We start from the raw sequence: 111,536 nt of genomic DNA on the forward strand, positions 1-111,536 counted from the left end.
GCTCAACACCATGTACGCGGCAGTGGCCACGCGGGCGCGCGAAATCGCCACGATGCGCGCGATCGGTTTCCGCGGGCTGCCGGTGGTCACCGCGATCATGCTGGAGACCATGCTGCTGGCCCTGATCGGCGGCGCGCTGGGCTGCCTGGTGGCGTGGGCGATCTTCAACGGCTACAGCGTGTCCACCATCGGCAGCAACTTCAGCCAGGTGGTGTTCCAGTTCAAGGTCTCCCCGGCGCTGCTGTGGAGCGGGTTGAAGTGGGCGCTGGGGATCGGCCTGGTCGGCGGCTTGTTCCCGGCACTGCGCGCGGCGCGGCTGCCGATCACCAGCGCGCTGCGCGAGACATAACCGGGCGCCGGCCGGCTGCGGTGAACCACGGCGTTGCTGGTGCAGCCGGGCAGAGCCCGGCTCTACGGGGTGCGGCGCCACAGGCTGTCGCCGACAAACAGCAGCAAGCCGGCCCAGATCGCCGCAAAGCCCACCGCCCTGGCGGTATCGAACGCTTCATGGAAGAAGAACACGCCCAGCAGCAGTACCAGGCTGGGCGCGATGTACTGCAGGATGCCCACCAGCGACAACGGGATCCGCTTGACCCCGTAGGCGAAGCCGATCAACGGCAGCGCGGTCACCGCCCCGCCCAGGATCAGCAGTGCGTCGTTGCGCCAGCCCCAGCCCCCGAAGAAGCCGCCGCCGTGGCCGTTCTCGCTCCACAGCGCGAAGCCCAGCGCCGGCAGGAACAGGCACAGGCTTTCCACGCCCAGCCCGGCCACCGGGTCCACCGCGATCATCTTGCGCAGCAGCCCATACAGACCGAACGAACAGGCCAGCCCCAGCGCGATCCACGGCGGCGTGCCGGCGTCCACGGTCAGCCATGCCACGCCCGCGGCCGCACACGCCACCGCCAGCCACTGCAGGCCGCGCAGACGCTCCTTGAGCACCGCCACGCCCAGCACCACGCTGACCAATGGGTTGATGAAGTAGCCCAGGCTGGTTTCGATCACGTGCCCGGCGTTGATCGCCCAGATGTACAGGCCCCAGTTGAAGCCGATCGCCAGGCTGCTGACGGCCAGGGTCGGCAGCGCGCGCGGCTGGGCCAGGATGGTCTTCCACCAGCGCGTGCCGCTGCTCAGCAGCAGCCAGCCCACCACCAGCAGGGTGCTCCAGATAATGCGGTGGGCGATGATCTGCAACGACGGCACCGCATGCAGCAGGTGCCAGTACATCGGCACCAGCCCCCACAGGGTGAAGGTGAAGGCAGTGACCGCAAACCCGCGGCGTTGTTCCTGCAGGCTGGGTTGCACGGGCAGGTTCACTTCGCGCGCGTCCTGGCCAGGGTGAGCACCACCACGCCGGCCAGGATCACCCCCATCGCCAGCAGGTCATGCGCGCCAAACCGCTCGTGGCCGATGATCGCGCCCAGCACCACCGCGATCACCGGGTTGACGTAGGCGTAGCTGCCGGCCAGCGCCGGGCGCACGTTGTGCAGCAGCCACACGTAGGCGGTGAAGGCCACGATCGAACCGAACACGCACAGGTAGGCCACCGCCAGCAGGCCATCCAGGCTCGGCCACTGGGTGGGGCGCTCGCCGCTGGCCAGCCCCAGCGCCACCAGCATCACCCCGCCGCACAGCATCTGCCCGGCGGCGGTCATGAACGGCGCCGGCAGGTCCAGGCCGCGCGCCCAGACCGAGCCGAACGCCCAGCCGATCGGCGCCACCAGCAGCAGGACCAGGCCCTGCGGCGAGGCGGTCAGGCTGCTGCCGGCATTGAGCCAGACCACCCCGACGAAACCGATCGCGATGCCCAGCCATTCGCCACGGCTGGCGTGCTGCCCGCGCAGCGCCCCGAACAGCGCCATCCACAGCGGCACCGACGCCACCGCCGTGGCGGCCAGGCCCGAGGACACCGTGCGTTCGGCCAGCACCACCATGCCGTTGCCCAGCACCAGCATGGTCAGGCCCATGATCGCCAGATTGCGCCACTGGCGCCGGGTCGGCGCCGGCATCCCGCGCCAGCGCAGCACCGCATACATCAGCGAGCCGGCGATGATGAAACGCGCACCGGACACCGTGGTCAACGGCAGCGCGCCGCCCTCCAGCGCCAGCCGGATCCCCAGATAGGTGGACCCCCAGACCACGTACACCAGCAGCAAGGCCAATGCGACCAGGCCGCTACGGGGAGCGGCCGCGGTGGGTTCAGCTGAGGACATGGGGGCAGCGCCATCCGGGAGAACATGGATTTTAGGCCACGGGCTGTCGGTTATCACCCCGGAAAACGGCATGCTGTATCCGCTCACACATCCTGTAAGCCGAAGTGGTTACCCTCAGGGCCAGGCTGCCCGCCTCCGGCAGCTTTCCGACCGTACCGATTCCGTAGAGGACCGTTTCCTGCATGAGCATCTCCCCTGCTTCCGCCACCGCGCCACCGGAGCGTGCCGCGCTGCGGCGTTCGATCTCCAACACGCTCAAGGGTTCGGCCGGCAACCTGGTCGAGTGGTATGACGTCTACGTCTACTCGGTGTTCGCGGTCTATTTCGAGTCGCAGTTCTTCTCGGCCGCCGACAAGAATTCCACCATGTACGTGTGGGCGATCTTCGCGGCCACCTTCCTGATGCGCCCGATCGGGGCGTGGTACTTCGGCCGCTTCGCCGACCGCTACGGGCGCCGGTTGGCGCTGACGGTGTCGGTATCGGTGATGGCCGGCTGCTCGTTCCTGATCGCCATCACCCCCAATGCCGGGCAGATCGGCATCTGGGCGGCGGTGATCCTGTTGTTCGCGCGGCTGCTGCAGGGCTTTGCCACCGGCGGCGAGTACGGCACCAGCGCCACCTACATGTCCGAGGCGGCCATCCCCGGCCGCCGCGGTTTCCTGTCCTCGTTCCACTACGTCACCCTGGTCGGCGGCCATGTGCTGGCGCAGCTGACCCTGCTGGGCATGCTGACCTTCTGGGACAAGCCGCAGATTTCCGAGTGGGGCTGGCGCATCGCCTTCGGCATCGGCGGCATCGCCGCGATCGTGGTGTTCTGGCTGCGCCGCAGCATGGACGAATCGCTGGGCGAGGCCTCGATCGAGGCGGCCAAGGAAGGGCGCGCCAAGGCCTCGGGCTCGATGTACGAATTGTTCGTGCACCAGTGGCGCCCGCTGCTGCTGTGCTTCCTGATCACCGCCGGCGGCACCGTGGCGTTCTACACCTACTCGGTGAACGGGCCGAAGATGATCCAGAGCGCCTTCGCCGGCGACGATGTGATGACCGGGACGCTGATCAACCTGGGCGTGCTGACCTTCCTGATGCTGCTGCAGCCGATCGGCGGCTGGCTGTCGGACATGGTCGGGCGCAAGAGCCTGCTGGTGTTCTTCGGCGTAGGCGGCGTGCTGTACAGCTGGTACCTGGTCACCGAGCTGCCCAACCAGCACGACCCGCTGATGGCCTTCGTGGTGCTGGCGATCGGCTTTGTCATCCTCACCGGCTATACCTCGATCAACGCGGTGGTGAAGGCCGAACTGTTCCCCACCCACGTGCGTGCGCTGGGCGTGGGCTTCGGCTATGCGGTGGCCAACTCGCTGTTCGGCGGCACCGCGCCGTTGCTGTACCAGGCCGCGTTGAAGACCGGCCATGTCGCCCAGTTCGCCATCTATGTCACCGCGGTGATCGCCGTGTCGCTGGTGGTGTACGTGTTCTTCCTGAAGAACAAGGGGCCGAACTGGCTGGACGGCACCCGCAAATAGCCTGCTATCTCAGGGGTTGTCGGGAGCCGGCCAGCGGCCGGCACTACCCGTAGCGACCAACGGACACCTGCCGCGGTCCATCTGGAGAGCGGAGCCCCCTGAGTCAGGGGGCGGCCGCGAAGCGGCAGGGGTCTGGGTGCTGGCAAGAGGGGCCCACGGTTTGCGCAGCAAGGCGTGGGGCGGCAGCGCGCATGCGATGACGCGTCCCCCTCAGCGGCGTGCGGACTCGGTCTTGTCACGCGCTGCGCGGAACTCCGAGCCTTCTTCCCAGTGCGGCCAGCGGCGGCTGTTGGCCAGTTCGGCGCCCAGGTCGTAGACCAGCAGGGTATCGGCGGCATGGCCGCTGGCATCCCAGCCGGGCGTCCAGGCGTCGCAGGCCTGGTGGTAGCAGGCGGCGAAATAGGCGTCGCGCAGCTTGCGGCCTTTTTCCACGCCGCCCTCGCGCATGTCCAGCCCCGGCCCGATGGTGATCGCCGGCACGCCCAGGCGGGCGAAGGCGAAGTGGTCGGCGCGGTAGAAGAAGCCGGCTTCCAGGTTCGGGTCCGGCGAGTAGCGGCGGCCGCGGGCCTTGGCCACGCGTTCAAGATCGCCTTCCAGCGACACCCGGCCCTTGCCCCACGAGGCGATGTCGCGGGTTGGGCCATCGGGGCTGAACATCTCGATATTGATCACCGCCGCGGTCTTGTCCAGCGGCGCCAGCGGGTGCGCGGCGTAGTAGCTGGCACCGAGCAGGCCCTTTTCCTCGGCGGTGAGCGCGACGAAATACAGGCTGCGCTGCGGCTGCGGGCCGGCGGCGAATACCCGGCCCAGTTCCAGCACGGTGGCCACGCCGGTGGCGTTGTCGATCGCGCCACGGCGGATGCGGTCGCCCTTGGCATCGGGCTGGCCGATGCCGAAGGCATCCCAGTGCGCCGAGAAGATCACCGCTTCATCGGCATGCGCACCGCCGGGCAGCTTGGCCACCACGTTGCGGGTGACCACCTGCTCGCGCTTGAGCTTGAACGCCACCGACAAGGTGGCATCGCCCAGCGCGACCGGCTTGAACGCGGCGGTCATCGCGCGGCGCTTTTCGGCGTCGAAATCCAGCCCGGCAGCGGCGAACAACTGCTCGGCCAGGCTGCGCTGCATCCAGCCGCGCACCGGCACGTGCTGGGCCAGCGCCTGTTCGGGGCTGCGCTCGATGTCGAACAGCGGCGAGGTGCCCGAACTCTTCACCGTGGCCCAGCCATAGGCGGCCGGGGCGGTCTCATGCACGATCAGCACGCCCTGCGCGCCGCGCCGTGCGGCTTCCTCGAACTTGTAGGTCCAGCGGCCGTAATAGGTCACCGCCTTGCCGTCGAAGGCGCCGGAGCGGTCGGCTTCGAAATCGGCATCGTTGATCAGTACCACGGCGATCTTGCCGTGCAGGTCGACGTCCTTGTAGTCGTCCCACTGCCGCTCGGGCGCATCGATGCCGTAGCCGATGAACACCAGCGGTGCGTCCTGGATGTCCACCGCCTGCTGCGGGCGCAGGCTCTGCAGGGTGACATCCTCGCCATTGACCAGCGCGCGCGACTTGCCCTTCTGGCGCAGCTGCGCACGCACCGGGCCATCGACCTGGGCGCGCACCATCGGCACCGGCTGCACCCAGCTGCCATCCACGCCACCGGGCTGCAGGCCGTACTTGCTGAATTCTTCGATCAGGTACTGGACGGTGCGCTCTTCGCCGGGGCTGGCCGGCGCGCGGCCTTCGAATTCATCGGAGGCCAGGATGCGTACGTGCCGCGACAGCGCCTGCGGGTCGATGCCGCCGCCGGGCAGGTCATTGGCCGCGTGGGCCAGGCCGCCCACGAACAGGCAGGACGACAGCAGCAGCATGCGCATCGGATTCACGGCAGACACCAGGCGGAAAACGGAATGCCAAAGTGTAACGTGACACTTGCATGACCGGATGCTGCGTTCAGCGCCGGTCACGATCCAGCCAGCAAGCCAGGCCCTGCGCGTTGAGTTCGATGTCCATGGCCAGCACCGCGGCCACCTGTGCATCGTCCAGCCTGCAGCCATGCACCTGCGCGCGCTCCAGGTACAGCGCGGTCAACGCCGCGACCAGGCAGCGGTGACGGTCCGGGCGGCCATCGCATTGCCGGGCGATCCCGACCATCGCATCGATCTGCTCGACCAGCTGCGCGGCCAGCGCCGGCACCTGTTCCACCCGCCCGTAGTGGGTCAGGTACATCGCCTGCGGCTGGTAGGCCAGCATCCGCGCGATCGACTGTTTCAGCGGTTCGGGCTCGAACTGCACCGGCGAGGAGGTCGGCACGATGAAGGCGCCGCGGTCGCTATCCAGCTCGCGGTAGGACAGCCCGAAGGTGTCGCCGGTGAACCAGCTGCGGCTGCGCGCATCCCACACGCACAGGTGGTGCCTGGCATGCCCGGGCGTATCCAGGCACAGCAGCGGGCGCCCGGCCAGGTCGAGCCGGTGGCCGTCGTCGGCGACCACCACGCGCGCGGCGGCCACCGGCAGGATCGGCCCATAGCTGCGCGCGATTTCCTCCTCGCCGTAGACCTCGGTGGCGCCGGCGATCAACCGCGCCGGGTCGATCATGTGCGGCGCGCCACGCCGGTGCACCAGCAGGCGGGCATTGGGCAGCTGCTGCATCAGCAGGCCGGCGCCGCCGGCATGGTCCAGGTGCACATGGGTGAGGATCAGCCAGTCCACCGCCTCGGGCGTGCAGCCGGCGCGCGCCAGCGCAGCCAGCATCGCCGGCACCGACAACCCGGTGCCGCAGTCGATGAACGCCGCACGGCCGTGCTCGACGATCAGGTAGGCGGCATCGAAATCATCGCGCTGGAACGCCGTGTCGATGGTGTGGATGCTGGGGTCGACGGACATCGGTGCTTCCCTGGCGAAGTTCGCCCCATCTTAGGGCGATCCGTGCACCGGCTTCGATGCGGCTTTGGTCGCACGCCGCGCCAGCCACGAGGCGCGCAGCACGATCGCGGCCGTCATCGCTGCCAGGAAGGCGCCGTAGGCGTACAGCACGGCCAGCACCTGGCGCCAGATCGGCCCGGCGTCATCCTGCACCACGCCGATGTGGTGGCCCCACAGCATCGCGGCGATGCTCAGCACCAGGGCCACCAGCAGCGTGACAGCATCGAACAGGCGCCGCGCCGCGTGCCGCGGTTGCCGCGGGAACAGCCAGAACAGGGTGCCCAGCAACGCGAACCAGGGCAGGAACAACAACAACGACAACCAGGCCATCGCAGTCTCCCCTTCAGGATGCCCGCATCATGCCATGGAGCTTGAGTGGCCGCGCCCGGGTGGTGCCGGCCGCCGGCCGGCTCCTCGCGATGCCGCGTTCCGTGGGAAGCCGGCCAGCGGCCGGCACTACTCGCGCAGCGCCTGCAACGCGGCCAGCACCACGTCCACTTCGGCTTCCAGCTTGAACAGCTCGCTCTGCAGGCCGTCACCGTGTTCGGTCTGCTTGAGCACCCCGATCAGCTGGCCGGCATCGCGCGGCGAATCGAAGCCGCCGCTCTGGATCAGCAGGCTGCCATCGCCGTCCAGCAGCTTGAAATAGAAGCGCCCATCCTTCTCGCGATACTGCTTGAACAACGGCGGTGCCGCGCGCGCCACGCTGTCATCGTCGCCGGCCAGGCCGCCGGCGCTGGACAGGTCGCGCAGGCCCACCGCGTGGCGCAGTTCGGCCAGCAACGGCACCGCGTACTGCTCGCGCAGCTGCTGGCCACGCCGGCGCAGCAGCGCCTCGATCTTGTGCGGCTCGGCCATCAGCGCGTCGTAACGTTCGCGCAGCGGGGTCAGTTCGGCATCGATGCGCTCGAACAGCTGCTGCTTGGCATCGCCCCAGCTGATGCCGTCGGCAAATGCCTGCGCAAATGCAGCCGTCTGCTCGGCGCTGGCGAAGGCCTGGTACATCTGGAACAGCGCCGAGCCCTCGGTGCTCTTGGGCTCGCCCGGTGCACGCGAATCGGTGAGGATGGAGAACACCAGCTTCTTCAGCTCCGCACGCGGGGCGAACAGCGGAATGGTGTTGTGGTAGCTCTTGCTCATCTTGCGCCCGTCCAGGCCGGCCAGGGTGGCCACCTGCTCGTCGATCACCACCTCCGGCAACGGGAAGTACTCCCTGCCGTAGACGTGGTTGAAGCGCTGGGCGAAATCGCGCGCCATCTCGATGTGCTGGATCTGGTCGCGGCCGACCGGCACACGGTTGGCCTTGAAGATCAGGATGTCGGCGGCCATCAGCACCGGATACATGAACAGGCCCGCGCTGACCCCGGCATCGTCGTCGAGCTGCTCTTCGCGGTTCTTGTCCACCGCCGCCTTGTAGGCGTGGGCGCGGTTGAGGATGCCCTTGCCGGCGATGACGGTCAGGAACCACATCAGCTCGGTGGTTTCGGGGATGTCGCTCTGCCGGTAGAACCACACCTTGTCCGGGTCCAGGCCACAGGCCAGCCAGCTGGCGGCGATCTCCAGGGTCGAACGCTGGGTCCGCTCCGGCTGCTGCGCCTTGATCAGGCTGTGCAGGTCGGCCAGGAAGAAGAAGCTCTCGATGCCCGACGCCTGGCTGGCCGCGATGGCCGGACGGATGGCGCCCACGTAGTTGCCCAGGTGGGGGGTGCCGGAGGGGGTGATGCCGGTAAGAACGCGGGTGGTCATAGGGAAATCATTACGGACAGTTGAACGCCCCCAGTTTACCTGCCCGCGTGCAACCCCGTTGGCCGGGCTGGCGCGTTCAATCCCCTACCTGACCCCGGATGCCTGCCATGAAACGCCTGACCCTGCCCCTGCTGGCCGTGCTGATGCTGTGCGGCTTCACCCGTGTGGCGCCCCCGCGCAACGATGCCGGCCCGGTGTCGCTGCAGATCCTGGACCGCGATGCCGGACAGTTGCTGGACCAGTACCGCCAGGGCCCGCAACGCTGGGTGGCCGGCCGCCAGGGCCATCGCTACAGCGTGCGGCTGCACAACGACAGCGGCCAGCGGGTGCTGGTGGTGCTGTCGGTGGATGGCCTGAACGCGATCACCGGCGAGGTCGCCGGCCCCGCCCAGACCGGCTATGTGCTCGACCCGTGGCAGACCGCCGACATCAGCGGCTGGCGCAAATCGTCCCGGGAAGTGGCCCAGTTCGTGTTCACCGACCCCGGCCGCAGCTACGCCGCACGCACCGGCCGCGCCGACAACATCGGGGTGATCGGCATCGCGGTGTTCAACGAGGCCAGCCGTTACCTGCCGGAGCCGGCAGCGCCGCCGATCGCGCGGCCCGGGCGCCCGGCCCTGCGCCGCCAGATCCAGGGCGAAGCAGCCGCGGACATGGCGTCCAGCGCTGAACGCGCCGCACCGGCCCCGCAGCTGGGCACCGGCCATGGCCAGCGCGAGACCTCGCTGGTGGACAACACCAGCTTCGAACGCGCCAGCAGCATGCCCGCCCAGCGCGTGGACGTGCGCTACGACAGCGCGCGCAACCTGATCGCGCGCGGCATCATGCCGGCCCGGCTGCCGCGTGGCGAAGAGGCACCGCAGGCGTTCCCGAACAGCTACGTGCCCGATCCGCCGGCGCGCGGCTGGCGCTGAATCCTGGCCGGGCCGCAAAACAACAGGCGGGCCGCATGAGCGGCCCGCCTGTTGTCATACCCCCGGCGGCCAACGCCGCCTCACTGCACCGTTACAACGGCATCAGTGGTAATCCGGATATTCCTTGCGCATGGCTTGTTCGAAGTCACGCACCTCGGTTTCGGCGCGGTCGCGCGCCCAGCCGTAGCGTTCCTGCAGGCGGCCGGCCAGGTACTCGGCGTTGCCTTCGGCCACCTTGAAATCGTCGTCGGTCAGGTCGCCCCACTTGGCCTGCGCCTTGCCCTTGAGCTGGGTCCACTTGCCGGAAATGATGTCTTTGTTCATGGGTTCGCTTCCTTGGGTTGCAACGGCATCATCGCCGTGCAGACAGCTTGCGGCCGACGACGTTTGGCGACGGTCAAGCGCGGATGAAACGCGCGCTCACCTGCTTGAACGGGCGCTGGCCCGGCACCCCACGACAGGCAAGAAAAAAGGCCGGGGAAATCCCCGGCCTTTTTCATTGCGGCACTGATCGGTGGATCAGTTGCCCTTGGCAGCGTCTTCAACCTTCTCGCCAGCCTTCTGCACATCCTTGCCGGCACCGGCAACGGTGTTGCAGCCCGACAGCACGGCCACCGAGAACATCGACAACAGCATCAGTGCGATAACACGCTTCATGGGGTTCTCCTGTTTATTCAATTCGACACCGAAATCCGGTCCCACCTGTCAGATGAGCTGCCAGTGCGGTCAGCACTTGCCGTCGCTGCAGTCGCCTGCCTTGTCCTCGACCTTCTCACCGGCTTTCTGCATGTCCTTGCCAGCACCGGCCATGGTGTTGCAGCCACTGAGCATGGCCGTGGAAAACAGACCCAACAGCAACAGGGAAATGACGCGCTTCATGATTGCTCCTCTTCCTGATCGCGGTGGCGTCGATGCCGTCGCCGACACTGCCGCCGCGTGAGATGCAATCTGGCGGCAGCGGCGTGCAGTTCATGTGAACGCACGCCGCCGCTGTTCAGCCAGCCGCCGGAAAGACCCGCCGGCGGGCCTCAGTCGCGCATCAGGGTGGATTTGCCAAACAGGCTTTCCACCAGGTCCACCGCCAGCACGGCGGTGCTGTTGCGGTTGTCCAGCAGCGGATTCAACTCGACGATATCCAGCGAGCCCATGCGCCCGGTGTCGGCGATCATCTCCATCACCAGCTGCGCCTCGCGGTAGTTGACCCCGCCGGGCACGGTGGTGCCCACGCCCGGGGCGATGCTCGGGTCGAGGAAGTCCACATCGAAACTCACGTGCAGGTGGGTGTTGGCATCGATGCCCTGCAGCGCCGCTTCCATGGTGCGCTTCATGCCCGCCTCATCGATGTAGCGCATGTCGTACACGTCCACCTGGTGCTGCTTGATCAGGCGTTTTTCCTCCTGGTCCACCGAACGGATGCCGATCTGGTGCACCTGCTGCGGGCGGATCGCCGGCGCATCGCCACCCAGCCGGGTCAACGCATCCGGGCCGAGGCCGCACAGGCAGGCCACCGGCATGCCATGCACATTGCCCGACGGCGTCACCTCGCTGGTGTTGAAATCCGAATGCGCGTCCAGCCACAGCACGCGCAGGGTCTTGCCCTGCTCGCGGCACCAGCGCGCCACCGCGGTGATCGAGCCGATGCCCAGGCAATGGTCGCCGCCGAGCATGATCGGCATGCGCCCGGCCTGTAGTTCGGCATAGGTGGCGTCCATCAGCGCGCGGTTCCAGGCCACTACTTCGTCCAGGTGGCGGTAACCCTGCACCGGCGCGGTCCAGGGGTTGCGCGGCCCGTCCAGGTTGCCCAGGTCGCGCACGTCCACGCCGCGGGCGGTCAGCGCTTCGGCCAGGCCGGCAATGCGCAGCGCATCGGGGCCCAACCCCGCACCACGGTGGCCGGCCCCGATGTCGGTGGGAACGCCGATCAGGGAAACCGGGGAATACATCGCCATCGCTGCTGCTCCATTGCAAAGGAGCACAGTCTAGCCAGCGCAGCCCCCCGCTACCTGCGGCGGTGCAGCAGGTAGCTACCGACCGTTGGTCGGTAGACGACACGCAGGTCGGTAGACATCACGCAGGTCGGTAAACGTCACCTTGGCCGGTAGACGTCACGTGGGGTCGATGGTGGTGCCGGCACCCGGATTCGAACTGGGGACCTACCGCTTACAAGGCGGTTGCTCTACCAACTGAGCTATGCCGGCATCGGCACGGCGAGCGGCACGGGGCCGTCGCGGACCACGGATTCTAGCGCAAGCGCGCGCAATCCAGCGAACGCTGTTGTGCCGCACCGCTGCGCTGGCGGGCACCGGCCGGGTCGGCCTGGCCGGCCAGGGTCGCATCCAGCCACCACTGCGCGCTGCCATCGCCGCCGCTGGCCACCAGCCGGGCGTTGAAGCCGGCGGCGCTGAGCGCGGCCATGCGCCGGTCGGCGCCTTCGCGGTTGCGGTACTGGCCCAGCGCGATGGCATTGGTTTCTTCGCCCTGGGCAATGATGTAGTAGTCGCTCAGGCCGGCCGCCACGATGCGCTTGACCGTGGCCTGGGCTTCTTCGCGGCTGGCCGCGGCCGGCAATACCACCCGGTAGCGGGTGGCACCGGCGTCGGCGACCTCACGCAGGCGGGCGCCGCGCAGCAGCGAACCCGCCTTGGCCTGCGCGGCCTGGGCGGCGGCACGGTCGGCGAACGGCCCCAGGCTCAGGCATTGCGCGGGCACCGGTGCGGCAGTGGGCGGCGGGGGTGCCACGGCCGGCGCAATGACTGCGGTGGCCGTGGCAGGCGCCGCGGCGGGCGCCACGGGCGTCGGGCTGGGCGCTGGAGTTGCGGGGGCGGCGGCTGGCGCAGGCGTGGCGGCGGGGGTCACATCATCCAGCGCTGCGGTGGGTGCGGCGGCAACGGCCGGTGCCGGCGTGGACACCGCCGGCAGCAGCTGCAGTTGCGCGACGCCACGCGCCGGTTCGGGCGCCGGCGGCACCGGTTCGCCACGCAGCATCCACCACAGCGCCACCCCCAGGTTGAGGATGACCAGCACGACGATCAGGGCACGGGTAAGCATGCGGGCGATCCTACCGTGCCGCCGGTGGCTGGTGCACCGCCCAGCGCGCCAGGCCGTCCAGCACCAGCGACGGCTGGAACTGCGCATCGGCCAGCAGCGGCAGCAGCGCCGGCGCGCCGCCACCGTGCACCAGCAGGGTCGGCAGGCTGCCGAGCACGCCGGCGGCCTGCACGCGGCTGCGTTCGATCAGCGCCACCGCCGCACCATCGCAGCCGGAGGCCAGCGCATCGGCGGTGTCATCGGCGAATTCGCGGTAATCGCCGCCGCTGGCCGGCAGCTGCACGGCGCGCGCATGCAGCGCCTCGCGCATGGTGGTGGGCGAGGCGGCGATGCGGCCGCCGTGGTGGCGGCCATCGGCGTCGAGCAGGTCGATGGTCAGCGCGGTGCCCACCCCGGCCACGATCACCGGCTGCTGGCGCTGCGCCGCCGCCAGCAGGGCCAGGAACCGGTCCACCCCGAACCTGGCCGGGTCGGCATAGGCGATGCGCACGCCGGCATGCTCGGCGGTGGTACGCACCACCTGCACCCGGCCGAACCGCGCCTGCAGCACGGCCAGCATCGCCGCGGTCAGCGTCGGTGCGGCCACGCTGGCCACATAGGCGGTGTCGCCCTGCGGCAGGGCGGCCAGGGCCGGCGCCGGCATCGCCTCGACACCGTGCGGCCAGGCCTGCACCGCACCGGCCCGCGCGTCCAGCAACGGGGCGAACTTGAACCGCGAATTGCCCAGGTCGAACAACCAGTCGCTCATTGCGCCCTCACGCTGACTTCGCCGGCATGGAACAGCCGCTCGCTGCCGCCGATGCGCACGCGCAGCGCGCCGTCGTCGGCCAGGCCCAGTGCCTGCCCCTCGTACCAGTCATCGCCCTCCTGCACCCGCACCGCGCGGCCGGCCAGGCAGTCCAGCGCGGCATAGCGCGGCAGGAACGGGGCCAGGCCATCGGCCTCGAAGGCCTCCAGCGCCGGCAGCAGGCGGGCCAGGATGCCGGCCACCACCGCGTTGCGGTCGACCGCGCGGGCGCCGGCCAGGGTGGCCAGGTCGGTCCAGGGCTGGGTGATCTGCGCGGCGAACAGGGCCGGCATGCGTACGTTGACGCCCAGCCCGATCACCGCGCGGGCCGGGCCGGCGAACTCGCCGCCGCCCTCGACCAGCAGGCCGCCCAGCTTGTGGCCATCGACCACCAGATCGTTGGGCCATTTCAGCGCCATCCCGGCAAAGCCCTGCGCGCGCAGCGCCTCGGCCACCGCCACGCCGGCCACCAGGCTCAGCCCGCCCAGCCGCGACAGCCCGCCGGCGAAGCCGCGCAGCACCGACAGGTAGACATGGGCGGCCAGCGGCGAGGACCAGGCCCGGCCGCGACGGCCACGGCCGCCGGTCTGGCGCTCGGCCAGCAGCACCGCCGAGCCGCGCTCAGGCGCGCTGCAGCGCAGCAATTCGCTGTTGGTCGAACCCACGCTCCAGGCGATCTCCAGCGAGGCCAACAGCGGTACCAGCGTCGCCGGCAGCGCAGCATGCAAGGTGTCGGCATCGAGCAGGTCCAGGGTCTGCTGCAACTGGTAGCCGTCCCCGGCGCGCCCGTCGATGGCAATGCCGGAAGCCCTAAGCCCTTGAATTCGCTTCCAAATTGCAGCGCGGGTGTGGCCCAGCTCGCGGGCCAGTGCATCGCCGGACAGGCGCCCGGCGCCCAGTTTGGCCAGCAGTTGGCGGTCGTCCACGGCAGCTTCCATCAGGTAATCGGCAAAATTATGCGGGAAAGCCGCGCCCGGTGCCCGCCGGGCGGTCTTCCAACGCGGCCGCTGAATCGGGCTAGAATCGAAGACTGTCCCGTTCCTACGGATGTCGACGATGCGCCCGTTCGCCCCCTGCCTGATCCTGCTGATGGCTCCCATGGCCGCGCATGCTTCCGATGCGCTGACCAGTTCGGGGCGGGGTGGCTGTGTGTATTCGCCGACCGACAACGAACGTACTCCCCCCGCATCGGCGGCCCCGGCGGCGCGCGCGCCGGCCACGGCCAAGCCGGCAGCCAGCGGCGGTACCAGCAGCGGCGGCGGCGGCGATGACGATGTGCTGCCGCGCCTGCGCGCCCCGAAATGGCACAGTTTCCTGCCCGGCATGTTCCGCTGATCGAACGCATGTGGGGTTGGTTGCGGCGCACGCCGCGCACGATTGATCCGGCGTTGTGGCAGCAGGCCTGCCAGCGCGGCCCGTGGTTGCAGGCGCTGGATGCGCCGCGGCGCGAGCGCCTGGCCGCGCTGAGCGCGCGCTTCCTGCACGAAAAGACCATCAGCCCGGTCGGCGGCCTGCAGCTGGACCAGGCCGATGGCGTGCTGCTGGCGGCGTTGTGCTGCCTGCCGCTGCTGGAACTGGGCGAGATCGGCCTGCGCGGCTGGTCGCAGCTGATCGTCTACCCCGATGCGTTCCGGGTGCAGCGCAGCCATGTCGATGCCGCCGGCGTGCTGCATGAGTGGGACGACGAGCTGATCGGCGAATCCTGGGACAGTGGTCCGTTGATCCTGTCCTGGGCCGACATCCAGGCCGACATCGCCGACCCGCATGCCGGCTATTGCGTGGCGGTGCATGAGATGGCGCACAAGATCGACGCGCTGGACGGGGCGATCGACGGCACCCCGCCGCTGCCGCGAACCTGGCAGAAGCAATGGGCCGCCGATTTCCAGGCGGCCTACGATGGCTTCTGCGCACGGGTGGATGCCGGCCGGCCGACGCGTATCGACCCATATGCGGCCGAGGCGCCGGAAGAATTCTTCGCGGTGGCCACCGAATACCATTTTTCCGCGCCGGACCTGCTTGAGCAGGAACTGCCGACGGTGGCCGCGCATCTGCGCCGGTTCTATGGGGCTCCGCCGGGGTTTGCCGGTACCGACCAACGGTCGGTACCTACCGGGTAGATGGGGTCGATGACCGGCGGTTGGATGGCGGCGACATCCGGCGGGTCGATGACGTCGGCGCCTGGCGGGTAGGCATCGACCGTTGGTCGATGCGCGCGGTGGTCACGGCCCCGGCGGCAGCTGCACTTCAAAGCGCGCCCCGCCCAGCTCGGGCGAACGCTTGACCTGCAGTTCGCCGCGGTAGTCCTTGATCAGGTCCTGCACGATCGACAGGCCGATGCCGTGGCCCTGTACGCGCTCATCGCCGCGCACACCGCGCTGCAGCACCTTGGCGATGTCCTCCGGGGCGATGCCCGGGCCATCGTCGTCCACCGACAGCACCAGCCCGGGGCGGCGCGCGCCCGGCGCCGGCAGCGGCCTGGCGGTGAGCAGCACGCGCCGGTTGGCCCACTTGAAGGCGTTCTCCAGCAGGTTGCCGAGCAGTTCCTGCAGGTCGCCGGGCTCGCCATGGAAGCGCGCGGCGGCATCGATGTCGAACTCGCACAGCACGCCCTTGCCGGCGTAGACCTTTTCCAGCCCCCGCACGATTTCTTCGGCATTGGACTCGATCGGCAACGGCGCCGAGAACAGCTTGTGGCCCGACGAGGCCGCGCGCGCCAGCTGGTAGGACACCAGGTTGTTCATGCGCCGCAGCTGCACGTCAAATTCCTCGCGCAGGTCCTGGTCGTGCGCGCCGCTGTCGAGCTGGGTACGCAGCACCGCCAGCGGGGTCTTCAGGCTGTGCGCCAGGTCGGCCAGGGTGTTGCGCTGGCGCTCCAGGTTCTCGCGCTCGCTCTCGATGAAGGCATTGATGCTGTCGGTCAGCGGTTCCAGCTCGCGCGGATGACGCTCGCTCATGCGCTCGGTTTCACCGCGCTGGACCTTGGTCAACTCGGTGATCACCCGCCGCATCGGGCGCAGGCTCCATTGCAGGATCACGGTCTGCAGCATCAGCAGGATCAGGCCGGCGCCGCCCATCCAGAACCAGACCCGGCCGCGGAACACGCGCAGCTGCGCGCCCAGCGCGCGCGAGTCTTCCATCACGTAGATGGTGTACGGGAATTCGGTGGCCGGGTCGGCGTCGGCGTCCCACACCAGGCCCCAACCGTAGCGGTAGACCGCGCCGGGGCTGCCATCGATCTGGATCATCGGCAAAGGACCTTCGAACACTTCCTGGCGTGGGGCCAGCAGCCCGGCGGTAGGCAGCATCGGGCCTTCGGCCGACAACGAATTGCCCTTGCCTTCGGGCATCACCACCTGCAGGTACAGGCCGCTGCCTGGCGTGTCGAAACGCGGATCCGGCGGCTGCTCGCGGATGTACAGCGAGCGGTCGCGGGTGAAGTCGATCCCGGCCGCATAGGCGCGGGCGTAGTTCTTCAGGCGTTCCTGCAGGTTGGCGCGCGCGGTATCGGCAAAGGCCGCATCCAGCGCGTAGCCGGCGATCGCCAGGAACGCCACCAGGCCCACCGAGGCGGCCAGCAACTGGCGCGCCTGCAGCGAGCGCGGCCGCCAGCGTTTAAAGAACCACAGACGGCCTGACATCATTCAATCGCCGGTTTAGCGGCTCAGCCCTCGTTGCGCGGAATCGCGAACCGATAGCCGCGGCCACGCACGGTTTCGATCGGCTTGAGTTCGCCGTCGGCATCGAGCTTCTTGCGCAGGCGGCCGATGAACACTTCCAGCACGTTGGAGTCGCGGTCGAAATCCTGCTGGTAGATGTGCTCGGTGAGATCGGCCTTGGAGACCAGTTCACCGGCATGCATCATCAGGTATTCGAGCACCTTGTACTCGTAGCTGGTGAGGTCCACGTTGCTGCCGGCGACGCTGACCGTCTGCGCGGCCAGATCCAGCGCGACCGGGCCGCATTCCAGGGTCGGCTTGCTCCAGCCGGCGGCACGGCGCAGCAGCGCATTGACGCGGGCCAGCAGTTCTTCGACATGGAACGGCTTGACCAGGTAGTCGTCGGCGCCCTGCTTGAGGCCCTCGACCTTGTCCTGCCAGCTTGAGCGGGCAGTGAGGATCAGCACCGGGAATTTCTTGCCCTCGTCGCGCAGCGCCTTGATCAGTTCCATGCCCGACATCTTGGGCAGGCCCAGATCGATGATGCCGACGTCGAACGGCACTTCGCGGCCCATGTACAGACCTTCCTCACCGTCCTGCGCGGCATCGACGGCAAAGCCTTCGCGCTTGAGCCGGGCTGCCAGTGTTTCCCGCAGCGGGGCTTCGTCTTCGACCAGAAGGATACGCATGAACTCTCCCTAGTTTCCTGGGTATGGCCGGGGCCAGTGGGTGACAAACAGATGACTGCGGACAACTATCCCCGTTCAGGGGTTATCGCCGCGTAGTGATGACATATCCGAACGCGGGGGGCGGGGCTGTGAACGCGATGGCGCGGCGTCGTCCATGTAGCGGACCCGGCCCCGGTCGTCCATGTACTTGACCCGGTTGATGTCGCGCCCGTCGAACGGCACCCGCTCGGCGCCCAGAATGTGGCCGCCGGTGGTGCGCTGGACGCGGCGCACCGCATCGGACAGCGAACGCTCCTGCGGGGCACCGCGCGCGGCCCGGACCATCTCGGCACGGGCCGGCTCCGGTGGTTCCTGCGCCGCGACACTGCCGATGGCGGCAGCGGCGCCCGTCGCCAGCAGGGCGAGGACGACAACATGGCGGTGGCAGGTCACGGAGAACATCGGTCTGATCCTAGCGGAGCGCGGCAAAACGTTCAAAATGTGTGAATCGACAACTGCCCGCCGAGGCCGGCACTTTACGAATCTTTAGCGAATTCTTGGTTTTACGCAGTGAATCCGGTCTGAACTTTTCCGCCTGCCTCTCGATGCCGTTCATCTAAGTGAACATTGGCGGCTATAGCGTGCTGCTTGTCAAGTCAGCAGGGTGATGCCGTTCACGCTGCGACCCGTTCGGCCTGGGCGCGGGTCACCGCCAGCGCCTGCTCGATCAGGGTCCAGTCGGCCCCTGCGCGGTGCGCGCCCTCGCTGAGCACCTGGCGGAACGCGCGGCCGCCGGGCTGGCCGTGGTACAGGCCCAGCAGGTGGCGGGTGATGTGTTTCAGCGCCAGGCCGCGGCCGAGCTGCTCGTCGATGTAGGGGCGCATGGCGCGCAGCAAGGCCTCGCGCGGCAGCAGCGGCGCGCCGGTCTGGGCGGCCTCCAACCGGTGCAGCAGGTAGGGATCGTGGTAGGCCGCCCGGCCCAGCATCACCCCGTCCAGCGCCGGCAGCTGCGCCTGGGCGGCCTCGACCGTGGCCAGGCCGCCATTGAGCACGACCTGCAGTTGCGGGCGGTCGGCCTTGAGCTGGTGGGCCCACTCGTAGCGCAGCGGCGGTACCTCGCGGTTTTCCTTCGGCGACAGCCCCTTCAGCCAGGCGTTGCGGGCATGCACGATAAACATCGCGCTGCCGGCGTTGGCCGATTGATCGACGAAGTTCAGGAAGTTTTCGTAGCTGTTGTCTTCATCCACGCCCAGCCGGCACTTCACCGTGATCGGGATTTCGACCGCCCCGGCCATGGCCGCCACGCACTCGGCCACCAGGGCCGGTTCGCGCATCAAGCAGGCGCCGAAGCGCCCGGCCTGGACCCGGTCGGAGGGGCAGCCACAGTTGAGGTTGACCTCGTCATAGCCCCAGTCCTGAGCGATCCGCGCGGCCTGGGCGAGCAGGGCCGGGTCGCTGCCGCCCAGCTGCAGGGCCAGCGGCTGTTCGCTGCGATCAAAACCCAGCAGGCGCTCGCGGTCGCCCTGGATCACCGCATTGGCGTGCACCATCTCGGTATACAGCCGCGCACCCGGTGCCAGCAGCCGGTGGAAGTACCGGCAATGGCGGTCGGTCCAGTCCATCATCGGGGCGACGGACAGGCGCAGGGAGGCGGTGTAACGTGCCGCAGCGTCGGAGGCAGGCTGGGTCATGGGCGTTCTGGGATCAAGATTCACTGGCAATGCCAGCGCAATCAACAGTTTACCCCCTCGGCATGAACGCTGTCCGTTGTCGGGCTTGGCTCGCCGCAAAGACGAGAGCGCATCGGACCGGGTTCCGTCTCCAGATGCTCCGTAACGTTGCGAAACACGGCCGCCGACCTAGTCAGATGCCAGCAATGGCTACCGCTCCGACTGGCTATTGCAGGCTGGTTCCATTTGCGGCCGGAATCTCACTTCAAGACACTCGCGATTGTTTCAACAGGGACGAGGTGATAGACAACGAGCTAAGCGAAAAAGACTGTCCAAAGGAAGCCTCATGCACATGGAAAGATCCAGGCTATCTGTTGTTTTAACTGCTCTGCTGGCAAGCGCATCAGCCCCAGCTGCAGCAGATATCGGGACGTTAAGCAGAGCGAACTGCCTGGGATTCGTCAACGAATCCGTCACCTATGACAGGCCTCAGCTGCGAAATTTCTACGGCACAGCGTTGAGTGATCATCTTCCGCTGGGAGATCTCATCTCCGCACACATGTTGTCTAGCCCTGATCAGTTGCTTTCATGGCGGCATTACGCAGGCGACACCAACGATAGTGAAGTTATGAAGGTGAACGGTTATCACAGCTGGATGCTCATGGATGAGAACTTCAATCTCATTGAGCACGGCACCCGCGAAACGTCCACCGTTGACTGCAGCGTTACGGAATGGTGATCGACATGAAGATTGGAATTGCCGTGCTCGCCTTGGCCTGCATTGCTTCGCCGGCGCCCGCACAGACCACCGTGCCGCCCCAACCCTCCGCTACGCTACAGCGCGATATGGCGGCCTGGACGAAATCACTGGCACAGCAACAAGCGACCGAAAGTCGGATGGCTGCGGAAAATCGAATGCCGTCCAGCCAGGGTCAAGTGGAGATTGTTTCTCTGGCGGAGATGGACGCACCTGCCTCGATCAAAGCGAGCGTGGCAGAGGGCATCAAGAGCAGGAGCCGCGGCACTTTGGACGTTGCAGCAGGCACCATCCCATCCACGTCTGATGTAGTCGCAGGCCTAAGCCCTGCTCGAAGAAGCAACGCGGAGCTGAAGCACCGTTTGTCCTATGCGCCTTCGGATATCTCAAGAACTCCCATCGGAGCGGCAGAGTTGCTCAGCACCGAACCCAACGGAACAGTGAGTGGGGACCGCTCTACAGGCGTTTCGCGTACCTATCGTGTTCCCAACGTCGGCTTGGTAATCCTGTCCGAAGATGACTACGTGGCGTCAAAGACGAAGCACACATTGATTCGAGAGACACTCAATACTCAGGTCAATGGCACCCCGGCCCGGTCCTATACCGCACGATCAAAGGACGGAAGAGGCAAAGCAGAGCTCCGTTGGATTACATCGAACAGAGCGTATCTGTTGACCTTGATCAGTGACGATGGCGCACGCATCGAAGACGGCGAAAAACTGCTCATGCAGATCGCCAAGGGAATTTCCAGCTAGCGAACGGCTGACTGAACAAAACGACGGGCGCGGCCATCGCCCCGCCCGTGCGCTCACAGCCCGCGCGCGCGGGCCTGCTCCTGCTCCTGTTCCTGCGCCTGTGGGCTGAACTGTTTGTCCAGGTCCTGCAGCTGACGGCTGCTGGCCTCCAGCGATTGCGACAGCGCCTGGTTGCGGTCGACGAAGATGCGCTGCGAGGCCGGGTCGTTCACCGCGCCCTGCACCGCGAACAGGCCGCTGCCATCGGGCCGGGCGACCACGTTGTCGATCTGACGCATGCCGGCCACGCGGCTTTCGTAGGCAAGCTGGCCGGCGGCGCGCTCGGTCTGTTCGGGGGTGGCGAACAACGGCGCCAGGCCGCCGTGCGCGCGCTGCTGTTCCAGCGCCTGCAGTTTCTCCAGCGCCTGGCCGAAGCGGGCGTGCTCGGGATGGGCGGGGTCGCGCATGCTGGGCGCCGTGGCCGGCGGCGGTGGTGCCGGCTCGGTACGTGCCGGCGCGGCGGGCTGGGCCCTCGCTGCCGCCGGGTCGTCGGCGCGCGCCAGGGTCCTGCCGCCGGCCTTGCCATCCACCTCCAGGCCGTTGTTGGCCTGGAACTGCCGGACCGCGGCCACGGTGTCCTTGCCATAGATGCCATCGGCGGCCAGCGGCCTGCCATCGGGCGCCTGGTAGCCCAGGGCCGACAGTTTTCCCTGCAGCGCCCTGACCTGGTCACCGCGCTCGCCCTGGATCAGCACGCCATCGGACATCGGCGTCTGCGGCCCCTGCGCGTTGACCCGGCCGCCCAGGGTGATGCGGTCGTTGAGCACGTCGCCCAGGTAGCGGCGGAACTGCTCCGGCTCCAGTTCGATATGCGCATGCACCGCACCGGGCGTACCGGCGTCGGACTGGCGGATCAGCGGTGCGCCGTATTCGACGAAATCGCCGGTCTTGTGCGGCGTGGTGCCGCGGGCGCCGTGCAGCACCTGGCCGACCAGCTCCCGCTGCGGATCGCCGGCCGGGTGGCTCCAGATGCTGATGGAGTTCCACTGGTCCGCGTTGACCTGGACGTAGCCGGCCACCGGGTTGGGAATCATCACCCGGCGGGCGCCGTCCGGGTCGGTCAGGATCAGGTCCTTGTGGACCAGCGGAATGCCGTTGCGGTCGCCGCGTTCGCGGACGGTCTCCAGGCTGCCTTCGACCATCTGCGAGGGCCGGTCGGCCTTGCTGGCATCGCCGGTACGCTCGGCCTCGCGGTTGGTGTTGGGGTGATGGATCTTCAGGTCGCGGTAGGCCTGCTCACCCGAGATGCCATGGGCGATGACCCGGTTGGAGGTGTGGTTGCCGAACGGCTCCACCAGGGTGATGCGCTCGCCACCGGGTGCGGCGGCGACCGGCGCGACCGGAGGCGGCACGGCGCCGGCCGGCGTCGTTGCGGCCGCTGCCGCCGGTTGCGCGCTGGCCGGCTGGCGCGCCACCGTGGCCAGCGCCGCCAGGGTATCGCTGCCGGCCTTGCCGTCCACCGTCAGCCCCTGCGCCCGCTGGAACTCGCGTACCGCGTGTTCGGTATTGGGGCCGTAATGCCGATCGGCGGCGAGCGGCTGGCCCTCCCTGCCGGTATAGCCGGCCGCGATCAGTTTGGCCTGCAGCGCGCCGACCTCGTCGCCGCGTTCGCCGGCCACCAGCATGCCGTCGGCCATCGGCGCAGCGCCGGGGCGGCGCCCTGATCGCTGCGGTGCCGGTTCGCCGAACGCCTGCTGGTAGTCCTGGCCCTGGTAGCGCTGCGGGTCGCGGTTGACCTGGTCATAGCGCGCCAGCGCGACCAGGTCGCCCTTCTCGTCGAGGGCGCGGTCGCGCAGCGCATCCCATTGCGTTGGCGAGCTCTGGAAATGCCGCTGCACGTTGGCATGCTTGTAATCCTGCACGGCGCGCACGATCTGCTCGTCGTTCAGGGCGGCCAGGCTGTAGTTTTCGCCGTAGGCCTCGGCCAGCCCCTTCTGGAATACCGAACGGGTAAGTCCGCGGTACTGCACCGAGGTGCTCCACAGCGCATCCTGTACGGCCGGACCGCGGCCGGAAAGATCCACGCCGGCGTCCTTGAGGCGACCGAGCTGGACGTCGTAGTACTTGTGCTGGATGAAGTCGTGCTGGTCGCGGGCAAAGCCGGCAGGGTCGGCCGCGGCCACTTCCCTCCAGCGTTCGGTGAAGGCCGGCGTGCCGGGCTGCAGCCCGGCGAACTGACTGCCGTAGCGCGAGCGGGCGACATACTCGGCCGCGCCGCCCACGTTGCTGGCGTACTGGTAGCTGCCATACGACACGCCACCATGATCGCCCCGCCCGGTGGACACATGGCCGGGGCCGCGGTCGCCGGTTTCATAGTGCGCCGAGGTCTGGCCGCGGTGCCAGCCGTCCATCTTCTGTCTTGCCTGGGTGACCACATCCATTGCCGACACTCCTTTGCAGGGAGGCTACTTCGAGGTGAGGGCCTGCAACTGGTCGGCCCGGTTGGCGGTACGGTTGATCCGGCACGACTGCGCATCCAGCATCTGGCCCTGGCCGTCCTCTTCCGGGTTCCAGCTGCAGTAGCGGTCGGTGTCGTCCATATAGGCGGCCTGTTCGTCCATCAACGCATCCTTGGCCTTGCCATCGGGACCAGCCACGATCGTGGCGAAGGCGGCGCGCAGGCGGCCCTGCTGATAGGCGAACTCTTCATCGCCGCAGGCCTGCAGGGCCGGGGTGACGCCGCCGCTGGCACCCACGCAGGCGCTGTACTCGGGGCGCAGCGTAGCGTTGCGGTAGGAATCGTCGGGGAGCGGCGCCGGCAGGTCGTCGTCGGCCGTGGCGGCATCCGCATCGGCGCTGGTGGTGGCGGCCGGCGCCGGTGCGGCGGCGGGCGCGGCCGTGGCGGCAGGCGTCGCCGACGCGGTGGTGCCGGCGTGGGGGGCCGGCGCGGCCTCCGGTGCCTGGCAGGCGGCCAGGGCCAGGGCCAGGCTCAGGGCCAGGACTGCCCAGCCGCGGCCCGGGCCGGCCAGGGTGCGGTGGAATGCCGACGGTCCATTGCTTGCTTGCATTGCTCGCTTCTCCTTGCCGGTGGCCAGCATCGCCGGCCCCATTGTCACGGTCGTGTGCCCATTCTGCGCAGCGGATCGTTACGCAACCGAGATGCCAGGGGCGGTATCGGCGGCAACCGCCTGGCTGCCCTGCCCTGGCGGCAGGATATCGGCGTCGGTCCGCCCCTGCCAGCGGCCGCCACCCCTGGCGGCGCTGCCGGGCCACAATAGGCCCCCTGCCCGCTTCGCCCACCCCATGCGCAATACCCGGCCCGCCCGCTTCGACCCCACCACCGAACAAGGCGTCCTGCGCCTGTCGATCGCCGCTTCGCTGGCGATGGCTGCCGCGGCGGTGGGGTTCGGGTTGCTGGCCAACTCGTCGCTGATCATCTTCGATGGCATCTACGGGCTGATCGATGTGGTGATGACCTGGCTGTCGCTGCTGGTAGTACGGCTGATCAGCCAGTCCACCCAGGTGGAGGCGCTGCAGTCGCGCTTGAACCAGCGCTTCACCATGGGCTTCTGGCACCTGGAGCCGATCGTGCTGGGGGTCAGCGGCAGTCTGATGATCGGCGCGGCGCTGTATGCCGGGGTCAACGCGGTGGACGCGCTGATCTCCGGCGGGCGCCAGATCGCCTTGGGGCCGGCAATCGTGTTCGCGGTGCTGTCCATCGTCGCCGAAACCGGGCTGGCGCTGTTCGTGCGCCGCGCCAACCGCGCGATCGGTTCGGAATTCATCGCCCTGGATGCCAAGAACTGGGTGGTGGCCGCCAGCATGTCGGCCGCCTACCTGGTTGCCTTCGTCGGCGGCTGGGCGCTGGGCGGGACCGCCTGGGCGTGGCTGGTGCCGTACATCGATCCGGCGATCCTGCTGCTGGTATGCCTGTTCGTGGTCGTGGCCCCGCTCGGCACCGTCCGCCAGGCGCTGTCGGACATCCTGCTGATCACCCCGGCGGACCTGCAGGCGCACGTGGATGCGGTGGCGCGCGCGATCGTGGCCAAACACGGTTTCCTCGAATACCGCAGCTACGTGGCCAAGGTCGGCCGCGGCGAACAGATCGAGCTGTTCTTCGTGGTGCGCGCCGATGACCGGCCACGCGCGCTGCTGGAATGGGACCGGCTGCGCGATGAGATCGGCCAGGCGCTGGGCGAGGAATCGACCGACCGCTGGCTGACCATCATGTTCACCACCGACCGCGAATGGGCAATCTGAGCGCCCGGTTCAGGACGCGGCCGCCACTGCCGTGCCTGCCGCCTGCTTCCACTGCCGCGGCGACTGCCCGGTCTGCGCCTTGAACGCACGCGACAACGCGGCCTCGCTGCCGTAGCCGACCTCGATGGCAATGCGCTTGAGCGGATGGCCGCGGCGCAGCGCCTGCTGCACCAGGCGGGTGCGCCAGCCCTGCAGATAGTGGCCGGGGGTGCTGCCAATGGTGTCGCGGAAGCTGTCGGCAAACGCGCTGCGCGACATGCCGGCGCGCTGCGCCAGCGACTCCAGGGTCCACTCGTCGGCCGGGGCCTCGTGCATGGCCACCAGCGCGTGGCGCAGGCGCGGATGGGCCATGCCGGCCAGCAGGCCGACCCGGATCTGGCCGCTTTCCATCAGCGCGCGCAGGATCTGGATCAGCACCACTTCGAACAACCGATCGAGCAGGGCCTGGCGGCCGCAGCGCTGGGCGAAGGCTTCCTCGAACAGCAGCGACAGCACCGGTTGGCCGCCAGGCAGGGTGCCCAGCGGCAGGCAGACCACCGGCGGCAACGCGGCGGCAACCGGGTTGTTGCCGCCGCCTTCGAACTGCAGATGCGCGCAGGCGAAGTCGGCGCCGCGCTGCGGGTCGGTGACGAAGCGATGGGCCAGCGGGCGCGGGTACAGCAGCACGCTGGGCTGGGTGATCTCCAGCACCTGGCCGTCGGCGTGTTCGACGCGGACCTGGCCGGCGCCGATCAGGTGCAGCTGGCCGCGTTCGCCATCGGCGGCCAGATCATTGATGCCGCACAGCGGCCCGGCATGGAAGACCTCCGCGGTGACCGCGAAACGGCCGAGCAGGGCCTGGAGACGATCGACCATTTCAGACTTTTGATCAAGTTCGATAGACGAAATGTAACCCAAAGCCGCGCCGGACAGGTCAAAGTACACCTGCCATCTGGCCCCCCCCTTTCACTCCGCAGGAGACTCCCATGTCCATCGAAAAGGTTCTGTACACCGCCACCGCCACCGCCACCGGCGGCCGTGAAGGCCACGCCACCTCCTCCGACAAGGTGCTGGACGTGCAGCTGTCCACCCCGCGCGAGCTGGGCGGTGCCGGCGGCCCGGGCACCAACCCCGAACAGCTGTTCGCCGCCGGCTACTCGGCCTGCTTCCTGGGCGCGCTGAAGTTCGTGGCCGGCCAGGCCAAGGTTGCACTGCCGGCTGAAACGGCGATCACCGGCAAGGTCGGCATCGGCCAGATTCCGACCGGCTTCGGCATCGAAGTGGCGCTGGAGATCAGCGTGCCGGGCCTGCCGCGCGAGCAGGTCGAAGAACTGGTGCAGAAGGCGCACATCGTGTGCCCGTACTCCAACGCCACCCGTGGCAACATCGATGTGACGTTGACGGTTGCCTGATGCGGCAGGTGCCGTGCCGACCAACGCTCGGCACCTACCGCGCCGGTAACAAAAAAATGGGCGGCTGCCTGGCTTGATCGCCGGGCAACCGCCCATCCCACCGCGGTGGATCCCCGGGCAGTGCCCGGGGATGCGTCTGGGTTACCCGGTGCAACGACCGACGGCCGTTGCCTACCGGTGGGCAACCGTTGCGCGCTTGCCGCGCTTAATTGTCGTGCGTGATCAGCTGCACCACGCTGGAGAAGTCCAGCTTGCCGCGGCCGGCCTGGTGGTTCATCGAATACAGGTTGCGCGCCAATTCCCCCAGCGGGATCGAAGCGCCCACGCTCATCGCCGCTTCCACCGCCAGGCCCATGTCCTTGAGCATCAGGTCGCTGCCGAAACCGCCGCTGTAGCCGCGCGAAGCCGGGGCATTTTCCAGCACGCCCGGCCACGGGTTGCACACTTCGGTGGCCCAGCTGCGGCCGGTGCTGACTGCCATCATCTGCGACAGCACCTTCGGGTCCAGCCCGTGCGCCACGCCCAACGCGATCGCTTCGCCGGTAACGGCCATGATCACGCCCAGCGCCATGTTGTTGCACAGCTTGGCCACCTGGCCGGCGCCGCTGGCGCCGACATGGAAGATGTTCTTGCCCATCGCCTGCAACAGCGGGCGGGCGCGTTCGAGTGCGTCGGCTTCGCCGCCGACGATGAAGGTCAGGGTGCCGGCCTGGGCACCGGCGGTGCCGCCGGAGACCGGTGCATCGAGCATCTGCAGGCCGCGCGCGGCCGCCGCTTCGGCCACCTTGCGGGCGGTGGCCGGGGCGATGGTGCTGCAGTCGATCACCAGCGCGCCGCCGGGAATGTCGGCCAGCAGGCCGTCATCGCCCAGGTAGACGCCTTCGACGTGGCGGCTGGCCGGCAGCATCGAAATGACGATCTCGGCGTCGGTCAGGGTATCCAGTGCCGAGCTGGCAGCGGTCGCGCCGGCATCGACGGCGGCCTGCACGGCGGCTGGCACCAGATCGAATACGCGTACGGCGTGGCCGGCCTTGGCCAGGTTGGCGGCCATCGGGCCACCCATGTTGCCCAACCCGATGAATGCAATACGGCTCATGCGTGGCTCCTTTCAGGGACGGTGGCACCGAGGTCGGCCAGCGGATGCGCGGCGTCGGACCAGGGCGATACGAAGAAGGTCTGGGCCCACTGCGCGGTGGCCTCGGCCAGCGTGCGCGGCTGCCACTGCGGGTTGCGGTCCTTGTCGATCAGCAGCGCGCGGATGCCTTCGGCGAAATCGCCATGGGCCGCCGCGTGCAGCGCTGCGATGTACTCGATGCGATAGACCTGCGCCAGCGAGGCGCCCTCGGCCAGGCGCTGCAGCTCGAACGCCAGCCGCGCCGAACCCGGCGCACCGGCAGCGAGCGTGGCCTGGGCGGTCTTCAGCCAGGCATCGTCGGTGTCCAGGGCAAGGATCGCATCGACGATCGCGCCGATGTCTTCGCCGGTGCACAGCGTGTCGACCGTTGCGGCATTGCGCAGCAACGGGCCGGTGGCCGCATCGCTGGCGTGCTGCTGCAGCAGCGCGGTCAGTTGTTCGTGATTGCGCTTGGCCTCGCCGCTCCAGTGCACCTCCACCAGGGCGTTGAACACCGTCTCGCGCTGCGCCTCGGCGATATGGATATCGGCCAGGCCGGCATAGATCGCATCGCCGGCATTGAGCGGGGCGCCGGTCAGAGCCAGGAACAGGCCGCCCTGGCCGGGCACGCGCGGCAGCAGCCAGCTGCCGCCCACGTCGGGGAACAGGCCGACGGTGATCTCCGGGAACGCCAGCCTGGACCGCTCGCTGACCACGCGGTGGCTGGCGCCGGACATCAGGCCGATGCCGCCGCCCATGACGATGCCGTGGCCCCAGCACAGGATCGGCTTGGGATAGGTGTGGATGGCGTAGTCGACGCGGTATTCCACATCGAAGAATTCGGCGGCGTAGGCGTTGTCGCGGATGTCGGCCTTCTGACCGTCGCGATAGTCGACCATGCTGCGGTACAGGCTGTGCAGGTCGCCGCCGGCGCAGAAGGCTTTTTCGCCTGCGCCCTGCAGCACCACCAGCGCGATGCCGTCATCGTTGGCCCAGGCATCCAGCCGCTCGCGCAGCAGGTGTGCCATCGGCAGCGAGAACCCGTTGAGGGTGCGCGCTGCGTTCAACGTGGCGATGCCGATGCGCGTGCCGTTGCCGGCCTGGCGCTCTTCGAACAGCACCGGCGCCTGGTCGTTGGCGACGCCGGTACTCATGCGTTCTTCCACTGCGCGGCGCGCTTTTCCAGGAAGGCGTTGACGCCCTCGGCCTGGTCGGCACTGTCGAACAGATCGACGAAGGCCTCGCGCTCTGCCACCAGCGCCGAGGCGTGGGTACCGCTGCGGGTGGCCTGCACCAGGGTCTTGCAGGCGGCGATGCTGGTCGGGCTCTGCTTGCCGGCCTTGTGCGCCCATGCCAGCGCCAGGGCCTTGGCTTCACCCTTCCCAACCTTCTCTTCGACCAGGCCGATACGCAGCGCGGTGTCTGCATCGATGCGCTCGCCGAGCAGGATCATGCGCTTGGCCCAGCCTTCGCCGACCAGGCGCGGCAGGTTCTGGGTGCCGCCGGCGCACGGCAGCAGGCCGACGGTGGCCTCCGGCAGCGCCACCTGGGCGTGTGCTTCGATGATGCGCAGGTCGCAGGCCAGCGCGCACTCCAGGCCGCCGCCCATCGCGTAGCCGTTGATCGCGGCGATGGACACGCCACGGAAGCCGGACAGCGCTTCGAACGCTTCGCCGAAGCGACGTGCAGCTTCGCGTGCGGCGGCCTTGTCGCCGGATGCGAACTGCTTGAGGTCGGCACCGGCGGAGAAGAACTTCTCGCCGTCGCCGGTGATCACCAGCGCGTAGATATCGCGGTCTGCATTGAGCGCGCCGACCAGGTCGCGCAGTGCCGACAGGCTGTGCACGGTCCAGGTATGCGCCGGCGGGTTGTCGAGGGTGATGACCGCGACGTGGCCGTCGGCCTCGACCTTCAGGCCGACATGATCATGCTGGCGCCAATCCATCATCGCAGTTCCTCTTCGGTGTTGAGCAGGTGGCGGGCCACGATCACCCGCATGATTTCGTTGGTGCCTTCCAGGATCTGGTGCACGCGCGAATCGCGCAGCAGGCGCTCGATCGGGTACTCGCGGATATAGCCATAGCCGCCATGGATCTGCAGGGCTTCGTTGCAGATGGTGAAGCCGGCGTCGGTGGCAAAACGTTTGGCCATCGCGCACCACACGTTGGCATCGCCGGCGCCGGCATCGAGCTTGCGCGCGGCGGTGTGCACCATCAGCCGGGCGGCGACCAGCTGGGTGGCCATGTCGGCCAGCTTGAACTGCAGCGCCTGGAACTCGGCCAGGGCCTTGCCGAACTGGCGGCGCTCGCCCATGTAGCGGCGTGCGGCATCCAGCGCGCCCTGGGCCGCGCCCAGCGAGCAGGCGGCGATGTTGATGCGGCCGCCGTCCAGGCCCTTCATGGCCAGCTTGAAGCCGCCGCCTTCCTCGCCGAGCAGATGGCTGACCGGCACGCGCACGTTCTCGAAGGTGATGCCGCGGGTGGGCTGGCTGTTCCAGCCCATCTTCTCTTCCTTGCGGCCGTAGCTGATGCCGGGAAGATCGGCCGGCACCGCGATCGCGCTGACCCCGCCCGCGCCGGCGCCGCCGGTGCGGGCCATCACCACCAGCAGCTCGGTGGCCCCGGCGCCGGAGATGAAGGCCTTGGAGCCGTTGAGCACGTAATGGTCGCCGTCGCGTACCGCGCTGGTCTTCAGCGAGGCCGCATCCGAGCCGGCACCCGGCTCGGTCAGGCAGTACGAGGCCAGCTTGGTGCCGGACGAAAGGTCTGCACCCCACTCCGCACGCAGGCTCTCCTGGCCCCACTTGGCCACCATCCACGAGGCCATGTTGTGGATGCTGACATAGGCCGCCGTGGACGGGTCCACGTTGGCGAGCTCCTCGATGACGACGGCGGCGTCCAGACGGCTCAGCCCACTGCCGCCGACTTCAGGGTCCATGTACAGGCCACAGAACCCCAGTTCCCCGGCCTTGGCGATCGCCTCGCGCGGAAAGATGCCCTCCGCATCCCATCGCGCGGCGTGCGGCGCCAGTTCGGCCTGGGCGAAGTCGCGTGCAGCCTCTCTATAGGCCTGCTGTGCTTCTTCCAGTTCCGTCGTCATCGAGTGGCTCATGGTCGAACTCCGTTGTTGCTTATTTCAGGCTGATGGTGGTGTTGACGCCATGACCCAGCGTCTGGTCATCGAACCAGCGCGAGGTGATGGTCTTGGTCTGGGTGTAGAACATCACCACCTGCTTGCCGTACGGGCCCAGGTCGCCGAGCTTGGAGGCGCGCGAACCGGTGAAGGAGAACAGCGGCACCGGCACCGGGATCGGCACGTTGATGCCGACCTGGCCGACGTCGATGTCTTCCTGGAACTTGCGCGCGGCCGCGCCGGACTGGGTGAACAGCGCCGTGCCGTTGCCGTTGGGGTTGGCGTTGATCAGGTCGATGGCGTCTTCGAGCGTCTCCGCTTCCAGGATCACCAGCACCGGCCCGAAGATTTCTTCGTCGTAGATGCGCATGCCCGGGGTGACCCCGGCGAAGATGGTCGGGCCGACGAAGTTGCCCTTCTCGAAACCGTCCACCTGCGGGTTGCGGCCGTCCAGCACCAGCTTGGCGCCCTGCTCCACGCCCGAGGCGATCAGGCCTTCGACACGTTCGCGGGCGGCGCAGGAAATCACCGGGCCGACATCGGTGCCGGCCACGCTGCCGGCACTGACCTTCAGCGTCTTGGCCTTGGCCACCAGGTCCGGAACCCACTGGCGCGCTTCGCCGACCAGGACCAGGGTGGAGGCGGCCATGCAGCGCTGGCCGGCGGCGCCGAAGGCGGCACCGACCATCGCGTTGAGGCTCTGTTCCTTGTTGGCGTCCGGCAGCACCACGGCATGGTTCTTGGCGCCCATCATGCACTGCACGCGCTTGCCGGCCAGCGAGGCGCGGTTGTAGACGTGGGTACCGACGCGGGTGGAGCCGACGAAGGACACCGCCTTGATGTCGGGGTGGTCGCAGATCGCGTTGACCACCTCTTCGCCACCGTGGACCACGTTCAGCACGCCCTTGGGGATGCCCGCTTCCAGGGCCAGTTCGACCAGGCGCATGGTCACCATCGGATCCTGTTCGGACGGCTTGAGGATGAAGGTGTTGCCGGTGGCGATGGCCATCGGGAACATCCACAGCGGAATCATCGCCGGGAAGTTGAACGGGGTGATGCCCGCGCAGACGCCCAGCGGCTGCAGCAGGGTGTACGTGTCCACGCCGTTGGCCACGTTGTTGGCCAGCTCGCCAAGCTGCAGGTTGCCGATCGCCGCAGCATGTTCGACCACTTCCAGCCCACGGAACACATCGCCTTCGGCGTCAGGCACAGTCTTGCCCTGCTCGGCCGACAGAATGTGGGCCAGTTCGCCCATGTTCTCGCGGATCAGCTGCTGGTACTTCAGGAAGATCCGCGCGCGGGTGCCGATCGGAGTCTTGCGCCAGGTCTTGAAGGCTTCCTTGGCCGCAGCCACGGCGGCATCGACTTCGCCAGGGGTGGCGAACGGGACCTGGGCCAGGACGTCCTGGGTGGCCGGATTGACCACGTTCTGCCAATGCGAGCTGGCCGATTCGATGAACTGGCCATCGATCAACATGCGGATACGGGGCGCTGCGACAGTCATGGGAATCCCGGCGGGTGCGAAAGTTGTTCGCATTATTCACACTGCCAACCTCGATTTCCGGGCTGCATACGCTTAATCTGGCCAACGCCCACCACGATTTTTGTGAATTCTGTGAACGAAGCCAGCCCCCAGCGCCAACTTGGCCTGCGCCTGCTCAAGCTGCGCGAGCAGCGCGGCTATGGCCAGGCCGAACTGGCGCGCGCACTGGGCCTGTCGGCCAGCTACCTGAACCAGATCGAGCGCAACAAGCGTCCGCTGACTGCCGCGGTGCAGGCACGGCTGCGCGAGGTATTGGGCGACGTTTCCGGGCTGTTCGACGTGGATGAGCCCGCGGCACTGCAGGAAGCGCTGGGCGAGACCCTGCGCGACCTGGGCCTGGCCGAGGTGAGCAGCACCGAACTGCGTGCCATGGCCGGCAACCTGCCGCAGGTCAGCCGCGCCCTGCTGGACCTGCACCGCCGCCACCTGATGCTGCGCGAGCACGCCGCCGCGCTGGAATTCCAGCTGGGCGACGTGCATGCCGGGCAGGCGCTGCCGGCCGGCGACCAGGTGCGCGACTTCTTCAACCGCATGCACAACCACATTCCCGAACTGGACGACCTGGCCGAGCAGCTGTTCGGCGAATGGGGGCTGGTGGCCGGGCACGTGGCGCCGCGCCTGCGCCAGTTGCTGGCCGACCGCCACGGCGTGCTGGTGGAAGTGGCGCCGCTGCAGGCCGGGCGCGAAAAGCGCGTCTACGACGGCGGCAGCCGCACGCTGTGGCTGCCCGACTACCTGGAGCCGGGCCAGCAGGCGTTCCAGATGGCCGCCGAGCTGGCGCTGCTGGGCTATGCGGCGCAGATCGATGCGGTGATCGCGCGCGCCGGCTTCGGCCAGGCCGAGCAGATCGCCCAGGCACGCATCGGCATGTCCAACTATTTCGCTGGTGCGCTGGTGATGCCGTATGCGCAGTTCCTGCGCGCGGCCGAGCACAGTGCCTACGACATCGATGCGCTGGCGCACCGCTTCGGGGTGGGCTTCGAGGCGGTCTGCCATCGCCTGAGCACGCTGGCGCGGCGCAGTGCGCCGGGGCTGCCGTTCTTCTTCATCCGGGTGGACCGCGCCGGCAACGTGTCCAAGCGCCACTCGGCCACCGATTTCCACTTCTCCCAGGTGGGCGGCTCCTGCCCGCTGTGGATCGTCTACGAGGCCTTCAACCAGCCCGGGCGGGTGCTTACCCAGACCGCGCGGATGCCCGACGGCCGTCGCCATTTCTGGCTGGCGCGGCAGGTCAGCAGCGGGCCGGTCGGGCATGGCCAGCCGCGCAAGACCTTCGCCGTCGCGCTGGGCTGCGACCTGCAACACGCCGAACGCCTTATCTATTCGCGCGGGCTGGACATCCAGAGCCCGGGCAACTCGGTGTCGATCGGCCCCGGCTGCCGGGTCTGCCCGCGCGAGGACTGCATGCAGCGCGCGTTCCCACAACTGCCCGGGCGCCGGTAACGCTCAATAAATCGGCGTGACCTTCATCTGCGGCAGCGGGCGCGGCGCACCGTCGGTGAGGTCCGGGCCGAGGTCTTCCCAGGTCTGGCCCTGCTCGACCATCAGCCGCCACAGCTGCTGCGATGCACGGCGCTTTTCTTCCGAACTCAACCGGTACGAGGGTGCCGGCGGTTGCCCGCTGGCCACGCTCTGGTAGGCATCGGTCCAGGCCGCCACCCGCTGCGCGGGGTCGTCGGTGCGCGCGATTTCCAGCGTGTAGCGCTGGTAGGCCGAGGCCAGGTTGCGCCAGCGGATCCAGAAGTGGTTCTGGAAGGAGAACCCGTAGAAACGCTCGCCGGCCAGGCTGCCCTTGGCGGCGATGCGGCTGAGCACCTGCTGCGGCATGTCCAGGTTCATGCCGCCCTCATCGCCCTGCAGCGACACGTGCACGATGCGGTCGCGGTAGCCGGGCGCGCGCGCCTGCAGCACATCGCGCCAGTTCTGCATGGTCGACACGATCGAGAACAGGAAGCCGGACAGTTCCGCTGCCGCCAACGGCCGGGCGATGGACTGGTAGCTGCGCTGCCAGCCCTGGCGGTTTTCGGTGGGCAGGAACACCGCGCGGTCGATCTGCGCCTGGGCCGTGCCTTCGGCCAGCATGCTGACCGCCTCGGCGTGGCGCGGGTAGACCAGGTTGATGCCGAAGGTAGGCCAGCGCGGCAGCGCCGCATCGAACAGATGGATGGGGAAGTTGCTGCTGATGCCGCCGTCGGAGAACCAGCACACCCGGAACGCGGTGATCACCGGGCTGCGGCCCTGCCCGCCGCTGGTCAGCCCTTCCATGCTGTCGGCGACGTTGCTGTTGTCGCGCGGCGCGGCGGTGTCGGCCGGCGGCTCGCAGCGGCGTTCGCGGCGCGCCGGTTCGTGCAGCGGTACCGCGCTGATCAGCAGCGGAAAGCTCAGGCTCATGCGGGTCGCCACCAGCACCGGCAACTGTTCGCCGTCCACCAGCCGGTAATACTCACGTCCGTCCACCCGCTCGGGCGCGCCGGCGCGCGCCACCAGCCAGTCGACCACGCTGGCCGGGAACAGCTGCGCGAACTCTTCGCGCAGGAACCAGAAATGCGCGGCACTGAATGGCAGCGTGCGCGGCTCGGTGTGCGACACGCAGGTGGTGATCATCTGCAGGCTGATCGCCTGGACGCCCACCGGTTCGCCGTCATAGCGCGGCGCGTGGTGCAGGTCGCCGAAGGTCAACGGCTGGTCCAACGGCATGCCGGCCAGTGCCTGCAGGCGGGTATGCAGCCAGTCGGTGAGCGCCGGGGCGCTGCTGTCGGCCTGGGTGGCGCCGCTGCACAGGCCCAGCAGGTTGCGCCGCGCCACCCGGGCCACGCGCAGCGCCGAGGCCAGCACGCCGGCCCCGTAGGCGCACAGCAGCGACGGCAGCAGCGTGGCCCAGATGCCATCGCTGCCGGCGGCCAGCCAGCCGATGCCCAGCAGCACCAGCAGCGATGCCAGCAGTTCCAGCGGCGCGATGGCGAACACCGCCGCCAGCAGGCAGGCCGCCTTGCGCGGCAGGCTGGACTTGCCGGTCAGCATCACCAGCAGCCGGTAGGCGGTGCGCGCGCCATGCGCCGGCTGGAACAGGCGGTAGATGAAACCGCGCGTGGACAGTTGCGCCGACACCGCGGCCAGGCCGGGGAAGCCGACCTCATCGGCCACTGGCTGGCCGGCGTGGCGGCGGCGATCGCCGAGCGCGGCCGCCGCCGCGACCGCCGCGGCGATGGCGCCGGCCGAGGTGCCGCCGATGTTCTTGAAACGGTACTGGCGGGCCAGCGACAGCACCGCATTGGGATACACGATGCCGCTGGTGATGCCGCCTTTCATGACCAGATCGCAGTATTTGTCCGCCACGCTGCCCTCCTCGCCTCCGCCCGCGCGCGGCCGACCCGCACGCGCCCCATGCCGGTGCCGGACCCGGCCGGCACCCGTATGGGCTGATAGCGACAGTATCTCCCGCGGCCTTCTCAGGGCCTGAGAAGTACGGCACGGAACGGCTTACCGGGCCGGCTTGCCCGACTGCGGAACCGACCGCACCTGGGACAGGTCATAGCCCAACCGGGCCAGCCGGGCCATGGCGGCCTGGTAGTCGGCCTCGGAGATGGTCGGGGTGCGCGCCATCAGCCACATGTAGTCGCGCTTGCTGCGGCCGACGATGGTCTGCTGGTAGTCCGCATCCAGGTACACGATCACGTACTCGGCCTGGATCGGCCAGATGAACTGCATGCCCCATTCAGCACCGTTGGTGCCCGGCTTGACCGTGCCGACCGGGTGCATCGTCTTGATCGGCGCCTGGAAGCTGCCCTTGCGATAGCGGAAGGTGGTCTGGATGCGCCCGTCCGGGCGCAACGCATAGGACTCCACTGCATCGAAGGCCTCGCGTTCGGGGCGGCTGGGAATATGTGCGATCACATACCAGTCGCCCATGAAGCGCGGCACGTCCACGTGGGCAACGGGCGGGATCGGACGGCTGTTGCCGCTGCAGCCACCGAGCATCATGCCGACAGCCAGCAGGGGAACCAGTGCACGGATCGACATAACGGCTTTCTCCAGGAACGTGGGATGGTCACTGACGGTTGAACAGGTAGTGGGCAACCTGCCACTGCTGGCCCTGCTGATAGCCGAACAACTCCGCGCAGGCCATCCAGAACATGCGCCAGCGCTGGTACCACAGGGCGGCCGAGGCATCGCCGTAGGTCTGGCGCAGCACGGCCATCACCGCCTCTTTCTCGCGGTCCTGGTTGGCCAGCCAATGGTTGGCGGTACGCTCGTAATGGGTGCCATCGAGCAGCCAGCGCTGCTGCAGCTGCAGATGCTGCTGGAAGAACAGCAGGGTATCGGCGGCGGGCATCAGGCCACCGGTGAAGAAGTGGCGGCCCATCCAGTTGTCATCGCCCTCGGTCTCGAACGGGTACATCAGCGTGCGGTGCACGAAAATGTGCACGAACAGCTTGCCCTCCGGCCGCAGCCAACGGTGGATGCGCTGCAGCAGTTGCGGGTAGTTGCGCATGTGCTCGAACATCTCGATCGAGACGCAGCGATCGAACGTTTCGGCGTCCAGCATCAGATGGTTCACGTCACGGGTCAGTACGGTGACGTTGGTCAGGCCGCGCGCGCGGCACTGGCCCTGGATGTACTCGCGCTGGCTGTTGGAGTTGGATACCGCCGTGATCTGTGCGTACGGGTAGCGCTCGGCCATCCACAGCGTCAGCGAACCCCAGCCGCAGCCCAGTTCCAGGATGTGCTGCCCGTCGGCAAGCTGTGCGCGCTCGCCGTACAGCGCCAGCATCGCCTCCTCGGCCTGGTCCAGCGTTTCATTGCCGGTGGCGTAGTAGCAGCTGCTGTACTTCAGGCGCTTGCCGAGGCAGTGCTGGAAAAACCCGGCCGGAACCTCGTAGTGCTGGCGATTGGCCGCATCCACGTGCAATGCGACCGCGCTGCTGGCCAGCCCGGCAATGCGCGTGGCAAACCGCTGCGACTGCACCTGCTGGCCACCGGCGAGCTCTTCGCGCAGGCGCTGTTCGCACTGGCGACGGATGCCCAGCCGCAGCAGGGCGTCGGGCAGCAGCCCGCGTTCGGCCAGGCCGGTAAAGCCCGGTGCGTAGTCCGGCAGCGGAAGACGGTCACTGGCGACATTCATGGTGAAGATTCCTTGCGGGCAGACGACGAACGGGAGGGGAACCACGGAAACAGCATCGGCGTGGTGCGCTGGTACTGGCGGTAATCCTCACCGCGCGAGCGCAGCGCCTGCGCCTCGGTGAACGGGATGCCGCTGACCCAGCGCAGGAACACGTACATCACCAGCGGGCCGGACCAGGCCAGCCACCACAATGGCGAGTGCACGGCCAACAGCACGTAGGTGAACCAATGCAGCCATTCGAAGAAATAGTTGGGGTGGCGCGAATAGCGCCATAGGCCCTGGCGGCAGGTCCGGCCCTTGTTGGCCGGATCGGCGCGGAAACGGGCCAGCTGGCGGTCGGCCAGGGCTTCGCCGCCGACACTGAGCAGCCACACCGCCGGTGCGGCGAGGATCCAGCCGAGGCCGATGGCCTGCCGGTTGTCCGCCACGGCCACGAACGGCAGCGCGAACAGGACGATCAGGCCGGCCTGGAACTGGAAGAAGCCGAAGATCTTGCCCTGGTGCCCGTTCCAGTAGCGGCGCAGGTGCTGGTAGCGGCCATCCTCGGGCTCGCTGCGCACGCGCTGCCACAGGTGCAGGGCCAGCCGCGCGCCCCACAGCCCACCCAGCAGCGCCAGGACGATCCGTGGCGCGGCCGCGCCATCGCCGAGCACGGCCAGCAACAGCGCCGAGGCGCCCACGCCCTTGGCCCACAGCACATCGACCACGCCGATGTTCCGATGACGGCGCTGCCACCACCAGCCCCAGGTCATCAGCAACGCCGCGTACAGCCAGACCCACCACAACAGTTTCATGCCCGTTCTCCCGATGCCGTTGCCGTTGCCGATGCCGCCGGGGCGCTGCGCTGCCAGTACCGGGCGCAGCTGGCCAGCAGCGGCAGGGCCAGCGACCAGCCGATGCCCAACACCGCCAGCCCGTGCCAATGCGGTGTGCTGAAGGCCACCGACGACCAGCCGCGCGCGGCGGACAGATAGGCCAGCGGGGCCAGCAGCAGGCCGACCGCGGCGGCGAGGTACAGGTGCTGCTGCAGCACGGCCAAGGACACGGTCAGCGTCATCGCAAACGCCGCCCACAGCGCCAGGATCCACAGCGGTGCCAACCAGGCCGGGTCGTTGCCGGCCGCGTACTGCACCGCACCCGACCCGGCGGCCGCGCCGTCGACCAGCAGCCCGCACAGCAGCGCCACGCCCAGCAGCCGCAGTTCCACCCCCGGGCGCGGCGACAGTGCCAGCTGGCTGGCCACGTACAGCGCCGCTGCCAGCAGCGCCGGCCAGCGCAGGCCGTGGCCGGCACCGATCACCGCGCACAGCCAGACCAGCTGGTTGCCGATCACATTGATCCAGAACCGGCCCATCTCAGCGTGCCTCGGCCAGCGCGGCCGGGCGGTAGCCCGGTCGCGCCAGCAGCAGGTGCGATACCCCGATCGACCGCTCCAGGAAGCCGCCTTCGCAATAGGCCAGGTAGAACTCCCACAGGCGGATGAAGCGTTCGTCGAAGCCCTGCGCGCGCACCGCCGGCAGCCGCGCCAGGAAGCGCTGGCGCCAGGCGTGCAGGGTCAACGCGTAGGAATGGCCGAAGTCGTGCGCACCGATCAGCTGCAGGTCGCTGCTGCGGCTGGTAGCGGCCAGGATGGCGCTGATCGACGGGATGAAGCTGCCGGGGAAGACGAACCGCTTGATGTAGTCCACGCTGCGCCGCGCCTGCTCATAGCGGTGGTCCTCGATGGTGATCGCCTGCAGCAGCGCCAGGCCGTCGGGCTTGAGCAGGCGGGTGAGCGTGGCGCAGTAGGTGTCCAGGTACTGCGCGCCGATGGCCTCGATCATCTCGATGGAGACCAGCTTGTCGTACTGGCCGTCCAGGTCGCGGTAATCCTTGAGCAGCAGGGTGACCTTGTCCTCCAGGCCGGCGGCCTGCACGCGCTGGCTGGCCAGGGTGTACTGCTCGATGGAAATGGTGGTGGTGGTGACGTGGCAGCCGAAGTGCTGGGCCGCATACAGCGCGAACCCGCCCCAGCCAGTGCCGATCTCCACCACCCGGTCGCCGGGCTGCAGCTGCAGCTGCGCGCAGATGCGTGCCAGCTTGCGCTGCGAGGCCGTTTCCAGGGTATCGCCCGGGCCGGCGAACAGCGCCGAGGAATACATCAGGTCCGACGACAGGAACAGCGAGAAGAAGCGATTGCCAAGATCGTAATGCGCGGCGATGTTGCGCCGGCTGCCCTGGCGGGTATTGCGGCGCAGCCGGTTCCAGCCCTTCAGCAACCAGCCGCCCAGGCGCGCCGGGCCACGTTCCATGCCGTCGAGCAGGTCGCGGTTGCGTACCAGCAGCTGCACCAGCGCGACCAGGTTGCTGCAGCGCCAGTCGCCACGGATGTAGGCCTCGCCGGCACCCACACTGCCCTGGGCGGCCACGGCGCGGTAGAAGGCCGGGTCATCGACCCAGACGGTCACCTGCAGCGCGGCCTGGGCATCGCCGATCAGCACATCGCCCAGCGCATCGCGCAGGCGCAGGCCGCCGCCGCGCAGCAGCGCCAGCTGGGCCAGCAGGCGTCCGCGCAGGAAGCGCTCCAGGCCGGTGGGGGGTGGCGGCAGCGGCGGGCGGGTGAGGTCGTTCATGGCGATTTTCCGGCAGTAGAAGGATGGTCATGGACCGGGGTGCGCTTGAGCCACAGCCGCAGTGCCTGCCAATGGATGGCGGCCACTACCTGCAGGGTCATCAGCGGGTAACGCAGTAGCACCCCGGCCAGGCCGCGGCCATCCAGGCGGTGGCGTTGCAGCACCAGGTCGGCGTCGAACTGGCGTATGCCCTGGCGCCAGACCTGCATATGCACGTGCAGGTCCGCGCCGGGTGCGGTGAAGCGCCAGTGGTAGCGGCAATCCATCGGCAGGAACGGCGAGACATGGAACTGCTTGTCGAAGTCCCAGGCCAGCGCGCGCCCGCTGGCATCGGCCTGGGCCACCGGCAGCACGTAGGCATGGCGCTGCTTCCAGGGCGTGTTGGTGATCTCGGCCACGATGCAGTCCAGCGTGCTGCCGTCGGCGGCATAGCAGTAGTAGAAGCTCACCGGGTTGAACACGTGGCCGGCATAGCGCAGGTGGGTGAGCAGGCGGATCGGTCCCTGCGGGGCGCGGCCGAGCGCGGCGGTGATGCGCGCCCGCACCGCTTCGGCCAGCGGCTGCCGCGGGTCGCCCAGATAGTCGCTGCGACGGAACTGGGCCAGGTTGCGCCGGCCCACCGACCACAGCCAGCGACCGCCGAATACCTGGTCCAGCTCGTCCAAATCGAGCAGCAGCTGCGCTACCGGGTAACCGAACGCATGCCGGTGCGGTGCGTGGCGACGATGGCGCATGCGGCCGCGGTAGATCGCGCTGGCGCTCATGCCGGCAAGGCCTGCGCCAGCGGCCAGTACGACTCGGCGTCCAATGCCTGCAGTGCATCCACCACCCGGCGTGCGCTGCGTACGCCGTCCTCGTGGAAGCCCCAGCCCCAGTACGCACCGGCGAACCAGGTCCGGCGCTGGCCCTGGATCTGTGCCCAGCGACCCTGGGCGCGCACCATCGCGTGGTCGTGCACCGGGTGGGCATACTGCAGGCGGCGCAACACCCTGGCCGGATCGATCGCCTCGCTGCGGTTGAGCGTGACCACCAGCGGGGTGGGTGTATCGATGCCCTGCAACTGGTTCATCAGGTAGCTGACCGTGCACGGTGCCCAGCGGTCGCGCGGCACGTGCGCGTTCCATCCCGCCCAGGCCTTGCGGTTGCGCGGCAGCAGGCGCGCATCGGTGTGCAGCACCACCTCGTTGGGCTGGTAGTGGATCGCGCCCAGCACCTCGCGCTCGCCCGCATCGGGGTCGGACAACAGCGCCAGCGCCTGGTCGCTGTGGCAGGCCAGCACCAGCTGGTCGAAGCCTTCCAGCCCGGCCGCGCTGTGCACGCGCACGCCGTGTTCGTGGCGCTCCACCCCGAATACCGGGCATTCCAGCCGCTCGCGCACCCGCCAGCGGCGCCGCATCGCCTCGATGTAGCGCGCCGAACCGCCCTGCACCACCCGCCATGGCGTGCGGCCGCTGACCTGCAGCATCTGGTGGTTGGCCATGAACTGCACCAGATAGCGCGCCGGGAACGCGGCCAGGCTGGCGGTGGGCGAGGACCACAGCGCCGAGGCCATCGGCAGCAGGTGTTCGTCGATGAAGGCGCGACCGTAGCGGCCGGCATCGAGGTATTCGCCCAGCGACGGCCCGTCGTCGTCGCCATGCAGCAGCGCCGGGGCGTCGCGATAGAAGCGGCGCAGGTCGGCCAGCAGGCCCCAGAAGCGCGGGGACACCAGGTTTCGGCGCTGGCAGAACAGGCCGTCCAGCGACGTGGCGTTGTACTCCAGCCCGCTGCGTTCGCTGTGCACCGAAAAGCTCATGGTGGTCGGCTGCGAGGCGACATGGAGTTCCTCGAACAAGCCGGTCAACAGTGGGTAATGCAGCGGGTTGAACACGATGAAGCCGGTGTCCACCGCGTGCTGGCGGCCATCCAGTTCGATGGCGTGGGTATGGGTGTGGCCGCCGAGGTAGTCATTGGCCTCGAACAGGGTCACCTCGTGCTGCTGGTCCAGCCACCAGGCGCTGGCCAGGCCGGCGATGCCGGAACCGACGACGGCAATGCGCATGTCAGTGCTCCGCCTTGGCCAGCACCCAGGCCGGCACCGGTTTGAGGTCGCGCACCAGGCCCAGCGCCGCCATCAGGCGCAGCCCGTACCAGGTGATGTCCAGCTCCCACCAATAGAAGCCCTGGCGCGCGGTGCCGGGAAAGAAGTGGTGGTTGTTGTGCCAGCCCTCGCCGAAGGTCAGCAGCGCCAGCCACAGGTTGTTGCGGCTGTCGTCGCCGGTGGCAAAACGCTGCCGGCCGAAGCGGTGCGCCAGCGAATTGATGCTGACCGTGGCGTGGAACAGCACCACGGTGGAGATGAAAAAGCCCCAGACCAGCATCTGCCCGCCGCTGGTGCCCCACGACGGCGCGAGGCGCTCCAGCAGTGCCCCCAGCCCGAACAGCAGGGCCGCCAGCACGATCGGCACCAGCGTATCGAAGCGGTCCAGCCAGCGCAGTTCGGGGTAGCGGGCCAGGTCGGGGATGCGCGCCCAGTCGGTGCGGAAACCGTCGGTGGTCAGGAACCAGCCCATGTGGCTCCACCAGAAGCCGTGCACGCCGGGCGAATGCGGGTCGGCGGCGGTATCGGTATGGCGGTGGTGGTTGCGGTGGTGGGCGGCCCACCACAGCGGGCCGCGCTGCACGCTGGCCGCGCCGATCAACGCAAACACGAACTGCACCGGGCGCGAAGCGCGGAAGGTGCGGTGGGCGAAATAGCGGTGGTAGAACGCGGTGATGGCGAACATGCGCAGCGCATACAGCGCCACCGCCACGCCGACGGCCACCCACGACACGCCCACCCAGATCACCGCCAGGCAGGCCAGGTGCATGGCCGCAAACGGGATCGCGCGCAGCCAGTCCACCCGCTGCGCCGCGCCGGCCGGCGGCGCCGGTTCGGCGCTGGTGTCGAACCAGCGGCGCAGTGCGGCCCAGGGGCCACGGCGGGTGTTGGGTACTGCAGCGGTGGCGCGTCCTGCCGGCATAGCCCGCATCTCCTGGGGTGTTGTCAGGAGATACGGGAAGCGGGCTCATCCGGATGCACGGATCCGGAAATAAATCCGTGCCGGTTACAGGGCGGCGATATCGCCCTTGGCGATGATCGGGCCGGTCGGGATGCCGCCCGGCGCGCCACTGGCCGGTTCCAGCGTGATCGCCAGCACCGAACCGTTCACCAGCGCATCACGCAGCGTGTCCGGTACCGACACGGTATGGGCGCGGTTGATCGACACCAGGCCGAGCGAGCGCGGCTTGCCGCCGGCCGGAATCAGCCACAGTTCCGGGGCCCGCCCGGCGGCGTCGGCCGCGGCCGGGACCGGCACCATCAGCACCTTGCCCTGGGCCTTGTCGACCGACGCCAGCCAGCCCGGGCTGCCATCGTCATGCAGCAGCGGGGTGACCGGCTTGGTCGCCTGCTCCGGTTCGGCCGGGGTGGCCGGCGTTGTCGGGGTGACCGCCACCGGCGTGGGCGGCGGGAGCACCGGCTGCAGCTGCTGGCGGTTGAACACGGCCACCAGTGCCACCACCGCGGCCAACGCGGTCATGCCCTGCCAGAAACCGGTGCGCTGCCAGATGCGCGGCGCGGCCGTGCCGACCGCCGGCCAGCCCAGCGAGGTGCGGATGCGCGGCCACAGGTGGGCCGGCACCGGCTGGCTGCCCAGCGATTCCAGCAGCGGGGCCAGGCGCTCTTCCCATTGGTTCACCAGCCGGGCAAAGCCTGGATCGCTGGCGATCCGGCGCTGCGCATCGGCGCGCTGGGCGGCATCGAGCACGCCCAGTACGTATTCGCCGGCCAGGATGTCGGCGCTGGGCGGCTGGCCGTCGTCATGCGTATCGTGCAGGTCGCGGATGTTCATCGTTCCAGGCACACCCGCAGTTGGCCCAGGCCACGGCGTATCCAGCTTTTCACCGAGCCCAGCGGCGAACCGATCCGGCGCGCCAGTTCCTCATAGCTGGCCCCGTCCAGGAAGGCCACGCGGATCAACGAGCGGCGCCGCGGCTCCAGCGTATCCAGACACAGGTCCAGCCGCTCGCGGTCGGAGGCGTGTTCGGCGGCCTGCGCCGGTTGCGGGGCGAAATCGGCGATTTCCTCGGCCACCGACAGATCATCCAGCGCGCGCGGCGGCGCGGCGCGCAGCCGATCGATCGCGCGGTTGCGCGCCATCATCGACAGCCAGGTCATGGCCGCGGCCTTGGCGCGGTCGAACTGCGCGGCCTTGTTCCAGACCGTGATGAACACGTCCTGCAGTACTTCCTCGGCATCGCCGCGGTCGCGCAACACATGCAGGCAGATCGCAAACAGGCGCCCGGAGGCCAGTTGGTAGACCGATTCGAACGCCTGGCGATCGCCTGTGGCGACCCGGCCGAGCAGTTCGTCAAGACGCTGCGAAGCGTCGGTTTCGGCGAGGTCCAACTCAGGCATCGCAGGCTCGATTTCGGCGGTGGGGCAGCCCGCATCGTGGTCGCTGCACGCGCACTGCGCAAGGGGGGGGCTATCCGGCGCATGTGGTCACCAGGGATTGTTGCCGCGCCGCGGCCAGTTCGGCGGCGCTCGCCGCCACCGGCAGCATGGGAAATTCCACCCGCACCTGCGGGTAGCGGCCCTGCGCATCGCGGACATTGCCGGTACCGCTGAACTGCAGCAAGCGCGGGCGGTCGCGGGCATACACCAGGGTCACCGCCGGCACCGTAAACCCGAACCAGGCGTCCAGCCGCATCTGCAGCTGCTCGGCCGGCTGGCCCTGCCAGGTCACCGCCGCCGTGCGCTGCAGCCGCAACGGCACCAGCCGCTGGCGGCTGGGCAGCAGGAACTGGAAGGCCACCGGGCGCCCGGCCCGCAGGGCGTCCCAGTGGCCCAGCACCGCCGCGTCGAAACCCGCATCGACCACCGCATCGGGCGGGATCGCGATGGCACGGCTGACCCGGTCAGCGCGCGCGTCTTCACGCACATACACGGTACGCGCCGTGGCGCTGCCCTGCAGACCTTCCTGGTAGCCGTTGCGGGCGTCCTCGAAGGCGAAGTCGGGGGTCTGCGCGCTGCCCTGCGGGGTCATCCACTTGCGCGCGAAGGCGCGGCCGTCGGCGCAGCGGTACAGCACCAGTCGCGATCGGGCCGCCGCAGGGCCCTGCAGCCAGTGGGTCTCGCGGTATAGCAGTCGGCCATCGGCCGGCGCATAGGCCCGCCCTTCCTGGCGCACCACCTGCTGGGCCGCCGCCGGCAACACCGGGCACAGCAGCAGCACCAAGGACGGTATGAGGGATCGGCGCATGCCCGGCTCCACGTGGGGGTCACCAGCAGATACGCAGCCAGCGCCGAGGCGGATGCACTGCGGGCGGCGGGTAAACTGGGCGGCTTGTCACCTGCCCCTGAAGAACCCGATGCCGATGCCGACGCCCACGCTGCGTTCCCCTCCCAGCGGCGCAGCCGCATGACCAGCGCACTGGAAATTGCCGCCAACCTCACCGTGGCCGCCTCGATCCTGCTGGCCGGGCGCAACAGCGTGCACACCTGGTGGACCGGCATCATCGGCTGCACGTTGTTCGGCCTGGTGTTCTACGAGGCGCGCCTGTACGCCGACGTGCTGCTGCAGGGCGTGTTCGTGCTCACCAGCGTGATCGGGTGGTGGCAGTGGCTGCGCGGCGACCACGGGCATGCCCTGCCGATCAGCCGGGTGCAGCTGCGCACGCTGGGCTGGATGCTGCCGGCAGCGGTGCTGGCCAGCGTCGGCTATGGCCTGCTGCTGCATACCTGGACCGACGCCTACGCGCCGTTCCTGGATTCGGCCGTGCTGGTGCTGAGCGTGGTGGCGCAGCTGTTGATGATGCGCCGCAAGCTGGATTCGTGGTGGTTCTGGCTGCTGGTCAACAGCATCGCCATTCCGCTGTACGCCAGCCGCGGGTTGCACCTCACCGCGGTGTTGTATGGCGTGTTCTGGATCAACGCGCTGGTCTCGCTGCGGCACTGGCGGCGGTTGATGCGCGAGCAGAGCGCCGCCACCGCAGCGGCCGATGTCGCGCATGGGTGAGCGTTTCGCCACCGGGCTGGTGGTGGGCAAGTTCAGCCCGCTGCACCGTGGTCACCAGGCCCTGATCGACCATGCGCTGAGCCGCTCCGACAGCGTGCTGCTGCTCAGCTGGAGCCAGCCGGAACTGCCCGGTTGTGATGCCGACCGGCGCGAGGCCTGGCTGCAGGCGCTGTACCCGCAGGTAACCCGGCTGGTGCTCGACGAGGCGCGGTTGGCGGCACACTGCGCCCGACAGGGCGTGCCGATGCGACCGCTGCCGGACAACACCGACGACGACGCCACGCAGCGCGCGTTCGTGGCCTGGGTGTGCAGCATGCTGTGGCAGCGTCGGGTGGATGCGGTGTTCACCAGCGAGGCGTACGGCGACGGATTCGCGGCCGCCCTGCAACGCCATTTCAGTACGCAGGCGGGCGTGCACTGGCCGGTGGCGCATGTGTGCCTGGACCCGGCCCGCAGCCGGGTGCCGGTATCGGGCACGGCGTTGCGGCGCGATCCGCATGCCCTGCGCGGCTTCCTCGACCCGCGCGTGTACGCCAGTTTCGTCGGCCGCATCGCCCTGCTCGGCGGCGAGTCCAGCGGCAAGACCACGCTCGCCGCCGCACTGGCCGCGCAGCTGCAGACCGTCTGGGCCGCCGAATTCGGACGTGAGCATTGGGAGGCGCGCAGTGGCGCGCTCGACTACGACGACCTGCTGCACATCGCCCAGGTGCAGGTAGCGCGCGAGGACACGCTGGCCGCACAGGCCAACCGCTGGCTGGTCTGCGATACCACGCCGCTGACCACGCTGCTGTATTGCCTGTCCATGTTCGAACGCGCCGAACCGGCACTGCATGCGCTGGCGCAGCGGCGCTACACCCACCTGTTCCTGTGCGCCCCGGATTTTCCGTTCGTGCAGGACGGCACCCGTCGCGACGACGCCTTCCGGCACGCGCAACATCGCGCGTATCTGGAGGCACTGGACGCGCGCGGCATGCCGTTCACCGTGCTGGCCGGTCCGCTGCAGCAGCGCGTGGCGCAGGTAATGACTGCGCTGGATGAACCACGCGCAGCAGGATGTTGACGACGTGGGACAGAGGAGTAGCATTGGCACCAGCCAAGGGATAGACCCACGGCACCTGCAACGACATGGGGGATTCTCATGGAATACGACTATCTGGTGTTCATTGGGCGTTTCGAGCCCTTCCATAACGGCCATGCCGCCGTTGCCCGCCTCGCACTGAGCCGGGCCAAGAAGCTGATCTTTCTGGTCGGCTCTGCCGATACCCCCCGCAGCCTCCGCAACCCCTGGACCGTGGCCGAGCGCGCCGTGATGATCCAGGCTGCGCTTGAAGGTGCGGGCGAACGCCTGCTGATTCGTCCGCTCAAGGACCACCTGTACAACGAAGCGCAGTGGATCGCCGGCGTGCAGCGCACGGTGGCCGATGCGGTGCGCGCCGACGGGCATGCGGGCGACGCGAAGATCGGTCTGGTCGGCATGGACAAGGATGATTCGAGCTACTACCTGCGCGAGTTCCCGCAGTGGCCGCTGGTGGATGTGCAGCACACCGAGACGTTGTCGGCCACCGAGCTGCGCCGCTACCTGTTTGAAGCCGGCAGCGTGGATTTCCACGGTGCGCTGCTGATGCTGCGCGGGAACGTACCGGCGCCGGTGTACGCCATGCTCGAAGCGTTCCGCAAGAGTGGTCCGGCCTACGCCCAGCTGGTGGCCGAGTACCAGTTCATCGAGCAGTACAAGGCCGCCTGGAAAGACGCACCGTATGCGCCCACGTTCGTCACCACCGATGCGGTGGTGGTGCATTCGGGCCACGTGCTGCTGGTGCGTCGCCGTGCCGAGCCCGGCAAGGGCCTGTGGGCGTTGCCGGGCGGCTTCGTCGGCCAGCAGCAGGGCCTGCTCGACAGCTGCCTGCGCGAACTGCGCGAGGAGACCCGGCTGAAGATTCCCGCGCCGGTGCTCAAGGGCTCGCTCAAGGGCCAGCATGTATTCGACCACCCCGAGCGCAGCCAGCGCGGCCGCACCATCACCCACGCCTTCCACTTCGATTTCCCCGCCGGCGAACTGCCGGCCGTGCGCGGCGGCGACGATGCCGACAAGGCGCGCTGGATCCCGGTCAGCGAAGCGCTGGACATGGGCCCCAAGCTTTACGAAGACCACCTGCACATTCTGGAGTTCTTCCTGGGCCGGGGCTGATCCCGGCTTTCCCGCCGGTGGATAGACCGCCGGTGTCACCCGACGCGAAGGAGCTTCCCGTCATGCATTACCTCGACAATCTTCTCCTCAACACCGACAGCTACAAGGCCAGCCACTGGCTGCAGTATCCGCCGGGCACCGACGCCACCTTCTTCTACGTGGAGTCGCGCGGTGGCCACTACGACCGCACGCTGTTCTTCGGTCTGCAGGCGATTCTGAAGGACTACCTGGCCAAGCCGATCACCCACGCCGACATCGACGTGGCGCGCGATCTCTTCGCCGCCCACGGCGAGCCCTTCAACGAGGCGGGCTGGCGCTACATCGTCGATACGCACGGCGGCCTGATGCCGATCCGCATCCGCGCCGTGCCCGAGGGCAGCGTGGTACCGGTGCACAACGCGCTGATGACGATCGAATCGACCGACCCGCAGGCGTTCTGGGTACCGTCGTATCTTGAAACGATGCTGCTGCGCGTGTGGTACCCGGTCACGGTGGCTACCACCAGCTGGCACGCCAAGCAGACCATCTGCCAATACCTGGAGCGCACCAGCGACGACCCGGAAGGCCAGTTGCCGTTCAAGCTACACGACTTCGGCAGCCGGGGCGTGTCGAGCCTGGAATCGGCCGCCATCGGCGGCGCCGCGCACCTGGTCAACTTCCTCGGCACCGACACCGTCTCGGCTCTGCTGTTCGCCCGCGCCTTCTACAACGAGGCCATGGCCGGCTATTCGATCCCGGCCGCCGAGCACAGCACGATCACCAGCTGGGGCCGCGACAACGAGGTGGAGGCCTACCGCAACATGCTGGCCCGCTTCGCCACGCCTGGCGCGCTGGTAGCGGTGGTCTCGGACAGCTACGACATCTTCCACGCGATCACGCGGCACTGGGGCACCACCCTGCGCCAACAGGTAATCGACTCGGGCGCCACCGTGGTGATCCGCCCGGATTCGGGCGACCCGGTGGCGGTGGTGCTGCAGTGCCTGCAGCTGCTCGACGACGCCTTCGGGCACGTGGTCAACGGCAAGGGCTACAAGGTGCTCAACCACGTGCGCGTGATCCAGGGGGACGGCGTCAACCCGACCAGCATCGGCCAGATCCTGGCCAGCATCACCGCCGCCGGCTACGCCGCCGACAACGTCGCCTTCGGCATGGGCGGCGCACTGCTGCAGCGGCTCGACCGCGACACCCAGAAGTTTGCGTTGAAGTGCTCGGCGGCGCGCGTGGAGGGGAAGTGGATCGACGTCTACAAGGACCCGGTGACCGACAGTGGCAAGCAGAGCAAGCGCGGCCGCATGCGCCTGCTGCGCCATCGCGAATACGGCCAGTTCCGGACGGTGTCGGTGCCGGCCGACGCGGAATCGCTGACAGCCGCCGCGCTGCCGCTGGGCTACGAGGATGCGATGGTCACGGTCTGGGAGAACGGCCGGTTGCTGCAGGACGATACGTTGGCTGACATCCGCAGCCGGGCGAACGCTGCACGACCGTAATCGGCCAACCTCGCCGTCGCCATCCTTGACGCAACCCGCGCCGGGGCCCCTACGTCAGTTGCACCGGTGCCGGTGCGGTACAACGCCAATGGGTCCCGCGGGCGGCTTCGATCTGATGCCCCCTTGACCATCGCCCGGCTTCGGCCTACCTTGGGCTCGCCGAAGGTATCCATCGCTTCATGCAGATGAAGGGATGGGTTTAAACGGGAATCCGGTGAAGGCGCCTTGCGCGCCCATTCCGGAGCTGCCCCGCAGCGGTGAATGGAAACGAATCCTGCCAACAGCACTGGGCCTTGCAGCCTGGGAAGCGGCAGGTACTAGGTGGGCGCCCCGCGCCCGTGTCCATCAGCCCGAATACCGGCCCCGGCCGGGGGACATGACCGTCCCCTGATTCGACCTGGAACGTCCGCGGGGAGGTTGCCGGGGCCTGCCGCCATGCTGCCCGCGTGGCGCTGCCCCCGCGCGTCCGCTTCGTGGCATCCGGTTCGCCCGCGGGGGCGAAGGTCGCTGGCGGGGCGGGCACGGCAGCAATGGCGTGGCCGGCGCGCGGTTCCTTCGTTCCTCAATGCCGCTACTGCAATGAGGACATGTTCCATGACTACTGTTACCAACCTGGGGTTTCCCCGCATCGGCGCCAAGCGCGAACTGAAGCGTGCGCTGGAGGCCTTCTGGGCCGGCGAAAGCAGCGCCGCGTCGCTGCAGGACACCGCACGCGGCCTGCGTGCCCGCCACTGGACGCTGCAGCGCGAGGCCGGCGTCGATGTGCCGCCGAGCAACGACTTCAGCTTCTACGATCAGGTGCTGGACACCGCCTTCCTGGTCGATGCGATCCCGGCCCGCTACCGCGAGCTGACCGACGCCGACCCGTTGGCCGGCTACTTCGCCATGGCCCGGGGTGTGCAGCGCGACGGCCATGACCTGCACGCGCTGGAAATGACCAAGTGGTTCGACACCAACTACCACTACCTGGTGCCCGAACTGCAGGCCGGCCAGGGTTTTGCGCTGCGCGGCGACAAGCCGCTGGCCGAATACCGCGAAGCCAAGGCGCTGGGCATCGAGACGCGACCGGTGCTGCTGGGCCCGGTCAGCTTCCTGCTGCTATCCAAGACCGTGGACGGCAGCCCGGCACTGGACCTGCTGGATGCGCTGCTGCCGGTCTATGCGCAGCTGCTGGCCCATCTGAAGGAGGCCGGTGCGCAGTGGGTGCAGCTGGACGAGCCGGTGCTGGTGCAGGACCTGGATGCCGCCGCACGCACCGCCTTCGAGCATGCCTATGCGGTGCTGTCCGGCGTACCGCGCCCGAAGGTGCTGCTGGCCACCTATTTCGGCGCGCTGGAGGACAACCTCGGGCTGGCCGCCGCGCTGCCGGTGGAAGGCCTGCACGTAGACCTGGTCCGCGCACCCGAGCAGCTGGACGCCGTGCTCAAGGTGCTGCCGGCCGACCGCGTGCTCTCGGCCGGCCTGGTCAACGGCCGCAACATCTGGCGCACCCACCTGGACAACGCGCTGGTGCTGGCCCGCTATGCGCACGGTCACCTCGGCGAGCGGCTGTGGCTGGCACCGTCGTGTTCGCTGCTGCACAGCCCGGTCGACCTCGACCTGGAAACCAGGCTGGATGACGAGCTGCGCGGCTGGCTGGCGTTCTCCAAGCAGAAGCTGCAGGAACTGCGGCTGTTGGCCGACGTGCTGGACGCCAGGCCGCAGGCCGAAGCCGGGCTGGCCGAGTCGCGCGCACGCATCGAATCGCGCCGGCAATCGCCGCGCGTGCACAAGCCGGCGGTGGCCACGCGCCTGGCCGCGCTGACCGCGGCCGATGCGCAGCGCCACAGCCGCTACCCGCAGCGCCACCTGGCCCAGGCCGCCGCGTTGAAGCTGCCACGCTTCCCGACCACCACCATCGGCTCGTTCCCGCAGACCCTGGAGGTGCGCGAAGCGCGTGCCCGCCACAAGTCCGGCAAGCTCTCCGACGCCGACTACAATGCGTTCCTGGCCACCCAGACCGAACACTGCGTGCGCGTGCAGGAGCAGATCGGGCTGGACGTGCTGGTACACGGCGAATTCGAACGCAACGACATGGTCGAGTACTTCGGCGAGCAGCTCGATGGTTTTGCCTTCACCAAGAATGGGTGGGTGCAGAGCTACGGCTCGCGCTGCGTCAAACCGCCGGTGATCTTCGGCGATGTGACCCGGCCACGGCCGATGACGGTGCGCTGGTCGCAGTACGCCCAGTCGCTGACCGACCGCCCGATGAAGGGCATGCTGACCGGCCCGGTGACGGTGCTGCAATGGTCGTTCGTGCGCGATGACCAGTCGCGCGCCGACACCTGCCGGCAGATCGCGCTGGCCCTGCGCGACGAGGTGCTGGACCTGGAAGCGGCCGGTATCGGCGTGATCCAGATCGACGAGCCAGCCATCCGCGAAGGCCTGCCGTTGCGCCGCGCGCAGTGGCGCGATTACCTGGACTGGGCGGTCGAAGCGTTCCGGATCAGTGCCAGCGGCGTGCGCGATGCGACCCAGATCCATACCCACATGTGCTATTCCGAGTTCAACGACATCATCCACTCGGTGGCGGCAATGGATGCCGATGTGATCTCCATCGAAACCTCGCGCTCGCGCATGGAGCTGCTGGATGCCTTCGTGCGCTTCCAGTATCCCAACGAGATCGGCCCGGGCGTGTATGACATCCACTCCCCGCGCGTGCCCGACAAGGAAGAGATGCTGGCGCTGCTGCGCAAGGCCGCCGAAGTCCTCCGGCCCGAGCAGATCTGGGTCAACCCCGATTGCGGGCTCAAGACCCGCGGCTGGAAGGAAACCCGCGCCGCGCTGGAGGCACTGGTGGCCGCTGCACGCCAGCTGCGCGAGGAAACCACCGACGCCAACGCGGCCTGACCCGCCTTCTGTGGATGACCCCGGAAACCGCACCGCCGTTGCCGGCGGTGCGGTGCGGTGCGGTGCGCAGGCTGGAGACCAGCAGGCGCGGGTAATTGACCGCGGCTGTGTGTACCGGCTGCGCACGATGCCAACCGACACCGCCGCAACGCCGGCCGAGAACGGATCAGGATCGGCCTGCTGTTACGGGCAGGACAACAACACACCGCAGGGCGATTGACGTCCACGCAGGGCGCGGCCACGCTGGTCGCCCCTCTTTCATTGCGTTGGACCTGCCATGACCGCCCTGCCTGCCGATGTGGCCCTGCTGGTGATCGACCTGCAGCCGGACTTCATGCCCGGTGGCGCACTGGCCTGCGAGCACGGCGATGCGCTGCTGGCACCGATTGCCGCGCTGCTGGCGCAGCGCCGCTACCGCACCGTGGTGGCCACCCAGGACTGGCACCCGGCCGACCACGCCTCCTTTGCCAGCCAGCATCCGGGCCACCTGCCGTTCGAGGCGATCCTGCTGCACGCCCAGCCGCAGACGCTGTGGCCGGACCATTGCGTGCAGGGCAGCGTCGGCGCGGCATTGCATGCCGATGTGGACTGGACCGTGGCCGACCTGATCCTGCGCAAGGGCACCCGCCAGCAGGTGGACTCCTACAGCGCATTCCGCGAGAACCACGGCCCCGACGGCAGCCGCCCGGCCACCGGCCTGGCCGGCTGGCTGCATGAGCGCGGTATCCGCGAGGTGCATGTGTGCGGGTTGGCGCGCGACTACTGCGTGCTGTGGAGCGCGCAGGACGCGGTGAAATCCGGGTTCCAGGTCAAGTTCCTGTGGGAGCTGACCCGGCCGGTCACCGAGGCCAACGATGGCATGGTGCGCCAAGCGCTGGCCAGGGCGAAGATTGCGGTGATCTGAGCGCATGTCGCGATCACGGTAGTGCCGGCCGCTGGCCGGCTCCCGATATCGTTTGGGATGTGCGAGGAGCCGGCCAGCGGCGTACCGACCAACGGTCGGTACCTACCGCCTGTGACGTACCGACCAACGGTTGGTATCTACCGCCTGCGACGTACCCACCAACGGTGGGTACCTACCGCGTGTGGCCCTGTCGGGCGCATCCGACCGCCGGTCAGCGGAATACCACCGTGCGGTGGCCGTTGCGCAGGATGCGGTGTTCCACATGCCGGCGCACGGCGCGGGCCAGCACCTGCGATTCGGTATCGCTGCCCAGCCGCACCAGGTCGCGCGGGGTCATCGCATGGTCCACGCGGGCCACGTCCTGTTCGATGATCGGGCCTTCGTCGAGGTCTTCGGTGACGTAGTGCGCGGTGGCGCCGATGATCTTGACCCCACGAGCGTGCGCCTGGTGGTAGGGCTGGGCGCCCTTGAAGCTGGGCAGGAAGCTGTGGTGGATATTGATCGCCCGCCCGGCCAGTGCCTGGCACAGCCGCGGCGACAGGATCTGCATGTAGCGCGCCAGCACCACCAGGTCGATCTGCTCGCGTTCGACCAGGTCGATGATTTGCTGTTCCTGGGCCGCGCGGTTGTCGGCGGTGACCGGCAGGTGGTGGAACGGCACCCCATAGGAACCGGCCAGGGCGGCGAAGTCGTCGTGGTTGGAGGCCACCGCGGCGATCTCCACCTGAAGCTGGCGGCTGTGGGTGCGGAACAGCAGGTCGTTCAGGCAATGCCCCTGCTTGCTGACCAGCACCAGCAGGCGCGCGCGGCGGCGCGCATCATGCAGTTGCCAGTCCATGCCGAAGCCGGCGGCCAGCTCCGCCATGCCCGCCTGGATGTCGGCCAGCGGCTGGTTGGCAGCGCGGTCGAAATGCACGCGCAGGAAGAAGCGGCCGCTCTCCTCGTCGCCGAACTGCTGGGCGTCGAGGATATTGCAGCCCCGTTCGAACAGCAGGCCGGACACACGGTAGACGATCCCGGTACGGTCCGGGCATGACAGGGTAAGAATGGAATCGGGGCGCATCGGGGCATTTTAAGCGAGCCCCCAACCTGCGTGCCAATTATTCTCAAATGCAACCAAATCGCCACTCCATTCTGCAAAGAACCTGGCTTCTCCGCGCTATCTCTCCAGGTCCTCCAGGAACTTCCGAACTATATCCAGTTCCGCCCCGTCCCCTTTCCATCCAGTCACGCTGACTATGAGCTCGCCGTTACGCAGCAGATGGAAGACAGGCGTCTCGTGGGTTCCCAAAGACTGCCACGCTTGCCCCATGGCCTGTGCGTGCATGGGATGAGCCGGATTCTTGATGTTCCATGCGCGAATGGCAGACTCCGGCCACGCGGGTTCGCGGGGGACCACAAGTTGTAGATAGGGGCGCAACCACGCGTAGCGCAGTTCACCCAGAATGGAATCCAATGCGCGTGTCGAAAATCCGCAGAAGGGATGGACCATGGCGATGACTTGTATGCCTTCTTCAGAGCGCGGCAAAAGAACGCTCTGCTCAAGTCGGTCACCACCGACCATACTAATGACGCTGATGCCGCTTCCGGATGCGACTGCCAATGGCGGCAGTTGAGGGACCTCGATTTCAAACCGCCTCCGCAACTCATTGGCTTGATCGAAGCGCCTGATAGCTATCAGCAGCCCATGAAGTTTCCGGTGATGCCGGGCCTCTGCCATGTCATGCGCAACCATTGCTGCGTGCAGGCATTGAACCCTCTCCGTCCACATGGCATCCCTACGATAAAAGGCCATTAGTGCTGTTGCAGAGAAGACATCATCAAGCTGATCCACAGCCACGCCAGTGCACTTCTGCCGGAAGATCGATTCTTCAACAGCCGCAACGTAAGTTCGCTGGAGAAGATCGCTGCGCTGTTGGGGTGCCAGCCCCAACAGCGCACTCTCCTGCGACATCATCTTCTTGTAAATGGCAGAGCTAGATGAGGATGGTCGATCCTCTGGTGTTGACGCCATTAGAACAAGAAAGGCAGCAATGATGGCCCGCATGGCCTCAGCACCCCGTCATGCATATCTGTTGGGATGATTGACTGCACGTGGCCGGGCCAGTACAGGCGTATCCCATGTGGTCATCCTCCATCGGAGGCCGAGCAAATTTTCGGATTTGTTCATCTTCCGAGGTCGCGATACGCAGTTCCGGCAGCTTCCCCAGCGTCCTCTCCGCGCCGAAGAGTGAGAGAAGCCGGTAGGCCTCGCTGTAGCTGAGCTCGTCGACAATATCCTGATAGCCCAGACTGGTGACGCCCGCTTCATTGAAGCGCAACGATGCGATGAACCTCTGCCGCGCGGGCACTGATAGGACGCGGAGAGGCGAATCCGGTGAAAGATGCTGGATGTGCTCTTGCAATCTGACTTGGCTATTGATCGGCGCGTTCCGCTGTGCAATCAACAGTTGCTGCACTTGACCATCAGATTGGCTCTTGACTTGGGCCCCGGCGTGCAATGGGACGGCGAACGCAGTGAGCGAAATAGCGAGAAGAAACGGCGGCAGGCTGACTTGCTTGACGTTCATGACGGACTCCTTGCTAGGATTGGCCGCATAGCACTGCGGCCAGTGCAACGTACGCTCACTTGGCCACCCAAACTGTCGCTTTCGTCACATCATCATCAAAATCACTCCATCTTCAAATTTTGATTGAGCGAGACGGATGTGGTCCAAATAGTGAGGATTTCACCTACACCGCCGCCGGGTCCAGCTTGTCCACATTGATCCCGTACAGGTCGATCGCCACCTGCAGCCGGCTGCGCTCGATGCGACCGTCGTCGGCCAGCGCCTTGAGCGCAGCCAGCACGATGAAGTGGCGGTCCACCTCGAAGAACGTGCGCAACGCCTCGCGCGTGTCCGAGCGGCCGAAGCCGTCGGTGCCCAGCGCGGCAAAGCGCCGGCCCTCGACGAAGGGGCGGATCTGGTCGGCGACGATCTTCATGTAATCGGTGGCCACCACCACCGGGCCCGGGTGCGCGGCCAGGCACTGCTGCACGTAGGGCACGCGCGGTGCCTGCGCCGGATGCAGCAGGTTCCAGCGTTCGGCGGCCAGGCCGTCGCGGCGCAGCTCGGTCAGGCTGGTGGCGCTCCAGACGTCGCTGGCGATGCCGAAGTCCTGTTGCAGCAGCGCTGCGGCCGCTTCCACTTCGCGCAGGATCGCGCCACTGCCCAGCAGCTGCACGCGCAGCGCCGGGGCGCTGTCGGCCGCGGCCGGGTGCAGCAGGTACAGGCCCTTGAGGATGCCCTGCTCGGCGCCGGCGGGCATGGCCGGGTGCGGATAGTTTTCGTTGAGCACGGTGATGTAGTAGTAGATGTCTTCCTGGTCCACGTACATGCGGCGCAGGCCGTCCTGGATGATCACCGCCAGCTCGAAGTTGTAGGTGGGGTCATAGGAGATGCAGCTGGGAATCACCGAGGACAGCACGTGGCTGTGGCCGTCGTCGTGCTGCAGGCCCTCGCCCATCAGGGTGGTGCGGCCGGAGGTGGCACCGAGCAGGAAACCGCGGGTGCGCGCATCGGCTGCGGCCCAGGCCAGGTCGCCGACGCGTTGCAGGCCGAACATCGAATAGAAGATATAGAACGGAATGGTGGCCAGGGCGTGGTTGCTGTAGGCGGTGCCGGCGGCGATCCATGAGCAGATCGCGCCGGACTCGTTGATGCCTTCCTGCAGGATCTGGCCGTCCTTGGCTTCCTTGTAGTAGCTCAGCTGGCCGGCATCCTGCGGGGTGTAGAGCTGGCCGAGGTAGGAATGGATGCCGATCTGGCGGAACAGGCCTTCCATGCCGAAGGTGCGCGATTCATCGGGCACGATCGGGATGACCAGCTTGCCCAGCGCGGGGTCCTTGAGCAGCGTACCGAGGATGCGCACAAAGCCCATGGTGGTGGACTGGCCACGCTCGCCACTGCCCTGCAGCTGGGTGGCGAATGCCGACAGCGGCGGCACCGGCAGTGGGTCGACCTGGGTCAGCCGCGCCGGCAGCTGCCCGCCCTGGGCCTGGCGGCGCTGGGCGAAGTAGCGTTCCTCGACGCTGCCCGGGGCCGGGCGCAGGTAGGGCATGTCTTCCAGCTGGTCGTCGGCTACCGGCAGGTCGAAGCGGTCGCGGAACGCACGCACCGCCTCCAGGCTCATCTTCTTCAGCTGGTGGTTGATGTTCTGGCCTTCGCCGGCCTCGCCCATGCCGAAGCCCTTGACCGTCTTGGCCAGGATCACGCTCGGGCGGCCGTTGCCGGCCACCGCCTGCGCATAGGCGGCGTACACCTTCTGCGGGTCGTGGCCACCGCGGGCCAGTGCCCAGATGTCGTCATCGCTCAGGTCGGCCACCAGCGCCAGCAGCTCGGGGTACTTGCCGAAGAAATGCTCGCGCACGTAGGCGCCGTTCTGCGACTTGAAGGTCTGGTAGTCGCCGTCCACGCACTCCATCATGCGCTGGCGCAGCAGGCCGCTGCGGTCCCTGGTCAGCAGCGCGTCCCAGCCGCCGCCCCAGATCACCTTGATCACGTTCCAGCCGGCGGCGCGGAAGGTGCCTTCCAGTTCCTGGATGACCTTGGCGTTGCCGCGCACCGGGCCATCCAGGCGCTGCAGGTTGCAGTTGACCACGAACACCAGGTTGTCCAGCCGCTCGCGCCCGGCCACCGAGATGGCCGCCAGCGATTCGGGCTGGTCCATTTCGCCATCGCCGAGGAAGGCCCAGACCTTGCGGCCCTGGTGTTCCTTCAGGCCGCGGTATTCCAGGTAACGCATGTAGCGCGCCTGGTAGGCCGCGGTGAGCGGGCCCAGCCCCATCGATACGGTGGGGAACTGCCAGAACTCGGGCATCAGCCGCGGGTGCGGATAGGAGGACAGGCCGTCGCGGTCGGATTCGCGGCGGAAGTTGTCCATGCGCTCGGGCGCGATGCGGCCTTCGACGAAGGCGCGGCCGTAGATGCCCGGCGCCGAATGGCCCTGGATGTAGATCATGTCGCCGTCGAAGCTGTCGGTGCGGCCACGGAAGAAGTGGTCGAAGCCCACGTCGTACAGCACCGCGGCGGACTGGTAGGTGGCGATGTGGCCGCCCACGTTGGAGTGCTTGCCGGCGCGCAACACCATCACCATCGCGTTCCAGCGGATCATCGCGTTGAGCCGGCGCTCGATCGCCAGGTCGCCCGGATACGCCGGCTGGCGCTGGACCGGGATGGAGTTGACGTAGGCGGTCCAGGCGCGCGTGTGCAGGTCGCCATGGCCGGCCACGTCCTGGTCGCTGAGCTGGTCGATCAGGTAGTGCGCGCGCGGGCGACCGGCCGCCTCGGTGACCGCCTGCAGGGCTTCACGCCATTCCTGGGTTTCCTGGGGGTCGGTGTCGAGGGGGGCGGGCGCAGGGTGCATGGTGATCTCCAGGAAAGACGGCCGGGCCGGGCGCGGGGCGCGCTGGCCGGGGGAGAAACACCATAGGAGCCGCCCCGGGCCGCCGGTAGATCCGGCCCTGTTGGCTCTTTGCAAAGACAAACTTTGTAATCACAGGCGAGAATGGCGGCAACCATGAACATTCTCCAGTCAATCCGCAGCTTCATCCGCACCGCCGATGCCGGCAGCCTGGCCGCGGCCGCACGCACGCTGGGCATCAGCGCCGCAGCGGTGGGACAGAACATCGCCCGGCTGGAGGCCCACCTGGGTGTGCGCCTGTTCAACCGCACCACCCGCACCCTGGCGCTGACCGAGCGTGGCGCGCTGTACCTGGCCCAGGTGCGCTACATCGAGCGCGACCTGCAACGGGCGCAGGCAGCGGTGACCGACCTGGACGCCACCCCCGAAGGCCGCCTGCGCATCGCCTGCAGCACCTCCTTCGGCCGGCACAAGCTGGCGCCGCTGCTGCCGTCGCTGAAGGCGCGTTACCCGCGGCTGGCGATCGAACTGCTGCTGGCCGACCGGGCGGTGGACCACGCGCGCGAAGACGTGGACGTGAGCATCCGCATCGAGCCGCAGCTGGAAGAAGGGCTGGTGGCGCGGCCGATCGCGCAGGTGCCGTTCGTGTTCTGCGCTGCGCCGTCCTACCTGGTCCGCACCGGCATACCGCGCACGCCCGAAGCCCTGCGCGAGCATCGCTGCCTGCTGTTCCGCCATCCCCGCGACGGCCGCCACCTGCGCTGGGGATTCGTGCGCGACGGGCTGCGCTTCGATGCCGACGTCAGCCCGGCGCTGGTCAGCGACGATATCGATGCGCTGGCGGCGATGGCGCTGGCCGGTGGCGGCATTACCCGCCTGGCGGCGTTCGTGGCCGCGCCCTACCTGGCGCGCGGTGAACTGCAGGCCCTGTTCGAAGGCAATGACGCCGGCGATGCACAGGCATTGCCCGAGCCGATGCGGCTGTTCCTGTGCGTCAGCGACCGCCGCGACCTGACCCCGAAGGTGCGCGCGTTGATGACGCACATCGTCGAAGGGCTGCCGGCCGAGTGGCGGGTGGACGTGGCCTAGCGGGGCGCAGGCGATGGCACGTGGCCACCGCCTGCGGTGGGGCTCAGCGCGGCGGGGCGATGAACACCCCGCGTGCTTCGCGCGGTTCGCAGCGCAGGTACTGCGGCGCCGGTTCCAGCGAATCGCCCAGTGCGGCGGCGGCGTGCCACGGCCAGCGCGGGTCGTAGAGGATGCCGCGGGCCAGCGCGATCGCATCGGCATGGCTGTGGCGCAGGATCGACTCGGCCTGGGCCGGGTCGGTGATCAGGCCCACCGCGATGACCGGCATGCGCAGCTTCTGCGCCTTGATCGCCTCGGCGAACGGCACCTGGTAGCCCGGCGACAGCGGAATCTGCTGGCGCGGGTCGTTGCCGCCGCTGGACACGTGCAGGAACTGGCAACCGCGCCCGTCCAGCACATGGGCCAGGGTGGTGGTCTGCTCGATGTCCCAGCCGCCGGCCACCCAGTCGCTGGCCGAAATGCGCACGCCCACCGCGATGCGGTCGCTGACCGCCTCGCGCACCGCGTCGAACACGCGCACCAGCAGGCGCATGCGGTTCTGCAGCGAGCCGCCGTACTCGTCATCGCGCTTGTTGCTCAGCGGCGACAGGAACTGATGCAGCAGGTAGCCATGCGCGGCGTGCAGTTCGATCAGGTCCAGGCCGATGCGTTCGGCACGCTGGGCGGCGGCGACGAAGGCGGCCACCACCGCATCGATGCCGGCCGCGTCCAGCGCCTGCGGGGTCGGGTCGGTGGCCGCGAACGGCAGCGCCGACGGGGCCAGGGTGGTCCAGGCGCGCGGGTCGGTGGCCGGCAGCGCGCCGCCGCCGTCCCACGGCCGTGCCGAGGATGCCTTGCGCCCGGCATGGCCGAGCTGGATGCCCAGCGGCATCGGCGACCAGCGCCTGACCGCGTCGATCACCCGCTTGAGCGCCGCTTCGGTGGCATCGTCCCACAGGCCCAGGTCGGCCCAGCTGATGCGGCCTTCGGGCAGCACCGCGGTGGCTTCCAGGATCAGCAGGCCGGCGCCGGACTGCGACAACTGGCCCAGGTGGATCTGGTGCCAGTCGTTGGCCAGGCCGTCGGTGGAGGAGTACTGGCACATCGGCGCGATGACGATGCGGTTGGCCAGCTGCAGCGGACCAAAGGACACGGGGGAGAAAAGCTGACTCAAGGGAGGGACTCTGGCGGGAACGGGAAACCGGCCGCTATTGCACTCCTGCTGCGCGCGCGAGGCAACCGTGCCGATGGATCACAGTTTCGCGGCGGTACACGCCGGTACCGTTCAGGCGGGCAGCAGGAAGGCCAGCGCCTCGGCGCAGGGCTCGGCGATCTTCAGGTTGAGCAGCGCATCGGCGCGGGTGCGGCCCAGGTTGAGCGCGGCCACCGGCAGGCCGGCGCTGGCCGCGGCCTGCACGAAGCGGAAGCCGGAATAGACCATCAGCGAGGAGCCCACCACCAGCACCGCATCGGCCTGGGCCAGGTGCGCCTGGACAGCGGCGACGCGGTCGCGCGGCACGCTTTCGCCGAAGAACACCACGTCCGGCTTGAGGATACTGCCGCAGTGCGGGCAGGCCGGCACCTGGAAGCTGCTGAAATCCATGTCGTCCAGGTCGGCATCGCCATCGGGGGCCTGCGCCGCCTCGAGCTGGTCCCAGCCGGGGTTATGCGCCAGCAGCAGGTGCTGGAAATCCTCGCGCGGGATGCGGAGTTCGCAGCCCATGCAGCGGATCTGGTCCAGGCGGCCGTGCAGGTCGATGACCGCACGGCTGCCGGCGCGCTGGTGCAGGCGGTCCACGTTCTGGGTGAGCAGGACTTCCAGTTGCCCGCGCGCCTCCAGCGCCGCCAGCGCAGCGTGGGTGCCGTTGGGCTGCGCCTGGCCGAACCGCGGCCAGCCGAGCAGGCTGCGCGCCCAGTAGCGCTGGCGGGTGGCCGGCTCGCCCATGAAGGCCTGGTAGGTGACCGGCGGGGTGCGTTTCCACTGGCCGTCGGCATCGCGGTAATCGGGGATGCCCGAGTCGGTGCTGCAGCCGGCGCCGGTCAGCACGAACAGGCGTTGGGCGCGGTCGATGAAGGCGGCAAGCGGGCTGGGCATGCGCTACAGGTGGGGGCGCGCGGCCGGCAACGCAATCGGCTTACGGGCCCGGGATGCTGTCGGGCAGCGGCGGCACGGCGATGGGATGGCCCTCGGCGTCCAGCGCGATCATCACGAAGTGGCCGCGGGTGCACAGCTTGCGCTCGCCGGTATGCAGGTCTTCGGCGATCAGTTCCACTTCCACCTTCATCGAGCTGCGGCCGACCTCGACGATGCGGCCGATGGTTTCGACCATCTGGCCGATGCGGATCGGCAGCTTGAAATCGACCTGGTCCGAGCGCGCGGTGACCACGGTGCGGCGCGAATAGCGCGCGGCGGCCAGGAAGGCTGCCTTGTCCATCCAGGCCAGCGCCTGGCCACCGAACAGGGTGCCCAGATGGTTGGTGTGGTTGGGAAAGACGATCTCGGCCATGCTGATTTCGGTGGGCGGGACGATGTCGGGAACGGGGGTCATGGCGGTGGCCGATGGAAGGGTGGGGTCGGCGCGGATGATACGGCAGGGGGCGTCGGCGCGCCGGTAGGTCCGACCCATGGTCGGACGTTCTTCCGTTCCGGCACCGCTATGTCCGAGCGTGGCTCGGAGCTACCCGTTTTTTCGATCAGAACGACATGTCGAACGAGACTTCGCCCTTCACGCCCACCTGGTAGGCCGAGGAGCGGCGTTCGAAGAAGTTGGTCAGTTCCTGCACGTCCTGCAGTTCCATGAAGCTCAGCGGGTTGCGCACGTTGTACTTGCGCTCCATGCCCAGGCGGTGGAAATGGTTGTCGGCGCAGTGCTGCAGGTACTGGCGCATGTCGCGGGTGGAAATGCCGGCCACGCCGCCGGACAGCACGTCCTCGGCGAACTGCACTTCGCATTCGATCGCTTCGGCCAGCATGTCATAGACCTGCTGCTTCATCGCATCGTCGAACAGGTCCGGCTCTTCTTCGCGGATCACATCCACGCACTCGAAGGCGAACTCCATGTGCGCGCTTTCATCGCGGAACACCCAGTTGGTGCCCGAGGCCAGGCCGTTGAGCAGGCCGCGCGAACGGAAGTAGTACACGTAGGCGAAGGCGGCAAAGAAGAACAGGCCTTCGATGCAGGCGGCAAAGCAGATCTGGTTGAGCAGGAACTGGCGGCGCTCGTCGCGGGTTTCGATCCGGCGCAGGTCCTGGATCGAGTCGATCCACTTGAAGCAGAAGTCGGCCTTCTTCTTGATCGAGTCGATGTTCTCCACCGCCGCGAACGCCTTGACGCGCTCGTCCGGGTCGGGCAGGTAGTTGTCGAGCAGGGTCAGGTAGAACTGCACGTGCAGCGCTTCTTCGTACAGCTGGCGCGACAGGTACATGCGCGCTTCGGGCGCGTTCAGGTGCTGGTACAGATTGAGCACCAGGTTGTTGGACACGATCGAATCGCCGGTGGCGAAGAACGCGACCAGGCGGTGGATCAGGTGGCGCTCGCCCGGCGACATCTTGCTGTGCAGGTCGCTGATGTCGATCTGGAAATTGATTTCCTCGACGGTCCAGGTGTTCTTGATCGCGTTGCGATACATGTCATAGAACTGCGGGTAGCGCATCGGGCGCAGGGTCAGTTCAAAACCTGGATCGAGCAACATCTGGCGCGGCGTGTCTGCCATGGGGATTTCCTTGGTTCGGTGGGCAGCTTCCCGGGGGAAGCGTCGAAAGACCCGCGCGTGTGCGCGGCGGGCTTCCGGCACCGCGCGCTGGGCGTGCGGTGTCAGCGTGTTTGGGGTGAAGCGGTGAAGCAGCCGGGCCGGGCCCGGCGGTGTCGATTATTTTTTCGTACCCACCAACGGTGGGTACCTACCCAGGGTTGCCGGCCCATGGGGCCGGCACGCCTTTTATTGGCACGCCTCGCAGCTTTCCGGGTTCTCCAGCGAGCAGGCCACGGCTTCGTCGGGGGTGAACACCTTTTCCGGCGCGGCGTGCGAGCCCTGGCTGATCGTGGTCTTGGCGATCTTGGTGGCCGGACGCGAACGCAGGTAGTAGGTGGTCTTGATGCCCTGCTTCCAGGCGTACATGTACATGGACGACATCGCACCGATGCTCGGGCTTTCCATGAACAGGTTGAGCGAGGCGGACTGGTCGATGAACGCGCCGCGCTCGGCGGCCATGTCGATCAGCGAGCGCATCGGCAGTTCCCAGGCGGTGCGGTAGATGTGGCGCAGGGTCTCCGGGATCTGGGTGATGCCCTGGATCGAGCCTTCGGCCATCTTGATCGCATCGCGCATTTCCGGCGTCCAATGGCCCAGCTTCTTCAGCTCGGTCACCAGGTAGCGGTTGACCTGCAGGAAGTCGCCGGACAGGGTCTCGCGCTTGAACAGGTTGGACACCTGCGGCTCGACGCACTCGTAGCAGCCGGCGATCGAGGCGATGGTCGCGGTCGGGGCGATGGCGATCAGCAGCGAGTTGCGCAGGCCATGTTCCTTGATGCGCTCGCGCAGCACGTCCCAGCGCGCGGTGTCTTCGGGTACCACGTTCCAGGCATCGAACTGCAGCTCGCCGCTGGCCGCGCGGGTGTCGGCGAAGGACGGGTGCTTGCCGCGTTCCTGGGCCAGCTCGCAGGAGGTTTCCAGCGCGTGGAAGTAGATCGCCTCGGCGATCTTCTTCGACAGCGCGCGCGCTTCGGCACTGTCAAAGGCCAGGCGCTTGCGGAAGAACACGTCCTGCAGGCCCATGCAACCCAGGCCGACCGGACGCCAGCGCAGGTTGCCGCGGCGGGCGGTTTCGATCGGGTAGAAGTTCAGGTCGATCACGCGGTCGAGCTGGCGCACGGCCAGGCGCACGGTGTCGGCCAGCTTGTCGAAATCGAACTCGCCGTGGGCATCGAAATGGTTGCCCAGGTTGATCGAGCCCAGGTTGCACACCGCGGTCTCTTCGGCCGAGGTGATCTCCAGGATTTCGGTGCACAGGTTGGACAGGTGGATCACGTTGCCCGGGCGCAGGGTCTGGTTGCTGGCGCGGTTGCACTTGTCCTTGAAGGTCATCCAGCCGTTGCCGGTCTCGGCCAGGGTACGCATCATCCGCGAGTACAGCTTGCGCGCGGAGATGGTGCGCTGGGCCTTGCCCTGGGCTTCGGCCTGCAGGTAGGCCTGCTCGAAGGCTTCGCCGAACAGGTCGGTGAACTCGGGCACCACGCGCGGATCGAACAGCGACCATTCCTGGTCGGTCTCCACCCGCTGCATGAACAGGTCCGGGATCCAGTTGGCCAGGTTCAGGTTGTGCGCACGGCGCGATTCGTCACCGGTGTTGTCGCGCAGTTCGAGGAAATCCTCGATGTCGGCGTGCCAGGTTTCCAGGTAGACGCAGGCCGCGCCCTTGCGCTTGCCGCCCTGGTTGACCGCGGCCACCGACGAATCCATGGTCTTCAGCCACGGCACGATGCCGTTGGAATGGCCGTTGGTGGACTTGATCAGCGAACCGCGCGAACGCACGCGGGTGTAGCTGACGCCGATGCCGCCGCTGAACTTGGACAGCTGGGCGATATCGCCGTACTTGGCGTAGATCGACTCCAGCGAATCCTGCGGCGAATCCAGCAGGAAGCACGAGGACAGCTGCTCGTGGGTGGTGCCGGAGTTGAACAGGGTCGGGCTGGACGGCAGGTAGTCCAGGTTGCCCATGCGCTTGTACAGCGCCAAGGTTTCGGGCACGTCTTCGCTCAGCGCGCTGGCGATGCGCAGGAAGAACTGCTGCGGGGTCTCGATCACCTTGCGGGTGTGCGGATGGCGCAGCAGGTAGCGGTCGTACAGGGTGCGCAGGCCGAAGTAGTCGAAATGCAGGTCCAGGCTCGGGTCGATCGCATCGTTGAGCTTGCGCGCGTTGACCTGCACGAAGTCCAGCAGGCGGGCGTTGATCAGGCCCACTTCGTGGCCGCGGCCGACCGACTGCGAGAACGCATGGATTTCCTGGCCGGACACTTCCTTGGCGATGAAGTTGGCCAGCAGGCGCGCGGCCAGGCGGCCGTATTCGGGTTCTTCGCCGATCAGCAGCGCGGCGGTGCGGATCGACAGTTCGTCCAGTTCCTGGGTGGTGGCGCCGTTGTACAGGCCGGAAATGGTGCGGGTGGCCACGCGCATCGGGTCCACCGAATGCAGGCCCTCACAGCAACGCTGCACCGCGCGCACGATCTTGTTCAGGTCCACCAGCTCGGTAGTACCGTTGCGCTTGGTCACGCTCATGGCGGTAGCGGTGGGCGGCGAGGTCAGCAGGAAGTCGCTTTCCTGCTCGGTGGCTGCGCGGGTTTCGGTGCTCACGGCGGTATCCTCTTGGCGTGATTTTGGGGTGGTACGGCATCACCTGGCTTGCTGGCACAGGACCGGTACACCAACCCTCAGAGTGGACCTTCGGTGTCGCACGGGCCGCGACTGCGCAGGCAGGCCTGCGGGCGGTTTCCCTGCGTCACCGATCCTCTCCCCCGAGAGTGGTGCGGCCGGCACCGCACGCTGTACTTCGTGCGGCTGTCGGTCGCGCTCCAGGCCATCGGCGTGGAGGTGGTTTCCCCGTCAACTTGTGGTTGGCCGGACCGACAGCCACAAGATAGTGGGGGTACCGGGGATCGTCAACGTCGAATGCAGGGTTTTTCGCCAACCCCTTGCGGCGCAAGGATCCGCCTTCCAGGCGCGCCGACGAACGGTGCGGACCCGTCGAAAGCGAGTGCGCAGTCAAGGCCGAAACGGCCATGCCGGATGCGACGCAGGGGCACGGAAAACAGAACAACCCGGCTCACATGGTTCTAACAAATGCTCCCCCCCGGCGGCCCCGGCCGGCGCCCGCCCGTGGGCGCCCCGTTCAGGCCCGGTGCGCGGTGCCCAGGTATTCGGCGCTCTGCATTTCGATCAGGCGCGAGGCGGTGCGTTCGAAGGCGCCCTGCAGGCGCTGGCCCGAATACAGCGCCACCGGGCTGTCGGTGGCGGTGCAGACCAGGTTGACGTGGCGGTCGTAGAGCTCGTCGATCAGGTTGACGAAGCGGCGCGCGGCATCTTCGTTGAGCTTGTCGAAGTGCGGAATGTCGCCCAGCAGCACCGTATTGAACTCGTGGGCGACCTCGATGTAGTCCGACGGGCCGCGCGGGCCTTCGCACAGCGCCTTGAAATCGAACCAGACGATGCTCTTGCCGCGCCCGCGCACCGGAATCTTGCGCGCCTCGATCTCGATGTTGCCCGCCTTGGCCGGCTGCCCGCCGCTGAGTTCGGCCCAGCGGCCGGCGAGCCAGGCGTCGCTGCCGGCACCGCGCGGGGACTGGTACACCGGCGAGCGGGTCAGCGCGCGCATCCGGTAATCCTCGGTGCCCTCGGCGTACAGCTCCACGCAGTAGGTCTGCAGCAGGCCGATCGCCGGCAGGAAGCTGTCGCGCTGCAGGCCGTTCAGGTACAGGTTCTCCACCGCGGTATTGGAGGTGGTCACCAGGGTCACGCCCTCGGCGAACAGGCGCTCGAGCAGCCGCGCCAGCAGCATCGCATCGCCGATGTCGGTGACGAAGAACTCATCGAGCACCAGCACCCGCAGCCGGCTGCGCCATTCCTGGGCGATCCTGGCCAGCGGGTCGCTCTGGCCCTGGTGCTCGCGCAGGCGCTCGTGGATGCCACGCATGAACCGGTGGAAATGGGTGCGGTACTTCTGCTCGATCGGCAGGCCGTCGTAGAACAGATCGACCAGGAAGGTCTTGCCGCGCCCCACCCCGCCCCAGAAATACAGACCCTTGACCGGCTCGGGCTTCTTCCAGAATGCGGAGAGGCGGTCCAGCCAGCCGTCCTGGGCGCTGTCGACCAGCGCCACATGGATGCGGTCCAGCTCGGCCAGGGCGGCGTGCTGGGCTGGGTCGTTCTGCCACTCGCCGCGGGCCACGCCATCGGCGTAACGCTGGGAGGGCGTCATCGCGGTGTCGCTCATGCCGGGTCGGGCGCCGCGTCGGGTGCGGGATTGGGCAGCCACTGCTTGACGCCATGGATCAGCGCACCGCGCAGATCGACCACCTTGCGGTGGAAGAAGTGGCTGGTGTCGGGCATGCGCACCAGTTCGTGCGGTGCATCCAGGCCGTCCAGCCAGTCGTAGACCGCCTGCGGGTCGACGATCTCGTCTTCCTCGCCCTGGATCACCAGCCACTGGGCCGGCGGCTGCACGCCGTCGAAACCCCAGCGCCCGGCCGGCGGCGCGATCGAGATCAGCGTGGTCGGCTGCAGTTCGCCCGCCGCCCGCAGCGAGACATAGGCGCCGAAGCTGAAACCGGCCAGCCACAGCGCCTGGCCGGGCCGCTGCGCGCGCACCCAGGCGGCCACGGCCTTGAGGTCGTCCTGTTCGCCAACGCCGTTGTCGAAGGTGCCGGCCGACTCGCCGACGCTGCGGAAGTTGAAGCGCACGGTGGCGATTCCCAGGTCGCGCAGCGAACGCGCGGCCATGGTCACCACCTTGTTGTGCATGCTGCCGCCCTCGGTGGACAGGGGATGGCAGACGATCGCCACCACCGGCTGTACCGCGACGTCGGCCTCGGGCAGATCGACCACGACATCCAGCGGACCGACCGGTCCGGCCAGCGTCAGCGCACCGCTTTGTTGGGGAAATGGGGGATTGTGCATAGCGTCATAATACCGTCCCTCCGCGTGCTTCAGCGCCGCCACCACCGGGTCCGTACATGCACTATCTGGTTTTCAGCGTTCTCTGCAGCGTGCTGGTCTCGGTCCTGCTGAAGCTGGCGCCGCGCCGGCGGCTGGACATGGCCCAGGTGGTGACCTGGAACTACCTGGTCGCCGCCGTGCTCAGCCTGGTGCTGCTGCGCCCGTCCCTGGCCATGCTGCAGACCGGCCACGCGCCGTGGCTGGCCCTGCTGGGGCTGGCGGTCACGCTGCCGACGATCTTCCTGGTGATGGCCGGCGCGGTCACCCGTGCCGGCATCGTGCGCAGCGATGTGGCCCAGCGGCTGTCGCTGCTGCTGTCGCTGCTGGCCGCCTTCCTGGTGTTCGGCGAAACCGCCAACGGCTGGAAACTGGCCGGGCTGGGGCTGGGCCTGCTGGCCATCGTGGGGATCAGCGTGCGCCCGCGCGCGGCGGCGGCCGAGCCCGGCGGGCAGCGCGCATGGCCGTGGCTGCTGGGGGTGTGGGTGGGCTACGCGCTGGTGGACATCATGCTCAAGCAGGTGGCGCTGTCGGGTACCCCATCGATGGCCGCGCTCACCGCCAGCTTCGGCCTGGCCTTCGTGCTGATGCTGGCGCTGCAGCTGTGGCGCCACGCCAGCGGCGCCTCACCACTGCACGGGCGCAACCTGGGCGCCGGGGCGCTGCTGGGCCTGCTCAACTTCGGCAACATCCTGTTCTACGTGCGCGCCCACCAGCACCTGCCCGACAGCCCGGCGGTGGTGTTTGCCGGGATGAACATCGGGGTAGTGGTGCTGGGCGCGCTGGTGGGCGTGTTCGCGTTCGGCGAACGCACCAGCGTGTGGAACCGCGTGGGCCTGGGGCTGGCGGTGGTGGCGATCGGGTTGATCGCCTGGGGCACGTAGTGAGTTTGCCGTTGCCGTTGATCTTGACCCACCTCCCCCTTGGAGCGAGCCGAGCATCGCAGCGGCAGCGGGGGCGAAGAGGCGCGGGCCAAGCATGAAGCATGCTGAGGGCTGTGCGGCAGCATATGGGCGCGTGGCGACGCGCTGGAACAACGGGCGCCCGCTGGTCTGGGGGCGCGAGCGCAGCGAGTTCCGCGCCGTCCCCCGATGACGCGAGAAGCGCAGGGCACCGACGGGCAAAGCCCGGCGGCGAGCGGACGGGGGCGTGTTCTTTGGTTACTTTTTGATGGCGCACATCCCTGTGCGCCACCCTTCGGGCCAGCTGCGCTGTTCCGCGCCGCTCCTGCGGCGCAGGTGCACGAGGGTAGAGCCGACTGTTAGTCGGCTGCCGTTGCTCGCGCCCCGAAGGGGCACGAAACGCTTTTGAATTTGTCCGCGAAGCGGTAACAACAGCAACTGCATCCGGCCAGCGGCCGGCACTACCGAAACAGCGAAGGCAACGGCAGCTGGGCAAAGCCCACCTCTACGCGTCGGAACGCCGCGACGCGCTGGACGGTGGCTGGTTACCGGTCAAACCCCAGCAACAACGGGTCGTGGTCCGAACTGCGCCACGGGCCCTTTTCATTGCGGTCGCGGTAGCCCCTGTCGTCGGCTTCGTCGGCGTTGGTGTGCCATTCGGCGGCGCCGCGCAGGCGGGCGGCCATGCCCGGGCTGAGCAAGGCGTGGTCGAGGCGGCCGCTCATGCCGTTGTAGACATAGCTGTAGGGGCGCTCGACCCTGGCCACGGCGAAGGCATCGCGCCAGCCGGCGTCGTGCAGGGTACGGATCGGGTCTTCCATCGCGTAGGCATTGAAGTCGCCCAGCAGCACCGCATCAGCGCTGCCGGCGCCGGTCGGGTCGGTTCGCAGCCACTGGTCCAGCAACCGCGCCGATTCCACCCGGGTGGCATTCCAGCAGGCCTGGTCGTCCTTCTGGTCGGCATCGGCCCCGGTCGCTTCCGAACAGCCCTTGGACTTGAAATGGTTGGCCACCACCACGAACGGTGCGCCCTTGCCGGCACGGAATGCCTGCGCCAGCGGCACCCGGCTGTGCGGGCCGAACGGCCCCTGCTCCAGCGTGGCCGGCGCGCCCAGCGGAGTCACCTGTGAGGCGCGGTAGATGATGCCGACCCGGATCGGATTGCCGCCCGGGCCCTTGCCGGCATCGATGAAGCGCCAGTCGGCGCCGGCGCCACGGTCGGCATTGAGCGCATCGACCAGTTGGGCGATCGCCGACTGCGGGCCATACCCATCGTTCTCCAGCTCCATCAGCGCGGCCACATCGGCGCCCAGCGCGTTGATGGTGCCCACCAGCTTGGCCTTCTGCGCCTGGTGTTCGGCCGGCGTGCGGGCGCCGCGCAGGGTCGGGAAGCCGCCGCCCTGGCCGTCGCCGTTGAAGAAGTTCTCCAGGTTGAACGCCGCTACCTTCAGCGTGCCGGCCACCACCGGCACCGCCGGACGCTGCAGCGCCGGCAACGCCAGCGGGGCGGTCACCTGCAGCCGCGCGGTGCCGTTGGCATCCACCCGCACGATGCCTTCGACATTGCCCAGCACCATGCCGGTGCGGAGCTTGGCGCCGGCCGGCAGGTAGGCCACCGGGCCGGGATCGCGCGCGCTGCTGCCATCGTCGAGCACCAGGCGGCGGTGCGCGTTGTCGGCGGCCACCTGCGCATGGCCGGCGCTGCGCGGGGCGGCCACTTCGCTGGGCTGCCAGAGGCGGCCGTCGAAGGCCACGGTCAGCTCACCAAAGCGCGCCAGCCCGTCGCTGCCGGCCAGGGTCAGCGGCGCGGCGATGCGCACCTGCCGGCCATCCAGCGCGCGCCAGTCGCTGGGCGGCGCGGTCAGGCTGACCGGGGCCGGGGCCGGGCGGGCCTGCGCCGAGGTAGCCGGCTGCGACGGGGCGGCATGGACGGCAGCGGACAATGCCAGCGCGAGGGCGAACACGAGAGGGGTACGGCGCATCGGAAGCGGAACTCCAGGAAAGTGCGGCAAGGCTAACCACATAAAGTGAAACGCCGCCCTACGGCGGCGTCGGTGGCCTGATCCGGCAAAGCGGTTATTTCAGGTTGGCCAGCATCCAGTCGACGGTGGCGTGGATCTGCTCTTCGGTCAGCGCCGGGTTGCCGCCCTTGGGCGGCATGATCCCGCCATCCGGGCCGGTATAGCCCTCCAGCGCGTGCTTGTAGAGGGTATCCTTGCCCTGGGCGATGCGCGCATCCCAGTGGCTGTGGTCCAGCGTGGGCGCCTTGCCCACCCCGTTGGTATGGCAGGCGGTGCACAGGTTGTCGTAGATCACCTTGCCGTCGGTGGTACCGCCATAGGCCGCCTGCGAGGCGGCCTTGGCCATGGCGGCGGCCTTGGCGGCCGCCTGCGCGGCTGCGCCGGTGCTGCCGGCATAGACCGCACCGGCCGGGGCGATGCGTTGTTCGGTGCGCTTGACCGCCAACGGTGAGACTTCCGGGGGAATACTGGTGTGCAGGTAGGCTGCGAACAGAATCAGGCCGAGCGTGATGGCCATCAATAAGGCGATGACCATGGAAAAGCGTTTCAGGAACTCGAGGTCGTAATTCCGCACTCTCTATACCCCTGGCTGGTAGTCGTTGGACCACGGCTTGTCGCCCGAGTATGACCAGCGTCGGCCGGGCTCTGCAAGCAGGCCCGGTCTATCGCATTGCAGCATGGGCGCCGCTCAGGCGCCGGCGGCGCGCAGGCAGAAATCGCAGATCGAGGCGACCAGGGCATCTTCGTCGCCATGCGCATCGCGGCTGGGCGCGGTCGGCCCGACCAGGGCCTCGGTGAAGGCGCCGACGATGCAGGCCGCGGCCACATGGCTGTCCTGTGGCGGGAAGCTGCCGGCCTGGATGCCCTCGGCGACGATGCGGTGGAACACCTGGCCGAACAGCCGGCGGCAGCGGATGCGCTCGGCTTCCACTTCCGGGTCGACCGGTTCGGCGATGAAGGCATAGGCCAGCCCGGGCCCGGCCAGCGCGCGCCGCACGAAGGCGGTGATCGCCCGGCGCAGGCGCTCGGGCGCCGGCAACGGTTCGGCCGCGATCGCCTCGAAAATGCGCAGCTCATGCTCCACCGCCGCGGTCAGAACCTCGACGAACAACTCGGCCTTGGACGGGAAGTGGCGGTAGATCAGCCCGGTGGACACCCCGGCCTGGGCCGCCACGGCGGTCACCGGGGCATTGCGGTAGCCGCCGGCCGCGACCAGCTCGCGGGTGGCCAGCAGGATCCGTTCACGGGCCCCGGCGAGGCGTTCTTCCATCAATGCAGAGCGTTTGTAGGCCATTTGTTGATTCTATGTTCAATTTTTGAATTTGTATTCACTTCTTTGACAAACCCCGCTACGCTGGGCCAAATCGCCCGCCGGACGGCCGTTGCCGTCCATTCCAGGTGGCGCGTCCCATCCAGCCGTTGCGGAGTCGACCATGCACGTCCCCACCATGAACTTCGACCTCGGCGACGAGATCCACCTGCTGCGCCAGAGCGTGGCCCATTTTGCCTCGGCCGAGATCGCCCCGCTGGCCGCCCAGGCCGATGAGGACAACGTGTTCCCCAATGCGCTGTGGCGCAAGCTCGGCGAGCAGGGCCTGCTCGGCCTGACCGTGGAAGAGGAATATGGCGGCAGCGGCATGGGCTACCTGGCCCATGTGGTGGCGATGGAAGAGATCTCGCGCGCCTCCGGCGGCATCGGCCTGTCCTACGGCGCGCACTCCAACCTGTGCGTGAACCAGCTGCGCAAGAACGGCAACGAAGACCAGAAGCAGCGCTTCCTGCCCGGCCTGTGCAGCGGCGAGAAGGTCGGTGCGCTGGCAATGAGCGAGCCGGGCGCCGGTTCGGACGTGGTGTCGATGAAGCTGCGCGCCGACAAGCGCGGCGACCACTACGTGCTCAACGGCAACAAGATGTGGATCACCAACGGCCCCGACGCCGACGTGCTGGTGGTCTACGCCAAGACCGACGTGGACGCCGGCGCCAAGGGCATCACCGCGTTCCTGGTCGAAAAGGGCATGCCCGGCTTCAGCACCGCGCAGAAGCTGGACAAGCTGGGTATGCGCGGCTCCAACACCTGCGAACTGGTGTTCCAGGATTGCGAAGTACCGGCCGAAAACGTGCTGGGCGCGGTCGGCGGCGGGGTCCAGGTGCTGATGTCCGGGCTGGACTTCGAACGCGTGGTGCTGTCCGGTGGCCCGCTGGGGCTGATGGCCGCGGCGATGGATGTGGTGATGCCCTACGTGCACGAGCGCAAGCAGTTCGGCCAGGCGATCGGCACCTTCCAGCTGATGCAGGCCAAGCTGGCCGACATGTACGTGGGCCTCAATGCCTGCCGCGCCTACGTGTATGCGGTGGCGCGCGCCTGCGACCTGGGCCGCACCACCCGCCAGGACGCCGCCGGTGCGATCCTGTACTCGGCCGAGAAGGCCACCTGGCTCACCGGCCAGGCCATCCAGGTGCTGGGCGGCAACGGCTACATCAACGAGTACCCGACCGGGCGCCTGTGGCGCGATGCCAAGCTGTACGAAATCGGCGCCGGCACCTCGGAGATCCGCCGCATGCTGATCGGCCGCGAACTGTTCCAGCGCACCAAGTAAGGGCCCTGCCATGACCGTACTGAGCACCCAGCTGCAACCGGGCAGCGACACCTTCCAGGCCAACCACGCCGCGCTGCAGGCGGTGGTCGACGACCTGCGCGCCACCCTGGCGCGTACCGCGCTGGGCGGCAGCGAGGCGGCCCGGGCCAAGCACACCGCACGCGGCAAGCTGCTGGTGCGCGACCGCATCGACGCGCTGCTCGATCCGGGCAGCGCGTTCCTGGAGATCGCGCCGCTGGCCGCGCACGGCATGTACGACGACCCGATCCCCAGTGCCGGCGTGGTCGCCGGGATCGGCCGGGTCAGCGGCGTGGAGTGCGTGATCGTGGCTAACGATGCCACGGTCAAGGGTGGCACCTACTACCCGATGACAGTCAAGAAGCACCTGCGCGCGCAGGAAGTGGCCGAACAGAACCGCCTGCCGTGCATCTACCTGGTGGATTCGGGCGGTGCATTCCTGCCGCTGCAGGACGAAGTATTCCCCGACCGCGACCATTTCGGCCGGATCTTCTACAACCAGGCCAACCTGTCGGCGCAGGGCATTGCGCAGATCGCCTGCGTGATGGGCAGCTGCACCGCCGGCGGCGCGTATGTGCCGGCGATGAGCGATGAAACGGTGATCGTGCGCGAGCAGGGCACCATCTTCCTCGGCGGCCCGCCGCTGGTGAAGGCGGCCACCGGCGAGGTGGTCACGGCCGAAGAACTCGGCGGCGCCGACGTGCACACGCGCATCTCCGGCGTTGCCGACCACATGGCCGACAACGATCTGCAGGCGCTGGCCCGGGTCCGGGCGATCATCGCCCAGCTCAACTGGCGCAAGCCCGAGCCGGCCCTGGCCGTGCAGGCCGCGGTCGAACCGCGCTACCCGGCCAGCGAACTGTACGGGGTGATCCCGGCCGACACCCGCAAGCCCTACGACGTGCGCGAAGTGATCATGCGCCTCGTCGACGACTCGCGCTTCGATGAATTCAAGCCGCGCTACGGCAACACCCTGGTCACCGGCTTTGCGCACCTCCACGGCTACCCGGTGGGGATCATCGCCAACAACGGCATCCTGTTCTCCGAGTCGGCGCTCAAGGGCGCGCACTTCATCGAACTGTGCACCCAGCGCGGCATCCCGCTGGTGTTCCTGCAGAACATCACCGGCTTCATGGTCGGGCGCAAATACGAGCACGGCGGCATCGCCAAGGACGGGGCCAAGCTGGTGATGGCCGTGGCCTGCGCCAAGGTGCCCAAGTTCACCGTGGTGATCGGCGGCTCCTTCGGCGCCGGCAACTACGGCATGTGCGGCCGCGCCTATTCGCCCAACTTCCTGTGGATGTGGCCGAACGCGCGCATCGGCGTGATGGGCGGCGAACAGGCCGCCAGTGTGCTGGCCACGGTCAAGCGCGACGGCATCGAGGCCAGGGGCGGGCAGTGGACGGCCGAGGAAGAGGAAGGTTTCAAATCGCCGATCCGCGCGCAGTTCGAATCGCAGGGCCACCCCTACTACGCCAGCGCGCGGCTGTGGGACGACGGCGTGATCGATCCGGCCGATACCCGCCGCGTGCTCGGCCTGGCGTTGTCGGCCAGTCTCAACGCGCCGGCGAAGAAGACCGAGTTCGGCGTGTTCCGCATGTAAGGCACGTGCGGCACCGCATGGTGCCGCCCCCTGTTCGGCCACTGGCCCGCGCAACGAGACCACCATGTTCACCAAGATCCTGATCGCCAACCGCGGCGAAATCGCCTGCCGCGTCATCGCCACCTGCCAACGCCTGGGCATCGCCACGGTGGCGGTGTATTCGGACGCCGACCGCAACGCGCGCCACGTGCGCCTGGCCGACGAGGCCATCGCGATCGGCCCGGCGCCGGCGCGCGAGAGCTACCTGCGCGGCGACGCCATCCTGGAGGCCGCGCGCCGCACCGGCGCCCAGGCGATCCATCCCGGCTACGGCTTCCTGTCGGAGAACGCGGGCTTCGCGCAGGCCTGCGCCGAGGCGGGCATCGTGTTCATCGGCCCCTCCGCTGCGGCGATCCGCGCGATGGGCGACAAGAGCGCGGCCAAGGCGCTGATGCAGCAGGCCGGCGTGCCGCTGACCCCCGGCTACCACGGCGATGAGCAGGTACCGGCGTTCCTGCGCGGCCAGGCCGACGGCATCGGCTACCCGGTGCTGATCAAGGCCAGCGCCGGCGGCGGTGGCAAGGGCATGCGCCGCGTGGACGACAGCGCCGCCTTCACCGAGGCGCTGGCCAGCTGCCAACGCGAGGCGCAGTCCGCGTTCGGCAATGCGCACGTGCTGGTCGAAAAATACGTCGAGCGCCCGCGCCATATCGAGATCCAGGTGTTCGGCGACAGCCACGGCAACGTGGTCTACCTGTTCGAGCGCGATTGCTCGGTGCAGCGCCGCCATCAGAAGGTCCTGGAAGAAGCGCCCGCCCCGGGCATGACGCCCGGGCGACGCGCCGCGATGGGCAAGGCCGCGGTGGATGCCGCGCGCGCGGTGAACTATGTGGGCGCCGGCACGGTGGAGTTCATCGCCGCGCCCAACGGCGATTTCTTCTTCATGGAAATGAACACCCGCCTCCAGGTGGAGCACCCGGTCACCGAGTGCATCACCGGCACCGACCTGGTCGAATGGCAGCTGCGCGTAGCCAGCGGTGAGCCGCTGCCGCTGCAGCAGGATCAACTGCAGATCCGCGGCCATGCACTGGAAGCGCGCCTGTACGCCGAAGACGCCGACCGCGGCTTCCTGCCCTCCACCGGCACCCTTCGCCACCTGCGCCTGCCAGCCAACAGCGCGCACGTGCGGGTGGATGCCGGTGTCGAACAAGGCGATGCGATCACCCCGTTCTACGACCCGATGATCGCCAAGCTGATCGTCTGGGACGTGGACCGCGACGCCGCGCTGCGCCGCATGCAGCAGGCCCTGGCCGAATGCGAAGTGGTCGGCGTGACCACCAATGCCGCGTTCCTGCGCCGGCTGGTGATGACCGACTCGTTCGCCAGTGCCAACCTGGATACCGCGCTGATCGAGCGCGAACACGCCGCCCTGGCGCCCGATGCCGGTGACAGCGACCCGACGCCCTGGGTACTGGTCGCGATCGCCGCGATCGGCAGCCAGGCCGCCGCCAGCGTCGACGCGCGCGACCCGCATTCGCCGTGGCAGCGCCAGGACGGCTGGCGCATCGGTGCGCGCGCCGCATCCACGCTCACCCTGGAACACCGCGGCAACCAGCAGACGGTGACGCTGCAGGAACGCGACGGCGCCTGGTCGGTAACGGTCGGAGCGGTATGCGTGCTCGCCCACGGCGGCCTGGATGGCGATGTGCTGCGCGTGCAGAGCGGCGACACCCTGCACCGCGCCCGCGTGGTCCGCGACGGCAACGCGCTATATCTGTTCGGCGGCGACGGCACCCGGCACTTCATCCTGCACGATCCGGTCAGCGAAGCCGACCAGGCCGTGGTCGATGCCGGCAGCCTGGTCGCCCCGATGCCGGGCCGTATTGTCGCGACCTTGGTGGCACCGGGCACGGCGGTCAAACGCGGCGCGCCGCTGCTGGTGCTCGAAGCGATGAAGATGGAGCACACCCTGCAGGCGCCGGCCGATGGCGTGGTGCAGGGCTACCGGGTCAAGCCCGGCGACCAGGTCGGCGATGGGGCGGTGCTGGTGGATTTCGATATAGTCGCGTGATATACAGCGCCTTCGGGAGACCCTGATTCGGCAGATTGTGTCGATCACGAACCAGTCAGTTGCAGCCTCATTGGCGGAGTCGATTCCTCCAGCCACAGCCTGACCACCGCGAAAAGGAAATGATTCAATGCACGCTGATGCCACATACGATGCACCGACAACCTTCAGCAAGCCCGCCGTTCCAGCCGAAGCCGCTGTTGCTCTGCTGAGGGCTCTTGGTAGCGATGACGCGTTCCGTGATCTGTTTAAGTCGGATCCACGTAAAGCCCTGCACGAGATCGGCTTCGAGCTCCCTGTTGGTGCCACGACACCGATGTGCATGATGGTCGGTCAATTGGCTACCAAGGAAGAAGTGAGGAATGCGTACGACGCGCTTTACACCCACCTGACTGGAGCGACTCGAACGGCCATGACGGTCGTTTTTACATTCGAACACGGTCGGATCAATGACGTGGTAAAGACAGCCGCCTAACGTCAAGACTGGACTTTCCAGATGTGGCCGGCGGGATCCATTTCCGCCGTCTGCATCTGGGGCGAGCGCCAACCAAAGCCGCACACTGCTAGGGGGCCTTCCCGCATTGGCTCAAGCCCGAGCAGCCGCTCCGCCTCCTCCTCGTTGATGGCGGCAGTGACAAAAGCGCCCAGGCCATGGGCGGTAGCCTGCGTATAGATGGCTTGCGAAATGTGCCCCGCATCGAGCACTACCGCGCGATACGCCTTGGCATGGTTCCGGTACTTCCAGAAGTTGCGTTCAAAGCGGCAAACAAGAATGACCAGCGCATGTGCGTCTGCGAACCAATACTGACCTGACAGCAAACGACGGGAGAATGTCGACTCCGGCTGCGACGGCAACCGGGCCAATTCATGCGCGACCGGGTGATAGTGATAGACGCCAGCTTCCAGGCCCTCGATCCGCTGGGCGACAACATACGCCTCAATGGGATGCAGCCCACCTGCGGACGGCACGTTTTTCTTCAGGAACCGCACGCCGGGTTCCGGGTCGACATGCGAGGTCGCCGCTAAGACCTCCCCCAACATTTCCGCGAGCACCTCCAGTGGCACTTTCCTAGATGTATCAAAGTTCCTGCAGGTGGTCCGGCGCATGAGTAGTTCACCCGTGCGGGAACTATCTGTCCTGGGCAACGCGACGGCGCCTGGACTACGAGGCAGTGTTTCTGCCGGGGGCGCGCCCAGATGGCGCACCAGGTCCTGCGCTGTAACCATCTGGTTCCGCTCCATCTCCGACACGCTGTCTACCCCGGACCAACGGGAAAGTCGGTGGAACAGCGCACCCAGCGGCCACCAGTGGGACGCCCTCAACGTAGCGTCCGCGGCCGCGTGGGAGGCGTGCTCGGTCGCATCGCTCACAAGTACACCTTCCACTATCAGGCGCATCACCCGGTCACGGTGAACGGGCGAGGCCGGCAGGTCTTGCCAAGATTCGGCGCTGCAGGACAACAGCGTGGCCGCTTCGTCAGGAGAAACCGGGACAGGCCCATCCAGATGGGCCGCCAATGCAACCACACTGTGCTCATAGTGCAAGCCATTCCCCCCTGCCAACAGATCCTCCAGACGGAACTGGGCGTGCTCCCGGGGCTGAAGGAACAGCACATGGCATCGACGAAATTTCATGGCGAAGTTCTTTGATCCATCGGGGTGCCTCACTATAGCCGGCAGGCATTTGGCCTGCACGTGTCCGGCTGCGGCCTAAATGTAGCGCCCCAATCGCCGATATCATTTAGCCACCCTCCAATTCCGGGCCTTTTAGAATGACTTCGACGAACACCCCTCTTCCAGCGGAAACCGTCCAGCGTCTGGTTGAACTCCTGATCAGGGATGATTCCTTCCGGGAGGCGTTCTCTGCCAATCCTTCGCAGGCCCTGACGACCCTCGGTGTGGATGAAGAAGCCACCCGGGCATGCTGCAACCCGATTGCCAATCTCGCGACGAAAGAAGAGTTCGAGGCACTGCGTGAAAAGCTCACCAAGCACCTTCAGATCAACGCAGCGTTCCGCGTCGTTTTCTGCTTCGAGGCCGGTCGCGCGGCATCCCAGCTGGACGGTGATGCCTGATGCCAGCTAGGGAACAGCGGCACCTTGGGTGGCGCTGTTCTGCAACCGCCTCGCATCATCCAAATTGAGTGATTGCAGAACGTAGCTGCTGAGTTCCTCGGCATACGCCCGACCCCGCTGCCGCTCCAGCCAGTCGCGCTCCTGCTTCTGCCCCGCCTCGTCTTCGAGTGCCTCGTATGCATCGTGAAGCATGACGTGGACCTGGTAGAGTTCATCGCCGTTGACGAACGGTTCAAGCAACTTCAACGCGTTCTGCGGCTGACCGACCTCGATCTCCAACGCACTCTGCACGAGTGCCCAGAGCTGGCGGGCGCGTGGTTCGTCGTCCTTCTGCGTCAGTGCTTTCAACACACCCGCCCTGGCCCTGACAGTCCCCGAATGACCGGCGCGCACCGTCTGGTACGCCGTCGCAAGGATGAATAGCGCGCTTTCCCTTCGCGAGGCAGCATCCTGCTGCTCGGCCTTCTTCAACGACACATCCAGAATGGTCGCGTATGAGGTCCTTGGCGTTGGATTTCCGCTCAACCTCTGCTGATGCAGCGCGATGACGTCCAGTACGCGGCAGACATCTGCGACATCGACGCATTCGGCCTTGGCGCGTTCGATCAGTGCGCTTGCTTCGCCGAACCTGCCTTGGTCAACGAGTGAGCTGGAACGTTCGATCTGCTCACCTGGGCCGCGCAGCGTCCTGTGTGCAAAGATTGCTTCAGATGCTTCATAGTCCTTTGCAGCTGCAAGGCTTAGCGCCAACCATACGTCGCTTGCGCCCTGATCAAGTGCCGCGGCTTCCTTGAACATGCGTTGCGCTTGCCCGGCGTCAGCCACGGCAAGGTGGATGCGTCCGATGTAGTTCTGCGCGAACGCCCTGTGCGGATTCTGGGGAAGCAAAAGCGGGCGCGCCGCGACCAGCGCCGCGTCATACTTCCCCATCCCGTAAAGCGCACTCGAGTAATTCATGTGCCCGGCGGGATCGTCGGGATACAGCTCCGTCATCATCCGCCATTGTTCGGCTACCGCGGGCATGGCCGCGCCCCCGAACTGCGCACCCCACGCCTGCAGATACAGCCGCTCACGCGGTGTGAGCCGGTCGCGAAGGCCGTAGGCAATGTCGTACAAGCGAAGCGCTTCTTCAAGGTCTCCCTGCCCATGACGGATGCGCATCATGCCTATATAGGCGAACGCGAAACCAGGGTCGACGGCGGCGGCTTGCTTGAAGAACATAAGGGCGCTATCAAAGTCCTGGCTGTAGAGCGCGGCCAATCCCTTCGCGTAAGCATGCAGGGCATCGATGCTGGACGTTGCGACCTTGGGCAATGGCACCGAATCGCGTGAAATGTCCTTCATCGCCTCACCGAGGTCGTCTCGCAGTGCGGCAACGACCTGGTCGGCGGAGGTCAATACGGACTCCATTCCACGGCCGTCGGCCGAGTGCGAATAGACGGCGTTGCCATTGGCGGGGTCGATCACCTCAACGGTCACACGCAGCTTGCCGTTGATCTCCAGCACCGATGGCATGATCACCGCTCGAGCACCATCGCGCATCGCTACTTCGATCGCCGTTCGTCGGTCCAGGATGGCCTCGCCCGGTTGGCGCATCATCGCCAGCGTCTCGCGAACCTTGATATCGCTGAGTACATTGACGTGCTTGGACTGCCCCAGGCTGATCCTGAATGCTTGGTCCAGGCTGTCGTCAAGTAGTGGTTCACCCGTCAGGTTGCGCACGTCTCCAAGCACCACCCAATCGCGCTCCGCAAACGCAATGGCGGGCGCTGGACGAAGCAGCAGCCAACCACCAACGGCCAGGCTTGCCAATACCAGCGCTTCGGCCGCCAGTGCAGCGGGTTGGCGCCAAAGCGGAATGTCACGGCGTGCCTTGGCCGACCCACGTGGCGTGCGAAGCGGAGCCGAGCCGATCTCTCCCACTTCGTATACTTCCTGCGTGGTGGGGATGCCTTTGAACCGCCAGCGTCCGTGCGATTTCCACACCAGCCGCTCTGCGCGCTCGCCCAACGCAGAAGTAGCGCGGTGGGTCAGCGATTCGGCCACGGCTGAAAGCAGAATCTGTCCCGGCCGTGCGAGCATCATCAACCGCGCAGCCATCGGCTTGGCCAGCCCCTCTACTTCGAGCGACTTGGCCCCAGCTTTCACTGCTTCAGCGCTGTTTTCCCAAGTCAGCACTTCTCCCACATGCAGACCGGAACGGGCGCGGAGTTCAAGATTCTGCTGTTTGCTCAGGCGCTTCAGTTCGCGCTGGTATTCCAGCGCAAAACCCAACCCGTCGATGGCGCGCTCGAACAACAGAAACAACCCATCGGAACGATCGATCAGCCGCCCGTTCCATTGCTGCTGCAGAGTCAGCACCAGCCGGTCGTGCTGCTGGAACAGTTCGGCCGCAGCGGCGTCGCCGATGCGCTCGACCAGGATCAACGAATCGCACAGGTCGGTGAACAACAGCGCCCGCATCTGCGGGGCCTGGGTCGACGTTCCGTTGTCGCCGTTCATACGGTTGATTTCCGGTCAGGGTGTGGCGGTCGCGGCACGCGACCAGTGCAGCCGGTTGCCGCCCAGGCGCTTGGCCTGGTACAGCGCGTTGTCGGCGCGGGCGTACCATTCGCTCCAGTCGGTATGCGGGTCCAGCAGGCTGACCCCGATGCTGATCGGGCACATGTGCGGCAGACCATGGGCGCGGTCCATCAGGCCGTGCACGGCGCTCTGGATGAACTCGGCGGCATGCTGCAGGCTGTCGGCGTCGGCGGCGCGCAACAGCAGGCAGAACTCGTCGCCGCCCAGCCGGCAGGCCAGGTCGGCCTCGGTGGCCACCGAGCGCAGGATATTGGCCACGCTCTGCAGCACCCGGTCGCCGGCCTGGTGGCCGTGTTCGTCGTTGACCTGCTTGAAGCGGTCGCAGTCGATCAGCAACAGGCCCTGCGGCGGGCCGTCCTGGTGGGCGCGGCATTCCTGCAGGTACAGCGCCAGCCCGCGGCGGTTGTGCAGGCCGGTCAGCTCGTCGGTACGCACCAGCTCGCGGGTATGGGTGAGCTGGTGGGTGGTGACGTACAGATTGTCCAGCGCGGTTTCCAGGTCGTGGTTGCGCCGGCGCAGCTGGCGGATCAAAACCTGTTCGTTGCTGACCACGCGCATGATCGTACGCCGCAGGAAATAGGCGATCAGGCCGGGGTCGCGCTCGACCAGGCGCTGGAAATCGCCGTTGTCCAGCTCCAGCACCACGCTGTCGGCCACCGCGCGCGCATCGGCACTGCGCGGATGGTCGCCGATCAGCAGGCCCAGTTCGCCGAAGAACTCGTTGGCGCCCAGGGTCTTGACCAGCAGGTCTTCACCGAAGTCCAGTTCGATTGCCCCGCTGACGATCACATACATGGTGTCGCCGGGATGGCCACGGCGGAACAGATGGTCGCCCTCGGGCAATCGGCGCTGCTGGCCGAACTGTGCGAACAGGGCGAACTCGCCTGGGCTCAGGACGGCGTGCACGATCTCAGCCATCGCGGTCTGGGCGATGCCTGCTTCCTGTTCGCACACATTCGCTGCAACCTTGCCGGTCATCCCGTGCACCCGCTTCCCAGCGTTCCCCCGGTTAGCCGAAGAGGATACCACCCCTAAAAACTGTGCGCTTCATCCCACTTTTGAATATGGGCGCCGATCTTCCGTCGACGGCACCCGGCCATTCCCTTGGCACAACGCACTTTACCGCCGGATCCGGCCGTATGCCCCCCACTGGCACGCCCGGACCCGGCCCGGCGCCGGGCGGCGGCCCTCCCAGCCGCCGCCCGCCGCCCAGCCGGGTAGACCGCGCCGGGCTCAGGCCGCCCGCTCGGCGTTGAACTGCTCCTCCTCGGTGGACCCGCTCAGCGCGGTGGTCGAGGACTGGCCCTGCTGGATGGCCTGGGTGACCGCGTCGAAGTAACCGGTGCCGACCTCGCGCTGGTGCTTGACCGCGGTGAAGCCACGGTCGGCGGCGGCGAACTCGGCTTCCTGCAGCTCCACGAAGGCGCTCATCTGGCGGCGGGCGTAGCCGTGGGCCAGGTTGAACATGGAATAGTTCAGGGCGTGGAAGCCGGCCAGGGTGATGAACTGGAACTTGTAGCCGTACTTGGCGATTTCCTTCTGGAAGGTGGCGATGGTGGCGTCGTCCAGGTTCTTCTTCCAGTTGAAGCTGGGCGAGCAGTTGTAGGCCAGCAGCTTGCCCGGGAATTTGGCGTGGATGGCCTCGGCGAACTGGCGGGCGAACTCCAGGTCCGGCTTGCCGGTCTCGCACCAGATCAGGTCGGCATAGGGCGCATACGCCAGGCCGCGGCTGATCGCCTGGTCCAGGCCGTTGCGGGTTTTGTAGAAGCCTTCCACGGTGCGCTCGCCGGTGGTGAACGGCTGGTCGTTGGCGTCCACATCGCTGGTCAGCAGGTCGGCGGCCTCGGCATCGGTACGCGCCACCAGCAGGGTCGGCACGCCCAGCACGTCGGCGGCCAGGCGCGCGGCGTTGAGCTTTTCGATCGCCTCGCGGGTGGGCACCAGCACCTTGCCGCCCATGTGCCCGCACTTCTTCACCGAGGCCAGCTGGTCCTCGAAGTGCACGCCGGCCGCGCCGGCCTCGATCATCGCCTTCATCAGTTCGAAGGCGTTGAGCACACCACCGAAACCGGCCTCGGCATCGGCCACGATCGGCTGCAGGAAGTCGATGTCGTCCTTGCCTTCTGCGTGGTGCAGCTGGTCGGCGCGCAGCAGGGTGTTGTTGATGCGCTTGACCACCGCCGGCACCGAGTCGGCCGGGTACAGCGACTGGTCCGGGTACATCTGGCCGGCCAGGTTGGCGTCGGCGGCGACCTGCCAGCCGGACAGGTAGATCGCATTCAGGCCGGCCTTGACCTGCTGCATGGCCTGGTTGCCGGTCAGCGCGCCCAGCGCGTTGACGAAGTCCTTTTCCTGCAGGTAGGTCCACAGTTTTTCCGCGCCCAGCCGCGCCAGCGAATGCTCCACGTGCACGGTGCCGCGCAGGCGCACCACGTCTTCGGCGGTGTAGTTGCGGGTGATCCCGGCCCAGCGCGGGTCGGTGTTCCATTCGTGCTGGATCTGTTCGGCGGTCGGCAGCTTGCTCATGTCGTTTCTCCAGGGGATGGGGGCAGGTAGAGCCGGGCTCTGCCCGGCTGATGCGGAGATGCAGCGGGGCAGAGCCCCGCTCTACGGGTTTGGGGCAGTGCCCCGCCCTACGGCAGGCGGTCGTAGGCGGGCAGGGTCAGGAAATCGGTGAGCTGGTCGCGGCGGCTGAGCTCGGCCAGCAGTGCGATCGCCTCGGCGATGCGGGCACCGCCGGGCAGCGCGGCGGTATCGCCCAGCGTGGCCGGCAGCCGGGCCAGGGTGGCGTCGAGCAGGGCCAGGTCGATCGCGGTGCCGTCGTCCAGATGCTGGCCGGGCACGTGCAGCCACTGCCACAGCTGGCTGCGGCTGATCTCGGCGGTGGCCGCGTCCTCCATCAGGTGGTGGATGGGCACGCAGCCGTTGCCGTCCAGCCAGGCCGCCAAGTAGCGCACGCAGACCTCCACGTTGCCCTGGAAACCGGCCCGGGTGATGGTGCCGGTGGGCGGGGCGATCAGCGCATCGCGGTCGGCCTGCACGTCGCGGCGCAGCACCTGGTGCTGGTTCGGGCCGGGCATGTGCTCGTCGAAGATCGCCTGCGCGATCGGGATCAGCGCCGGGTGCGCCACCCAGGTGCCGTCGTGGCCGGCGCTCACTTCGCGCAGCTTGTCCGCGCGCACCCGCGCCATCGCCTGTTCGTTGGCGGCCGCATCGTGGTTGATCGGTATCTGCGCGGCCATGCCGCCCATCGCATGGGCGCCGCGGCGGTGGCAGGTGCGGATCAGCAGTTCCGAATAGGCCTTCAGGAACGGCTGGGTCATGGTCACCTGGCCACGGTCGGGCAGCACCTTGTCGGCGTGGCGGCGGAAGGTCTTGATGTACGAGAAAATGTAGTCCCAGCGCCCGCAGTTCAGCCCGACGACGCGGTCGCGCAGGGCGTGCAGGATCTCGTCCATCTCAAACACCGCCGGCAGCGTTTCGATCAGCACGGTGACCTTGATCTGCCCGTGCGGCAGGCCGAGCATGCCCTCGATGTGCGACAGCGCGGTCTCCCACAGCGCGCCCTCTTCCATCGACTGCAGCTTGGGCAGGTAGAAGTACGGGCCGCGCTGCCGGCACATCAGGATGCGCGCGTTGTGGAAGGCGAACACCGCCGCGTCGAACAGGCCGCCGGCGATCGGCTGGCCGTCGATGCGCACATGCTTCTCATCCAGGTGCCAGCCGCGCGGGCGCACGATCAGCACCGCCTGCTCGTCGAGCGGGCGCAGCGTGTACTGCTTGCCGGGCTTCCCATCCACGGACGGGCCGGTGTAGGTCAGGTCGCCGCGCACCGCACCGATCAGGGCCTGCTGGCCGGCCAGCAGGTTGCGCCAGGCCGGGGCGGTGGAATCCTCGAAGTCGGCCATGAACACCTTGGCGCCGGAGTTCAGCGCGTTGATGACCATCTTCGGGTCGGTCGGGCCGGTGATCTCCACCCGGCGGTCCTGCAGGGCGTCGGGCAGCGGCGCCACCTTCCAGTCGTCGGCGCGGATGGCGGCGGTGTCGGCGCGGAAGTCCGGCAGGCCGCCGCCGTCGAAGAAAGCCTGGCGGGCCAGCCGCGCCTGCAGCCGGCGCTGGCGCTCCGGTTCCACCGCCCGGTGCAGCGACACCAGCAGCGCCAGTACCCCCGCCGGCAGCAGCGCGGACTGGCCGGCCAGCTGGGTGGTCAGGGCGATCCCGGGCGTGGCCCGGGCGTCGGCGGGGGTGGGCTGGGCGGTGGCGTAAGCGACGGCGGACATGGCGGACTCCTGCGTTGCGGTTGGACCCCACCGTGCGCCGCCCCGCCGTTATTTGACAAAGCAGTTATTGCAATGCTTTACATAAGACATGCTTATACTCGTTACACCATGACCACACCGACCCCGCCAAGTCCCCGTTTTTCCTACAAATCCGACCGGCTCAAACCGTTGCGGGCGTTCTGCCAGACGGTGCGCCTGGGCTCGGTTTCAAGGGCGGCTGAGGCGCTGTTCGTCAGCCAGCCGGCGATCAGCCAGCAGTTGCAGGCCCTGGAGCGCGAACTGGGGGTGGGCCTGTTCGAGCGCAGCGGGCGCCGGCTGGTGCCCAGCCGCGAGGGCCAGCTGCTGTTCGAAATGGCCCAGCCGCTGGTGGAGCAGCTGGACGGGCTGGAAGCCAGTTTCCGCGACAAGGTCAAGGGGCTGGACGCTGGCGAGCTCAACATCGCCGCCAACAGCTCGACCATCCTGTACCTGCTGCCGCGCATCGTGGAACGGTTCCGCCAGCGCCACCCGGACGTGCGCCTGACCCTGCACAACGCGATCAGTGCCGACGGCACCGACCTGCTGCGCAGCGACGCAGCCGACCTCGCGGTGGGCTCGATGACCGATGTGCCGGCCGACCTCAGCTATGCCCCGGCCTACCGCTTCGAGCAGGTGCTGATCGCCCCGCCCGGGCATGCGCTGGCGCGCGGCGAACTGAGTCTGGAGGCGATCTCGCAGTACCCGCTGGTGCTGCCACCCAAGCGCCAGATCACCTACCGGCTGGTCGACCAGGTGTTCCAGCGGCATCGGTTGCCTTACACCGTGGCGCTGGAGGTGGGCGGCTGGGAGGTGATCAAGCAGTACGTGGCGATGGGCATGGGCATTTCGATCGTGCCGGCGCTGTGCCTGCACGACAGCGACCGCGACAAGCTGGTGACGCGCTCGATGAGCGCCTGGTTCCCCGAACGCAGCTACGGGGTGATCGTGCGCCGCGGGCGTTTCCTGTCGCCGCAGGCGCGCGCCTTCATCGAGCTGATCCAGCCGGACCTGTTCAGTCCGCGCAGCTATGATGAAAGCGGACACTCCGAACGCTGACACGCCTGCCATGTCGATCGAACTGCGCCACCTGCGCTACTTTCTGGCCGTTGCCGAATCGCTGCATTTCGGTCGGGCGGCCGAGCGGCTAGGGATGTCGCAGCCACCGCTCAGCCAGCAGATCCGGCAGCTGGAAACGCTGCTCGGCGCGCGGTTGTTCCTGCGTGCGAACCGCCGGGTGGAACTCACCGACGCCGGGCGCGTACTGCAGGAACAGGCGCGCGAGGTGCTGGCGCGGGTGTATACCGCGATCGATCTGACCCAGCGCGCGCAGCGCGGGGAAACCGGCGAGCTGCGCATCGGGCTGACCCGGGCCACCCCGCTGTCCACGCAGATTCCACGCGCGATCTTCGCCTACCGCCAGCAGTTCCCGCAGGTGCAGCTGAAGCTGCGCGAGATGAACACCCTGCAGCAGATCGATGCGCTGATGGCCGGCGAACTGGATGTCGGGTTGATCCGCAAACGTGCCCTACCCGCACCGTTGGTGTCACGCAAGCTGTTCAGCGATCCGCTGGCGCTGGTGGTGCACGACCAGCACCCGCTGGTGCGTGATCTTGCCGCCGATGCGGCGGTGGCGCTGCGCCTGTTCGCGCATGAGCCGTTCGTCGGCTTCCTGCGCGAGGTCGGCGCGGGCATCCACGACCACTTCATCGCGTTGTGCCGCAGCGCCGGCTTCACCCCGCGCATCGTGCAGGAAGCCGGCGAAGCGTCGACCCTGATCAGCCTGGCCGCCTCCGGCCTCGGGGTGACCGTGCTGCCGGCGTCGTGCAGCCATATCCAGGTGGACGGGGCGCGCTTCGTGGCGCTCAGCGACCGCGCCGCCAGTTCGGAAGTACACGTGGCCTGCCGGCGCGGCACGGCCTCGCCGCTGATAGCGCACTTCACCCGGCTGCTGCAGGGCGTCAGCGGCTGAGCGCGGGCGCGGCGGTGGCCGCTTGCATGCCCCGCGCCAGCCGTCGGGCGATCGCGCCACCGGCCACGGTCAGCACGCCGACAAAGCCGCATACGCCCAGCCAGTCCCAATGGCTGTAGAACACCCCGCCGAGCACGCCGACCACGCTGGAGCCCAGGTAATAGGCGAACAGATACAGCGCCGACGCTTCGGCGCGCAGCAGGCCGGCGCGGCTGCCGACCCAGCTGCTGGCCACCGAATGGCCGCCGAAGAAACCGAACGTCACCAGTGCGATGCCGGCTGCCATGCAGCCCAGCCATGGCAGCGCCAGCAGCGCGATGCCGAGTGCGATCAGCCCGTAGCAGATCGCCAGCACCCGGCCACGGCCATGGCGGTTGGCCTGCTGCCCCATCCAGGCCGAGCTGAAGGTGCCGACCAGGTACACGCTGAAGATCAGCCCGACCACGGTCTGACTGAGGCCATAGGGCGGGGCGAGCAGGTGGAAACCGAGGTAGTTGTAGAGGGTGACGAACACCCCCATCAGCACGAAGGCGGTGGCGAACAACCACGGCAGGCCGGGATCGGCGAACAGGCTGCGCCAGCGCGCAGGCAGTTGCCGCAACCCGCCGCGACGGTGCTGGAAATGGCGCGACGGCGGCAGCTGCATCCACAGCAGCACGGTGCTCAGCAGCGCGATCAGCGAGACCACGCCGATGCCCCAACGCCAGCCCCAGTGATCGGCGACGATGCCGGCGATCAGCCGCCCGCTCATGCCGCCGATCGCATTGCCGCCGATGTACAGGCCCATCGCCAGGCCCAGCGCGCGGCTGTCCATTTCTTCGGCCAGGTAGGTCATGCCCACGGCCGGTACGCCACTGAGCGCGATGCCGAGCAGGGTGCGCAGCACCAGCAGCGTGGTCCAGTCATCGACCATGGCGGTGGCGACGGACAATACGCTGGACGCCAGCAGCGCGGCGACCATCACGCTGCGGCGGCCGATGCGGTCGGAGACCAGCCCGGCGATCAGCATCGACACCGCCAGCAGGCCGGTGCTCAACGACAGGGTCAGCGCGCTGCTGGCCGCCGAAACACCGAAGTGCCGGCTGAACTCGGGCAGCAGCGGCTGCACCGTGTAGAGCAGGCCGAAGGTGGAGAAGCCGGCCAGGAACAGCGCGGCCGCGGTGCGCCGGAAGGCCGGCGTGCCCTGCTGGATCTGGCCTGCGGCGCCTGCCGTGGCGGGGAGGTGCAGTCTGCGGTCGGGGACCGCTGCGGTGTCGCCATTCATGCGGGCAAGACCCGCATGGGCGGGCCGGAACGAAGAGTCGACGCTCAGGATAGGCAGCGCCGACAGGTCGATCCATAACCCGGAATGTCTGGATCGAGACGTTTTCGATATCGATTCAGCGGGCCTGCCGGTTATACGGCCTGCCAGGCCAGAGCCTGGCCGCGCCGGTAATGGACGTGCGATGCCTTGCCGTGCAGGGCCTTGGCGGGAGCGGTTCCCCACCCCGCCTGGCAAAAAGCTACGCACTGTTTACGCCATGGCGATGCGCCCGGCATCGCGGTTTTACGCGCGGCGGCCGCATCGTGGCCACACCGCGCCGAACGGCGCCTTGAAGAGAATGTCCATGACCATCCTGCTGATCCGGCACACGCCGCCCAACGCCGTGCCGGACGCATCGCCGCTGCCGGTGCGGGTCGGCGGGCACCGCCTGGCCTGCCGAGACTGCGACTCCCTGCCGGCGCTGCTGCGCTGCCTGCAACGGGCCCAGCGCAGCCGCCCGGCGCTGGTGCTGATCGCCACCGCGGCGGTGGACGCCCCGCAATGGGCGCGCTACGGCCGCGCGTTGCGCACGGCGCTGGAGGCGCTGCCGGCACCGTACATCGAGATGGCCAGCAACGACGACGACGCGCTGGACGAACACCTGCACCCGCAGCATGCGCCGGCCGCGCGCGTGGTGTGCAGCAGCGGCCGCGCCGATGCCTGCCGGCTGTCGCTGGCCATCGCCGCGCGCCGGCTGCAGGCGATGGAGGGCTGAGCGATGTCGATCTTCATCATCCGCGGGCCCGAAGCGAGCGGCCCGCTGATCCGGACTGCGCCGCCGTTGCCGGCACCGGTGCTCAAGGCACTGGTGCACCGCGCGATCGATGCCGGCACCACGGTGGCGATCCGCGCCTGTGGCTCGGAGCAGGAACTGCTGGATGCGCTGCGCGTGGCCGACCACAGCCGCGGCGAAATCACCCTGCTCGATCCGGGTGCGTGCGTGCACAGCGTGCGCCTGCAGCGGCTGCTGCCGCACCTGCACAACGCCTACGTGGAGGTGCACGACGACGATACCCGTGCGCCGGAGGCCTGCCTGCCACCGGACGTGGGCCGGCGCATCGGCGTGGCGCACGGCTACTGCGCGCAGAGTTACATGCATGGGCTGGAGATCGCGCTGGACCACCTGGGCCGCAGCGAGATCGTGGAAGGCGTGCACGTGGGGACGTGATGTATCCGCACGGCCGAACCGAAGGCATCCACGCATGGCGTGGATCTACGGGTTGCGACCGCGCGCTGACGCAGGTCCAGGCCGTGCGTTGATGGCGTGGTGCCTGCGATCCCCGAACGCAAAAACGGCAGGGTTTCCCCTGCCGTTTGTTCTGCAGCGCGTACCGTTGGCCGGTGTACCGACCAACGGTCGGTACCTACCTGCACCTACCAACGGCGGGTAACCCCGCCGCACCCACCAACGGTGGGCGCCTACTTCAGGCCGCGGTTGACCAGCAGCGGTTCCACCGACGGATCCTTGCCACGGAAGTCGCGGTACAGGTCGGCCAGCTCCACGCTGTTGCCGCGCGAGAGGATCTTGTCGCGGAACACCTGGCCGTTCTCCGGGGTCAGGCCGCCGTTTTCCTTGAACCACTCGAAGGCATCGTGGTCGAGCACTTCGGCCCAGAAGTAGGCGTAGTAACCGGCCGAATAGCCGCCGCCCCAGATGTGGTCGAAGTAGGTGGTGCGGTAACGCGGCGGCACCTGCGGCAGGTCGACCTTGAACTTCTTCAGCGCGGCCGCTTCAAACGGCGCCACGTCCTGCAGCGGCGCGTCGGCCGGCTGGGTGTGCCAGGCCAGGTCGAGCAGCGCGGCCGACAGGTATTCGGTGGTCGCATAGCCCTGGTTGAAGGTACGCGCCTTGAGGATCTTGTCGACCAGCGCCTGCGGCATCGGCTCGCCGGTCTTGTAGTGCTTGGCGTAGTTGGCGAACACCTTCGGGTCCAGCGCCCAGTGCTCGTTGAACTGCGAGGGGAACTCGACGAAATCGCGCGAAGTGCTGGTGCCGGCGATGGACGGGTACTTCACCTTGGAGAACATGCCGTGCAGCGCATGGCCGAACTCATGGAACATGGTGGTGACGTCGTCGAAGCTCAGCAGCGCCGGCTGGCCGGCGGCGGGCTTGGTGAAGTTGCAGACGTTGTAGACCACCGGCTTGGCGCCGGTCAGGCCGTCCTGTTCGACGAACACGTCCATCCAGGCGCCGCCGGACTTGCTGTCACGCTTGTAGTAGTCGGTGTAGAACAGCGCCAGCGAGGTGCCGTCCTTGTCGAATACTTCGTAGACCTTGATGTCGGCATGGTAGGTCGGGATGTCGGTGCGCGGCTTGAAGGTGATGCCGTACAGCTGGGTGGCGGCGTAGAACACGCCGTTCTGCAGCACGTTGTCCATCTCGAAATACGGCTTGATCTGCGTTTCGTCCAGGTCGTACTGCGCCTTGCGCACCTGTTCGGCGTAGAAGTCCCAGTCGGACGCGGCCAGCTTGAAGCCGCCGGTCTTTGCGCCGGCATGCTGCGCGTCGATCACCTTCTGCATTTCGGCGATCTCGCCACGCGCCTTGGCGGTGGCCGCCGGCACGGTGTCGGTCAGCAGCTTGAGCGCGGCGGCCGGGGTCTTGGCCATCTGGTCAGCCAGACTGTAGGCGGCGTAGTTGTCGAAGCCCAGCAGCTTGGCCTTCTGCGCACGCAGCTGGGCCAGGCGCTGTACGGTCTGCCGGGTATCGTTGGCATCGCCCTTTTCGGCGCGGGTTTCAGAGGCCTTGAGCACGGCGGCGCGCTGCTCGCGGTCGCTCAGCGAGGCCAGCACCGGCTGCTGGGTGGTGTTCTGCAGCGGCAGCAGGTACTTGCCGTCCAGCTTGCGGGCCTTGGCGTCGGCCGCGGCGGTGTTGATCGCGTCCTCGTCCAGCCCGGCCAGCTTGGCCTTGTCATCGACTACCACCGCACCGGCGGCCGTGGCGGCGACCAGGCGGGTGTGGAACTGGGTGGCCAGCGTGGTTTCTTCCACGTTGAGCTTGCGCAGGGATGCCTTGTCGGCATCGCTCAACTGCGCGCCGGCACGCACGAACTCCTGGTAGTCGCGCTCGACCAGGCGCTTCTGCACCGGGTCCAGGCCCAGCGCATCGCGCTGGTCGTAGATGCTCTTGATGCGCGCGAACAGCTTCGGGTCCAGGTTGATCTCGTCCTGGTGCGCGGCCAGCTTCGGGGCGACTTCTTCCTGGATCTTCTGGCGCGCTTCATTGGTATCGGCCTGGACCAGGCCGAAGAAGATGCGCGAGACCCGGTTCAGGGTTTCGCCGCTGCGCTCCAGCGCTTCGATGGTGTTGTCGAAGGTGGCCGGCTCGGGGTTGTCGGCGATCTTGCGGACGTCGGCCAGGTGCTGCTTCATGCCTTCATTGAAGGCCGGCAGGTAATCGCTGTCCTTGATCTTGTCGAACGGCGGCGCCTGGAACGGCAGCGTGCTGGCGCTCAACAGGGGATTGGTGGAGGCGTCGGCCGGTTGCGAGGCGGCGGGGGTCTGGGGATCGGACACGGCGGTGGACTCCTTGCCGGAACAGGCCGCCAGCGCCAGGCTGATGGCAGCGGCCAAAACTACGGTACGCGACATGAAACGGGCTCCTGGAAATGGAATACGGCGGCGCGATGCCGCAGCCGACAACCCTACTCCCAATGCCGGCGACGGGCATGTGCCGGTCGTGGCGCCTGGCTGTGCGGGCCCCGGCGCCAGTGGCCGCCGGGCCTTGGCGGCACTCAGGCGGTGCCGCGGTTCTTGCCCTGCCAGGGCCGGTAGTAGGCACGGATGGCGGCCATGTCGGCCACATCGTCGCCGCTGGAATAGAACAGCGGGCCGATCCCGATGACTTTCTCCGGGTAATGGAAATAGGCCGCCAGTACCGGCACGTCGGCCATCCGCGCGATCTTCAGGAAGCCGGCCTTCCAGTGGGTCACCGCCTTGCGGGTGCCTTCGGGGGTGAGCGCGTACCACATGCGCTCGGAGCCGCGGATCAGGCTGACCGCCTGTTCGACCGTGCCCTGCGGCGAACTGCGGTCCAGCGGAATCACCCCCAGCTTGCGCAGCAGCGGCGCCAGCGGCCACCAGAACAACGAGGCCTTGCCCAGCACCTTGACCTGCATGCCCAGCGCGATCTTGGCCGCCATGCCCCAGAAGCCATCCCAGTTGGAGGAATGCGGGGCGATGATGAAGACCAGCTTGGGCACGTCCGGGAAGGTACCCACCACCCGCCAGCCGCCCAGCCGCAGCGTGCAGCGGGCCAGCCAGCGGATGAAGCGGTTGGGTTTGACCTGCGGCATGTTGGGCGGAATGGCCGGCAACAGCGGTCGTTGGTTGTTCAAGCAGTCACTCCCAATTGCGTGTGGTGCGCCCGCGCTTGATCTGCGCGCGGCCCTTTTTTTCATCCAGGCGACGCAGCTTCGCCCCGTACGTCGGCTTGGTGGCGACACGCGGCTTGGGCACGCTCAGGCTGGCCTGGATGAAGCTGGCCAGGCGCTCGCGCGCGTCTTCGCGGTTGCGGTCCTGGGTGCGGAAACGCTGCGCATCGATGACCAGCACGCCGTCGCCGGTCATGCGCCGGTCGCGCCGCGCCAGCAGGCGCGCGCGCAGCGGCTCGGGCAGCGAGGGCGAGCCGGCCACGTCGAAACGCAGCTCCACCGCGGTGGAGACCTTGTTGACGTTCTGCCCGCCGGCGCCACTGGCACGCACGAACCGCTCGACAATCTCCGTATCGGGGATCGCCAGGTGCGCGTTGATGGTGACGGGTCCGGAGGCCATGGGCGGCATTGTAAAGGCAGGACCGCTATGGCGGGTAAGCGCAACATCCCCGATGACGCCGATAACGTCGACAAAATGCAGCCCGCCGGCGGCCCCGGGCGGGTATCCTCGAGCTTCCACGCAACGCAGGATGCCCGCACATGCCCTCGATTCGTTCCCTGGCCCGGTTCGGCCTGGCCCTTGTCCTCGGCCTGGCCGCCGCCGCCCCGGTACTGGCCACGCCGCCCTCGGACGCCGACATCAACCGCCTGCTGGCCGCCTCGCGCGCGCAGAGCCTGCTGGACGGCATGCTGCCGCAGCTGGAAAGCATGCAGCGCCAGCAGTTCGAGCAGATCGCCCGGCAGCGCCAGCTGGATGCCCAGCAGACCGAGCAGCTGCAGCGGATGGAACAACGCACTACCGCCACCATCCGCAAGGCGCTGTCGTGGCAGGAGCTGCGGCCGATGTATGTCGACCTCTACAAGAAGAGCTTCAGCAAGGAAGACGTGCTGGCGATGGCCGAGTTCTACGAGAGTTCGGCCGGCCAGAGCCTGCTGGACAAGACCCCGCTGCTGATGCAGAACGTCATGGTGGCGATCCGGGCGAAGATGGAGCCGCTGCTGGCCGACCTGGAAAAGGACATGCAGGCCATCGCCAACGAAACCCAGCCACCGATCGTTGATGTTCCGGCACCGCGTACGCCGCCGGCGAAATAATCCGGCCGCCGCGGTCGATCCGGCCCAGGGCCGGATGGGCCGGCGCATCGCTGCCCCGGCAACCGCTCACCCCGTTCTCAGCGATCCCAGCCGAACAGGCCCATCGCCTTGGCGAATTCGCCTTCCACCGGCGCGCTGACATCCATCGGCGTGCCGTCCGGATGCGGGAAGCGCAGCCGCTCGGCGTGCAGCAGCATGCGGTGGATGCCCTGCATGCGGAAGCTGCGGTTGTGGCGGCCGTCGCCGTGGCTGGTGTCGCCGATCAGGTGATGCGAGAGGTGCTTGAGATGGCGGCGGATCTGGCGGAAACGGCCGGTCTGCGGCTGGCAGCGCAGCAGGGCATAGCGCGAGGTCGCAAACTCGCCCACCGGCACGGCGATCTCGCCCACGGCCACGCGCTGGAAATGGGTGATGGCCTGCTTCTTGACCGGCTTGCCGGGGCCGCCATCCAGGTCGTGGTCGACCGTGAAGGCTTCCTCGGCCGGCCAGCCGCGGCAGATCGCCAGGTAGTCCTTGCCGACATCCCCGCCCATCAGCGCCTTGCCCAGCACGCTGGCGGTGTCGCGGTCGAAGGCCAGCAGCAGGCAGCCGCTGGTGGCGCGGTCGAGCCGGTGAACCAGGAAGATCGGCTTGCCCAGCTGGTCGCGCAGGCGGTCGGCGAGGAAATCGTCTTCGCCACGGGCCAGCTTGCTGTCATGCACCATCAGCCCGGCGGGCTTGTTGACCACGGCCAGGCGTTCGTCCAGGTGCAGCAGTTGCAGGGGGGCCGCGTGGCGTGCGGTATCGGCGGCGGTAGCGATGTCGTTCACCGACCGATTATCCCCGTCCGCTGCAGGCAGCGCCATCGGCGACGGTTCAGCCCGCACGGAGGACGGCGGCCGGCCTCAGCGGCGCCACCACGCGCTGGCCAGCGAGAACAGGCCGGCCGCACCGCTGATCCAGCTCCACAGCGGCGCATCGCCGAAGTACCAGCCACCAGGCTGCATGCCGTACAGCACCGCCGCGACGATCAGCAGGCCAACCCCGGCGATCGCGGCGACCGCGCGCTTCTGCAGCTTCTGCAGGTTGCTGTTGAGCGCCACCAGGTCCTGCGAACGCATCGACAGCTCATGGCCGCCTTCTACCTGCTGCTTCAACCAGGCGTGCACCAGGCGCGGCATGTCCGGGGTGTGGGTCATGATCTCCGGCAGGCGCTTGCGGATTTCCTTCAGCACCCGGCGCGGGCTGTAGCGCTCGCGCAGGATGCGTTCGAGCACCGGCCGCGCCACCGCCCAGATATCCAGCTGCGGGTCCAGCTGGCGGCCGACGCCCTCGATGTTGAGCAGGGTTTTCTGCAGCAGGATCAGCTGCGGCTGCAGGGTCAGCTCATAGCGCTGCGCCACCCGGAACAGCTTGATCAGCACCTCGGCCAGCGAGATCTGCGACAGCGGCCGGGTGAAGTACGGCTCGCACACCGAACGCGCGGCCGCTTCGAGTTCGTCGATGCGCACGTTGCCGGGCATCCAGCCGGCCTCGACATGTAGCTCGGCCATGCGCCGGTAGTCCTTGTTGAAGATCGCCATGAAGTTCTCGGCCAGGTAGTACTGATCTTCCTGCGAGAGCTGGCCCATGATGCCGAAGTCCAGCGCGATGAAGCGCGGGTTGTCGCGGCGCGCCGGGTCGGTATCGACCCAGATGTTGCCGGCGTGCGCGTCGGCGTGGAAGAAGTTGTCGCGGAACACCTGGGTGTAGAACACCCGCACGCCCTTGGCGGCCAGCGCCTGGCGGTCGATGCCGGCCTTGTCCAGGGCGGCGATGTCGTCCGAGGGAATGCCCCAGACCCGCTCCAGGGTCAGCGCGCGTTCGGCGGTATGGCTCCAGATCACTTCCGGGACGTACAGGTCGTCCGAATCGATCCAGTTGCGGCGCAGGACGCTGGCGTTGGCGCCTTCGCGCTGCAGGTCCAGTTCGGCGGCCAGGGTGTTTTCCACCTCGGCCACCACTTCGCGCGGGCGGATCTTGTCGGCGCGCGGATGGGCGCGCTCGACCAGCGCGGCGGCCGACTTGAGCAGGGCGATGTCGGCGTCGATCTGCCGTTCGATGTCCGGGCGCAGCACCTTGACCACCACCTGGCGGCCGTCGGCCAGGGTGGCCGCGTGCACCTGGGCGATCGAGGCCGAGGCCAGCGGCTGCAGGTCGAAGCTGGCGAACGCCTCGCTGACCGGCCGGCCCAGCGCCTGCTCGACGATGCGCTGGGCGGTGTCGCCGTCGAACGGCTTGACCCGGTCCTGCAGCAGGGTCAGTTCGTTGGCGATGTCGGCCGGGATCAGGTCGCGGCGGGTAGACAGGATCTGCCCGAACTTGACGAAGATCGGCCCCAGGTCCTGCAGCGCCAGGCGCAGCCGCGCGCCGCGCGACTGCACCGCGATGTCGGCCGAGGCGCGCGGCACGAACGGCTTGGCCAGGCGCAGCCAGCGTTCGGCCACGGTGCCTTCGAGCAGGTCGTCCAGGCGGTAACGCAGGATCACCCGGCCGATCCGGGTGGCGCGGAACATCGCCTTCATGCGCGCACCTGGCCCAGGCGCTGCACGCGCACGGCGATGCGCTCGACATCGTCGCGGATCACGTCCACGTCGTCATGGAAAGCTTCCAGTTCTGCACGCGCTACCACGTCGCGGGACTCCTCGGTGACATATTCGGCGGCGCTGTGCGCCAGGTCGGACGCGCCGCGTCGCGCGTGCTGCAGGGCCGAGCGCAGGCTGTGGGCGACCTGCACCCCTAGCACCTCGCCGAACACGCGCACGAACGGCTGCTGCCAGTCCGGATCGAAACGGCTGGCCAGCTGCTGCAGGCGCCGCGCCAGTTCGGCATCGCCGGAGACCTTGACCCGCCCGGCCGGGGCCTCGCCGCCACGGCGCGCATTGGCCAGCAACGGCAACTGCGCCAGCACCCCGCCCAGCGTGCTGCGCACGGCCAGGTCCGGCTCCTGCTGCGCATCCACCGGCCCCACGGTCAAGCGCTCGCCGTCCACCCCGATCCGCATCGCCAGCGCGGGCGATTCCAGGGTCAGCGCGATATGCCGGCCATCCAGCGCGGCCAGCGCGCTGCGGGTGTCCGGGTCCAGCGCCAGCGCGCGGTTGAGCGCCAGCTGCAGCGCATTGCCGGCCAGCGGCTTGAGGGAACTGAGGAGGGAACGGGCCATCGGCGCATTCTACCGCGCCCCCTTGAACGGCGGGCATCGCAGGCGCTTTTTGCCAGGCACCGCGCGCCGGTCCATCCTTGCGATTCCAGAACACGCAGGAGCGGCAACAGGCATGGGCAAGACGCGGGTAGGCATCATCTTCGGCGGCCGCTCGGCCGAGCACGAGGTCTCGCTGCAATCGGCCAGGAACATTCTCGATGCCCTGGACAGGGAACGCTTCGAGGTCACCCTGATCGGCATCGACAAGCAGGGCCAGTGGCATGTCAGCGACCCGCAGGGCTTCCTGCTGCATGCCGATGACCCGGCGCGGATCGCGCTGCACCGGTCGGGCAAGGCGGTGGCCATCCGCCCCGGCGTGGCGCAGCGGCAACTGGTACCGGTCGACCCGGCCAGCGCGCTGGAACAGATCGATGTGGTATTCCCGATCGTGCACGGCACGCTGGGCGAGGACGGTTCGCTGCAGGGCCTGCTACGCATGGCCAACCTGCCGTTCGTGGGCTCGGGCGTGCTCGGCTCGGCAGTGGCGATGGACAAGGACGTGGCCAAGCGGCTGCTGCGCGATGCCGGGCTGGCGGTGGCGCCGTTCGCCTGCTTCAACCGGACTACCGCCAACAGCGCCGACCATGCCGCGCTGGTGGCGCAGCTGGGCACGCCGCTGTTCGTCAAGCCGGCCAACCAGGGCTCTTCGGTGGGGGTGAGCAGGGTCGGCAACGCGCAGGAATTCCGCGACGCGCTGGCCCTGTCCTTGTCCTACGACCACAAGGCGCTGGTGGAATCGGCCATCGACGGCCGCGAGATCGAGTGCGCGGTGCTCGGCAACGAGCGGCCCGAAGCCAGCGTGTGCGGCGAGGTGGTGGTGCACGACGCGTTCTACTCCTACGACACCAAGTACATCAGCGAGCATGGCGCCGACGTGGTGGTACCGGCGGCGATCAGCGACGCCGACCAGCAACGCATCCGCGCCATCGCGGTGCGCGCCTACCAGGTGCTGGACTGCGCCGGCCTGGCCCGGGTGGATGTATTCCTCACCCGCACCGGCGAGGTGGTGATCAACGAAATCAACACCCTGCCCGGCTTCACCCGGATCAGCATGTATCCCAAACTGTGGGCGGCCAGCGGGCTGGATTACACCGCCCTGATCAGCCGGCTGCTGGAGTTGGCGCTGGAGCGCCATGCGCGCGACGGCGCCCTGCGCAGTTCGGTCGCGGCAGACCGCTGATGCGACGACGGCCTGGGGTGCTTGCGCACGCCAGACCGTCGGCAGGCTTGCCCGGGCACCCCGCGCCGGAGAGAGCGGCGCGGGGTGCCCGCAGACTAACCTCGCTTGCGGAACATCGACACCACCGCCAGGATCAGGAACACCACGAACAGGACCCAGGCGATGTTGCTGGCCGCGCCGGCGATGCCGGAGAAGCCGAGCACCGCCGCGATGATGGCGATGACAAAAAAGATGACGGCGTAATGCAGCATGTCGACCCTCGCAGAATGTAGTGCGTGCCGGATTGGCGTGCTGCCATCTTTACCAAGCCGCAGTGTTCAGCGAGTGATGGCGCCCTCTGCGCGCAATGAAGAATTCAGTCTGGTGAGCCCTTCGTCAATGCTCACCTGCGGCACGTAACCGAAGTCGCGCCGCGCCGGTTCCATGCTGTACCAGTGCGGCGTGCACAGCTGCTCGGCGAGGAACCGCGTCATCGGCGGTTCGCCACGCAGGCGCAGCAGCGGCCACAGCCGCTCGGCCAGCGCACCGATGCGGTAGGCGGTCTTGAAGCTGATCGACTTGTGTACCGGCGGCGCGTCGACGGCGGCCAGCAGCTTGTTGAGCAGGTCGCGCATCGGCAGCGGTTCGCCGTTGGAAATGAAGTAGGCCTTGCCGGCGCAGGCCGTGCCCGGTGCCAGCGCTTCGAAGGCCAGGAAGTGGGCCAGCGCGGCGTTGTCGATATACGTGGTGTCGACCAGGTTGTTGCCATCGCCGACCAGGCGCAGCCGGCCGGCACGCGCGCGCTCGGCCAGGCGCGGCACCAGCTGCAGGTCGCCCGGGCCCCAGATCAGGCGTGGGCGCAGCGCCACCGTGGCCAGGCTGGCATCGTTGGCGGCCAGTACGCGCTGTTCGGCGATGGCCTTGGTGGCCGCATACGGGGCCTGGAAATTTTCGCCGTAGGGCACCTCGTCCGCGCCCAGGCCTTCGACCGGATGGGTGGCGCGGTGGGTGACGCTGGGCGTGGAGGTGTAGACCAGCCTGACCACGCCGTGTTCGCGGCAGGCGGCGATCACGTTGTCGGTGCCGACCACGTTGGCGCGGTGATAGCTGTCATAGCTGCCCCAGGCGCCGGCCTTGGCCCCGTTGTGGAACACCGCATCGACCCCGGCCACGGCATGGCGCACCGCGTCGGCATCGGCCAGGTCGCCGCGGATCTGGCCCACGCCTTGGGCCTGCAGCGCCGGGTAGTGGGCGCGATTGAAGCTCAACACCTGGTGGCCGCGCTCGACCAGGCCCCGGCACAGGGCCTGCCCGAGGAAACCACCGCCGCCGGTGACCAGGATCTTGTTCATTGCACGCCCCATTGCATAAGGATGCGTACGATACCTGCAGTCGCCTGAGGCGGCAGCAACGCGGCCCGCCGTAGCGGACCGAGATTGCCTTCTCCAGCGCCGGTCAGGGCGTCAGGTCGACCATCAGGTCGGTGCGCACCCCCACGCTGGGCGCCTGCGGCACCACCACGAGGTAGCCCGGGCTGGAACCATAACGTACATAGGTCAGCCAACTGGTGCTGGTCGCGGAGAGGTCGGCGATGCGACCTTCACCCTGGTTCTGCCAGGTCGTGCAGGCCGGCGAGCCCTCGCCGAGATCGAACCACAGTACCTTGGCACCGGCCGGGCCGGCCGAGCCCAGGCTGTACAGGCAATGGCCCGGCGCGTCCAGGCGGGTGATCGCACCGCTGTGGCCCTCACCCGGGAACACCACCGTGTCCAACGCATCCTGCGTCAGCAGCGCGTCCAGGTCGGTCCACAGGTGCGGCACCGCTGACGGCGCCTGCGGGTTTTCCAGCATCGGTACCTGGCCGTTGGCGAGCGGCAGGGCCACCCCGTACAGGCCGAGCGGACTTTCCTGGGTTTCCTCCAGGATCAACGGACCGGCGATGCGGTCGGCGGCAGCAGCGGTGCCGGACAGGGCGATACAGGCAAACAGCAGGGTCACTCGTTTCATCGGACAACCTAAGGTGGATTTGAACAGCCCCGCAACTTAGGGGTAGAGGCCTATGCATGATCTGCGCTTATGCATAAAACCTAGCGAAAACAATGAATTCCCCGCTAGCATCGGCGACGTGATCAGCCCGGCAGCTGGCGCTGCGCCCACACCGCGAGCTTTTCGCGACCGATCTTGGCGTTGTGGCGGATGTCCACCGGGAAGCCGGGGTGGACCAGGAACTGTTCGATGCGGATGGTGTGCGGATGGCTGTCGGCCTGGTGACGCAGGCGGTCGCGCAGGGCCGGCGTATCGCCGCTGCCCGGCTTCAACTCCACGCACAACACCGGACGCTGGCTGCCGGGGCTGCCGATCCCCACCAGCGCGGTACGGGCGACGCCCTCGATCGCGTTGAACACCGGTTCCACTTGTTCGGTGTACAGCGGCCCGTGCGCGGTTTCCAGGCGGTGGGTCTTGCGCCCGCAGAACCACAGGCGGCCCTGTGCGTCGAAGTAGCCGACATCGCCCATCCGGTGCACCACCCGGGTGCTGCCATCGGCCAGCACTTCGCCGATCTTGGCCGCGGCGGTGGCCTGCGGGCGGTTGAAGTAGCTGTCGGTGGCGGTGGGCCCGGCCACGGTGATTTCGCCGACCACGCCCACGCCCAGTTCGCGCACCTGCGACCAGTCCGGCAACGGCGCGTCGTCGATGGCGATGATGCGCACCTGGTTGGGCGCCACCACCCGGCCGACGCAGGTGCCGGCGCCGTCCTCGGTGGCCTGGCGGGTGCTCTCCAGCTCGCGTCCTTCGATCACCGCCACCGGCAGGCACTCGGTGGCTCCGTAGGGGGTCCAGAACTGCGCATCGTCGGGCAACAGGCGGCGGATCCGCGCCACCACGTCCGGCGGCACCGGCGCACCGGCCGAGGTGACCCGGCGCACGCCCGGCAGCGGCTGGCCATGGTCGGCCAGTACCCGCATCAAGGCCGGCGAGCCGAACAGCTGGGTGACCCCGAAGCGGGTGATGGCATCGTGCAGCTTGCGCGGGTCGGCCTTGGCCGGGCGGGTGGGGTCCATGTCCGGAATCACCGAGGTCAGCCCCAGTGCCGGGTCGAACAGCGCGAACGGCGGGAAGGTCGGCAGGTCCACGCCACCGGGTTCCATCCCGAAGGCGTTGCGCAGCAGGTCGACCTGGCCGACGAAGTGGCGATGGCGGTAGACCACGCCCTTGGGTACCCCGGTGGAGCCGCTGGTGAACAGGATCGCGGCGACATCCTCGCCGTCGGTGGCGGCCATCGGCTGCGGCGAGGCGGCGCCGGCGGCCTCGATCCGGGCCAGGGTGGTACCGCCCCAGCCCCAGCGCCGGCCCACCGTGACCAGGCGTTTGGCCGACGGGCACCAGCGCAGCAGCAGGCGCGCCACATGCGCCAGGCCGATGCCGATGAAGGCCTGCGGCTGGGCTTCGTCCAGGCATTGGCGCAGCGCGCGCCTGTCGATGCCCGGGTCGACCAGTACCGGCACCGCGCCGTTCTTGAACAGCGCGAACATCAGCAGGAAGAACTCGGGCGAGGGCCGCACCATCACCACCGCGCGCACCCCGCGACCGATGCCGTAGGTGGCCAGCCCGGCCGCCATCGCGTCGCTGCGGGCGTCCAGGGTGCGGTAATCCAGGGTCACTTCGTAGCGCGCCATGCCGTCGGCGCCGGGCTTGCCGGGGCAACGGATGGCGATCTGGTCGGGGCGTTCGCGGGCCAGTTCGGGCAGCCGCGCGGCGATATTGAGGGCGCTGTTCATCCGTTCATTGTCGCCGCTGCAGAAAAATCTTGCGCGGCCGGCCGTGGCGTGGAAAATTCGCGCCCTTCCCACCCCATCCACGCATGGCGTGGGGTCCATCCCTTCACGCCGGTGCCCCATGCCCCACCCCTGCCTCACCTGCGGCGCCTGCTGCACCCAGTACCGGGTGGCCTTCCACTGGATGGAATCGGACGAGGTCACCCCCGGCGGCGTGCCGCACGAGCTGACCCAGGTGCTGGACCCGCACCGGCTGTGCATGCGCGGCACCCTGTCCAAGCCGGTCTATTGCGTGGCGCTGGATGCGGAGATCGGCGTGTACTCGCGCTGCAGCATCCACCCCAACCGGCCCAGCGTGTGCCGCGAGGTGGACGCGTCGTGGGAGTACGGCAAGGCCAGCCCGCAGTGCGACAAGGCGCGCGTGGCGCATGGCATGCCGGCACTGACCCTGGCCGACTGGCGATGGCGGGACGAGGCTGACAATGACGATGATCATCCCGATGACAACGGCAGTTCGCCGGCGCCGCCGCAGGCACCGATCGCGGCGTGAGGGCCGCGTGAGCGCATTCGCGCTCTCGCTTCCCACGGTTCGCGTCGCAAACCGCGGGGCCCTCTCACCATCACCCACATCCCCGCGCCTGTCGGCGCGCCCCCTTGAACTCCAAGGGGGCTACGCCACCCGACGGTATCCAAGGGGACGGTAGGCCTCTAAATCGGGTTTGCGTCCAGGAACGCGCGGATCTTCGGCACCAGCACTTCATGCTTGTCTTCCAGCACGTAGTGCCCGGCGTCCACGAAGGCGTGCACCTCGGCCTGCGGCAAGGCCGCCTTGAAGCCGGCCAGGAAGTGCTGGTCGAACACGAAGTCGCGCAGGCCCCAGCCGATGAAGGCCGGGCGGTCGGCGTATGACGGCAGCATCTGGCCGGACCGCTCCAGCAGCGACCAGGCCTTGTCGGCCGGCGACAGCGGGATGTCCTGCATGAAGCGGATGGTGCCGATGCGGTTGGCGTAGCTGTTGTACGGCGACACGTACGCGCGGCGCACGTCCGCCGGCATCTTCCGTTCCACGCCCAGCCATGAGGCACCGGACGAGAAGGCGTTGAAGGTGCGGATGATCCACTCACCGATCTTCCAATGCCGGCCCAGCGCGATCTGCCACGGCATCTTCTTGGCCGCCGGCATCGGGAAGGCCGCGGTGTTGAGCACCACCAGGCGCTTGACCTGGGCATGGTGCGACAGCGCCCAGCCGAAGCCGATCATGCCGCCCCAGTCGTGCACGGCCAGGGTCACCGGGCCGGTGATGCCCAGGTGCCGCAGCAGCGCGTCCAGGTCGTCCACGCGCGACTGCAGGGTGTAGGCGTAGTGCGCATCATCGGGCTTGTCCGACTGGCCCATGCCGATATGGTCGGGCACGATGCAGCGGTACCGGTCCGACAACCCGGCCACCAGGGTGCGCCAGTAATAGCTCCACGACGGGTTGCCGTGGACCATCACCACCACCTCGCCGTCGCGCGGGCCTTCGTCGAGGTAGCTCATCGACAGGCCCGGGCGCACCTCGAAGCGCTGCGGATGGGCGGGGTAACCGGGAAGCTTGGACATCGGATCGCACCTGTAAAAAGGGCCGGTAGTACCGGCCCCTGGATTCAACGCCGTGGACGGCTTACCAGACCACTTCGGCCATCGAGCAGTTCAGGCCCGAGCCGATGCCGAGCAGCGCGATGCGGTCGCCCTTCTTCAGCCGGCCCAGTTCCTTGAGCTTGCTCAGCACGATCGGCACCGAGGCCGGGCCGATGTTGCCGTGCTCGCCGAAGATGGTCATGACCTTCTTCGGGTCGATGCCGAAGTTCTTGATGAACGCAGCGGTATGCGGCTGGCTGACCTGGTGGATGACGAACTGGTCCAGCTCGTCCACCGCCCAGCCCAGGGCTTCGCGCGCGGCCACGAAGGTCTTCTGCGCCAGCTTGATGCCTTCGATCAGCAGCATGCGGGTGTCGGTGACCATGCGGTCCAGGTTGCCGCGGCACAGCTGGTTCCATTCGGTGGCCGAACGGGTCACGCCACCGCGGTAACGCGGCGCGTCGGGCACCAGTTCGGTACGCGCCATCACCATCGCCGCGGCGCCGCAGCCCAGGGTCAGCGCAGCCATCTCGTTGCGGAAGTCGTCGGCGGTCACGCCCGGCAGGGCCATGCGCTCGAGGGTCTTCTCGTAGACCAGGTTGGCGGTTTCGCCATCGACGATCAGCGCGTAGTCGATCTCGCCGCGCTCGAGCATGCGCGCGGCGATGTCCATACCGTTGATGAAGGCCAGGCAGGCATTGGCGACGTCGAAGGTCATGCACTGGTCGGTCACGCCCAGGTTGCCCGAGACGATGCTGGCGGTGGACGGCTCCAGGTAGTCGCGGCTGACCGAGGTGTTGACCAGCAGGCCGATCTTGTCGGCGCCGATGCCGGCGTCTTCCAATGCCTTGCGGGCGGCCAGGGTGGCCGCGTCGGAGGCGAGCATGTCCGCATCCCACAGGCGGCGGGCATGGATGCCGGCGATGTCGCCGAGCACGTCGGTACGGATGCCCAGACGATCCAGCGTCGGCTGCAGACGTTCGTTGATTTCCTTGGACGTCAGCGTGTGCGGCGCGTCGATGTGCGCCAGGCCGGCGATAGAGACATTCTTGAAGAGCATCAGTTAGCGCCAAGGCTCAGGCAAAGGGGGCGCTATTGTAAGCCGGCGCCGCCTTCACCGCACCTTTACGAATTCACACCGGGGCGTATGGTGCCGACCGGTCCGTGAAGGGTTCAGCGTGGCGGGCACTGGAAGGCCAGGAACCGCTGGCTGCCGTCGGCCGGCAACCCGGCGGCCTGGACCGCATTGGCCCCGGCACTGGGGGCCTCGTTGCGCGCCAGGGTTTCCAGTTCTTCCTGCACGCGCAAGGGGTTGCGGTTGTAGAAGGCCACCTTGCTCTTGACCGTCACCACCACCTCGCCCTTGGCCTGGCAGCCGCTGGGCACCTGCCCGGCCGGCAGCACGCGCACGGTCTTGCCCACCGGTTCGATCGGCACCCAGGTGCAGGCGGTGGCACTGAGGGTGAGCAGGGAGAGCAGGAGAATGCGCATGCGGGAGACCTGGCGGGACGACAGAGGGAAGTGTGCCGGAAACGGCTGAATCGGGGGTGATGGGGGCGCCGGGCGGTGGCCCGGCCCCCCATCGGGTGGCATTGTTGAGGGTGCCGGCCAGCGGCCGGCCGAACGAGCATGTGTCTGGAGGAGAGCCCCCCTGAGTCAGGGGGGCGCGCCGAAGGCGCGGGGGTGTGGATGCTGGTGAGTTGGCCACGATCCGCATGCAGATCGTGGGAGCGTCAGCGCGATTGCGCTGCCGCGTCCCGCAGCACCTTCCCGTCGGCATCGATCACCTGCACCTCGCCAAGATTCAGCGCGCGCACTTCCTTTTCGGTCTGCTTCAGGTCGCCCACCACCACCCAGGTCAGGGTGGCCGGATCCAGGGTGGCCGCGGCCTGCTGCACCTGTGCCGGGGTCATCGCCTCGATCTCGGCCTTGCGCTTGAACACATAGTCGTCCGGGCGCTGGTAGCGCACGATGCCGCTGATGGTGCCCAGCACCGCGCTGGCAGTTTCATACGCACCGGGCAGGCTCAGGTTCTGGATGTTGCGGATGCGGCTGACCTCGGCGGCGGTGGCCGGCTTGGCGCCGCTGGCGAACTCGGCGATCTCCTTGCGCATTTCCTGCATCGACTCTGCGGTCTTGTCGATCTGCACCGGCGCGCGCGCCATCCACGGGCGCTGCCCCAGGGTGTTGCTGGCGCTGCTGCCGGCACCGTAGGACCAGTGCTTCTGCTCGCGCAGGTTCATGTTCAGGCGCGAGGTGAAGTCGCCGCCGAGCACGCCGTTGGCGATGTCCAGGCGGGTGCTGCCCGGATCGGTCGAGGAGGGCACCACCTGGCCGGCGAACAGGTTGGCCTGCACCGCGCCGGGCTGGTCGATCAGGTAGACGCGCGCCCTGGCCGGGCGTGCCACCTCCACCGGGGGCTTGGCCTGCGGGGCGGTGCCGGTGCTCTTCCAGTCGCCGAACTGGCGCTCCAGCAGCGGCACGATGTCCTTCAGCGTGGTGTCGCCGACCACGATCAGCGTGCCCTGCTCCGGGCGCAGCCAGTCGTTGTGGAAGTCGACCAGGTCGGCGCGGGTCAGCGAGGTGATGTCGGCCTCGTTGCCGCTGCCGGTGAACGGAATCGCATACGGGTGGCCGGCGCCGTACAGCAGCGGCGGCAACACGCGCATCGCCACCGCGCTGGGGTTGACCTTCTCCTGGTGGATGCCGGCGATCCAGGTCGCCTTGACCCGGTCGATCTCGCTCTGGTCGAAGCGCGGCTGGCGCAGCATGTCGGCATACAGGGCCAGCGACGGGGCCAGGTTCTCCTTCAGCGCCGACAGGTAGACGCTGGCGCTGTCCAGCGACGCCGAGGCGCCCAGGCTGGCGCCCAGCGCATCGGCGGCGTCGGCGAAGGGCAGCGCGCCGAGCTTGCCGGCGCCTTCGCCCATCAGTTCCATGGTGAAGTTGGCGGTGCCCTGCTTGCGGCCCTGGTCGGCGGTGAAGCCGCCGGGGAATTCATAGCTGAACTGCACCACCGGGATGTCGTGGCGCTCGGCCAGGATCACCCGGGTGCCGTTCTTCAGCGTGGCGCGGTGCAGCTGCGGGAACTTCAGGTCCGGGAAGGTCCTGGTCTGCGGCACGCCGCTGCTGCGGTCGACCTGGGTGGGCAGGGTGCTGAATTTGGCGTCCACCGCCGGCACGGTGAACGGCTTGGGCGTTGCCGACGGCAACTCGGCCAGCGCCACCCGCGCGCCCGGCTCGACCACGATGGTGTGGTCGCCGGCGCCCAGCCAGGCAGCGCCCACCTTGCGCACGTCGGCGGCGGTGGCTGCGTCGATGACGGCCAGAGAACGGCGGAAGCAGCCCGGGTCGCCTTCGTAGACGGCGCACTCGGCCAGCGCATCGGCCTTGCCGCCGAAACCGCCGATGCGTTCGATGCCGCGGATGAAGCCGGCGCGGAACGCGGTCTTGCCACGGCTGAGTTCGTCGGCGGTGGGGCCGTCCTTGATCAGGCGCTGGATTTCTTCATCGATGATCGCCTCGACCCTGGCCGGGTCCACGCCCTGCTTGACCGTGGCCATCACCACGAAATTGGAGCCCAGCTGCGAGCTGTAGGCGCCGGCGCTGATGTTGTCCACCAGCTGGTCCTTGTGCAGCAGGCGCTGGTCCAGGCGCGAGGACTTGGCCCCGCCCAGCACCTGGGCGAACAGCTGCAGCTGGTCGATGTCGGTGGTGCCGACCTGGGCCACGTTCCAGGCGCGGTAGATGCGTGCCTGCGGCACCTTGTCGGTCATCACCTCGCGCGTGCTCTTCTCGCGCTTGGCCACGTCGACCTTGGGCTGGGCCATGCTCGGGCCGGCCGGGATGTCGCCGAAGTAGCGGGCGACCTTGTCCTTGGCGGTGGCCAGGTCGATGTCGCCGGCCAGCACCAGCACCGCGTTGTTGGGGCCATACCAGGTGCGGAACCAGGTCTTGACGTCATCCAGCGAGGCGGCGTTGAGATCGTTCATCGAGCCGATCACGCTGTGGTGGTACGGGTGCCCTTCGGGGTACATGGCGCGGGTGAGCTTTTCCCAGACCTGGCCATAGGGCTGGTTCTCGCCCTGGCGCTTTTCGTTCTGGACCACGCCGCGCTGTTCGTCGAGCGCGGCCTGGTCGATCGCGCCGAGCAGGTGGCCCATGCGGTCGGACTCCATCCACAGCGCCATGTCCAGCGCGGTGGTGGGCACGTTCTCGAAGTAGTTGGTGCGGTCGGTGTTGGTGGTGCCGTTCTGGCCGGTCACGCCCACCTGCTTGAACGGTTCGAAATATTCGCCGCTGTGGTTTTCGCTGCCCTGGAACATCAGGTGCTCGAACAGGTGCGCAAAGCCGGTGCGGCCGGCCGGTTCGTCCTTGCTGCCGACGTGGTACCAGACGTTGACCGCCACGATCGGCGCCTTGCGGTCGGTGTGCACCACCACGCGCAGGCCATTGGGCAGGGTGAACTGCTCGAACGGAATATCGACCTTGGCTGCCGCAGCCGGCCTGGCCTGCACCGGGGCCGGCGCGAAGCCGCCCAGGGCGGCGGAGAGCGCTACAGCCAGCAGCGCGGCACGCGGACGAAACTGGACGGTCATCCCGATTCCTTGGTCATGAAAGTGAAGGCCGATGCTAGCGCGGGACTCCCTGTAATGGCATCGGCCAACAGTCATTGCCCTGGTAGGGGAAATCCGGGGCAACGCCCGGCCCGGCAAGCCGCAGGCACGGCGGTGACCGCGGACAGGCCGCTGCCGAAGCGGACAGTTGTCCGGACAGCGGACACTCGGAAAATATCAAAAACCCTTTTGAATCAATGGCTAAAAGTTGGCACGAAGCCTGCTTCGTGTTGGGCGTGGCAAACGGCGATCAAACTGAAACTGACTTTTCGCTGAACAAAAGCAAGAAAAACGAAATTGTTCTTGCAAGCCCCGAATAGGTGTACTACTTTACTACCACACCACTGCTCACCAACACTAAACAGGCCCGCCATGAACACCAAGACCATCGCTATCGCCATCGCCCTCGCCGCCGGCACCGCGTTTGCTTCCAACGTCCATGCCACCACCACCACCACCCTGGACAGCGTGCAGGTGCGTCCCTCGGCCGACCAGATCGCCCAGGCCGCCATCGAGCGCAGCAGCGCCATCCCGACCCTGGCCGTGGTGGAAGTGCGCCCGACCGCCGGCCTGATCGCCGACTACCGCGCCGAACTGGCCGGCAACCGCAGCATCACCACCCTGGCCGCGGTCGAAGTCCGCCCGACCGCCGACCAGCGCCAGGCGCTGGCTGCCGAACAGGCCAGCGACCGCGGCTACGTGGCGACCCTGACCGCCGCCGCCACCGCGGTGGCCCATGAGGTGATCATCAACCTGCCGACCCTGCAGGTGCGCCCGTCGCCGGCCGACCTGCAGGCACTGGCGCTGGAAACCGCTGCCTCGGTGCTGGCCCGTCCGTAAAAGCGGCTGAGGAATACCGACTAACAGTCGGTATCTACTGTCGGTTCCTGCCACGTTTCGCGTCGGCGTACACTTTGCCGATGACTGCCAAGCCTACGTTCCATGTTGTGTTGTTCCAACCCGAGATTCCGCCAAACACCGGCAATGTGATCCGCCTCTGCGCCAATACCGGCGCGCGGCTGCACCTGATCGAGCCGCTGGGTTTCGACCTGAGCGACAAGCAGCTCAAGCGCGCCGGCCTGGACTATCACGAATACGCACGGCTGCAGGTGCATCCGGACCTGGATACCGCCCTGCAGGCCATCGCACCCAAACGCCTGTTCGCGCTGAGTACCCGCGGCAGCGTGCGCTATGACACCCCGCAGTTCGACGATGGCGATGCGTTCCTGTTCGGCCCGGAAACCCGCGGCCTGCCGCAGGACCTGCTCGATGCGCTGCCCGATGGCCGCCGCCTGCGCCTGCCGATGCAGCCGGACAACCGCAGCCTCAACCTGTCCAATACGGTGGCCGTGGTGATGTACGAGGCATGGCGCCAGCGTGGATTTGCCGGCGGGGTGTGACATTGCGTCATCGCGTGCCGACCAACGGTCGGCACCTACCGGCCGCGTAGCACCTGACCGTTGGGGTAGCACCTGACCGTTGGTCAGGTGGCCCTCAAAACGCATTTATCCCGGTCAGCTCGCGCCCGATCACCAGCTGGTGCACGGTCTCGGTGCCTTCATAGGTGATCACCGACTCCAAGTTCAGCGCATGCCGGATCGCCATGTGTTCGGTGGTGATGCCGGCGCCACCGAGCAGGTCGCGGCATTCCCGCGCGATGTCGATGGCCATCCGGCAGTTGTTCCACTTGGCCAGACTGACCTGCTGCGGCTGCAGCTGCCCGGCATCCTTCAACCGCCCCAGCTGCAGTGCCAGCAGCTGCGCGGTGGTGATCCGCCGGGCCATG

The 111,536-nt window shown here is 68.0% G+C and carries 104 protein-coding genes, 1 tRNA gene and 1 riboswitch (2 of these 106 running past the window's edge); of the genes, 32 read left to right on the plus strand and 73 right to left on the minus strand.

All coding sequences use genetic code 11. The features are described from left to right. Positions 1 to 349 carry the final stretch of an ABC transporter permease gene (locus tag IC535_RS00250; protein WP_228884562.1) on the plus strand. 962 nt of this gene lie to the left of the window's left edge, so only the last 349 of its 1,311 coding nucleotides appear in the window; the start codon falls outside the window, past its left edge; its stop codon occupies positions 347 to 349. Between the two features lie 62 nt (positions 350 to 411). Here the strand turns inward: IC535_RS00250 and rarD are convergent, their stop codons facing one another. Further along, the gene (gene rarD, locus IC535_RS00255) at positions 412 to 1,314 is read right to left on the minus strand and encodes an EamA family transporter RarD (protein WP_228884563.1); all 903 of its coding nucleotides are present in this window, start codon (positions 1,312 to 1,314) and stop codon (positions 412 to 414) included. Beyond that, on the minus strand, positions 1,311 to 2,210 hold the full coding sequence (gene yedA / locus IC535_RS00260; protein ID WP_228884564.1) for a drug/metabolite exporter YedA: 900 nt from the start codon (positions 2,208 to 2,210) through the stop codon (positions 1,311 to 1,313). The genes rarD and yedA overlap by 4 nt, the downstream gene beginning before the upstream one ends. Positions 2,211 to 2,392: 182 nt before the next feature. Between yedA and IC535_RS00265 the strand changes: the two genes are divergently transcribed. Next, positions 2,393 to 3,727 carry an MFS transporter gene (locus tag IC535_RS00265; protein ID WP_228884565.1) on the plus strand — a complete coding sequence of 445 codons (1,335 nt, stop codon included), beginning with the start codon at positions 2,393 to 2,395 and terminating at the stop codon, positions 3,725 to 3,727. A 210-nt stretch (positions 3,728 to 3,937) separates the two neighbouring features. Here the strand turns inward: IC535_RS00265 and IC535_RS00270 are convergent, their stop codons facing one another. The 4 genes from IC535_RS00270 to IC535_RS00285 form a co-directional block, all read right to left on the minus strand. Then, complete coding sequence (locus tag IC535_RS00270; RefSeq protein ID WP_228884883.1) at positions 3,938 to 5,590, minus strand: M28 family metallopeptidase; 1,653 nt, start codon at positions 5,588 to 5,590, stop codon at positions 3,938 to 3,940. A 76-nt stretch (positions 5,591 to 5,666) separates the two neighbouring features. Then, a complete protein-coding gene (locus tag IC535_RS00275) occupies positions 5,667 to 6,599 on the minus strand; it encodes an MBL fold metallo-hydrolase (RefSeq protein ID WP_228884566.1) in 933 nt (310 codons plus the stop codon). 30 nt (positions 6,600 to 6,629) lie between these two features. Further along, positions 6,630 to 6,968 carry a hypothetical protein gene (locus IC535_RS00280; protein WP_228884567.1) on the minus strand — a complete coding sequence of 113 codons (339 nt, stop codon included), beginning with the start codon at positions 6,966 to 6,968 and terminating at the stop codon, positions 6,630 to 6,632. A 126-nt stretch (positions 6,969 to 7,094) separates the two neighbouring features. After that, positions 7,095 to 8,384 carry a tryptophan--tRNA ligase gene (locus IC535_RS00285; protein ID WP_228884568.1) on the minus strand — a complete coding sequence of 430 codons (1,290 nt, stop codon included), beginning with the start codon at positions 8,382 to 8,384 and terminating at the stop codon, positions 7,095 to 7,097. Positions 8,385 to 8,491: 107 nt separating this feature from the next. Here IC535_RS00285 and IC535_RS00290 point away from each other — a divergent pair, with 107 nt between their 5' ends. Further along, on the plus strand, positions 8,492 to 9,298 hold the full coding sequence (locus IC535_RS00290; protein ID WP_228884569.1) for a hypothetical protein: 807 nt from the start codon (positions 8,492 to 8,494) through the stop codon (positions 9,296 to 9,298). A 102-nt stretch (positions 9,299 to 9,400) separates the two neighbouring features. Here the strand turns inward: IC535_RS00290 and IC535_RS00295 are convergent, their stop codons facing one another. From IC535_RS00295 to birA, 8 genes are all read right to left on the minus strand, one after another. Then, positions 9,401 to 9,622 (minus strand): CsbD family protein, encoded by a 222-nt coding sequence (locus tag IC535_RS00295; protein WP_228884570.1) that lies wholly within the window; start codon positions 9,620 to 9,622, stop codon positions 9,401 to 9,403. Positions 9,623 to 9,817: 195 nt separating this feature from the next. Further along, on the minus strand, positions 9,818 to 9,955 hold the full coding sequence (locus tag IC535_RS00300) for an entericidin A/B family lipoprotein (protein WP_228884571.1): 138 nt from the start codon (positions 9,953 to 9,955) through the stop codon (positions 9,818 to 9,820). A gap of 69 nt (positions 9,956 to 10,024) precedes the next feature. Then, positions 10,025 to 10,177 (minus strand): entericidin A/B family lipoprotein, encoded by a 153-nt coding sequence (locus tag IC535_RS00305; protein ID WP_228884572.1) that lies wholly within the window; start codon positions 10,175 to 10,177, stop codon positions 10,025 to 10,027. A gap of 149 nt (positions 10,178 to 10,326) precedes the next feature. Next, complete coding sequence (gene rocF, locus IC535_RS00310; protein WP_228884573.1) at positions 10,327 to 11,247, minus strand: arginase; 921 nt, start codon at positions 11,245 to 11,247, stop codon at positions 10,327 to 10,329. A 173-nt stretch (positions 11,248 to 11,420) separates the two neighbouring features. Then, a tRNA-Thr gene (locus IC535_RS00315) sits at positions 11,421 to 11,496 on the minus strand. A gap of 43 nt (positions 11,497 to 11,539) precedes the next feature. Beyond that, positions 11,540 to 12,346 (minus strand): SPOR domain-containing protein, encoded by an 807-nt coding sequence (locus tag IC535_RS00320; RefSeq protein WP_228884574.1) that lies wholly within the window; start codon positions 12,344 to 12,346, stop codon positions 11,540 to 11,542. Between the two features lie 10 nt (positions 12,347 to 12,356). Further along, positions 12,357 to 13,094, minus strand: a complete 738-nt coding sequence (locus IC535_RS00325) for a type III pantothenate kinase (protein ID WP_228884575.1) — start codon at positions 13,092 to 13,094, stop codon at positions 12,357 to 12,359. Continuing rightward, complete coding sequence (gene birA / locus IC535_RS00330; protein WP_228884885.1) at positions 13,091 to 14,059, minus strand: bifunctional biotin--[acetyl-CoA-carboxylase] ligase/biotin operon repressor BirA; 969 nt, start codon at positions 14,057 to 14,059, stop codon at positions 13,091 to 13,093. The genes IC535_RS00325 and birA overlap by 4 nt, the downstream gene beginning before the upstream one ends. A gap of 130 nt (positions 14,060 to 14,189) precedes the next feature. Here birA and IC535_RS00335 point away from each other — a divergent pair, with 130 nt between their 5' ends. Together IC535_RS00335 and IC535_RS00340 are read left to right on the plus strand one after the other, a co-directional pair. Beyond that, positions 14,190 to 14,468 carry a hypothetical protein gene (locus IC535_RS00335; RefSeq protein WP_228884576.1) on the plus strand — a complete coding sequence of 93 codons (279 nt, stop codon included), beginning with the start codon at positions 14,190 to 14,192 and terminating at the stop codon, positions 14,466 to 14,468. After that, positions 14,435 to 15,250, plus strand: coding sequence for a zinc-dependent peptidase (locus IC535_RS00340; protein ID WP_228884577.1), 816 nt, complete (start codon positions 14,435 to 14,437; stop codon positions 15,248 to 15,250). The genes IC535_RS00335 and IC535_RS00340 overlap by 34 nt, the downstream gene beginning before the upstream one ends. 102 nt (positions 15,251 to 15,352) lie before the next feature. Here IC535_RS00340 and IC535_RS00345 read toward each other — a convergent pair whose 3' ends face one another. The 4 genes from IC535_RS00345 to dusA all read right to left on the minus strand — a co-directional run bounded on the left by IC535_RS00345 (position 15,353) and on the right by dusA (position 19,148). Beyond that, on the minus strand, positions 15,353 to 16,771 hold the full coding sequence (locus IC535_RS00345; RefSeq protein WP_228884578.1) for an ATP-binding protein: 1,419 nt from the start codon (positions 16,769 to 16,771) through the stop codon (positions 15,353 to 15,355). 23 nt (positions 16,772 to 16,794) lie between these two features. Then, positions 16,795 to 17,478 (minus strand): response regulator transcription factor, encoded by a 684-nt coding sequence (locus tag IC535_RS00350; RefSeq protein WP_228884579.1) that lies wholly within the window; start codon positions 17,476 to 17,478, stop codon positions 16,795 to 16,797. 75 nt (positions 17,479 to 17,553) lie between these two features. Continuing rightward, the gene (locus tag IC535_RS00355) at positions 17,554 to 17,919 is read right to left on the minus strand and encodes a hypothetical protein (RefSeq protein ID WP_228884580.1); all 366 of its coding nucleotides are present in this window, start codon (positions 17,917 to 17,919) and stop codon (positions 17,554 to 17,556) included. Positions 17,920 to 18,131: 212 nt separating this feature from the next. Further along, positions 18,132 to 19,148 (minus strand): tRNA dihydrouridine(20/20a) synthase DusA, encoded by a 1,017-nt coding sequence (gene dusA, locus IC535_RS00360; RefSeq protein WP_228884581.1) that lies wholly within the window; start codon positions 19,146 to 19,148, stop codon positions 18,132 to 18,134. 325 nt (positions 19,149 to 19,473) lie between these two features. Between dusA and IC535_RS00365 the strand changes: the two genes are divergently transcribed. Further along, positions 19,474 to 19,866 (plus strand): hypothetical protein, encoded by a 393-nt coding sequence (locus tag IC535_RS00365; RefSeq protein ID WP_228884582.1) that lies wholly within the window; start codon positions 19,474 to 19,476, stop codon positions 19,864 to 19,866. Positions 19,867 to 19,871: 5 nt separating this feature from the next. Continuing rightward, positions 19,872 to 20,639: a hypothetical protein gene (locus tag IC535_RS00370; protein WP_228884583.1), complete on the plus strand. Its 768-nt coding sequence runs from the start codon at positions 19,872 to 19,874 to the stop codon at positions 20,637 to 20,639. A 53-nt stretch (positions 20,640 to 20,692) separates the two neighbouring features. Here IC535_RS00370 and IC535_RS00375 read toward each other — a convergent pair whose 3' ends face one another. Continuing rightward, positions 20,693 to 23,059: a peptidoglycan-binding domain-containing protein gene (locus tag IC535_RS00375; protein ID WP_228884584.1), complete on the minus strand. Its 2,367-nt coding sequence runs from the start codon at positions 23,057 to 23,059 to the stop codon at positions 20,693 to 20,695. A gap of 24 nt (positions 23,060 to 23,083) precedes the next feature. After that, a complete protein-coding gene (locus IC535_RS00380; protein WP_228884585.1) occupies positions 23,084 to 23,686 on the minus strand; it encodes a lysozyme inhibitor LprI family protein in 603 nt (200 codons plus the stop codon). A gap of 235 nt (positions 23,687 to 23,921) precedes the next feature. Between IC535_RS00380 and IC535_RS00385 the strand changes: the two genes are divergently transcribed. After that, positions 23,922 to 24,878 (plus strand): cation diffusion facilitator family transporter, encoded by a 957-nt coding sequence (locus IC535_RS00385; protein WP_228884586.1) that lies wholly within the window; start codon positions 23,922 to 23,924, stop codon positions 24,876 to 24,878. Positions 24,879 to 24,887: 9 nt separating this feature from the next. Here IC535_RS00385 and IC535_RS00390 read toward each other — a convergent pair whose 3' ends face one another. Further along, positions 24,888 to 25,733, minus strand: coding sequence for an AraC family transcriptional regulator (locus IC535_RS00390; protein WP_228884587.1), 846 nt, complete (start codon positions 25,731 to 25,733; stop codon positions 24,888 to 24,890). A gap of 110 nt (positions 25,734 to 25,843) precedes the next feature. On the opposite strand from IC535_RS00390, the gene IC535_RS00395 reads away from it, so the two are divergent. Next, positions 25,844 to 26,269, plus strand: coding sequence for an organic hydroperoxide resistance protein (locus IC535_RS00395; protein WP_228884588.1), 426 nt, complete (start codon positions 25,844 to 25,846; stop codon positions 26,267 to 26,269). A 205-nt stretch (positions 26,270 to 26,474) separates the two neighbouring features. Here the strand turns inward: IC535_RS00395 and mmsB are convergent, their stop codons facing one another. From mmsB to IC535_RS00420, 5 genes are read right to left on the minus strand one after another with little or no spacing between them, the layout of a single operon-like run. Beyond that, positions 26,475 to 27,365 (minus strand): 3-hydroxyisobutyrate dehydrogenase, encoded by an 891-nt coding sequence (gene mmsB, locus IC535_RS00400; RefSeq protein ID WP_228884589.1) that lies wholly within the window; start codon positions 27,363 to 27,365, stop codon positions 26,475 to 26,477. Then, positions 27,362 to 28,537, minus strand: a complete 1,176-nt coding sequence (locus tag IC535_RS00405; protein WP_228884590.1) for an enoyl-CoA hydratase/isomerase family protein — start codon at positions 28,535 to 28,537, stop codon at positions 27,362 to 27,364. Before IC535_RS00405 ends, mmsB begins: the two co-directional genes overlap by 4 nt. Then, a complete protein-coding gene (locus IC535_RS00410) occupies positions 28,534 to 29,331 on the minus strand; it encodes an enoyl-CoA hydratase (protein ID WP_228884591.1) in 798 nt (265 codons plus the stop codon). Before IC535_RS00410 ends, IC535_RS00405 begins: the two co-directional genes overlap by 4 nt. After that, on the minus strand, positions 29,328 to 30,494 hold the full coding sequence (locus tag IC535_RS00415; protein ID WP_228884592.1) for an acyl-CoA dehydrogenase family protein: 1,167 nt from the start codon (positions 30,492 to 30,494) through the stop codon (positions 29,328 to 29,330). The genes IC535_RS00410 and IC535_RS00415 overlap by 4 nt, the downstream gene beginning before the upstream one ends. Before the next feature lie 19 nt (positions 30,495 to 30,513). Next, a complete protein-coding gene (locus tag IC535_RS00420; protein ID WP_228884593.1) occupies positions 30,514 to 32,019 on the minus strand; it encodes a CoA-acylating methylmalonate-semialdehyde dehydrogenase in 1,506 nt (501 codons plus the stop codon). A gap of 111 nt (positions 32,020 to 32,130) precedes the next feature. Between IC535_RS00420 and IC535_RS00425 the strand changes: the two genes are divergently transcribed. After that, entirely contained in the window at positions 32,131 to 33,501 is a 1,371-nt protein-coding gene (locus IC535_RS00425; RefSeq protein WP_228884887.1) for a helix-turn-helix domain-containing protein, read from the plus strand. A gap of 3 nt (positions 33,502 to 33,504) precedes the next feature. Here the strand turns inward: IC535_RS00425 and IC535_RS00430 are convergent, their stop codons facing one another. The 12 genes from IC535_RS00430 to IC535_RS00485 all read right to left on the minus strand — a co-directional run bounded on the left by IC535_RS00430 (position 33,505) and on the right by IC535_RS00485 (position 45,077). Then, complete coding sequence (locus tag IC535_RS00430; protein ID WP_228884594.1) at positions 33,505 to 35,367, minus strand: patatin-like phospholipase family protein; 1,863 nt, start codon at positions 35,365 to 35,367, stop codon at positions 33,505 to 33,507. A gap of 171 nt (positions 35,368 to 35,538) precedes the next feature. Beyond that, positions 35,539 to 36,078, minus strand: coding sequence for a lipocalin family protein (locus tag IC535_RS00435; RefSeq protein ID WP_228884595.1), 540 nt, complete (start codon positions 36,076 to 36,078; stop codon positions 35,539 to 35,541). A 28-nt stretch (positions 36,079 to 36,106) separates the two neighbouring features. Next, a complete protein-coding gene (locus IC535_RS00440) occupies positions 36,107 to 37,189 on the minus strand; it encodes a class I SAM-dependent methyltransferase (RefSeq protein ID WP_429000322.1) in 1,083 nt (360 codons plus the stop codon). Beyond that, positions 37,177 to 37,974 (minus strand): DUF1295 domain-containing protein, encoded by a 798-nt coding sequence (locus IC535_RS00445; protein WP_228884597.1) that lies wholly within the window; start codon positions 37,972 to 37,974, stop codon positions 37,177 to 37,179. Before IC535_RS00445 ends, IC535_RS00440 begins: the two co-directional genes overlap by 13 nt. Beyond that, positions 37,971 to 38,534: a DUF2878 domain-containing protein gene (locus IC535_RS00450; protein ID WP_228884598.1), complete on the minus strand. Its 564-nt coding sequence runs from the start codon at positions 38,532 to 38,534 to the stop codon at positions 37,971 to 37,973. Before IC535_RS00450 ends, IC535_RS00445 begins: the two co-directional genes overlap by 4 nt. 1 nt (position 38,535) lies before the next feature. Then, on the minus strand, positions 38,536 to 39,792 hold the full coding sequence (locus IC535_RS00455) for an SAM-dependent methyltransferase (RefSeq protein WP_228884599.1): 1,257 nt from the start codon (positions 39,790 to 39,792) through the stop codon (positions 38,536 to 38,538). Then, positions 39,789 to 40,556, minus strand: a complete 768-nt coding sequence (locus IC535_RS00460; protein ID WP_228884600.1) for a DUF1365 domain-containing protein — start codon at positions 40,554 to 40,556, stop codon at positions 39,789 to 39,791. Before IC535_RS00460 ends, IC535_RS00455 begins: the two co-directional genes overlap by 4 nt. Continuing rightward, the gene (locus tag IC535_RS00465; protein WP_228884601.1) at positions 40,553 to 41,833 is read right to left on the minus strand and encodes an NAD(P)/FAD-dependent oxidoreductase; all 1,281 of its coding nucleotides are present in this window, start codon (positions 41,831 to 41,833) and stop codon (positions 40,553 to 40,555) included. The genes IC535_RS00460 and IC535_RS00465 overlap by 4 nt, the downstream gene beginning before the upstream one ends. A gap of 1 nt (position 41,834) precedes the next feature. Then, complete coding sequence (locus IC535_RS00470; RefSeq protein WP_228884602.1) at positions 41,835 to 42,794, minus strand: acyl-CoA desaturase; 960 nt, start codon at positions 42,792 to 42,794, stop codon at positions 41,835 to 41,837. Positions 42,795 to 42,878: 84 nt separating this feature from the next. Beyond that, entirely contained in the window at positions 42,879 to 43,664 is a 786-nt protein-coding gene (locus tag IC535_RS00475; RefSeq protein ID WP_228884603.1) for an anti-sigma factor, read from the minus strand. Then, positions 43,661 to 44,230: a sigma-70 family RNA polymerase sigma factor gene (locus IC535_RS00480; RefSeq protein ID WP_228884604.1), complete on the minus strand. Its 570-nt coding sequence runs from the start codon at positions 44,228 to 44,230 to the stop codon at positions 43,661 to 43,663. The genes IC535_RS00475 and IC535_RS00480 overlap by 4 nt, the downstream gene beginning before the upstream one ends. 70 nt (positions 44,231 to 44,300) lie before the next feature. Next, the gene (locus tag IC535_RS00485) at positions 44,301 to 45,077 is read right to left on the minus strand and encodes a hypothetical protein (RefSeq protein ID WP_228884605.1); all 777 of its coding nucleotides are present in this window, start codon (positions 45,075 to 45,077) and stop codon (positions 44,301 to 44,303) included. Between the two features lie 159 nt (positions 45,078 to 45,236). Here IC535_RS00485 and pnuC point away from each other — a divergent pair, with 159 nt between their 5' ends. The 6 genes from pnuC to pncA all read left to right on the plus strand — a co-directional run bounded on the left by pnuC (position 45,237) and on the right by pncA (position 53,301). Then, complete coding sequence (pnuC, locus tag IC535_RS00490) at positions 45,237 to 45,833, plus strand: nicotinamide riboside transporter PnuC (protein ID WP_228884889.1); 597 nt, start codon at positions 45,237 to 45,239, stop codon at positions 45,831 to 45,833. Then, positions 45,826 to 46,893, plus strand: coding sequence for an AAA family ATPase (locus IC535_RS00495; protein WP_228884606.1), 1,068 nt, complete (start codon positions 45,826 to 45,828; stop codon positions 46,891 to 46,893). The genes pnuC and IC535_RS00495 overlap by 8 nt, the downstream gene beginning before the upstream one ends. Before the next feature lie 72 nt (positions 46,894 to 46,965). Continuing rightward, entirely contained in the window at positions 46,966 to 48,021 is a 1,056-nt protein-coding gene (locus IC535_RS00500; protein WP_102100650.1) for a bifunctional nicotinamide-nucleotide adenylyltransferase/Nudix hydroxylase, read from the plus strand. 62 nt (positions 48,022 to 48,083) lie between these two features. After that, complete coding sequence (locus IC535_RS00505; RefSeq protein ID WP_228884607.1) at positions 48,084 to 49,508, plus strand: nicotinate phosphoribosyltransferase; 1,425 nt, start codon at positions 48,084 to 48,086, stop codon at positions 49,506 to 49,508. Between the two features lie 146 nt (positions 49,509 to 49,654). After that, positions 49,655 to 49,888, plus strand: a riboswitch (cobalamin riboswitch). A gap of 214 nt (positions 49,889 to 50,102) precedes the next feature. Continuing rightward, positions 50,103 to 52,397: a 5-methyltetrahydropteroyltriglutamate--homocysteine S-methyltransferase gene (gene metE, locus IC535_RS00510; RefSeq protein ID WP_228884608.1), complete on the plus strand. Its 2,295-nt coding sequence runs from the start codon at positions 50,103 to 50,105 to the stop codon at positions 52,395 to 52,397. Positions 52,398 to 52,674: 277 nt separating this feature from the next. Beyond that, positions 52,675 to 53,301, plus strand: a complete 627-nt coding sequence (pncA, locus tag IC535_RS00515; RefSeq protein WP_228884609.1) for a bifunctional nicotinamidase/pyrazinamidase — start codon at positions 52,675 to 52,677, stop codon at positions 53,299 to 53,301. Between the two features lie 211 nt (positions 53,302 to 53,512). Here pncA and purU read toward each other — a convergent pair whose 3' ends face one another. The 4 genes from purU to aceE form a co-directional block, all read right to left on the minus strand. Next, the gene (gene purU / locus IC535_RS00520) at positions 53,513 to 54,364 is read right to left on the minus strand and encodes a formyltetrahydrofolate deformylase (protein ID WP_228884610.1); all 852 of its coding nucleotides are present in this window, start codon (positions 54,362 to 54,364) and stop codon (positions 53,513 to 53,515) included. A gap of 96 nt (positions 54,365 to 54,460) precedes the next feature. Further along, a complete protein-coding gene (locus IC535_RS00525) occupies positions 54,461 to 55,348 on the minus strand; it encodes a hypothetical protein (protein WP_228884611.1) in 888 nt (295 codons plus the stop codon). Positions 55,349 to 55,352: 4 nt separating this feature from the next. After that, the gene (locus tag IC535_RS00530) at positions 55,353 to 55,871 is read right to left on the minus strand and encodes a hypothetical protein (RefSeq protein ID WP_228884612.1); all 519 of its coding nucleotides are present in this window, start codon (positions 55,869 to 55,871) and stop codon (positions 55,353 to 55,355) included. Between the two features lie 163 nt (positions 55,872 to 56,034). Further along, complete coding sequence (gene aceE, locus IC535_RS00535; protein ID WP_228884613.1) at positions 56,035 to 58,707, minus strand: pyruvate dehydrogenase (acetyl-transferring), homodimeric type; 2,673 nt, start codon at positions 58,705 to 58,707, stop codon at positions 56,035 to 56,037. Positions 58,708 to 58,860: 153 nt separating this feature from the next. Here aceE and IC535_RS00540 point away from each other — a divergent pair, with 153 nt between their 5' ends. Then, on the plus strand, positions 58,861 to 59,793 hold the full coding sequence (locus IC535_RS00540) for a LysR family transcriptional regulator (RefSeq protein ID WP_228884614.1): 933 nt from the start codon (positions 58,861 to 58,863) through the stop codon (positions 59,791 to 59,793). A gap of 43 nt (positions 59,794 to 59,836) precedes the next feature. On the opposite strand, the gene IC535_RS00545 is transcribed toward IC535_RS00540, so the two are convergent. The 7 genes from IC535_RS00545 to IC535_RS00575 all read right to left on the minus strand — a co-directional run bounded on the left by IC535_RS00545 (position 59,837) and on the right by IC535_RS00575 (position 68,442). Then, on the minus strand, positions 59,837 to 60,946 hold the full coding sequence (locus IC535_RS00545) for an NADH:flavin oxidoreductase/NADH oxidase (protein ID WP_228884615.1): 1,110 nt from the start codon (positions 60,944 to 60,946) through the stop codon (positions 59,837 to 59,839). 111 nt (positions 60,947 to 61,057) lie between these two features. Continuing rightward, positions 61,058 to 61,867, minus strand: coding sequence for an NAD-dependent protein deacetylase (locus tag IC535_RS00550; protein WP_228884616.1), 810 nt, complete (start codon positions 61,865 to 61,867; stop codon positions 61,058 to 61,060). A gap of 40 nt (positions 61,868 to 61,907) precedes the next feature. Beyond that, on the minus strand, positions 61,908 to 62,321 hold the full coding sequence (locus IC535_RS00555) for an acyl-CoA thioesterase (protein ID WP_228884617.1): 414 nt from the start codon (positions 62,319 to 62,321) through the stop codon (positions 61,908 to 61,910). 145 nt (positions 62,322 to 62,466) lie between these two features. Continuing rightward, the gene (locus tag IC535_RS00560) at positions 62,467 to 63,486 is read right to left on the minus strand and encodes a ribonucleotide-diphosphate reductase subunit beta (RefSeq protein WP_038691153.1); all 1,020 of its coding nucleotides are present in this window, start codon (positions 63,484 to 63,486) and stop codon (positions 62,467 to 62,469) included. A 225-nt stretch (positions 63,487 to 63,711) separates the two neighbouring features. Then, positions 63,712 to 66,123, minus strand: coding sequence for a ribonucleoside-diphosphate reductase subunit alpha (locus IC535_RS00565; protein ID WP_228884618.1), 2,412 nt, complete (start codon positions 66,121 to 66,123; stop codon positions 63,712 to 63,714). A 535-nt stretch (positions 66,124 to 66,658) separates the two neighbouring features. After that, entirely contained in the window at positions 66,659 to 67,759 is a 1,101-nt protein-coding gene (gene zapE, locus IC535_RS00570; protein ID WP_228884619.1) for a cell division protein ZapE, read from the minus strand. Continuing rightward, positions 67,756 to 68,442: an alpha/beta hydrolase gene (locus IC535_RS00575; RefSeq protein ID WP_228884620.1), complete on the minus strand. Its 687-nt coding sequence runs from the start codon at positions 68,440 to 68,442 to the stop codon at positions 67,756 to 67,758. Before IC535_RS00575 ends, zapE begins: the two co-directional genes overlap by 4 nt. 56 nt (positions 68,443 to 68,498) lie before the next feature. Here IC535_RS00575 and IC535_RS00580 point away from each other — a divergent pair, with 56 nt between their 5' ends. Beyond that, entirely contained in the window at positions 68,499 to 69,362 is an 864-nt protein-coding gene (locus IC535_RS00580) for an EamA family transporter (protein ID WP_228884621.1), read from the plus strand. Between the two features lie 563 nt (positions 69,363 to 69,925). On the opposite strand, the gene IC535_RS00585 is transcribed toward IC535_RS00580, so the two are convergent. The 3 genes from IC535_RS00585 to IC535_RS00595 all read right to left on the minus strand — a co-directional run bounded on the left by IC535_RS00585 (position 69,926) and on the right by IC535_RS00595 (position 72,695). Beyond that, complete coding sequence (locus IC535_RS00585; RefSeq protein ID WP_228884622.1) at positions 69,926 to 71,362, minus strand: ExeM/NucH family extracellular endonuclease; 1,437 nt, start codon at positions 71,360 to 71,362, stop codon at positions 69,926 to 69,928. 94 nt (positions 71,363 to 71,456) lie between these two features. Further along, a complete protein-coding gene (locus IC535_RS00590; RefSeq protein WP_228884623.1) occupies positions 71,457 to 71,975 on the minus strand; it encodes a c-type cytochrome in 519 nt (172 codons plus the stop codon). A 114-nt stretch (positions 71,976 to 72,089) separates the two neighbouring features. Next, complete coding sequence (locus IC535_RS00595) at positions 72,090 to 72,695, minus strand: TetR/AcrR family transcriptional regulator (protein WP_228884624.1); 606 nt, start codon at positions 72,693 to 72,695, stop codon at positions 72,090 to 72,092. 139 nt (positions 72,696 to 72,834) lie between these two features. On the opposite strand from IC535_RS00595, the gene IC535_RS00600 reads away from it, so the two are divergent. The 4 genes from IC535_RS00600 to IC535_RS00615 all read left to right on the plus strand — a co-directional run bounded on the left by IC535_RS00600 (position 72,835) and on the right by IC535_RS00615 (position 78,141). Beyond that, positions 72,835 to 73,998, plus strand: a complete 1,164-nt coding sequence (locus IC535_RS00600; protein WP_228884625.1) for an isovaleryl-CoA dehydrogenase — start codon at positions 72,835 to 72,837, stop codon at positions 73,996 to 73,998. Between the two features lie 10 nt (positions 73,999 to 74,008). Continuing rightward, positions 74,009 to 75,619, plus strand: coding sequence for a carboxyl transferase domain-containing protein (locus IC535_RS00605; protein ID WP_228884626.1), 1,611 nt, complete (start codon positions 74,009 to 74,011; stop codon positions 75,617 to 75,619). Positions 75,620 to 75,683: 64 nt separating this feature from the next. Continuing rightward, positions 75,684 to 77,669, plus strand: a complete 1,986-nt coding sequence (locus IC535_RS00610; RefSeq protein WP_228884627.1) for an acetyl/propionyl/methylcrotonyl-CoA carboxylase subunit alpha — start codon at positions 75,684 to 75,686, stop codon at positions 77,667 to 77,669. Positions 77,670 to 77,796: 127 nt separating this feature from the next. Further along, a complete protein-coding gene (locus IC535_RS00615) occupies positions 77,797 to 78,141 on the plus strand; it encodes an NHLP-related RiPP peptide (protein WP_228884628.1) in 345 nt (114 codons plus the stop codon). Positions 78,142 to 78,143: 2 nt separating this feature from the next. On the opposite strand, the gene IC535_RS00620 is transcribed toward IC535_RS00615, so the two are convergent. Next, positions 78,144 to 79,301 (minus strand): putative peptide maturation dehydrogenase, encoded by a 1,158-nt coding sequence (locus IC535_RS00620; RefSeq protein ID WP_228884629.1) that lies wholly within the window; start codon positions 79,299 to 79,301, stop codon positions 78,144 to 78,146. A 137-nt stretch (positions 79,302 to 79,438) separates the two neighbouring features. On the opposite strand from IC535_RS00620, the gene IC535_RS00625 reads away from it, so the two are divergent. Then, complete coding sequence (locus IC535_RS00625; RefSeq protein WP_228884630.1) at positions 79,439 to 79,741, plus strand: NHLP-related RiPP peptide; 303 nt, start codon at positions 79,439 to 79,441, stop codon at positions 79,739 to 79,741. 6 nt (positions 79,742 to 79,747) lie between these two features. On the opposite strand, the gene IC535_RS00630 is transcribed toward IC535_RS00625, so the two are convergent. The 4 genes from IC535_RS00630 to aceB form a co-directional block, all read right to left on the minus strand. After that, on the minus strand, positions 79,748 to 82,243 hold the full coding sequence (locus IC535_RS00630; protein WP_228884631.1) for a putative peptide modification system cyclase: 2,496 nt from the start codon (positions 82,241 to 82,243) through the stop codon (positions 79,748 to 79,750). Positions 82,244 to 82,258: 15 nt separating this feature from the next. Continuing rightward, complete coding sequence (locus tag IC535_RS00635) at positions 82,259 to 83,302, minus strand: GGDEF domain-containing protein (protein WP_228884632.1); 1,044 nt, start codon at positions 83,300 to 83,302, stop codon at positions 82,259 to 82,261. Positions 83,303 to 83,557: 255 nt separating this feature from the next. Next, a complete protein-coding gene (gene aceA / locus IC535_RS00640) occupies positions 83,558 to 84,850 on the minus strand; it encodes an isocitrate lyase (RefSeq protein ID WP_228884633.1) in 1,293 nt (430 codons plus the stop codon). Positions 84,851 to 84,957: 107 nt separating this feature from the next. After that, positions 84,958 to 86,604, minus strand: coding sequence for a malate synthase A (gene aceB / locus IC535_RS00645; protein WP_228884634.1), 1,647 nt, complete (start codon positions 86,602 to 86,604; stop codon positions 84,958 to 84,960). A gap of 108 nt (positions 86,605 to 86,712) precedes the next feature. On the opposite strand from aceB, the gene IC535_RS00650 reads away from it, so the two are divergent. Together IC535_RS00650 and IC535_RS00655 are read left to right on the plus strand one after the other, a co-directional pair. Then, positions 86,713 to 87,678, plus strand: coding sequence for a LysR family transcriptional regulator (locus IC535_RS00650; RefSeq protein WP_228884635.1), 966 nt, complete (start codon positions 86,713 to 86,715; stop codon positions 87,676 to 87,678). Between the two features lie 10 nt (positions 87,679 to 87,688). Then, entirely contained in the window at positions 87,689 to 88,591 is a 903-nt protein-coding gene (locus IC535_RS00655) for a LysR substrate-binding domain-containing protein (RefSeq protein ID WP_228884636.1), read from the plus strand. On the opposite strand, the gene IC535_RS00660 is transcribed toward IC535_RS00655, so the two are convergent. Beyond that, positions 88,581 to 89,855, minus strand: coding sequence for an MFS transporter (locus IC535_RS00660; protein WP_228884637.1), 1,275 nt, complete (start codon positions 89,853 to 89,855; stop codon positions 88,581 to 88,583). The two genes, IC535_RS00655 and IC535_RS00660, sit on opposite strands and share 11 nt — an antisense overlap. A gap of 343 nt (positions 89,856 to 90,198) precedes the next feature. Here IC535_RS00660 and IC535_RS00665 point away from each other — a divergent pair, with 343 nt between their 5' ends. Both IC535_RS00665 and IC535_RS00670 read left to right on the plus strand, forming a co-directional pair. Beyond that, the gene (locus IC535_RS00665) at positions 90,199 to 90,609 is read left to right on the plus strand and encodes a hypothetical protein (RefSeq protein ID WP_228884638.1); all 411 of its coding nucleotides are present in this window, start codon (positions 90,199 to 90,201) and stop codon (positions 90,607 to 90,609) included. A gap of 3 nt (positions 90,610 to 90,612) precedes the next feature. Continuing rightward, the gene (locus IC535_RS00670; RefSeq protein ID WP_228884639.1) at positions 90,613 to 91,062 is read left to right on the plus strand and encodes a 3-dehydroquinate dehydratase; all 450 of its coding nucleotides are present in this window, start codon (positions 90,613 to 90,615) and stop codon (positions 91,060 to 91,062) included. A gap of 251 nt (positions 91,063 to 91,313) precedes the next feature. Here the strand turns inward: IC535_RS00670 and dcp are convergent, their stop codons facing one another. The 3 genes from dcp to arfB form a co-directional block, all read right to left on the minus strand. Beyond that, a complete protein-coding gene (gene dcp, locus IC535_RS00675; protein ID WP_228884640.1) occupies positions 91,314 to 93,485 on the minus strand; it encodes a peptidyl-dipeptidase Dcp in 2,172 nt (723 codons plus the stop codon). A 143-nt stretch (positions 93,486 to 93,628) separates the two neighbouring features. Beyond that, a complete protein-coding gene (locus tag IC535_RS00680) occupies positions 93,629 to 94,189 on the minus strand; it encodes a lysophospholipid acyltransferase family protein (RefSeq protein ID WP_228884890.1) in 561 nt (186 codons plus the stop codon). A 46-nt stretch (positions 94,190 to 94,235) separates the two neighbouring features. Further along, positions 94,236 to 94,667, minus strand: coding sequence for an alternative ribosome rescue aminoacyl-tRNA hydrolase ArfB (gene arfB, locus IC535_RS00685; RefSeq protein ID WP_228884641.1), 432 nt, complete (start codon positions 94,665 to 94,667; stop codon positions 94,236 to 94,238). 140 nt (positions 94,668 to 94,807) lie between these two features. On the opposite strand from arfB, the gene IC535_RS00690 reads away from it, so the two are divergent. Beyond that, positions 94,808 to 95,362 carry a DUF2059 domain-containing protein gene (locus IC535_RS00690; protein ID WP_228884642.1) on the plus strand — a complete coding sequence of 185 codons (555 nt, stop codon included), beginning with the start codon at positions 94,808 to 94,810 and terminating at the stop codon, positions 95,360 to 95,362. Between the two features lie 77 nt (positions 95,363 to 95,439). Here IC535_RS00690 and IC535_RS00695 read toward each other — a convergent pair whose 3' ends face one another. Genes IC535_RS00695 through IC535_RS00705 form a run of 3 tightly spaced genes read right to left on the minus strand, consistent with a single transcriptional unit; the run spans position 95,440 to position 98,543 of the window. After that, entirely contained in the window at positions 95,440 to 96,207 is a 768-nt protein-coding gene (locus tag IC535_RS00695) for a pseudouridine synthase (protein ID WP_267472885.1), read from the minus strand. Between the two features lie 39 nt (positions 96,208 to 96,246). Next, complete coding sequence (gene ubiB, locus IC535_RS00700; RefSeq protein ID WP_228884644.1) at positions 96,247 to 97,905, minus strand: ubiquinone biosynthesis regulatory protein kinase UbiB; 1,659 nt, start codon at positions 97,903 to 97,905, stop codon at positions 96,247 to 96,249. Further along, positions 97,902 to 98,543 carry a ubiquinone biosynthesis accessory factor UbiJ gene (locus tag IC535_RS00705; RefSeq protein WP_228884645.1) on the minus strand — a complete coding sequence of 214 codons (642 nt, stop codon included), beginning with the start codon at positions 98,541 to 98,543 and terminating at the stop codon, positions 97,902 to 97,904. Before IC535_RS00705 ends, ubiB begins: the two co-directional genes overlap by 4 nt. A gap of 112 nt (positions 98,544 to 98,655) precedes the next feature. Here IC535_RS00705 and ddlA point away from each other — a divergent pair, with 112 nt between their 5' ends. Continuing rightward, complete coding sequence (gene ddlA, locus IC535_RS00710) at positions 98,656 to 99,762, plus strand: D-alanine--D-alanine ligase (protein ID WP_228884646.1); 1,107 nt, start codon at positions 98,656 to 98,658, stop codon at positions 99,760 to 99,762. A gap of 95 nt (positions 99,763 to 99,857) precedes the next feature. Here the strand turns inward: ddlA and IC535_RS00715 are convergent, their stop codons facing one another. From IC535_RS00715 to oleC, 4 genes are all read right to left on the minus strand, one after another. Then, positions 99,858 to 100,013 carry a DUF1328 domain-containing protein gene (locus IC535_RS00715; protein ID WP_228884647.1) on the minus strand — a complete coding sequence of 52 codons (156 nt, stop codon included), beginning with the start codon at positions 100,011 to 100,013 and terminating at the stop codon, positions 99,858 to 99,860. Positions 100,014 to 100,079: 66 nt separating this feature from the next. Next, the gene (gene oleD / locus IC535_RS00720; RefSeq protein WP_228884648.1) at positions 100,080 to 101,093 is read right to left on the minus strand and encodes a 2-alkyl-3-oxoalkanoate reductase; all 1,014 of its coding nucleotides are present in this window, start codon (positions 101,091 to 101,093) and stop codon (positions 100,080 to 100,082) included. Positions 101,094 to 101,196: 103 nt separating this feature from the next. Further along, complete coding sequence (locus IC535_RS00725; RefSeq protein WP_228884649.1) at positions 101,197 to 101,748, minus strand: hypothetical protein; 552 nt, start codon at positions 101,746 to 101,748, stop codon at positions 101,197 to 101,199. Between the two features lie 122 nt (positions 101,749 to 101,870). Then, entirely contained in the window at positions 101,871 to 103,520 is a 1,650-nt protein-coding gene (gene oleC / locus IC535_RS00730) for an olefin beta-lactone synthetase (RefSeq protein ID WP_228884650.1), read from the minus strand. Positions 103,521 to 103,638: 118 nt separating this feature from the next. Here oleC and IC535_RS00735 point away from each other — a divergent pair, with 118 nt between their 5' ends. After that, positions 103,639 to 104,067 carry a YkgJ family cysteine cluster protein gene (locus IC535_RS00735; RefSeq protein WP_228884651.1) on the plus strand — a complete coding sequence of 143 codons (429 nt, stop codon included), beginning with the start codon at positions 103,639 to 103,641 and terminating at the stop codon, positions 104,065 to 104,067. A 158-nt stretch (positions 104,068 to 104,225) separates the two neighbouring features. On the opposite strand, the gene IC535_RS00740 is transcribed toward IC535_RS00735, so the two are convergent. From IC535_RS00740 to IC535_RS00755, 4 genes are all read right to left on the minus strand, one after another. Continuing rightward, entirely contained in the window at positions 104,226 to 105,116 is an 891-nt protein-coding gene (locus IC535_RS00740) for an alpha/beta fold hydrolase (RefSeq protein WP_228884652.1), read from the minus strand. Positions 105,117 to 105,177: 61 nt separating this feature from the next. Beyond that, complete coding sequence (locus IC535_RS00745) at positions 105,178 to 106,194, minus strand: 3-oxoacyl-ACP synthase III (protein ID WP_228884653.1); 1,017 nt, start codon at positions 106,192 to 106,194, stop codon at positions 105,178 to 105,180. A gap of 113 nt (positions 106,195 to 106,307) precedes the next feature. Beyond that, a complete protein-coding gene (locus IC535_RS00750) occupies positions 106,308 to 106,625 on the minus strand; it encodes a DUF4156 domain-containing protein (RefSeq protein ID WP_228884654.1) in 318 nt (105 codons plus the stop codon). A 242-nt stretch (positions 106,626 to 106,867) separates the two neighbouring features. Next, the gene (locus IC535_RS00755) at positions 106,868 to 109,732 is read right to left on the minus strand and encodes a M16 family metallopeptidase (protein WP_228884655.1); all 2,865 of its coding nucleotides are present in this window, start codon (positions 109,730 to 109,732) and stop codon (positions 106,868 to 106,870) included. Positions 109,733 to 110,122: 390 nt separating this feature from the next. Here IC535_RS00755 and IC535_RS00760 point away from each other — a divergent pair, with 390 nt between their 5' ends. Together IC535_RS00760 and trmL are read left to right on the plus strand one after the other, a co-directional pair. Next, on the plus strand, positions 110,123 to 110,590 hold the full coding sequence (locus tag IC535_RS00760; protein ID WP_228884656.1) for a hypothetical protein: 468 nt from the start codon (positions 110,123 to 110,125) through the stop codon (positions 110,588 to 110,590). An 80-nt stretch (positions 110,591 to 110,670) separates the two neighbouring features. Further along, positions 110,671 to 111,150, plus strand: a complete 480-nt coding sequence (gene trmL / locus IC535_RS00765; RefSeq protein WP_228884657.1) for a tRNA (uridine(34)/cytosine(34)/5-carboxymethylaminomethyluridine(34)-2'-O)-methyltransferase TrmL — start codon at positions 110,671 to 110,673, stop codon at positions 111,148 to 111,150. 94 nt (positions 111,151 to 111,244) lie between these two features. Here trmL and IC535_RS00770 read toward each other — a convergent pair whose 3' ends face one another. After that, positions 111,245 to 111,536, minus strand: partial view of an acyl-CoA dehydrogenase family protein gene (locus IC535_RS00770; RefSeq protein WP_228884658.1) — the end only. It continues 872 nt past the right edge of the window; 292 of the gene's 1,164 nt are visible here — the last part of the coding sequence; its start codon lies beyond the right edge, outside the window — the gene reads right to left on this strand; its stop codon occupies positions 111,245 to 111,247.

It is taken from the genome of Stenotrophomonas rhizophila (genome assembly GCF_020857975.1).
GTDB lineage: Bacteria > Pseudomonadota > Gammaproteobacteria > Xanthomonadales > Xanthomonadaceae > Stenotrophomonas > Stenotrophomonas rhizophila_C.

Bases quoted from the DNA above. Each gene is read 5' to 3' on its own strand.
- yedA (WP_228884564.1), bottom strand. From the start codon at position 2,210: ATGTCCTCAGCTGAACCCACCGCGGCCGCTCCCCGTAGCGGCCTGGTC.
- IC535_RS00265 (WP_228884565.1), top strand. From the start codon at position 2,393: ATGAGCATCTCCCCTGCTTCCGCCACCGCGCCACCGGAGCGTGCCGCG.
- IC535_RS00270 (WP_228884883.1), bottom strand. From the start codon at position 5,590: ATGCGCATGCTGCTGCTGTCGTCCTGCCTGTTCGTGGGCGGCCTGGCC.
- IC535_RS00275 (WP_228884566.1), bottom strand. From the start codon at position 6,599: ATGTCCGTCGACCCCAGCATCCACACCATCGACACGGCGTTCCAGCGC.
- IC535_RS00280 (WP_228884567.1), bottom strand. From the start codon at position 6,968: ATGGCCTGGTTGTCGTTGTTGTTGTTCCTGCCCTGGTTCGCGTTGCTG.
- IC535_RS00285 (WP_228884568.1), bottom strand. From the start codon at position 8,384: ATGACCACCCGCGTTCTTACCGGCATCACCCCCTCCGGCACCCCCCAC.
- IC535_RS00290 (WP_228884569.1), top strand. From the start codon at position 8,492: ATGAAACGCCTGACCCTGCCCCTGCTGGCCGTGCTGATGCTGTGCGGC.
- IC535_RS00295 (WP_228884570.1), bottom strand. From the start codon at position 9,622: ATGAACAAAGACATCATTTCCGGCAAGTGGACCCAGCTCAAGGGCAAG.
- IC535_RS00300 (WP_228884571.1), bottom strand. From the start codon at position 9,955: ATGAAGCGTGTTATCGCACTGATGCTGTTGTCGATGTTCTCGGTGGCC.
- IC535_RS00305 (WP_228884572.1), bottom strand. From the start codon at position 10,177: ATGAAGCGCGTCATTTCCCTGTTGCTGTTGGGTCTGTTTTCCACGGCC.
- rocF (WP_228884573.1), bottom strand. From the start codon at position 11,247: ATGGCGATGTATTCCCCGGTTTCCCTGATCGGCGTTCCCACCGACATC.
- IC535_RS00320 (WP_228884574.1), bottom strand. From the start codon at position 12,346: ATGCTTACCCGTGCCCTGATCGTCGTGCTGGTCATCCTCAACCTGGGG.
- IC535_RS00325 (WP_228884575.1), bottom strand. From the start codon at position 13,094: ATGAGCGACTGGTTGTTCGACCTGGGCAATTCGCGGTTCAAGTTCGCC.
- IC535_RS00335 (WP_228884576.1), top strand. From the start codon at position 14,190: ATGCGCCCGTTCGCCCCCTGCCTGATCCTGCTGATGGCTCCCATGGCC.
- IC535_RS00340 (WP_228884577.1), top strand. From the start codon at position 14,435: ATGGCACAGTTTCCTGCCCGGCATGTTCCGCTGATCGAACGCATGTGG.
- IC535_RS00345 (WP_228884578.1), bottom strand. From the start codon at position 16,771: ATGTCAGGCCGTCTGTGGTTCTTTAAACGCTGGCGGCCGCGCTCGCTG.
- IC535_RS00350 (WP_228884579.1), bottom strand. From the start codon at position 17,478: ATGCGTATCCTTCTGGTCGAAGACGAAGCCCCGCTGCGGGAAACACTG.
- IC535_RS00355 (WP_228884580.1), bottom strand. From the start codon at position 17,919: ATGTTCTCCGTGACCTGCCACCGCCATGTTGTCGTCCTCGCCCTGCTG.
- dusA (WP_228884581.1), bottom strand. From the start codon at position 19,148: ATGACCCAGCCTGCCTCCGACGCTGCGGCACGTTACACCGCCTCCCTG.
- IC535_RS00365 (WP_228884582.1), top strand. From the start codon at position 19,474: ATGCACATGGAAAGATCCAGGCTATCTGTTGTTTTAACTGCTCTGCTG.
- IC535_RS00370 (WP_228884583.1), top strand. From the start codon at position 19,872: ATGAAGATTGGAATTGCCGTGCTCGCCTTGGCCTGCATTGCTTCGCCG.
- IC535_RS00375 (WP_228884584.1), bottom strand. From the start codon at position 23,059: ATGGATGTGGTCACCCAGGCAAGACAGAAGATGGACGGCTGGCACCGC.
- IC535_RS00380 (WP_228884585.1), bottom strand. From the start codon at position 23,686: ATGCAAGCAAGCAATGGACCGTCGGCATTCCACCGCACCCTGGCCGGC.
- IC535_RS00385 (WP_228884586.1), top strand. From the start codon at position 23,922: ATGCGCAATACCCGGCCCGCCCGCTTCGACCCCACCACCGAACAAGGC.
- IC535_RS00390 (WP_228884587.1), bottom strand. From the start codon at position 25,733: ATGGTCGATCGTCTCCAGGCCCTGCTCGGCCGTTTCGCGGTCACCGCG.
- IC535_RS00395 (WP_228884588.1), top strand. From the start codon at position 25,844: ATGTCCATCGAAAAGGTTCTGTACACCGCCACCGCCACCGCCACCGGC.
- mmsB (WP_228884589.1), bottom strand. From the start codon at position 27,365: ATGAGCCGTATTGCATTCATCGGGTTGGGCAACATGGGTGGCCCGATG.
- IC535_RS00405 (WP_228884590.1), bottom strand. From the start codon at position 28,537: ATGAGTACCGGCGTCGCCAACGACCAGGCGCCGGTGCTGTTCGAAGAG.
- IC535_RS00410 (WP_228884591.1), bottom strand. From the start codon at position 29,331: ATGATGGATTGGCGCCAGCATGATCATGTCGGCCTGAAGGTCGAGGCC.
- IC535_RS00415 (WP_228884592.1), bottom strand. From the start codon at position 30,494: ATGAGCCACTCGATGACGACGGAACTGGAAGAAGCACAGCAGGCCTAT.
- IC535_RS00420 (WP_228884593.1), bottom strand. From the start codon at position 32,019: ATGACTGTCGCAGCGCCCCGTATCCGCATGTTGATCGATGGCCAGTTC.
- IC535_RS00430 (WP_228884594.1), bottom strand. From the start codon at position 35,367: ATGAAAGGCGGCATCACCAGCGGCATCGTGTATCCCAATGCGGTGCTG.
- IC535_RS00435 (WP_228884595.1), bottom strand. From the start codon at position 36,078: ATGTCGATCCGTGCACTGGTTCCCCTGCTGGCTGTCGGCATGATGCTC.
- IC535_RS00445 (WP_228884597.1), bottom strand. From the start codon at position 37,974: ATGAAACTGTTGTGGTGGGTCTGGCTGTACGCGGCGTTGCTGATGACC.
- IC535_RS00450 (WP_228884598.1), bottom strand. From the start codon at position 38,534: ATGGGCCGGTTCTGGATCAATGTGATCGGCAACCAGCTGGTCTGGCTG.
- IC535_RS00455 (WP_228884599.1), bottom strand. From the start codon at position 39,792: ATGAACGACCTCACCCGCCCGCCGCTGCCGCCACCCCCCACCGGCCTG.
- IC535_RS00460 (WP_228884600.1), bottom strand. From the start codon at position 40,556: ATGAGCGCCAGCGCGATCTACCGCGGCCGCATGCGCCATCGTCGCCAC.
- IC535_RS00465 (WP_228884601.1), bottom strand. From the start codon at position 41,833: ATGCGCATTGCCGTCGTCGGTTCCGGCATCGCCGGCCTGGCCAGCGCC.
- IC535_RS00470 (WP_228884602.1), bottom strand. From the start codon at position 42,794: ATGCCGGCAGGACGCGCCACCGCTGCAGTACCCAACACCCGCCGTGGC.
- IC535_RS00475 (WP_228884603.1), bottom strand. From the start codon at position 43,664: ATGAACATCCGCGACCTGCACGATACGCATGACGACGGCCAGCCGCCC.
- IC535_RS00480 (WP_228884604.1), bottom strand. From the start codon at position 44,230: ATGCCTGAGTTGGACCTCGCCGAAACCGACGCTTCGCAGCGTCTTGAC.
- IC535_RS00485 (WP_228884605.1), bottom strand. From the start codon at position 45,077: ATGCGCCGATCCCTCATACCGTCCTTGGTGCTGCTGCTGTGCCCGGTG.
- pnuC (WP_228884889.1), top strand. From the start codon at position 45,237: ATGACCAGCGCACTGGAAATTGCCGCCAACCTCACCGTGGCCGCCTCG.
- IC535_RS00495 (WP_228884606.1), top strand. From the start codon at position 45,826: ATGGGTGAGCGTTTCGCCACCGGGCTGGTGGTGGGCAAGTTCAGCCCG.
- IC535_RS00505 (WP_228884607.1), top strand. From the start codon at position 48,084: ATGCATTACCTCGACAATCTTCTCCTCAACACCGACAGCTACAAGGCC.
- metE (WP_228884608.1), top strand. From the start codon at position 50,103: ATGACTACTGTTACCAACCTGGGGTTTCCCCGCATCGGCGCCAAGCGC.
- pncA (WP_228884609.1), top strand. From the start codon at position 52,675: ATGACCGCCCTGCCTGCCGATGTGGCCCTGCTGGTGATCGACCTGCAG.
- purU (WP_228884610.1), bottom strand. From the start codon at position 54,364: ATGCGCCCCGATTCCATTCTTACCCTGTCATGCCCGGACCGTACCGGG.
- IC535_RS00525 (WP_228884611.1), bottom strand. From the start codon at position 55,348: ATGCGGGCCATCATTGCTGCCTTTCTTGTTCTAATGGCGTCAACACCA.
- IC535_RS00530 (WP_228884612.1), bottom strand. From the start codon at position 55,871: ATGAACGTCAAGCAAGTCAGCCTGCCGCCGTTTCTTCTCGCTATTTCG.
- aceE (WP_228884613.1), bottom strand. From the start codon at position 58,707: ATGCACCCTGCGCCCGCCCCCCTCGACACCGACCCCCAGGAAACCCAG.
- IC535_RS00540 (WP_228884614.1), top strand. From the start codon at position 58,861: ATGAACATTCTCCAGTCAATCCGCAGCTTCATCCGCACCGCCGATGCC.
- IC535_RS00550 (WP_228884616.1), bottom strand. From the start codon at position 61,867: ATGCCCAGCCCGCTTGCCGCCTTCATCGACCGCGCCCAACGCCTGTTC.
- IC535_RS00555 (WP_228884617.1), bottom strand. From the start codon at position 62,321: ATGACCCCCGTTCCCGACATCGTCCCGCCCACCGAAATCAGCATGGCC.
- IC535_RS00560 (WP_038691153.1), bottom strand. From the start codon at position 63,486: ATGGCAGACACGCCGCGCCAGATGTTGCTCGATCCAGGTTTTGAACTG.
- zapE (WP_228884619.1), bottom strand. From the start codon at position 67,759: ATGAGCGACACCGCGATGACGCCCTCCCAGCGTTACGCCGATGGCGTG.
- IC535_RS00575 (WP_228884620.1), bottom strand. From the start codon at position 68,442: ATGCACAATCCCCCATTTCCCCAACAAAGCGGTGCGCTGACGCTGGCC.
- IC535_RS00580 (WP_228884621.1), top strand. From the start codon at position 68,499: ATGCACTATCTGGTTTTCAGCGTTCTCTGCAGCGTGCTGGTCTCGGTC.
- IC535_RS00585 (WP_228884622.1), bottom strand. From the start codon at position 71,362: ATGCGCCGTACCCCTCTCGTGTTCGCCCTCGCGCTGGCATTGTCCGCT.
- IC535_RS00595 (WP_228884624.1), bottom strand. From the start codon at position 72,695: ATGGCCTACAAACGCTCTGCATTGATGGAAGAACGCCTCGCCGGGGCC.
- IC535_RS00600 (WP_228884625.1), top strand. From the start codon at position 72,835: ATGCACGTCCCCACCATGAACTTCGACCTCGGCGACGAGATCCACCTG.
- IC535_RS00605 (WP_228884626.1), top strand. From the start codon at position 74,009: ATGACCGTACTGAGCACCCAGCTGCAACCGGGCAGCGACACCTTCCAG.
- IC535_RS00610 (WP_228884627.1), top strand. From the start codon at position 75,684: ATGTTCACCAAGATCCTGATCGCCAACCGCGGCGAAATCGCCTGCCGC.
- IC535_RS00615 (WP_228884628.1), top strand. From the start codon at position 77,797: ATGCACGCTGATGCCACATACGATGCACCGACAACCTTCAGCAAGCCC.
- IC535_RS00620 (WP_228884629.1), bottom strand. From the start codon at position 79,301: ATGAAATTTCGTCGATGCCATGTGCTGTTCCTTCAGCCCCGGGAGCAC.
- IC535_RS00625 (WP_228884630.1), top strand. From the start codon at position 79,439: ATGACTTCGACGAACACCCCTCTTCCAGCGGAAACCGTCCAGCGTCTG.
- IC535_RS00630 (WP_228884631.1), bottom strand. From the start codon at position 82,243: ATGAACGGCGACAACGGAACGTCGACCCAGGCCCCGCAGATGCGGGCG.
- IC535_RS00635 (WP_228884632.1), bottom strand. From the start codon at position 83,302: ATGACCGGCAAGGTTGCAGCGAATGTGTGCGAACAGGAAGCAGGCATC.
- aceA (WP_228884633.1), bottom strand. From the start codon at position 84,850: ATGAGCAAGCTGCCGACCGCCGAACAGATCCAGCACGAATGGAACACC.
- aceB (WP_228884634.1), bottom strand. From the start codon at position 86,604: ATGTCCGCCGTCGCTTACGCCACCGCCCAGCCCACCCCCGCCGACGCC.
- IC535_RS00650 (WP_228884635.1), top strand. From the start codon at position 86,713: ATGACCACACCGACCCCGCCAAGTCCCCGTTTTTCCTACAAATCCGAC.
- IC535_RS00655 (WP_228884636.1), top strand. From the start codon at position 87,689: ATGTCGATCGAACTGCGCCACCTGCGCTACTTTCTGGCCGTTGCCGAA.
- IC535_RS00660 (WP_228884637.1), bottom strand. From the start codon at position 89,855: ATGAATGGCGACACCGCAGCGGTCCCCGACCGCAGACTGCACCTCCCC.
- IC535_RS00665 (WP_228884638.1), top strand. From the start codon at position 90,199: ATGACCATCCTGCTGATCCGGCACACGCCGCCCAACGCCGTGCCGGAC.
- IC535_RS00670 (WP_228884639.1), top strand. From the start codon at position 90,613: ATGTCGATCTTCATCATCCGCGGGCCCGAAGCGAGCGGCCCGCTGATC.
- dcp (WP_228884640.1), bottom strand. From the start codon at position 93,485: ATGTCGCGTACCGTAGTTTTGGCCGCTGCCATCAGCCTGGCGCTGGCG.
- IC535_RS00680 (WP_228884890.1), bottom strand. From the start codon at position 94,189: ATGCCGCAGGTCAAACCCAACCGCTTCATCCGCTGGCTGGCCCGCTGC.
- arfB (WP_228884641.1), bottom strand. From the start codon at position 94,667: ATGGCCTCCGGACCCGTCACCATCAACGCGCACCTGGCGATCCCCGAT.
- IC535_RS00690 (WP_228884642.1), top strand. From the start codon at position 94,808: ATGCCCTCGATTCGTTCCCTGGCCCGGTTCGGCCTGGCCCTTGTCCTC.
- IC535_RS00695 (WP_267472885.1), bottom strand. From the start codon at position 96,207: ATGGCGCTGCCTGCAGCGGACGGGGATAATCGGTCGGTGAACGACATC.
- ubiB (WP_228884644.1), bottom strand. From the start codon at position 97,905: ATGAAGGCGATGTTCCGCGCCACCCGGATCGGCCGGGTGATCCTGCGT.
- IC535_RS00705 (WP_228884645.1), bottom strand. From the start codon at position 98,543: ATGGCCCGTTCCCTCCTCAGTTCCCTCAAGCCGCTGGCCGGCAATGCG.
- ddlA (WP_228884646.1), top strand. From the start codon at position 98,656: ATGGGCAAGACGCGGGTAGGCATCATCTTCGGCGGCCGCTCGGCCGAG.
- IC535_RS00715 (WP_228884647.1), bottom strand. From the start codon at position 100,013: ATGCTGCATTACGCCGTCATCTTTTTTGTCATCGCCATCATCGCGGCG.
- oleD (WP_228884648.1), bottom strand. From the start codon at position 101,093: ATGAACAAGATCCTGGTCACCGGCGGCGGTGGTTTCCTCGGGCAGGCC.
- IC535_RS00725 (WP_228884649.1), bottom strand. From the start codon at position 101,748: ATGAAACGAGTGACCCTGCTGTTTGCCTGTATCGCCCTGTCCGGCACC.
- oleC (WP_228884650.1), bottom strand. From the start codon at position 103,520: ATGAACAGCGCCCTCAATATCGCCGCGCGGCTGCCCGAACTGGCCCGC.
- IC535_RS00735 (WP_228884651.1), top strand. From the start codon at position 103,639: ATGCCCCACCCCTGCCTCACCTGCGGCGCCTGCTGCACCCAGTACCGG.
- IC535_RS00740 (WP_228884652.1), bottom strand. From the start codon at position 105,116: ATGTCCAAGCTTCCCGGTTACCCCGCCCATCCGCAGCGCTTCGAGGTG.
- IC535_RS00745 (WP_228884653.1), bottom strand. From the start codon at position 106,194: ATGCTCTTCAAGAATGTCTCTATCGCCGGCCTGGCGCACATCGACGCG.
- IC535_RS00750 (WP_228884654.1), bottom strand. From the start codon at position 106,625: ATGCGCATTCTCCTGCTCTCCCTGCTCACCCTCAGTGCCACCGCCTGC.
- IC535_RS00755 (WP_228884655.1), bottom strand. From the start codon at position 109,732: ATGACCGTCCAGTTTCGTCCGCGTGCCGCGCTGCTGGCTGTAGCGCTC.
- IC535_RS00760 (WP_228884656.1), top strand. From the start codon at position 110,123: ATGAACACCAAGACCATCGCTATCGCCATCGCCCTCGCCGCCGGCACC.
- trmL (WP_228884657.1), top strand. From the start codon at position 110,671: ATGACTGCCAAGCCTACGTTCCATGTTGTGTTGTTCCAACCCGAGATT.